Genomic DNA, 114,526 nt, shown 5'->3' with positions numbered 1-114,526 from the left:
AGCCCGACATCGGGCGCGCGTGGGCCTACGCCACCCTCGCCCGGGGCGGCCCCGGCGTCCCGGTGCTCGACCGGCTGCTGCGGGCGGCGGGGAAGGAGCGCCTCCCGGGCCCGACCGGCTGGCTGCGCTTCACCGCCTACGCGTGCGGCGCCCTCGACGACCGCGACCTGCGCCGCCCCGGCGACGCGACGGACTTCGGGACGGCCATCCCCGCGGCGCTCTGGCGGGAACTCCTCGACCTCGCCGTCCACCACCGCAGGCCGCTCGTCGTCTCGCACCTGTGGTCGTCCTACTGGGAGGTCGCCTGCGGGCCGCGCGGCCCCGAACTCGCCGCCGCGCTCGCCGCGTCGGCCGTCCACCTGGAGGCCACCGCCGGACCGCTCCAGTCCGAGTACGCGGCCGATCTGGACCTGCTGCGCCTCCGCGCGGCCCAGGGCCAGGACGTCCCGATGGCCGGCCTCGACCGGCTGCTCGACCGGGAGGCCCCGGCCCCGCCCGGCCGGACGCACCTGCGCGGCCGGGGCGCCGGCCCGGTCGACGCCTACGCCGCGCGACTGTCGGAACGGCTGTCCGCCACCGGCTCCGAGCCGCTCTGGCAGTGGGCCGTGGAGGCCCTGCTCGGCCCCCGGCCCGACTCCCGCCGCTGGCCGGTCACCTACCTGCTGGCGGAGCGCAGCGCGCGCGGGCAGGAAGCGCTGATCCGCGCTCTGGACCGGCGGCTGCTCGCCGGCGAGGGCGCCTGGCTCGAACTCGGCCCGCCGCCCGCGGTGACCGAGGCCCTCAACCGGCTGCCGGGGATGCACTCGCTCAACGCCCGCAACAAGGTCCGCCACCTCCTCCAGGGGCCGCCAACGCCCGTCCAGCTGGGCCTGGCGCTGTCGGACGTGCACGCGGGCGGCTACCCGATCGACCCCGCGGTCGAGGTGCTGCCCGGCCTGCTCCGCTGGCGGACCGAGGACGTGGACCTGCTCCTCCACGAACTCTGGTACCGGGCCCACCCGTTGGCCGAGCGCCTGTACCACGCCATCCTGCAGAGCCGCTCGGCCGGCCACCTGCGGCTGTCCCTGCTCGACCTGGCCCACAAGGAGGCGCAACGTCACGAGTACGCCCGGGAGTTGCTCCGCTACGACGACTACGACCCGGCCGACGCCGCCGGATCGGCGGCCCAGCCACCGGACCGCCGCGGTCTCTTCGGCAGGAGGCGCCGCAAGTGAGGCCGGGAAGCACGGGCCGCGGCGCCGCCGGGGAGCGGGCCGGATGACCCTCGCGATCGACGTCGGCACGCGCTTCGTCCGGCTCGCCCACGTCCGCCCCGACCGGCTGCCCGCGCTCGCCGAACTGCCGGAGGCCGTCCCCGCCGAGGGCGTGCCCGTCCCCGCCGGCCAGGATCCGGCGCGCACCCTGGCCGCCGCCTGCGCCGCCTTCCGGGAGCGCTACGGCAGGCCCGCCCAGGTGGTCCTGGTCGCCCCCGAGGCCATGCCGACGGTCTACCCGGACCGGATCGCCGAGGCCTTCGGCCGCACCACCCCGGTCGTCGAACTGCGGCCCGCCACGGCCGTCCTGGCGCTGTTGCGGCACAACGGCCGGGCGCTGGAGGGCACCTGGGCGGTCTGCGCGCTCGGCACGACGGCCATAGAGGTGAGCGTGTGCGTCGCCGCACGGCGCAGCGTCGGCGTCCGGCGGTTCGTGCGGCACACCCCGGAGGGCGGCCTGGGCGCGGCCTTCGACTCCACCCTCCTCGGGGGCGCCGCGACCGACGACGCGGCCCTCGCGGCGCTGCGCGCGGCCCGCGACGCGCCGGGTTCCGCAGCCCGCTGGGAGCGCGTCATCGCGCGGGCCGAGCGGCACCCGGCGCGCTACGACGACATGGCCGTCCTGTGGGTCGACGGGCGGGAGGTGCCCGCCGGGACGGCCCGGCACGCCCTGGCGGTGCTGCGCGAGCAGGTCGGCCACGCGGCGGCCGAGGCCGGTCTGGAGGACCTGCCGGTCGTCGCCGTGGGCGGTCCGGCCCGGCTCGCCGCCGTCCGGCGGGCCGCTGCGGGGGCCGGGCGGGCGGTCGAGCTGCCGGCCGCGGCGGACCCGGCACTGGCCGCCGTCCTGGGCGCGGCCCTGGTCGCGGCGGGGCTCGTCGACCCGGCCGACCGGTACCCGTACGAGGTGCTGATCGGCGCCCGGCGCGTCCACCGCGGACGGCTCACCGAGACCGAGCTGACGCTGTGCGGGCCGGGCCGCCTGGTGCCGGGCGGCGCCACCGTCTTCGCCGAGCGGGCCGGGCGCCGGGTCGCCGTCGGGGGTGCGGGCGAGCGGCCGCGGGAGGCGGAGGTGCGGGTCCGGGACGCGGACGGCGGGCCCGCCGTCCGGGTCGGGACGGTGACCCTGCCGGCGAGCCGGGCGGGCGAACGCTTCCACATCGGGATCGCGATGGCGGCGGCCGGCCCGACCCGGCTCGTGCTGCGGCCCGCGGGCGGCTCCGGCGAGCCGCACGAGTACCCGCTCGGCGAACTGCCGGGCGTCCTTGAAGGAGACCACCATTGAATCCGACGCGCACAGCCCGGCTGCCGGCCGCACTCCTGCTGCCGACCCTCCTGCTGGCCGTCCTCCTGCCGGCCCTGCTGTGGACCGGCACCGCGCGCGCGGCCGACCCGAACCGGCCCACGCGCGCCGAGGTCTACCAGGCCCTCGGCCTCGAACACCAGCCCGCCGACTACGTGATCCTCGTCGACACGTCCCCGTCGATGACGCAGCAGGGCCGCTACGAGACGGTCCGCCAGACGTTGCAGACCTTCCTCTCGGGGCTCACCGGCGCGGACCACGTCGCCCTGTACACGTTCGACACCACCGTCATCGCCCGCTACATCGGCGCCGCCGGTGATCCGGTGGGCATCCTGTCCCGCCTGCCCGCCGCCCCCGGCCCCAACGGCGACACCGACATCGGCGCGGCCCTCAACGCCGCGCTCGGCGAGCTGGAGCGCGGCGACGCCCTGCCGATCGCCTCCGTGGTGCTGATGACGGACGGCGAGAACGCCCCCGCGGCCGGCAGCGCCTACCCGGTCGCCACCACCGCCGCCTGGACGGCCGCCCTGCACGCGCGCGCCGCCAAGCTCGCCGGGCACACCGACCTCGTCGGCTACGCGCTGCCCCTGGCGACCGGCGCGACCGGCGCGCAGCTGCTGAGCCAGGTGGTGACCGACACCCGGGAGCTCGTGCCCGGCAGCATCCAGGACCTCGGCTCCTACCTCCAGCGCGCGGGTGACGACACCCGGCTGCGGCAGGCCCGCGCGGTGCTGGCGCCGGACCTCGGACAGGGCGTCACCGTGTCCTGGTCGGGGCCGCAGACGCTCGACCTGGGCACGGGCGAGGCGACGGGCACGCTCTCGTTCACGTCGCGCGCCGCCCGCCTGCCGCTGTCCGTCGACTCCATCGCCGTGTCCGTCGCCGGGCGGCCGTTCACCGTGTCGGGGCTGCCGTCCTCGCTGATCCTGTCCCCGAAGTCGACGCAGGACATCCCGGTGCGGATCACCGGCCGGCTCGACGGCGGACCGCTGACGCCGCGGCACGTGGAGCACGCCGGCGTGGCCCTGAAGGTCACGGGGACGGTCGGCTCGCCCTGGCAGCCCGCCCTCGCCCCGGACCTCCCGCTCGACATCCCGCCGACGCTCCGGCCGGCCGAGCTCCCGGTGGGCGTCTCCGGGCAGGTCGGCTCGGCGGCGACCCTGCCGCTTCTGATCGGCGTGCCGCTGCTGGTCCTGCTGGTGCTCGTCCTCGCGTGGGTGCGCGTGTACCGGCCGGCGCTGGACGGCGTGCTGCTCATCGAGCCGGCCTTCGGCGAGCAGATCCCCGAGCACGTCCCGCTCACCGGCCGCCGGGTGCGGCTGCGCCCCGCGCTGGGCGGAGCCGGACGGGTGCGCGGCCGGCGCCGGGTGTCGGAGCGCGGCGCCCGGATCGACCTGCGCATCCGCTACAGCCCGGACGGCTCGCAGGCCCGCGCGAGCTCCGTCACCTGCGCGCCCGGCAGCCGGGTGGTGGCCGCGGGCACGGCGTTCGTCTACCGGCCGGCGTCCACCGAACCGCCGGGGCGGCCGTCGTGACCCCGGTGAACGTCGCCGCGACGCGGGTCGGCACCCGGGCGCTCGGCCCGGGGCTGCGCTCGGTCGTGTGGGTGCAGGGCTGCCCGTTCACCTGCCGCGGCTGCATGTCCCCGGACTGGATCCCCGACCACCCCGCTCGGCTCGTCGCCCCCGGCGACCTCGCCGCAGAACTGCTCGCGGACCAGCGCGTCACCGGCCTGACGCTCTCCGGCGGCGAGCCGATGGCCCAGGCCGACGCCCTCGCGGACACCGTCGAACTGGCGCGCTCCCGACGGGACGTGTCCGTCCTCTGCTTCACCGGCCACCGCCTGGAACGCCTGCGCGACCACCCACCGCACCCCGGCGTCCCCCGCCTGCTCGCCCTCGTCGACGTCCTCGTGGACGGCCTCTACGTCGCCGCGCACAACACCGGACGCGGACTGCGCGGCAGCGCCAACCAGCGGGTCCACCGGCTCACCGGCCGCGCCCGGGACGAGACCCACGACTACGAGAACGGCGCGCGCAGCGCCGAGATCGCCCTCGACGGGCCCGAGGCCCTCCTCGTGGGCGTGCCGCCCGCAGGCCTCCTCGAGGCCTTCGACACGGCCGTCACCACCGTACGGAACAGGATCGCGCACGCAGACCCCGGGAGGGAACCATGAGCGGCCGCAAGCAGATCCAGGTGGACGAGTCCCAGTGGTACCGCCTGCTGAAGAGCGCCGACGAGCTGAAGACGGTCCGCCGGGACCTCCCCAAGCTCATCCAGGGCGTGCGCGAGCAGGCCCGCGCCGACCTGGCCGGCGAGTTCGAGGCCGTGCGGCGCCGCCAGCAGCAGAGCGAGGAGGCCGTCCGCCGGCTCAGCGACCAGAACCGCGTGCTGGAGGAGGAGACCAACCGGCGCCTCCACCAGCAGGCCGCCGACCTGCACCAGCGGCTGACGCGGACGGCCGGGGAACTGCGCACCGAGACGCGCGCACAACTCGACGAGCAGCGGCGGACGTTCGAGAGCGACCTCGCCGAGGAACGCCGCCAGCGCCGCGCCGAGATCGCCGGACTCGCCGCCGACGTCAAGGAGTTGCAGCACGACCGCACCCGGGCCGAACAGCTCTCCGCCACCTGGCTCGCCGACGCCGGGGCCATGGCCGACCTCGTCGCCGACGCCCTCCCCCACGAGCGCTACGCCCCGGGTGAGTTGGACGCCGTCCGGCTGCGCCTCGGCCAGGCGCGCGGCAACCACGACCTCGGCCGCTACGACGCCGCGCTCGCGGTGACCCAGGAGGGCTACTACACGCTCAGCGAGCTGCGCGTGCGCATCGAGCAGGCCGAACTGCTGCGCAGGTCCTGGCAGTCCGCGGCCGTCCAGGCGGTCCTGCTGGTCGAGCAGCAGGTGCGGCGCAGCGCGCAGCTGCCCGTCGTCGGACCGGATCAGCAGGAGATCCCGGGCTACTCGCTGGACGTCGACTTCTGGTCGGCCGGCGCGCTGAGCGAACTGGGCGCCCAGCTCGCGGAGCTGCTGGCGCGCTCGCGCGACGAGGCCACCACGGCCGAGGAGCTGGAGCGCATCTGCCGGGAGGAGGCGCCGGCCCTGGAGGCGCAGCTCGCCGACACCGTCCGGCAGGCGCGCCTGTGCCAGCTCGCCTCGCAGATCCGCGTCAACCTCGCCGACGAGGTGGTCCAGGCACTGGCCGAGACCGCCTTCTACGCCTACGTCGAGGACGACTTCGTCGCCTCCGACCAGCGCGGCGCCCACATCACCCGGCTCCGGCACGAGACCGGCAGCGAGATCGTCATCGACATCGACACCGCCGACCCGGCCTCGGGGCGCAACGTGATCCGGGTGATCTCCTCCGACCGCGACACCGAGGCCGAGGCCGACCAGCGTGCCCGAGCCGAGGCGGTGCGGCGGATGCTGGAGGCGGGCGGCCACCAGGCGCACGCCCCCGTCCCGATGCCGCGCCTCGAACCCGGCGCCCCCGACCTCAGGACCGACGACCCCCGCTACGACCTGCGTCCGAAACCCCGGGGCGAGGGCGCGTGACCACACCCGCGCGCGGCGAGCGCTTCCGCGACCTGCGTCTGAGCACCGACGAGCCCTTCACCGTCCTGTACGGGCCCGGCGTGGACGACGTCTTCGTCGACCCGGACTACCGCGTGCGCACCCTGGAGGAGACCCTCTGGGAGCTGCTCCACGCCGAGGGCTACCAGCGCATCGTCTACTCCTCGCTCAGCCGCCCGCTGTACTTCCGCGACCCGCAGTCGCGGCGGCTGAGCCGGCCGGGCGGGGAGCCCGCGCCCACGCGGCCCACGCGGCCCCCCGGCGCGATGCGACGGCTGCGCGGGCCCCTCGGGGCCGTCCGGCTCGCAGCCGACACCCCGCCGGCCCCGGGCCCGGCGCCCGCCCTCGCGACCGGCATCGGCCCCGCCACCGGCATCGCCGATCCCTTCGCCGTCATGACGCACCTCGGCCAGCTGCGCCAGCGCGAGGTGCGCACCGCCGTCGTCTACATCCAGGCCGAGGAGACCCTGGTCCACAACGAGGCCTCCCGGCAGCTGGCCGGCGCCCTCGCCGACCGGGCCCAGGACCGGCTCGGCCGCAACCGGTGGATCTTCGTCTTCCGCCGCTCCACGCTGGAGGAGGTCGAGCGGGTCGTCGCCGACCGGCGCGTCTACCCCGCCCTCGCCGCCTTCCTGCGCACCGAGATCGACCGGCCGGCCCGGGGCGGCGCCTTCCGGGTCGGCTACCCGGACGAGGCGGAACTCGGCCGCATGGTGCAGCAGTTGCGCCTGCGCGAGCACCTGCGGATCGAGGACTGGCGGGAACTCGGGCCGCTCGTGCGCTCCTTCGCGAGCACGCCGCGCCGCGCGTCCGCCTGGCGCGAGGACCTGCGCCTGCTCATCGCCGACGGCGCCCCGCTCGACCGGCGCACCGCCCTCGAACGGCGCCTGGTCACCACCGTCACCCCGCACGACGAGAGCCCCTGGGCGCGCCTGGACGCCATGCCGGGCCTGGCGCCCGTCAAACGCCACCTCCACCGCCTGCGCAACCGGATCGAGGCCGAACGCGCCCTGCCCGCCCGGCGCGACGCCGCGACTCAGCACCTCCTGTTCACCGGCAACCCCGGCACCGGCAAGACCACCGTCGCCCGCCTCATCGGCGAGATCTACCGCGACCTCGGCCTGCTGCGCCGCGGCCACCTGATCGAGGCCGACGCCGCCGACCTCGTGGCCGGCTACGTCGGCCAGACCGCCGAGCGCACCAACGCCCTGATCGACCGCGCCCTCGACGGCGTCCTCTTCCTCGACGAGGCCTACGCCCTCAGCGACCAGCGCGAGGGATTCGGCGGGCAGGCGATCACCGCGCTGCTGGCCCGCATGGAGAACGACCGCCACCGGCTGGTGGTGGTGCTCGCCGGGTACCCCGACAAGATGCGCGAGTTCCTCGCCGCCGACCCCGGCCTCGACCGCCGGATCCGGGCGCACATCGACTTCCCGGACTACGATCCCGCGACCCTCCTCACCATCCTGCTCGGCATGTTGACGGAACGTCGGCTCACGCCGACGCCGGAGGCCCGCGACCTGCTGGAACGGGTCGTCACCGGCATGCACCGCGTCGCCCGCGAGGGCTTCGGCAACGCCGGGGCGATGCGCCTGCTCGCCGACGACCTGTTCGACACGTGGGCGGGCCGCGTCCAGCGCCAGGTGCACCTGCCGCTGCTGCCCGCCGACCTGCCCGAGAAGTACCGCTCGTACCCGCCGAAGCCGGTCCCCGCCGCCACCGACCTGCTCGCCGAACTCGACCACCTCGTCGGCCTGCACGAAGTCCGCGAGTTCCTCACCGGCCTCACCGAACGCCTCGCCCTGCGGCAGGCCCGCGGCCTGCCCGGCACCGTCGCCCCGCACATGCTCTTCCTCGGCCCGCCCGGCACCGGCAAGACCACCGTCGCCCGCCTGGTCGGCCGCATCTGCCACGCCCTCGGCCTCCTGCACACCGACGAGGTCGTCGAGGTGACCCGCGCCGACCTGGTCGGCCAGTACGTCGGCCAGACCGCGCCGCGCACCCGCGAGGTGGTCCGCTCCGCGCTCGACAAGGTCCTGTTCATCGACGAGGCCTACAGCCTCGCCTCCGGCGACGGCCGCGACGACTTCGGCCAGGAGGCCGTCGACACCCTCCTGCGCGAGATGACGGAGAACCCCGGCCGCCTCGTGGTCATCGCGGCCGGCTACCCGCGCGAGATGCGGCGCTTCCTCGACGCCAACAGCGGCCTGCGCTCCCGCTTCGGCGAGACCCTGCACTTCGCCCACTACCCGACCGCCGACCTCGTGCAGATCCTGCGCAACCAGGCGGCGGCCCAGCGCTACCGGCTCTCCGACGACGCCGCGCGCCGCGCCGCCGCCTGGTTCGACGCCCAACGCGCCGCTCGGCCGAACGACTTCGGCAACGCGCGGGCGGTCAGCGGCCTGCTCCAGACCATGGAGACGAGACTGGCGCGCCGCCTCGGACCGGACGGATGGGGCGGGCCGGCCGAGGAGGCGATCACCTTCGCGGGGGACGACGTGCCGCCGCCCTCCTGAGGAACCGCCCCGGCCTCACTGGTCGGCCCAGGACAGCGCGGCGTGCGTGCCCTCGTCCGCCTGCTCGCGGCGCTCCAACAGGCCGGCGAGGATCTCGTCGACCCGGGTCAGCCTGGTCTCCAGCGAGGCCGCCAGCGCCTGCGCCTCGGCCAGCGCCGAGCGGGCCTCGCCGTCCGCCTCCGCACCCTCCGGCGCGAGCGCGCGGGCCAGTTCGGCGTCCGCGTGGGCGTGCAGGCGCAGCGAGGCGAGCTGCTCGACGCGCCGGGTGCGCACGCCGTCCAGGCGGTCCCGCACCTCGGCCAGGCGCGCGCTGCTCTCCTCGAACCTGCGTTGCTCGACGGCGAGTTGATCATCCACGTCCTGTGCGCGGGCGAGCCGGTCGCGGGTCTGCGGCGAGAGCGCGGCGAGCTGCTCCTCGGAGAGCCGCACGAGCCGGTCGGCGCTCGTGCGCAGGGCGTCCTCGACACCGGTGTCCTTGCCGCGCAGGGCCAGCAGGCGGGCGGTGATGGCCTCCTGCTGGCGGGCGAGCCCGTCGAGCGCCGAGACGATCCGCTCCAGGCGCCGCAAGTCGTCGACCTGGCGGCGCAGTTCGGTGTGCTCAGCGAGGCGGCGGCGCAACTCGCGCTCGCGCTGCTCCAGTTCGTCGAGCGCCTCCCGCTCGGCCTGCACCGCGCGCTTGGCCGCCCGCAGCCGGTCCGCGAGGTCGCCGACGTCACGGCGGACGGCCGCCCCGGCGAGCACCGCGTCGAACAGCACGTCGACCGCGTCGCGCAGGCCCTCCCCGGCGGTCAGGGCGTCGTCGAGCTCGTACAGCGCCTCCAGCGCGGACGCACCGCCGGGTCCGCCGTCGATCCCGCGCAGTTCGGCGCACACCCACTGCAGCGCGGCCCCCAGCACCCGCAGCGACGCGACCACCTCGCCGTCGCCCACCGCCTCCAGCGCCGCCGCGATCTCCCGCCTGGCCCGCTCCACGCCGTCACCCCCAGCCGTGCCCACGTCCGGGCCCGATGGTAACCGTGAAACGCCCACCCGACACCCGCAACGACCGAGGTCCCGGGGCCCGTTCGCGCAGCGAGTCGGGCACCGCCGTGCCCGACTCCGCCAAACCCCCACCCCTCACCCCCGACCACCGCTATCCTGCGACGGTCGCACCACCGCACGACATCACCAAGTGGGGGTCACCATGCCGGAGTTGCTGCGCTTCCAGGGACCGGACGACTCCTCCCTCGTGGTCGAGGTCGACGACGACTCCCCCGGCATCCAGCTCGTCTCCCGCGGTGACGAGGGCATCGCCGAGGCCGCCCACCGCCTCGACGCCGCGCTCACCGCGTGCCGCCCCACGCTCGAGTCCGTCCTCGCGGTCCTGCGGCACCTCAAGCCCGAGGAGATCGAGGTGTCCTTCGGCATCAAGCTCAACGCCGAGGCCGGCGTCGTCATCGCCAAGACCGCCACCGAGGGCCACTTCGACGTCACCCTCAGCTGGAAGTCCGGTCCGGCCGCCGCGAGCTGACCGGTGGCGCCCAACCCGGCCCGCGCGCCCTGGGTCGTCAGCGTCCAGCCGCACGGCCGCCCCCTGCCCGAGGGTGGCGGCACGCTCATCTCCGAGCGGCTCGTCCTCACCTGCGCCCACGTCGTCGACCCGGCCACCCCCGCCGAGCCGCCGGACGGCCCGGTGCTCGTCCGCTTCCCGTTCCTGCCCGCGCACGAGCCCGTCCCCGCCCGCGTCCTGCCCGGCGGCTGGCACCCGCCCAAGGAGTGGGCCGGCGACGTGGCGGTCCTGGAACTCGACGTCCCGGCCCCGCCCGGGGCCGAGCCCGCGCCGCTGCGCCGCACCGACGCCGACGTGTTCGGCCACACCTTCCGGGCCCACGGCTTCCCCGCCGAGCACAAGACCGGCGGCGTGCCGATCCGCGGCGAGATCGTCGGGTACGCCGAGGGCGACTGGCTCCAGCTGGAGTCGACCGCCCAGACCGGCTGGGCCACCGAGCCCGGCTTCTCCGGCGCGCCGGTGTGGAACAACACCCTGCACGCCGTGATCGGCGTCCTCGGCCGGCGCCAGAAGCCGGGCCGCGCCGACCGCCGGGTGGGCTTCGCGCTGTCGCTGGACCCGATCGCCCGGCTCTGGCCGCCGCTCGCCCCGCTCGTCCACGACATCACCGAGCAGGAGCGCCGCGAGCGCCTGGCCCGGCTGCTTGCCGTCCCGCTCGCACCGTCCGGCGAGCTGCCCAGGCTCGACCAGGTCGACCCGCACGACCTGGGCGTCAGCGAGTCCACCTACACCGCGGGCGGCTACGAGCCCTACGTCGAACGCCCGTCCGCCGACCGCGCGTTGGACTCCGCCCTCGCCGCCGGCGGCTTCGTCCTGGTGGCCGGCCGGTCAAAGGCGGGCAAGTCCCGCACCCTGCACGAGCGGCTGAGCCGCGCCCACGGCGCCGCCCGGCTGGTCGTCCCCCGACGGGGCCGGCGCGACCTGGAGGAGCTCGCCCGCTCCGGCCTGCCGCACTCCCCCGGTCAGGTCGTCGTCTGGCTCGACGACCTGCACCACTACCTGCTCTCCGGTGCGCTCGACGGCCACGTGCTGGACCTCCTGCTCCGGCACGACCCGCCCTGCCTGGTCGTCGGCACCCTGCCCCACCGCCACCGCGAGGAGCTCGCCGGCCTGGAGAACGAGGTCGGCCGCGCCACCCGCGACGTGCTGCGCCGGGCCACCGTCGTGCACCTGCCGCACGCCCTCACCGCCGAGGAGCTGGCGGCCGCCGCCGACCTCTACCCGCAGGAGGACTTCTCGCTGCGCGGCCTCGGCGAGATGCTCGTCGCCGCGCCCGCCCTGGAGACCCGCCTGGAGGCGGGCCCGGAGACCTGCCCCGAGGGCCGCCTGCTGGTCCGCGCCGCCGCCGACTGGGCCCGCATCGGCGCCCCCGTCCTGCTCGACGAACCGATCCTGCGCGAGCTGTTCGACCGCTACCGGCTGCGTTTCGTCGAGCTCGACCTCGACCCCGGCGACGAGCCGTACCGCACCGCGCTCGCCTGGGCCCGCGACCGCGCGCAGGCGGGCATCGCGCTGCTCGTCCGCGCGCGCGACGACGCCGGGCGGCCCGGCTACGAGGTGTTCCCGTACGTCGCCGAGTACCTCGACACCGCCGCCGACGCCGAGCCCGTCGACGACGCCGCCTGGGAGCTCGCCGCGCTCCTGCTGCACGGCGCCGACCTGGCCACCCTCGGCATGGTGGCCGTCGTCCACGACCGCGCCGACATCGCCGAGCAGCAGCTGCGCCGGGTCGTCGCCGAGGACGCGGACGAGGACCTCACGGCCGGCGCCGCCCTGGTGCTCAGCACGATCCTCATCTACCGCCGCGAGTTCGCCGAGGCCGAGACGCTCCTCCAGCGGGCCGCCGACTCCGGCGTCGAGGACATCGCGGAACTGGCCCAGGCCGAACTCGGGAGCCTGCTCTCCGGCCGCGGCGAGCACGAGGCCGCCCGCGCCCTCCTGGAGCGGGCGGTCGGTGCGCCGGACCCGGAGATCTCGCTGCTGGCCCAGATCGCGCTCGCCGGCGTGCTCTGGCAGCTGGGCGAGGCCGAACAGGCCGAGCGGCTGCTGACCGCGGTGCTCGCGCACGGCGTCGAGGAGATGCCGCCGTCCGCCACCGCCCGGCTCGGGCAGGCCCTCAGCGGCCAGGGCAGCACGGCCGTGCTCGCCGGGACGCCGGGCATCGGCCGGCCGGAACAGGGCAAGCGCGTCCCGGCGCTGCGCTCCGCGTCGGCTGCCGCCGAGCCTCCGGCCGACCAGCCATGGAGCCTGTCACGGGCCGTCGGCACGTCCGCCGCCTCCTCGATCTCCGGCATGGCCCGCGCCGGCCTCGGCGGACTCCTGGTCGGGCGGGGTGAACTCGGCCGGGCGGAGGAGCTGCTGCGCTCGGTCCTGGCGGACGGGGACCCCGAGGCGCGCCCGATGGCCCAGAGCGCGCTCGGCGAACTGCTGATCGTGCGCTCCCGCTACGGCGAGGCGGCGGAACTGCTGGAGCTGGCCGTCGCCAACGGCGGGCCCTGGGTGGAGGTCGGGGCCCGGCTGTGCCTGGGCGTCGCCCGGCTCTTCCTCGGTGACACCGAGGAGGGCCTCGCCCACCTGCGGCAGGTCGTCGACCTCGGCCACCACGACCGCAGCCCCGAGGCCATGTCCGTCCTCGGCCACTGGCACCTGGGCGGGCGGCGGTACGCCGAGGCCGAGCAGTGGTTCCGCCGGGCCGTGGCCACCGGCCACCGCGACTGGTCCATGACCAGCCGCAACGGCCTGGCCTGCGTCCTCTACGACCGCGACGAGGACGACGCCGGCACGTGCGCGCTGCTGGCCGAGGTCGCCGCCTCGGGCCACCGCTCCGAGGCGCCGCGCGCGGCCGACCTCCTCGGCGACGTCCACGTGATGCGGGGCCGGCCCGAGGAGGCCGCCGACGCCTACCGCCAGGCCGTCGCCTCCGGGCACCACGTGTGGTCCTGGCACGCCCGGGTCGACCTGGCCCTCCTGCTCGTCGGCGAGGTCCCGGACCCGCGGTCGGCCGCCGCGTTCGACGACGCCGACGAGGCGGCCGTCCTCCTGGCGGAGACGGCCGACTCCCCCCACCCCGACCTCGGCCCCCGCGCGGCCGACCTCCTCGGCGATCTGTTGGTCGCCGTCGACCGCCCCGACGAGGCCGTCGACGCCTACCGCCGGGCCATCGCCTCCGGGCACCCGGAGTGGTCGCTGGTCGCCCGGATCGACCTCGCCACCCTCCTGGTGGACCTCGACCGCCCCGACGAGGCCGAGGCGCTCCTGCGCGAACTCATGGCCTCCGGCCACGCGGTGGCGGCGGGCACCGGCGTCGCCCTGCTGGGCGTGCTCCTCCTCATCACCCCGGGCCGCGAGGCGGAGGGCCTCACCCACCTGCGCACCGCCGTCGACACCGCCGACGGCCCGGCCCTGCAGCTCGCCCGCTTCCACCTGGCCACCCAGCTACTGGACACCGAAGAGGCGGCCCGGGCCGAGGAGTTGCTGCGCGCGGTGCTCGCCGACGAGCCCTCCGACGTCACCGACGTCGCCCGGGCCATGCTCGCCGCCCTGTTGCTGGACCGCGACGACACCCGGGCCGTCGCCGACCTCCTGGCCACCGAGGACGACGACCCCGTCCCCGCGTACGTCGCGGCCGGCGAGGACCTCCTGGAGGTCGGCGAACTCGACGCCGCCGTCCGCCTCATGGAAGCCGCACGGAACCTGCCGCCGAGCCCCGACACCCCGCGCGCCACGACCCTCCTCGGCATCGCCCTGCGCGCCCGCAACGACTTCCCCCGTGCCCGCGACGCCCTGACCGAGGCCTTGGAGACCACGGAACCCGAACTCCACCACCTCGTCCGCCGCTACCTCGGCAGCACCCTCTTCCGCCTACGGGAGTTCGCCCGCGCCGAGGAGGTGCTGCGCCCGGTCGCCGAGGACGCGCAGAGCCCGCACCGCCCGGAGGCGGTCCTCCTGCTGGCGCTGGTCGTCGACAGCATGCCCGACCGCGAACAGGATGCCGCCATCTGGTTCGAGACCGCCATCCACGCCGAGGACCCCGACATCGCCGCCCGAGCCCGCGTCCACTACACGTCCCTCCTCCAACGCCTGGGCGACGAAACCCGAGCCCGCGACGTGCTGGCCATGCCCACCGAGCCGGTCGAACGAACCCCCCGCGAACTCCCCGCCCCACCCTCACCCACACCGGAGGGCCTCCCCACCGCCGTCCTCCTGCTCCTGGCCGAACTCGCCGACGCCGAAGACGAACCCGCGGAAGCCACCTACTGGCGCACCCGCGCCGAGGCCACCGACCACTGAGGCGGGCTCCCGGCAGAATCGACCACGTGCCCGAACGGGTGGCCGGCACGAGGAGGGCGACCGCCCGACCGGCGGTGGTGCCGTGCGGCCGACCGGCGAACCGGCCGGCCGCGCGGAGGGGAGCGCGAGCGCTGTCAGCCCCGGCTCATGGTGAGCCCGCTGCGGTCGCTCACGCCGGTATCGGCTGCCATGGCAGGTTGCTGCCGCCGGAGGCCCCGTACCGGACGGCCTTCGCGCCGTCGGTGGTGTCCCAGCCGTAGTCGTCCGCCATCAACCCGCCGTCGTGGCTGACGATGGTGAAGTACCCGTCACCGGTGGGCTGCGGGTACCGCTGCTGGTTGGTTCCGCCGGTGGCGGTCCACCGCTGCAGTCCCTCGTCACTCGACGGGAAGATCAGCAGGAGGGTGCCGAGCGGCTGGTACGCCTCGGAATCGGGGCCCTGGAAGTGGGTGGCGGAGATCGCGTGGGCGCCCGGGTGGTCGCGGGCCCGCACGGCCCGCCGCGGGGCGGACAGGTGGTCGGCGGCACCCGCCCGGTCCCGGGGGCCGGGGCCGCCCGACCAGGGGGTGTCCGCGTTGAGCTCGATGCGCTCGGTGTGCACACCTCCGTACGTCACGGCACCGAGCGTGCCGTTGCCGAGCGGCAGTGCTTCCAGGAAACCGTCGGCGGGGCGGCGGCACCAGAGCGGGTCCGTGGCGGGCTCGTGGGTGTTCGTCGGCACGGTGTCCTTCAGTGTTCGACCATTGGGAGCGCTCCCACTGTGCGGGATCGTCGCGAACCGGTCAAGAGGTGTGACGAGTTGGCCCGCTCTGCCCTCGAATCCCCGCAACTACCCTTTCCATCGGCGGCAGTTGGCGCTACGGTCGGCCCACCAGTGGGAGCGGTTCCATCAGTCGGCGCGCCTGGAGCGGCGCGTCCTCACTGCAAGGACTCGCTCATGCGACACCCCCCACCCCCGCGCCACCGGCTCGCGCACCCTCGTGCTCGTCGCCGGGATCGCCCACGCGAACGACCTGAGCGGCCGGCTCGCCCACGCACCCTCTGACCCGGTCGCGAACCTGGCCGCCTCCTGGCCCGTGTACGACATCAACTCCTGTACGGCTGAGGTGTTCTGAATCTCCGTCCTGACACCGATCGCCGCCCGCACCCCGGTCGTGGCGGGCGAGATCGGCGAGAACACCTGTGGGCACGGGTTCGTCGACCGCGTCATGAAGTGGTCCGACGACCACGGGCTCTCCTACCTCGGCTGGACCCGGAACACCCGGGACCGCTCCTGCGGTCCCGCCCTGATCAGCCGTTACGACGGCACCCCCACGGCCTTCGGCCTCGGTCTGCGCGACCACCTTCGCGCTCTCGACGGACACTGAAAGGGACCGCCACCATGAGCCGCACCACCCGCCCCACCGTCAACCGGTTGCGCAGCAGCCGGACCGCCCTGCTCGCCGCCCTCGGCCTGCTGACCGCGACCGGCGCCACCGCCACCGTGCTGTCCGCCTCGGCGGGCGCCGCACCGGCCGGCTGCCGGGTCGACTACCAGGTGTCCAACCAGTGGGACACCGGCTTCGGCGCCAACGTGGTCGTCACCAACACCGGTGACCCACTGAGCTCCTGGACCCTGGAGTGGACCTTCGCCGGCAACCAGCAGGTCACCCAGGGCTGGAACGCGACCATCAGCCAGACCGGGGCCACGGCCACGGCCCGCAACGTCTCGTACAACGGCAGCCTGGCGACCGGCGGTTCCACCTCCTTCGGCTTCAACGGCTCCTACAGCGGCGCCAACCCGGTCCCGACCGCCTTCAAGCTCAACGGGTTGCCCTGCAACGGCGCCGCCCCGACGCCCACCCCCACCCCCACCGGAACGCCCACCCCGACGAACACACCCACCCCCACCCCGACCGGAACGCCCACCACCCCGCCCGGCACTCGCGTCGACAACCCGTACGTCGGCGCGAAGGTCTACGTGAACCCCGAGTGGTCCGCGCACGCCGCCGCCGAGCCGGGCGGCGCCAAGGTCGCCAACCAGCCCACCGGCATCTGGCTGGACCGGATCGCCACGATCGCCGGCGCCAACGGCAGGATGGGGCTGCGCGCCCACCTCGACGAGGCCCTGCGCCAGAAGGGCAGCGGTGAGCTCGTCGTCCAACTGGTGGTCTACGACCTGCCCGGCCGGGACTGCGCCGCGCTCTCCTCCAACGGCGAGCTCGGCCCGACCGAGATCGACCGGTACCGGACGGAGTTCATCGACCCGATCGCGGCCATCCTCGCCGACCCCAAGTACGCCGGCCTGCGGATCGTCACCACCGTCGAGCTCGACTCGCTGCCGAACCTGGTCACCAACACCACGCCGCGGGTCACCGCCACCGCCAACTGCGACGTGATGAAGGCCAACGGCAACTACATCAAGGGCATCGGCTACGCGCTCAAGAAGCTCGGCGCCATCCCCAACGTGTACAACTACGCCGACGCCGGCCACCACGGCTGGCTCGGCTGGGACGACAACCTCGGCGCGTCCGCCGAGCTGTTCAAGCAGGCGGCGACCGCCGAGGGCTCCACCCTCGCCAACGTCCAGGGCTTCATCGTCAACACCGCGAACTACAGCGCGCTCAAGGAGGACGACTTCACCATCGACGACAGTGTCAACGGCACTTCCGTCCGCCAGTCCAAGTGGCTCGACTGGAACCGGTACGCCGACGAGCTCTCCTACGCGCAGGGGATGCGCGCCAAGCTGGTCTCGCTGGGCTTCGACCCCAAGCTCGGCATGCTGATCGACACCTCGCGCAACGGCTGGGGCGGCCCTGCCCGGCCGACCGGCCCGGGGCCGCGGACGAGCGTCGACGCCTATGTCGACGGCGGGCGCTACGACCGGCGACTGAACACCGGGAACTGGTGCAACCAGGCGGGCGCGGGCCTCGGCGAGCGGCCGCAGGCGGCCCCGGCGCCGGGGATCCACGCGTACGTCTGGATGAAGCCCCCGGGCGAGTCGGACGGGGCCAGCAAGCAGATCCCGAACAACGACGGCAAGGGCTTCGACGGGATGTGCGACCCGACGTACACCGGCAACCCGAGGAACAACAACCACATGTCCGGTGCGCTGCCGGACGCGCCGCTGTCCGGCGAGTGGTTCTCCGCCCAGTTCCAGGAACTGCTGAAGAACGCCTACCCGGCGCTGTGACGCGGCGTTGAGCACCCCGGCCGTCCGGAGTCCCGCACGGCTCCGGACGGCCGGCGGATCAGGAGGAGCGCCGCACCACCAGCTCCGTCGGCAGCACCAGGCGGGACGGCTCCGCGTCCTGGCCCGCGATCTGGCGCAGCAGGAGCCCGGCCATCGTGCGGCCCATCTCCTCGATCGGCTGGCGGACGCTGGTCAGCGGCGGGTCCAGGTGGCGGGCCACCGGCGAGTCGTCGACGCCCACCAGCGCGACGTCGCCGGGCACGTCCAGACCCCTGGCCCGCAGGACGGCGAGGGCGCCGACCGCCATCAGGTCGGAGGCGGCGAACACCGCGTCGATCTCCGGGCGGCGCTCCAGCAGTTCCCGCATCGCCCGGCGGCCGCCCTCCTCCGTGAAGTCCCCGGCGGCGACGAGGCCCTCGTCCGCCGGCAGACCGGCCGCCGCCAGACCCTGGCGGTAACCCGCCAGCCGGCCCTGTGCGGCGTCCATGTCCGACGGACCGGTGATGGTCGCGATCCGGCGCCGCCCGCGCCCGGCCAGGTGCTCCACCGCCGAACGGCCCGCCCCCACGTTGTCGGAGTCGACGTACGCCACCGGCTCCTGCGGCGAACGGCGCCCGTTCAGCACGGTCGGCAGGCCCAGCGCGCGCACCTGGTCCGGCAGCGGGTCGTCCCGGTGGACCGAGACCAGCAGCACGCCGTCCACCCGCTGCGCGGCGAGGTAGCGCTCGAAGCGCTGCCGCTCCTGCTCGGTGCGGATCAGTGTGAGCAGCAACTGCTTGTCCACTGCGCCGAGTTCGGCGCTCACACCGCGGATGATGTCCAGGAAGTAGGGTTCCGCGAACACCCGGGCCTCCGTCTCCGGGACGACCAGCGCGACCGCGTCCGTCCGGCTGCCGGCCAGCGCCCTGGCCGCCGGATCGGGCACGTAGCCCAGTTCCGCGATCGCCCGGCCCACCGCCTCCTTCGTCCGTTCGCTCACCCGCGACGACCCGTTGATCACCCGGGACACCGTGCCGCGCCCGACCCCGGCCCTGGCCGCGACCTCCTCCAGGGTCGGCCTTCCGGTCTGCCGTCCGCCCACTGCCCACGCGCCTTCCGTCGCCACCACCGGTCTCGTTCCCGCCTGGCAGGGGATCGTAGGTCACCGGACGGCGGCGCCGCCACGGATCATCGGGGCCAGGACGGCGCCGCCCGGCCGAGGGGCGGGCCCCGGGGCAGTTCGGCTTCCTCCCTTGACACCGGATCAGCTGAGGAAGGAACCTTCCGACCACGACGTGGGAGCGCTCCCACTCCGGTCCTCGGTCGTCCGTCTCCCACCCCCCGCCAGACCGCTCGCCGAGCGGCGGACAGAGAGCAGGCACACCTTGCACCACCCTCCGAGCACCACGTCCGGCGGTCTGCTGGTCATCGGCAGTGCCGCCCCCTTCGACACCCCCGGGGCCGGCCTGTCCACCGTCGACCATGACGCCACCGGGAGCGGCGGTGCCGGCCCCTGTCACCTCGCCGTCCACCCCAGCGGTTCGCTCCTCTTCGCGGCCCACTACGGCGACGGCGTCCTCTCGGTGATCCCCATCGACGCCGACGACGCGCTCGCCGCCAGCGAACCGGTGCAGACCATCCGCCACCCCGATGGGGAGGCCTCCGGCCAGTTGCGCAGCCCGCACGCCCACATGGCCGCCCCCTCGCCCGACGGACGGTTCCTCCTGTGTACCGACCTCGGCACCGACCGGATCCACGTCCACGCCTTCGAGCCGGTCACCGGTCGGCTCGGCGTGCACCGAACCGTCCGGCTGCCGGCCGACCGCGGTCCCCGGCACCTGGTGTTCCACCCCTCGGCGAAGCACGTCTACGTCCTCAACGAGTTCTCCGCCACCCTCACCGTCTGCACCTGGGACGCGCTCGCGGGCCGCCTCGAACCCGTCGCCGAGCTTCCGACGCGCCGGGATCCGGATGCGCCGAACGCCAACTACGCCGCCGCCGTCCGGGTGTCCGCGGACGGCCGCTTCCTCTACACGACCAACCGCGGCGACGACGCCATCGCCGTGCACGCCCTCCACGACGACGGGGCGGCCGTCGACCTCGTCGACGTCACCGCCTGCGGCGGCTCCTGGCCCCGCGACATCGCCCTCAGCACCGACGAACGGCTCCTGTTCTGCGCCAACCAGGGCTCCGACACCCTGACGGCCTTCCGCCGCGACCCGGCCTCCGGGCGCCTGACCCCCGCCGGCGAGCCCCTCGTGATCACCGAGCCCACCTCCGTCCTGCCGGTCGTCCCCTGAGCGCCGGAGGCCTCCGTCATCACGGGACGCGGGACCACGTCGCCGTGGACCAGGCAGGCACGGCCGACCGGGCTCGTCCGCAGCGGCCCCCCGAGCGGAGCCCGTCGACGGCTTCGGGTGCGGTCATGGTGTGCCCCGGCCGCGGACGCCGCGGCAGTCCGCAGCCGGGGCGGCTCTCTCCTGATACGGGCTCAGTGCCAGTCGAAGGTGAGCGCCGGCTCGGCGTTGCGCACCAGGGCGTGGGCCTGCTCGGGCCACCAGGTGCCGGCCGGCGGGTCGACGGTGCCGTACTCCGGGTCGACCGTCGCGCCGGGGATGCTGCGGTTGCACTGCCCGTCGGACTGGCCGACCGTCTTGATCCACAGGTAGGCGTCCACGAGCGGGGTGCCGGTGTCGGCCGTGGGACGGTCGCCGACGCCGCGTCCGGGCGGGTTGCACCAGATCTGCGGGTCACCGGTGTACTTGCCCGCCGGCGGCTTCCAGGCGCCCTTCCCGTTGCGGCCGGTGTCGACGACGAAGTGGGTGAGTTCGTCCGCGGGCGGGCTGCCGACGTTCTGCCGGAACCACTGGTCGGTCCAGTGCCAGGTGGTGGGGTCGTCCACGTCGACGGAGTTGCCCGGGCGGCCGTCGTTGGGGGCGGCGGGCGAGTAGTACTGGCCGGCGCAGGAGTCGGCGTGCCCGCGTGCGGCCTCCGGGCCCTTGGTCGCGAACCAGAGGCAGTTCGCCACCCACGTGCCGTAGTGGTTGGACACGTCGGTGGCGAAGAAGTTGGAGACGTTCAGCGAGAAGCCCTGGGCACGGTCGGCCCCGGCGTCGATCAGGCGTTGGGTCATCGTGCCCACGCTCTGCCAGTGGCTGTTGCCGGCGTCCAGGTAGACGGTCGTGTTCGGCTGCTTCTCCAGGGCGTCGATCGCGTAGCGGAGGTCGGCGACGCGTCCCGCCGTGAGGGCGCCCGTGGGGTCGGTGGTCGGGGAGCAGTCGCGGGGCAGGTTGGCCAGGGCGTCGGGTTCGAGGACGATCACCGCCTTGGCGCGGCCGACGCCGCGGGCCAGCGCGGCGATCCAGGCCTGGTAGTCCGCGTCGGACCGGGCGCCTCCGGAGGAGTACTGCGAGCAGTCCCGGCCCGGGATGTCGTAGGCGACCAGGACCGGGACGGTGCCGGTGCGGGCCGCGTGGCGGACCAGGGTGCGCGCCCGCTCCTCGACCTGGCCCGGCGTGCCGTCGGAGAACCACTGGGCCTGCGGCCAGCTCGCCAGTTTCGCCATGGCGAGGGCGCCGACCGGGTCGTGGTCCGACAGGTCGCGCAAGACCTGCTGGGCGGCGTCGCCGTCCGGGTCGACGGAGAAGCGGGCGTCGGCCGACAGCCGGTGGCCGGTGGGCTTGGCGGACTCGGCCTGGGCCTGGGCCGGGACGGCGAGTCCGGTCAGCAGGGCGGCGATGCCGAGGGGGATCAGCGAGCGGGGGATACGGGGTCTCACCAGGTGTCCTCTGGTCGGGTTCTCGGGGTGGGAGCGAGGGGCGGTGCGAGCAGGGGGCGGTGCGAGCAGGGGGCGGTGCGAGTGCGAGCGGGGCCGGCCTCGGACGAGTCCGGGGCCGGCGGCGCTCCGGCGTCAGTTGCCGTAGACCATCCGGTAGGCGACCTCGGGCAGGAACTGTCCGGCGGTGGATCCGGCGCCGACGCCGCAGTTGCCGTCGGACTCGCCGGGGGCCTTGATCCACAGCAGCATCTCGGCGCCGCCGCCGACCTGCGTGGGCGTGCCGATCCTGCGCCCCGCCGGGTTGCACCACCCGCCGTTGGAGCCGTTGCCGTTGCGGCTGGTGTCGATGACGAAGGGCTTGGTGAAGCCCTTCGTGGACCCCAGGGCCGCGTTGACGGCGTTTCCGTAGGCGACGTTCTCCCCGGTGGAGAGGTAGTTCGAGACGTTCAGCGAGAACCCGTGCGCTCCGCTCACCCCGGCCGCGGCCAGGTGCTGGGCCATGGTGGCGGCGCTCAGCCAGGCGGGGTTTCCGGCGTCGAGGTAGACCCAGGTGTTCGGGGCCTTGGCGTTGAACTGCGCGATGGCGTTGCTCAGCAGGCCGTTGCGCTCGCTGACCTGGGCCTGGGTCATGCAGCTCTCGTCGCCGAGCGAGTCGGGTTCGAGGACGACCACCGCCGGCCGGTTGCCGATGCCGCCGGCGAAGGCGGCGATCCAGGTCCGGTAGGCGGCGGCGCTGCCCGCCCCGCCGCCGGACTGGCCGGCGCAGATGTCGCGGTCGGGGATGTTGTACGCCACCAGGATCGGCAGCTTGCCGTTGGCGGCGGCCGCGCCGACGAAGGCGCCGGTCGCCGTCCCGATGGTGCCGCTCCAGTTGCCGAACCAGCGTGCCATCGGCACGGCGGCGATCGACGAGCGGATGGCCGGGGCGCGGCCGTCGCCCGGATTGGCGTCGACCCACCGCTTCGCGGAGGAGTCGGGGTCCACGTAGAAGCCGTGGGTCATGCCGGTGGGGTCGGCGGCGTGGGCGCTGCCGGGGTGGAGCGTCAGAAGGGCGGTGCTCAGCACCGGGACCAGGAGCAGAGAGCGCGTTCGGAGCGAGCGGCGCATGGTTCCTCCACGGGGTGGGGTGGGGGTGGGGAGGATGGAAGCGCTTCCGGTGTCCAGATGATTGGGGTTATCCGAACCCGGTGTCAAGAGCGTGCCGCGAGTGGCTCGCATCGGCGTCCGTACCGGGATTTGGTAGATCCCGCGCCCTTCGGATGGGCTGGGATCGGCACGACGGCAAGGTGGAAGCGCTTCCAGTCCGCAAGGGCGAGCAGGTACTGTCGATCACCACCGCAGCACGGGTCGTCCGTGGAACCATGGTCCGGAGACCGCCCACCGGCAACCGCCCACCGGCAACAGGAGGGATCGACGATCGCGATGGAGACGTCTCCACGACACCAGCCGACGCTGGACGAGGTCGCCGCCCGGGCCGGCGTCTCGCGCACGGCGGCGTCCCGGGTGATCAACAACGTGCCGCACGTGAGCGCGGCCAAGCGCGCCGCGGTGGAGCGGGCGGTGCGCGAGCTCGGCTACGTGCCGAACCCGACCGCGCGGGCGCTGGCGACCCGGCGCGCGGGTGCGGTCGTACTCGCGGTGTCCAGCGACGAACCCGGGCTGTTCGCCGACCCGTTCTTCGCCGAGGTGACGGTGGGCGTCAGCTCCTACCTCGATCAGACGGACCTCGAACTGGTCCTGCTGCTGGCCGACACCCCCCGCGGCAAGGAGCGCCTACGGCGCATCCTGAGCTCCCAACGGGCGGACGGCGTGATGCTGATGGCGTTGCGCGGCGACGACCCCCTCGGCCGGCTGGCCGAGGAGACGCACCTGCCCGTGGTCTTCGGCGGCCTGCCGCTGACGGGCACGCCCAGGTGGTACGTCGACCCGGACAACCGGGGCGGTGCCCGCCTGGCCACCGAGCACCTGGTGCGCGGCGGACGCCGGAACATCGCGATGATCACCGGACAGGTCGACCTCCAGGCCGCCGTCGCCCGCGAACAGGGCTTCCGCGAGGCCCTGGTCCTGGCCGGCCGGTCCGCCGCCGGCGTGGCACCCGGCGACTTCACCCAGGCCGGCGGCGAAGCCGCGATGGAGCGGCTGCTCGCGGAACGCCCGGACATCGACGCGGTGTTCACCGCCAATGACGGCATGGCACTGGGAGCGCTGCGCGTCCTGCGCCGGCACGGCCGACGCGTCCCCGAGGACGTCGCGGTCGTCGGCTTCGACGACCTCGCGAGCGCCCTGTACGCCGACCCGCCGCTGACGACCGTGCACCAGCCGGTGCGCGCGCTCGGGCTGGAGATGGCCCGGATGCTCGTGGCCGTCATCGACGGCCAGGACCCTAGCCCCCTCGTCCTCCCCACCCGGCTGACCGTCCGCGAGTCCGCACCCGCGATCACCTGCTGACATCACCCGGACCCGGCCCCGCCGCCGGGCGGTGATCCGTCCTGCCCGCGGGGCGGCGTTCCACCCTGCCCGCCGGGCGGTGATCCGTCCTTCCGGGGACCGGTGGACCGCTCAAACACCCCTGCTGCAACATCTCTTGACAGTTTCTCTCGGAGGGAGCAAGGTTCCCGATTGGGAGCGCTCCCACGCCTCGATCGCCACTCCCGGAGCTGCCGGACCGCGTCCGCCCCGGCCCCTCCCGCACCACCTTCAGCCGCTCCCCACCGACCGCTCGGGGCACCGCTCACGGCGCCCCGAGCGCGGCCCCACCCCCGCGCGTCCCGCCACTGGTCCTGGAGAACCCCATGTTCCTGCGCAGCCGTTCCCACAGAGCCCCCGCCCTCCTGTCGGTCGCCGTCGTCACCGCGGCCCTGGTCACCGGCTGCTCCTCCGGAGGGTCCGGCTCGGACGACCCGAACGCCGAGATCACGCTCACCGTGGGCGACTTCGGCACCTTCGGCTACAAGGAGGCCGGGCTCTTCGACGAGTACACGAAGGCTCACCCGAACATCACGATCAAGGAGAACTCCACCACGGTGGAGGGCGACTACTGGACCGCGCTGCAGACCCGGCTGTCGGGCGGCGGGCTCGACGACGTCCAGGCCCTCGAGGTGAGCCGGATAGCGCTGGCCACCTCCGACCAACTCAGCTCCGCCTTCACCGATCTGTCGCACGCCCAGGGCGTCGACAAGGACGCCTACCTGCCGTGGAAGTGGAAGCAGGCGACCACCGCCCAGGGCAAGACCGTCGGCCTGGGCACGGACGTCGGCCCCATGGCCATCTGCTACCGCCAGGACCTCTTCCAGGCAGCGGGCCTGCCCGGGGACCCCGCCGCGGTCAGCGCCCTGTGGGCGGGCGACTGGGCGAAGTACGTCGAGGTCGGCCGCCAGTACCAGGCCAAGGCCCCCAAGGGCACCTTCTTCATGGACACCGCCACCGGCCTGTACAACGGCGTGGTCTCCTCCAACACCGAGCAGTACTACAAGAACGGCAAGGCCGACTACCAGAACTCCGCCGGGGTGAAGAACGGCTGGAAGCTGGCCGCGGACGCGGTGCAGGCCGGCATCACCCAAGGGCTCAAGGAATTCGACACGCCCTGGCAGACCGCCTTCTCCAACTCCACGTTCGCCACCACGGTCTGCCCGTCCTGGCAGCAGGCCAACATCGAGAAGTACTCCGGCCCGGGTAACACCGGGAAGTGGAACATCGCGCAGGCTCCCGCCGCCGGGAACTGGGGCGGATCGTTCCTGACGGTGCCGGCCTCCGGCAAGCACGTGGCCCAGGCCCAGGCGCTGGCCGTGTGGCTCACCGCGCCCGAGCAGCAGGCCAAGGTCTTCCAGAAGGTCGGGAACATCCCCGCCAACCAGAAGGCGTACGCGCTCCCGGGCGTCACGGACTTCACCAACCCGTACATCGGCCCGAAAGCCCCGACCGGGCAGATCTTCTCCACCGCCGCCAAGGCCATCCAGCCGGCCGAGACCGGGCCGCACCACGGCGACTTCCACGGGGCGTTCGGCAACGGCGTGCAGCTGATGGAGCAGAACCACCAGAGCCCCGACGAGGCCTGGGCCGCCACCGTCAAGCAGATCGCGAGCACCGTCCAGTAACCGCGGGCCTGACCGTGCGGACCGCCCGGCACCCCTCCCCCGGCCGGTCCGCACGGCTGCCGCCCACGAACAGCCGACACCGACCCGACCCTGTCCAGAACGACGCGACGACCCCACCCGGCCGTCGACCCGGCACGGAGGAACCAGTGGCCACCCCGACCAGCACCCACCGAAGAGACCCGGCCGACCCACCCGCCCCGAGCGCGCCGGTACGCCGCGGAACGCCGACGGGCCTGCGCGGCCGGCTGCACCGCTGGGACCACGCCGCCTCGCCCTACGTGTTCGTCGCACCCTTCTTCGTGGTGTTCGCGGTCTTCGGACTCTTCCCCCTCCTCTACACCGGCTGGCTGTCCCTGCACCAGGTCAGCCTCTACAACGTCGACCAGACCGACTGGGTCGGTCTCCAGAACTACCGTGACCTGCTGACCGGGCCGGCGAGCGACCTCTTCTGGCACGCCCTGCGCAACACGGTCACCCTCGGTGTGCTGTCCACCGTCCCGCAACTCCTGATCGCGCTCGGCCTCGCCCACCTGCTCAACTACCGCCTCCCGGCCCGTGGTTTCTTCCGGACGGCGCTGCTCGCGCCGTACGCGACGTCGGTCGCCGCCGCCACGCTCGTCTTCGCGCTGATCTTCAGCCCCGAGGGCGGCATGGCCAACTGGCTGCTCGGCCTGGTGGGCGCCGGACCGATCCGCTGGGAAGCCGGCACCTGGAGCTCCCAGCTCGCCGTCTCCGTGATCGTCATCTGGCGCTGGACCGGCTACAACGCGCTGATCTACCTCGCCGCGATGCAGGCCGTCCCCCGCGAGCTGTACGAGGCCGCCGCGATCGACGGAGCCAACCGCTGGCGGCAGTTCCGCCACGTCACGATCCCCGAGCTGCGCCCGACCATCCTGTTCACCGTCGTCGTCTCGTTCATCGGATCGACCCAGCTCTTCGGGGAGCCGTACCTGTTCGGCGGGCAGAGCGGCCACCAGGGCGGCGCCGGCCACCAGTACGAGACCCTCGGCATCCTCATGTACGACCAGGGCTTCCACTACAGCCTGCTCGGACGCGCCTCCGCCATCGCCTGGCTGATGTTCGGCCTGCTCCTGCTGGTCGGCCTGGCCAACACGCTCGTCGCCCGCCGCCTGCGCGCCGCCACGTGACCCGGAAGGACGACGACATGACCACCATCCCCGCACCCGCAGCCGCCGCCGAACCGCGCGGCACCGGGCGCCGGAACCGGCTGCGCTCCCCGGGCGCGGGAGACCAGCACCGGGCCGGGCCGTTCGCCCTGGCGACGCTGGTCCTGGCCGCCCTCGCCTCGCTGTTCCCGCTGTACTGGACGCTCGTCGCAGCGTCGACCGACAGCCACCGGGTGGTCTCCACGCCCCCGCCGCTCCTGCCCGGCTCGAACCTGTTCCACAACATCGGCTACGTGTGGGACAACGCCGGGGCGCGCGGCATGGGCGTCGCGCTGCTCAACTCGACCCTGGTCGCCGGCACCGTCGCGCTCAGCACGGTGGCGTTCTCCGTCCTCGCCGGCTTCGCGTTCGCCAAGCTGCGCTTCCGCGGCCGCGGCGCGCTGCTGGCCCTCGTCGTCGCCACCATGGCCGTGCCCGCCCAGGTGAGCGTCGTGCCGCTGTTCATCCTGATGCGGCACCTGGGGCTCGGCAACAACCTCGGCGCCCTCATCCTGCCGTCCCTGGTCACCGCCTTCGGCGTCTTCTTCATGCGCCAGTACCTCACCCAGGCCCTGCCCAGCGAACTGCTGGAGGCGGCCCGGGTGGACGGCGCGCACTCGCTGCGCGTCGTCTGGCACGTCGTCCTGCCGATCGCCCGGCCCGCCATGGCCGTGCTGGGGATGCTCGTCTTCGTGCAGTCCTGGAACGACTTCCTGTGGCCCATCATCGCGATGAACGGCGCCACCAATCCCACCGTCCAGGTCGCCCTCGCCGGGCTCGGCACCGGCTGGTCCACCGACTGGTCCGTCATCACCGCCGGCGCGCTCATCGGCACCGCACCGCTGCTCCTGGTCTTCACCGTCTTCGGCCGACAGATCGTCGGCGGTATCACCCAGGGCGCACTCAAGGGGTGACCGGCCGCCGGGCCCTCCCGCGGGATCCCCCGGGGACGGGCCCCCGGCCGGCACCCGATGGTCACCACATCTCAATTGGAGCACTCCTGTCATGACCGCGCTCCCACCGGACATCGGTTCCGCCCGACGCGCGTTCCCCCCGGGCTTCGCCTGGGGTACGGCCACCGCCGCCTACCAGATCGAGGGTGCCGTCGCGGAGGACGGCCGCACCCCGTCGATCTGGGACACCTTCAGCCACACTCCCGGCAAGGTCGACGGCGGGGACACCGGCGACATCGCGGTGGACCACTACCACCGGTTCCGCGAGGACGTCCGGATGATGGCCGACCTCGGCCTGACCTCCTACCGGTTCTCCATCGCCTGGCCCCGCGTCCAGCCCACCGGCCGCGGCCCGGCCTCCGAACGCGGCCTGGACTTCTACCGGGCACTGACCGACGAACTCCTCGCCCACGGCATCACCCCGGTCGCCACCCTCTACCACTGGGACCTGCCCCAGGAGTTGGAGAACCCGTCGAACGGGGGCCCCGCCGGGGACGGCGGCTGGCCGGCGAGGGAGACCGCGTACCGCTTCGCCGACTACGCGGCACTCGCCGCCGAGGCGCTCGGCGACCGGGTGCCCACCTGGATCACCCTCAACGAGCCCTGGTGCAGCGCCTTCCTCGGTTACGGCGCCGGCGTCCACGCCCCCGGCCGCACCGACCCCGGCGACGCGCTGCGCGCCGCCCACCACCTCAACCTCGGCCACGGCCTGGCCGTCGGCGCCCTGCGCGCCGCGCTGCCCGCCTCCGCCCAGGTGTCCGTCTCACTCAACCTGCACGTCGTGCGGCCGCTCGGCGACCGCCCGCAGGACCTGGAGGCCGCCCGCCGGATCGACGCCGTCGGCAACCGGATCTGGACCGGCCCGATGTTCCGGGCCCGGTACGACGAGGACCTCCTCGAGGACACCGCCCACCTGGTCGACTGGGACGCCCTGGTCCACGACGGCGACCTCACCGAGACCTCCCGCCCGATCGACCTGCTCGGCCTCAACTACTACAACCCGACCGTCGTCTCCGCCTCCGCGGACCCCGAGCACCGTCCGCGTGAGGACGGGCACGGCTCCGGCGCCCACTCGCCCTGGCCGGGCGCCGACGCCGTCGCCTTCCACCGCGCCAACGACGACGTCACCGCCATGGGTTGGCCGATCGACCCCACCGGGCTGTCCGACGCGCTGCTCACCATGCACCGCGAGTTCGGCCTGCCCCTGATCATCAGCGAGAACGGCGCGGCGTTCCAGGACACCGTCGCCCCCGACGGCACCGTCCACGACCCCGAACGGACCGCCTACCTCCGGCGTCACCTCGACGCCGTCGCCGACGCCATCGACGCCGGCGCCGACGTCCGCGGCTACTTCCTCTGGTCCCTGCTCGACAACTTCGAGTGGGCGTACGGCTACGACAAGCGCTTCGGCATCATCCACGTCGACTACGACACCCTGGTGCGCACGCCCAAGAGCAGCGCCCACTGGTACGCCGAGGTGATCCGCCGCGGCGGACCGGACTGAAGGCCCCGGGCCGACGGGGGCGGCCACGGGGAAGCGGCGGCCGTCCTCGCACGGGAGCACTCCCGTGCCCGCGACCGTCCAGCGCCAAGACCGCCCGGGAGCCTCCGAGATCAACGCGCCCCGGCGCCGCACCGGAACTCCGTTGCGGCGGCGGGGCGTTCGACGCCTACCGGGTCCGCCCTCAGGCCACGGGCACGCCGCTGCCCGCGATCACCTCGGGCCGCAGCAGGGCGCTGAGCTTCTCGGCCGGGAGCAGCCCCTTCTCCAGGACCAGCTCGGCCACGCCCCGGCCGCTGGCGAGGGCCTCCTTGGCGATGTCGGTCGCCGCGGTGTACCCGATGTGCGGGTTGAGGGCGGTCACGAGGCCGATGGAGTTCTCGACGGTCGCGCGCAGCACCTCCGTGTTGGCGGTGATTCCGACGACGCAGCGCTCGGCGAGCGTGAGGCAGGCCGCCCGCAGGTGGGTGATCGACTCGGACAGCGAGTGCAGGATGATCGGCTCGAAGGCGTTGAGCTGGAGCTGCCCCGCCTCGGCGGCCATCGTGACGGTGACGTCGTTGCCGATCACCTCGAAGGCGACCTGGTTGACGACCTCGGGGATCACCGGGTTCACCTTGCCCGGCATGATGCTCGAACCGGCCTGCACCGGCGGCAGGTTGATCTCGCCCAGGCCCGCTCGCGGGCCGGAGGACAGCAGTCGCAGGTCGTTGCAGCTCTTCGACAGCTTGACGGCGATGCGCTTGAGCACGCCGGACATCTGGACGAACGCCCCGCAGTCCTGGGTGGCCTCGACCAGGTTCGCCGCGGTGACGAGGGGCAGCCCGGTCAGGTCGGCGAGGTGGCGGCGCGCGGACTCGGCGTATCCGGCGGGCGCGTTGAGGCCCGTGCCGATCGCGGTCGCGCCGAGGTTGATCTCGTGGATCAGTTCGACGGCCTCCGCGAGCCGGCTGCGGTCCTCGTCGAGCATGACCGCGAACGTCGAGAACTCCTGGCCGAGCGTCATCGGCACGGCGTCCTGGAGCTGCGTGCGGCCCATCTTCAGGACGTCGCGGAACTCGACGGCCTTGCGGGCGAAGGCGTCCTGGAGGACGGCCATCGCGTCGAGCAGGCCCCGCACGGCGAACACGGTCGCGATCCGGACGGCGGTCGGGTAGACGTCGTTGGTGGACTGGCCGAGGTTGACGTCCTCGTTGGGGTGCAGGTGGTGGTACTCGCCCTTCGCGTGCCCCAGCAGCTCCAGCGCCCGGTTGGCGACGACCTCGTTGGCGTTCATGTTGGTCGAGGTGCCGGCGCCGCCCTGGATGACGTCGACGACGAACTGGTCGTGCAGTTCGCCGCCGCGGATCTCGCGGCAGGCCGTGACGATCGCCCCGGCCTTCGCGGGTTCCAGCAGGCCGAGCTCCTCGTTGGCGAGGGCGGCGGCCTCCTTGACGGCGGCCAGGGCGTCGATCAGGTGCGGGTAGGCGGAGATGGGCGTGCCCGTGATGGGGAAGTTCTCGGTCGCGCGGAGCGTGTGGACGCCCCAGTAGGCGTCGGCGGGGACGTCCCGGTCTCCGAGCAGGTCGTGTTCGCTGCGGGTGGCGGCGGTCATGGGTGTGCGGTCCTCTTCTTCCGTGGAGCGGTGGGTCGGGTCAGGCGGGGGCGAGCAGGGCCGACGGGTCCAGGGCCGCCACCGGCCGGACGCCCCCGACGGGCCGGCCACCACCGGTGGCCGGCTCCCCCGCGAACCCGGTGAGCAGCCGCGGGTCGACCCCCGCCAGGGCCAGCGCCGCGGCCGCCACCGGGACGCGCGCCCGGTTCGCACCGTCGGAGATCTTCACGGCGACGGCTCGGCCGTCCGGCAGCGCGGCGACCTGGACGCCCTCGAAGCCGTCCTTCGCCAGCAGACCGGGCACCGCGCGCATCAGCGCGGCCACGTCCCGTCCCGTACCGGAGGCCATCTCCGGGTGCCCGCGCAGCGCGTGCGCGACGCGGGACTCGGGCGTCCCGCGGGTGCCGGCGGCGATGCGGGCGGCGGCCCGGGCGAGGCCGTGCAGGGAGACGGCGAACAGCGGGGTGCCGCAGCCGTCGACGGTGACGTGCGCGACGCGTTGACCGGTGAGGTCTTCGACGGTCCCGGCGATCACCCGTTGGAGCGGGTGGGCGGGATCGTCGTAGTCCGCCGTCGGCCAGCCGTTGAGCTTGCACAGGTAGAGCATCGCGGCGTGCTTGCCCGAGCAGTTCTGGGCGAGCCGGGAGGGCGGGCGGCCCTCCCGGACCCAGGTGTCCCGGACGGCCGGGTCGTACGGCAGGTCCGGCACGTTGCGCAGGTCGTCCTCGGACAGGCCTGCGAGGTCCAGGATCCGCCGGGCTCCGGCGAGGTGGCGCTCCTCGCCGGAGTGGCTGCCCATGGCGAGGGAGAGAAGTTCGCCGTCGAGCGGCAATCCCGCCCGGACCATGGCGACGGCCTGGACCGGTTTGAGGGCCGAGCGCGGGTAGCAGGCGGCCTCGACGTCGCCGAGCCGGAACCGGAGCTCGCCGTCGCCGCCGAGGACGACGACGGATCCGTAGTGGGTGCCCTCGACCACTCCGGCCCGGGTGAGGTGGGCGACGGGCGCGTGGCGGGGCTCGCGGATCGCGGGCGCGTCCGCGAGGGGACTGCTGGACATGACTGCCTCGTTGGGGTGGTGGATGTGGTGCTGACCGGTGTGCCGGAGGGTGGCGGCCCGCGGCGAGGAGGTGACGGGCCCGTCAGGTCCCGTGAGCGGTGTCCGCGTTCAGCCGTCGGTCCCGGCGGCGGCGCGCGCGATCCGTCCGCGGATCGCGTACCAGCCCGCGACCAGCGCTCCGCCGACCAGCGGGAGGCACAGCACGGTGGTGCGTCCGGCGCCGCCGTCGGCGTACATGAGGACCAGGACGGAGACGAGGAAGGCGAGCGTCACGAGTTCGGTCCACGGCGAGCCGGGCAGGCGGTAGCCGGGCCGGGTGAGTTCGCCCCGGCGGGTCTTGCGCCAGAAGAGGTAGTGGCAGACCATGATCATGCCCCAGGTGGCGAGGATGCCGATCGCCGCGAAGTTCAGCACGATCTCGAACGCGTCGGCGGGGACCACGAAGTTGAGGCCGACGCCGAGGACGCACATGCCGCCGGTCAGCAGGATGCCGCCGTACGGCACCTGGCTGCGGCTCATGCGGGCGGTGAACCGGGGCGCCGAACCGCTCACGGCCATCGACCGCAGGATGCGGCCCGTGGAGTAGAGGCCGGAGTTGAGCGAGGACATGGCCGCGGTGAGGACGACGAGGTTCATCACGCCGCCGGCCGCCGGGACGCCGATGTGGGAGAGCACGGTCACGAACGGGCTCTGGCCGGAGCTGTACCTGTTCCAGGGCAGCAGCATCGACAGGAGGAGGACCGAGCCGACGTAGAACAGTCCCACGCGCCACATGATCGAGTTGATCGCCTTCGGCATGATCTTCTCGGGGTTCTCGGTCTCCCCCGCCGTGACGCCGACGAGTTCCACGGAGGCGTAGGCGAAGACGACGCCCTGGATGATCAGCAGCATCGGCATCAGGCCGTTGGGGAAGATCCCGCCGTTGGCGGTGATCAGGGACGGACCGGGAACGGCGCCGTCGACCGGGTGCCGGGTGACCAGCAGGAAGATCGCGATGCCCATGAACACGAGCAGCGCGCCGACCTTGACGATGGCGAACCAGAACTCCAGTTCGCCGAACATCCGCACCGAGATGAGGTTCACGGTCAGCACCAGGGCCAGGGCTATGAGCGCGATCACCCACTGCGGGACGCTGGAGAACAGGTGCCAGTAATGGGCGTACGTGGCGACGGCGGTGATGTCGGCGATGCCGGTGGTCGCCCAGTTGAGGAAGTACATCCAGCCCGCGGTGTACGCGCCCTTCTCGCCCAGGAACTCCCGGGCGTACGACACGAATGCGCCGGAGGACGGGCGGTACAGGACGAGTTCGCCGAGCGCGCGCACGACGAGGAAGGCGAAGACTCCGCAGACGGCGTACGCGACGAACAGGGAGGGCCCCGCGTCGGCGAGCCGCCCGCCCGCGCCGAGGAAGAGGCCGGTGCCGATGGCCCCGCCGATGGCGATCATGTTGACGTGCCGGGGTTTCAGGGACTTGCTGTAGCCGGTGTCGCCGGCGTCGACGTGACGGGTCGTGGGGCGCTTCTCGTCTTTGAGGAACTGCTCGCTCACGCCTCGGATCTGCCTTCCGTGGGGGTGTCCGTGCGCTTGGGGCGCACGATGTCGGTGAGGGTCGCCTCGACGCGGTGCAGGTGGTGCGACATCGCCGCCACCGCGTCGGGCTCGGAACCGTCGACCAGCGCCTCGACGATCGCCCGGTGCTCGCAGTTCGACTGCTCGCGCCGGCCGCCGAGTTCGTTGAGGAAGGTGGACTGACGCGCCAGTGCGTCACGGATCTCCTCGATGACCCGGCGGAAGACCGGGTTGCGGGAGGCCTCGGCCACCGCCAGGTGGAAGACGGTGTCCAGCGCGACCCACGCGGTGGTGTCGGTCTCCCGTTCCATCCGGTCGAGCAGGTGGGCCAGGTGGTCCAGGTCCTCCGGAGTGCGGCGCAGCGCCGCGTACCCGGCGACCGGGATCTCGACGTGCCGTCGGACCTCCAGGAGGTCGCTGGCCGCGTAGTCGCCGAACGTGGGGTCCTCGACCGTGTTCGCCACGACGAAGGTGCCCTTGCCGGTCTTCGAAACGGTCAGGCCCATGGCCTGGAGGGCGCGGAGCGCCTCCCTCAGCACGGGCCGGCTGACCTCGAGGGTGCGGCACAGCTCCGCTTCGGAGGGGAGCTTGTCCCCCACGACGTACTGACCGCGCTCGATGGCGCTGCGCAGGTGGCCGAACACGGCTTCCATCGCGCTCACGCGGCGGGGGGCCGACCCTGCTGTCTGGCTGTCTGACAGGTTCACGGGCCGATCCTGGGGGTTGCACCCGAGCGGTGTCAAGGGGTCGGCGCCGACATGACGGCGGGCGGTGTCGTCCGCACGGCACGCTCCCCCGGATCTCCCGCCCTGCGCGGCCCCGCGTTCGCGATGGAGCGCGCCGCGGCCACCAGGGCGTACACCACCGCCGAGTCGAAGGCCATCTCCGGATGCCACTGCACGCCGACGGCGAAGCGGTGCCTGGTGCTCTCCACCGCCTCCACCGTTGCGTCCATGGCGTGGGCAGCCACGACCAGACCCGCCCCGAGCCGGTCCACCGCCTGGTGGTGGTGCGTGGCGACGTTCCTCGTCCCCGGCAGGAGCGCCCCGATCCGGGTGCCCGGGACGGTCGTGACGGCGTGGGAGGCGAAGTGGCCCGGACGCACGTCGTGACCGTCGTGCCCCACCCTGTCGGGCAGGTGCTGGATCAACGTCCCGCCCGCGTGCACGTTCATCAACTGCATGCCCCTGCACACCCCGAGCACCGGGATGTCCCGCCCGAGACCGGCGGCCAGGACGGCCAGTTCCCACCGGTCGCGTTCCCGGACGGGGGCACCCGAGCACGGATGCGGTGCTGCTCCGTAGAGCGCCGGATCGAGGTCCTCACCACCGGTGAGGACGAGCGCGTCCAGGCGTGCGACGACGTCGGCCGCGGCTCCGGGATCATCCGGTGGCAGCAGGACCGCGTGGCCGCCCGCGGCCTGAACGGCGCTGGCGTACGCGGCGGGCAGGAGCACGGCCGGCAACTCCCACTCCCCCCACTGGGCGTCGGTGAGGTAGGTGGTGAGTCCGACGAGTGGCTTGGGCATACCACTTCCTTTCAGGGGTCCGGAGGTCGGTCGTCGACGGCCGTCTCCCCCGCGGGCCGCCCGGCCGACACGCGAACGGACGGGCCGCGGAGGAGGGGGTGCACGGCACTGCGAGCGCGCGGACGCGCTCGACGACGAGGGGGGAAGGGTTCACCGCGGACCCGGGGAAGGGAGACTTGCGCATCCGGGCCGCGAGCAAGAATCCTGCTGCCATTCACCCTTAAGCACAAGAAAAGACGTCTTCGCGACAGATAAGTGAGCCTTAACTCCGTGCAGAGCCTCGATCCCCGCCTGCTCGCCACCCTCGAAGCCGTCGTCCGCCACGGCTCCTTCAACGCCGCCGCGCGCGAGCTCGGCTACAGCGCACCCGCCGTCTCGCAGCAGGTCGCCGAACTCGAACGCCGCACCGGCCTCAGGGTGTTGGAACGCCGGCCCGTGCGCCCCACCCCGGCCGGCGAAGTCCTCCTCGACGCCGAGCAACGCGTACGGGGCGCACTGGCGGCCGCGTCCGTGGAACTCGACGCCATGCGCGCGGGAACGGCCGGCCGGATCCGGCTCGGCGCCTTCGCCTCCGCCGCCACCGGCATCGTCCCGCAGGCCCTGGCGGAGCTCCACACCGCGTACCCCGACGTGCAGGTCAGCCTCTCCCAGCTGGAACCGCACGCCGGCTACAGCCGACTCAAGCGCGGGGACATGGACCTGGCCCTGAGCTACGACTACGACTTCATCCCCCTGCCGGCACCGCGCACGCTCCGGCGGACACTGATCGCCCGGGACCCGGTCGTGGCGGTGGTCCCGGCCGACCACCACCTCGCCGACCGGGACGTCATCGACCTCGCCACCCTCGCGTCCGAGACGTGGATAGCGGCACCGGAGGCGGCGCTGCGCCTGGAACTGCTCGCCCAGATGGCCAAGACGCCGGGCTTCCAGGCCCGCCTGGAGTACGAGGGCGACGACTTCAACACCGTGCTCGGCTTCGTCGCCGCGGGCCTGTGCGTCGCCGTCATGCCGCAGCTGGCCCTCCCCCGCGGCAGCACCCGGGTCGTGGCACGTCCCCTGGCCGACCCGGAGCTGACGCGCTTCATCTACGCCGTCCGCATCGACACCCGGCACGCCCCGCGCGCCCTGCTGGCCCTGGAGGAGATGCTCGCCGCGCAGGCACGGGCCGCCCTGTCCTGAGACGCGGCCCCGGGCCCCCGCCGGGCGCGGAGGGCGACGTCTCGGCCACACCGGCGGGCAGCCCGCCCCGCGGGTGTCCGTCACCGCTCCGGCGAGCCCCCCTGGTCGGCGGTGAGCCGCTCCCGCCACTCGGCGACGGCGGCGGGGGACATCGCCGCCAGCGAGGCGATCGCCTCGTCGTCCCGTCCGTCGGCCCAGCCGAGGACCCTGGTCAGGATGGTGTTCCGGACGAGCCGGATCTCCTTGAGCAGGTCCTCCAGGCGCTTGAGCTCCTCCCCCGCCGCGCAGAGGGTCTCGTCCACGGCCACGCGTTCCCCGGCCCGCTCCTGCCGCAGATAGGCCGGCAGCCCGGTGAGGACCACTCCCTGATCGGCCGCGGCAGCGCGGAACATCTCGGCGAGGTGCGCCAGCACGCAGTCGGGGGCGTCGGCCAGACTCGCGCCCACGACCTTCGCCGCCTCCCAGCTGCTGCGGCCGGCGTCGCTGCTCCGGAGCCAGACGGAGGCCTCGACCGGGGTGCGGTCGCCGCACGCGGCCGCTCGATAGGCGTACAGGGCCGCTCGGTGACCGTAGAAGGTGTACCCCTCCTCGATCGCGACCTCCGCCGGAGCGCACATCCGCCCGGGCACGCCGCCGTAGCCCGAGTCGGGTTCGTAGGCGGCGTACGCGTCCAGCTCGGCGTCGGTGGCCGTCGCCCAGGCCGGATCGCACAGCTCCGGATTGCGGGCGAGGAAGTCCGCCACCTCGACCCGCCATCCGGGGACCCCGCTCATGCGGGGTCGGGCCCAGGCCACCGCGCCCGTCTCGTCCACCGTGTAGCGGCAGCCGTGTTCGAGATCGGTCCAGGCCGTGGCGGCCTCGGCCGACCATTCCAGCTCCGCGGTCGGGCCCACGCGGTGCAGCGAGCCGATCACCCGCTGGACCACGGGCAGGATCCGACGAGCCAGTGCGTAGAGCTCCTCCGCACCGAAGAACCGCCAGGTGCAGACGCCCTGTTCGTCGACGACCCGGTGGGTGAGCGGGAGCACGAAGACGGCCGGGGACGGCAGAGCGCCGTCACCCGCGTCGGCTCGGCGATGCCCCGGGAAGCGGGGGCCGACTTCCTCCTCCAGCGTGCGCCAGTCGGTGTCGCCGAACCACACGGCGCCGGTGGCGGCGTCGACGGCCAGCCATTGCTGGTATCCGTTACCCGGCCCGAACCGCTCCTGGTAGTGCTCGGCCTGCCGGTCGTGCCACACGTACTCCGCTGGGGGCGGGCTGAGTTGGACGGCGACGAAGCCTTCCTGCGGGGTGTACCCGACGACGACGTGGGCGGTCGGTTTGCTGTGCGCGGCCCTGGACATGCGACTCCCTCCCGTGCCGGACCGTGACTGATCCGCCACTTTGCGACACCGAGACTGCCTTGCCAAAGCCCAATCGATCAAATCCGATCAGATCCGCTCTTGTCGCCCCCCGGGAACCTGCAGGCGACCCGCACGACGCGACGGCGGCACCCGAGAAACAGCGGAAACGTCTGCCAACAGGAGCATCCGACACGCGACTTGACATCGAGTCACCACAGGCCGCAGGATCGGTCCGACTGGTTGTCAGACAGCATGACAGGCAGCGAAGCCTCGATGCCCCAGCGCGAACGATCGGTGGGCGCACGCTCGCCGGGGGCCCGGCCCCTGCCTCGTCGGCGTCCTGGGCCCACCCCGAGAATCGTGGACGCGGCTCGGATGTCAGAGGGGGCCAGTAGCCTGATGGCCCGTCCGTGGCAGCCGCATCGCGGTGCCCGTCAGGAGGTCTCATGCCTGCTCGTCTCCGTGTGCCGGCACCGGTGCTGACCGGCGTCGCCGCTCTCCTGCTCGCCGGCTGTTCCAGCGCGGGCGCCCCGTCCACCGCCGGCGCCACCGCGCCTGCGAGTCCTCAGCCGACCAGTGCCGCCACACCGAGCACCGTCACGCCGAGCGCTGCCACACCGAGCGCTGCCACACCGAGCACCGCCACGCCGTCCGCCGCCCCCACGATGCCGACCGCCACCAAGGTCATCATGTGGTACGGAACCGGCGGTGCCGACAAGCTCGACAACCTCATCAACTCCGTCGCGCGGGTCCAGGCTCAGCACGCCGCCGGGAGCACTGTCATCGACCTGGGTCAGTCCTCCAAGGATCTCTTCGCCGCGCGCCAGTACAGCCCCATACCCGACCAGGACACCCAGACCGCTTGGTCGGCCGCCATCCAGCAGCTCGGCTCCGGCATGGACGACGTCCTGAGGGTCTCGATCCTCAATCCCGGCCCCACGCTGGCTCCGGAGCAGGCCAGGGCGACGGAGGCCCGGGGCTGGGAGGAGTTCGGTGCGGGGGTCGCCGGTCTGAAGGACGTCGACTCGCGCCTCCAGGCCTTCGGCTGCCTGCCGCACGGCGACCCCTGGAAGGTGTAGCTCGGCGGGACGGCCGTCAGCCCGGATCGGCGTCGAGGACGGCTGGCGCAGCACACCACCTCGGCGGCCGGCCGGTGCAGGGCGGTGTCCAGCGGGCCCGTCAGCGTCCGGAGGCGAGCGCCGCCTACCCGGCTGCCCGGGGGCGGCTGCGGCCGAACGTCGGGTCGGTGCCGGTCAGGGCGCAGCTGGCCGTCCAGAGGCGTGCCGCGGTCCGGGTGTCGGTCAGCTGCTTCCAGAGGGGTTCGAGTTCGGGCACACCGCGCAGTCCGAACGCCCGCGGGCTCAGCATCTGGCCGCCGCGCACGCCCGGGTCGAGTACGGCCCGGACGGCGGGCCACGCGGCGGCGTCCTTGCCCTGGACGACGAGGCCGAGCGGCAGGCGGCTCAGCCGCTCGCCGGTGGTCCGGACGTGGATGGGCGGGCGCGACGGGGTGAGGGAGTCGAGCGCGCCGCCGGGGTGGACGAGCACGCTCAGCATCGTGCTGCCCGCGGCGCGCAGACGGCGGTCGAGTTCGAGGGCGAAGAGCATCTGGGCCAGCTTGGAGCGCGCGTAGGTGCGCTTGGGACGGTAGTCGCGCGTGCTCTGGAGGTCGTCGAGGTCCAGGCGTTCGGACTTGGCCGCGAAGCTGCCGGTGGTGACGACCCGGCTCCCCGGGGTCGCCGTGAGCAGCGGGGCCAGGTGGTGGGTCAGCGCGAAGTGCCCCAGGTGGTTGGTCGCGAACATCAGCTCGTGGCCGTCCGCGGTATCGCGGCGCGGCGGGTGGTCGAGCGCCACCCCGGCGTTGTGGACGACCGCGTCGAGGCGGTCCAGCCCGAGCGCGTCCACCGACGCCCTGAGCGACGCGAGGTCGGCGAGGTCCAGGGGCACGTGCTCCACCCGGGCGCCGGGCACGCGCGAGCCGATGGAGCCGATCGCTGCCTCGGCCTTCGCCCGGTCGCGGCTGCCGAGGACGACCGTGGCCCCGGTGCCGGCCAACTGCTCGGCGACGAAGTACCCGATGCCCGCGTTGCCGCCGGTGACCAGGAAGCACTTCCCCTCGGCACGCGGCAGGCGGTGGACGTCCCACAGCGGGACCTGGGATACGGAGGACATGGCGGGCTCCCGGAGCGCGAAGGTGATCGGAGGCGGGCGCGCCCGGCCCTTCACCGCCGGCCTCGCCCACTCCCCCACCGTCCCGGAGGCCACTCACACCACACCGACAGACCACTGTCCTCGCTGACAGCCGACTGACGTCGCGCGCGCCCAGCGCCTGCGACGGGCGGGTCAGTGCCCGACCGACGGCGGGCGACGACCGGCCGGCTGATCGGCGCGAGGCCGGAGCGGATCACATGTGACGGCCGTGCGCCGGGAATCCCACCTCTCGGCTACGCCTCAGATCCGCGACTTCCGGACGGAGTGCCACGTCGCGCCGGCCAGTGCCCCGACCGAGCGGAGGAGCGAGAGCTGCTCGTGGTCGCGGTACAGCGCCCAGTTGTGCTCGACCAGCGCCAGCTTGTTCGACGACAGCGAGCCCGCCCGGCCGGCCCGGTAGACCGCCAGCGGTTCCCGCAGGCCCCGGGCGGGGTGACCGTCCCGCATGATCGACAGCCAGAGCGCGTAGTCCTGCCGCTTCGGCATGTCCGGCATCAGCCGCGTGCCCAGCGCCGTCCGGTCGTACATGGCGGTCAGGGCCCCGATGTGGTCCTGGACCAGCATGTCCCGGTACGTCACGCGTTCCCGTGCCGCGATCACCCGGCCGTTCGGCGTGAAGTCGCAGGCCTCGCCCGTGTAGTCGCCGGCGACCTTGTAGTAGGAGGTGAACGTCAGCGGAGCGTCGCCTTCGGCGGCGAACGCGAGCTGCCGTTCCAGCTTCTCCGGGAGCCACATGTCGTCGCTGTCCAGCAACGCCACGTACTCCCCCCGCGCCCGCGCCATGGCGAGGTTGCGGGCCCTGGCCGCGCCGCCCTGCTCGGGCGCCGCCCGCACCTGCACGCGCTCGTCCCGGCGGGCCAGGTCCTGCAGCAGGTCCATGGAGCCGTCGGTGGAGGCGTCGTCGGTGATCAGCAGCTCGACGTCGGCGTGCGTCTGTGCGAGGACGGAGCGTACCGACGCCCCGAGGGTGGCAGCCGAGTTGTGTACCGGCATCACCACGGAAACCAGGGGCACGGGGTTCTCCTTGACCGGATCGGAGTCGTCGCGGACGTTGTTGTCGCCGGTCAAGGCTACGCGGAGCTGCCGCCCGCCGTGCACGCCGCCGGTGTGGGCCGGTGCCGCACCAGCCCCTCCGCCGACCGAACGGAAGGCCGAACGAAAGGCCGAACGAAAGGCGACCGCCGCCGGGCCGCCAGTCAGGACCTGGCGGTCGCCGAGCGCTCCCCCGTCAGACCCGCGCGGGCCAGTGCCCGGGCGACGGCCGGGCGGTCCACCGGATCGTCGAGGTGGTTGGTCCCGTGCAGCCGTTCCAGCAGCCCGTGCGGCTCCAGTCGGTACGACTCCGCGTCGGCCAGCAGGCTGTCCGCACTCGGCCCGTCGACCGTGTCGTCCAGGGCGTTCTGCAGCTCGCCCAGCACCTCACCTCGGTCGATGAAGGAGCTCATGCCGCAGTACAGGCCGTCGTCACCGAGGTCGTCGGGGTACGGTGCCCGGGCCCAGGCGCCGTTCTCGTACCAGTAGACGCAGCCGATCTCGCACCCTTCGAGCCGGTTCCGCAGCTCGTCGTAGGGCAGCCAGTCCGGGCCGCCGGCCAGCACGTCGATCGCGGGCTCGTAGCACTTGACGTCGCTCGCCTCGTCCTCGCCGTAGAGCACGAACCGGCCCTCGGCCTCCTTCGACATGACCCACCACGTGCAGCCGCAGTCGTCCCAGTGGAGGCCCGCGTCATCGATCCACCGACCGGTCCGGTGGCGCGGCGGGCGCTCCTCGGACTCCGTGGTCGCCTCGAGGGCGGCCAGCAGCGCCCAGCGCGCCCACAGTTCCTCGGCGGGCGGAAGGTCTTCCGGCAGTCCTGGCTGGTGGACGGTCATGTGTGCTCCGGTGTGTGGTCTCCGATGGTGATCGCCACAACGGTATGCCCTGCTGCTGACACGACCGCCCGAGGGGCGACCGGATCCGAGGCCGGCGGTGCCGGCCACGGCCGGCTCCCGGACGTGCGGCACAGGTCGTCCCGGGGAGGGCCGCGCGTCACCAGGGGCGCTCACTGCCGCCACTCGACCAGCAGCCAGCCGCGGTGCGGCACTGGCGCGTCGAAACCTACGGTGGTGCCGGTCACGACGGGTCGGACGGGCTCCGGGGTATCCAGTGGGCGGAGCAGGGTCGCCTCCAGGTCGACCGGGGTGGTGGGCAGGTGGATGCGGACGTGGGCCGGGTCGGCGCAGCCGTTCGCGACCGCCAGGCGGTGGCCGACAGGGGTTCGGGAGAAGTGCGGGATCAGGTGGGGGCCGCCGGTCACCAGGGGCAGGGCCGGGGTCTCCGCCTCCAGGTGGCGGATCATCTCGTGCAGCAGCAGCTGGCCGTCGTCGTCGTACGGCAACAGGTCCACGGCCGTCGCGGCCAGCACCCCTACCCGGCCGCCGAGTTCGTTCGTGAAGACGCACCGGCCCGGGCCCCACCGCCGCAGGTCGGGGGTGAGGATCTCGGTCCAGGTCTCCGTGTCGGCCGCCGGGCGGAGGCGGGCGAGGGCGGGCTGGCCGTTGACGCTCAGGTGGACGTCGTCGCGGCGTTCCAGGGCGTACGGGCCGGGTGCCGACGCCGACTCCCGGTCGACCACCTCCTCGACCGTCACGCCGAGCAGCTTCCCGAAGCCCCGCTCGTCGAGGATGCGCGCCGCCGCACCGTCCAGCAGCAGACCCCCGCCGAGCATCTGCCGGAGCTCCGCTTCGTCGTAGGCCCATGCCAGTTGCCCGAAGAGGACCCGTACCGGCGCGTCCCCGGCCGTCACCGGGACGCCGTACCGCAGCAGGTGGTCCGCCGCCGGGCCCGGGTCGACGGCCAGGTCGGCGAGCTTCCCGCCTCGGACGGTCCGCACGTGGGCGGCCGCGTCCTGCCGTACCGGGAGCGCCACGCCGACGGCGTCCCCCGTCGAGGTCAGGAGATCGAGTGCCGGCCGTGACCTGCGCAGCAGCTCGGCCACGCGGGGGAAGCGGCCGGCCCGGCCCGACTGCATCGGGTGGAGGTTGAGGAACAGCGCGTCGGAGCCCGCCAGGTGGGCGGCGACGAGTTCGGACCACGTCTGGGTGTCGGACTTCGACCACGCGGTGTGCGGCCAGTTCTCGACCTCCGGCTCGCTGCGCACGTACGCGGGCCGCAGCGCCCGCTGCACCTCCAGCATCCAGACGGAGAAGCTCAGTTCGCGGCCCGGCGCGTCGCGGTAGCGGGCGAAGTGCGGCCGGTGCGAGACGCGTCCGTCGATGGCGAGCGCGTCGAACAGGGCCGGCCAGTCGCGGCCCTCGACGGAGTGGACGCCGGGTTCGGAGCTCATCAGCCCGAGCTGCGTCCGCCCGCCCGACCGCTCGCCGACCGCTCGCGCAACGGCCCGGGCGACCTCCAACTGGGCTTCACGCCAGACCTGTCGGAGCCTGCCGCGCCACGGATGGGGATCGCCCGGGGCCGTCACGGCGGCGACGACCTGCTCCCGGGTCACCGGCTGCCCCACCACCTCCGCCAGCCGGTCGAGCATCAGCGGTTCGAAGCCGCCGCCCCAGCCCAGCGGCGCGTGGTTGTGGTAGCGGAAGTCGTCCTCCAGCCAGAGCACTCGTACGCCGAGCTCGGCGAAGCGCCCGTAGTGGCCGGTGATCCAGGAGCGGAACCGCGGGCACGCGAAGGAGGCCTGGGCGGTGGCGACCGTCCCGGTCGGGCCGACCATCGGGGTGAAGCCCAGCCGGTCGAAGCGGCCCCGGTCGGCGTGCCCGGCGGTCACCCAGGGGTTGAGGCTGACGCCGAGCCCGGCCGCCCGCAGTGCCTCCGAGGCGACGCGGGCGGTCTCGAACATCCGGTCCTCGGCGGCGCCGGACGGGTGCCCGGCGTGGAACTCCTCGGCCCCGAGCAGCAGGACGACCTCGGCGACCCCCGATTCCCGGCAGAAGTCCACCAGTTCGGCAACGTCGGACGCAACGGACGCAGCGGACGCAGCCTGGAGCTGAAACCGCAGATGGTACGGGGCGGGCACGAGGGGCCACCTCACTTGGTGCTGCCGGCGGTGAGGCCGGCGCGCCAGAATCGCTGCAGGGACAGGAACAGGACGACCAGCGGGATCGCGGACACCATGGCCGCCGTGACGACGACGTTGAGCGGCGGCGCGCCGGGCCCGATCGCCCGCTGGGACTGCCAGCCGACGACGCCGACGGTGACCGGCTGGAGGTGGTCGTCGGCCAGCATCAGCACGGGGAGCAGGTAGTTGGTCCAGATGGCGACGAACTGGAAGAGGAACACGGTCACGAGCGCGGGCGACATCACGCGCAGCGCGATGGTGGCGAAGATCCGCAGTTCGCCGGCGCCGTCGATCCGCCCGGCCTCGATGAGCTCGTCGGGCACGGACGCGGCGGCGTAGATGCGCGCGAGGTAGACCCCGAACGGGCTGACCATGCTGGGCAGCAGCACCGCCCAGTAGCCGTTGACCAGGTGCAGTCGGGAGAACATCAGGTACAGCGGGACGGCCAGCAGCGGCTGCGGGACGAGGACGGCGGCGAGCACGCCGTTGAACGTCGACTCCCGCCCCCGGAAGCGGTATTTGGCCAGCGCGTACCCGGCCATGGCGGCGACGAGCGTGCTGACGCCCGCACCGCCGACGGCGTAGAGGGCGCTGTTGCCGAGCCACTCCCAGTAGATGCCGTCCTGCCGGGTGAACACCTGGTCCAGGTTGTCGAGGAGCGCGAACTCGCCGAACCAGAAACCGTTTCCGGAGAACAGGCCGCTGCTGGTCTTCGTCGAGGCGACCAGCAGCCACCACACCGGCGCGAGGAAGTACCCGGAGGTGAGCAGCAGCACACCCGACACGAGCCAGCGGGAGGCCGGTTGGCGCCTTGGGGCGGCGTTCACCGCGCGACCCCCCGTCGCTGGACGAGCTTGAGGAACCCGAAGGAGAGCGCGAACGCGAGCACCGCGAGGACGACCGACTGGGTGGCCGCGAGGTTGAAGTCGCCGGCGTCCACGGCGTTGTAGGCGGCGTAGATGGGCGTGTAGGTGCTGCTCAGGTTCGGCGCCACGTTGTGCAGGATCGCGGGCTCGTTGTAGAGCTGGGCGGTGCCGATGATGGAGAAGACGGTGGTCAGCACGAGCGCCGGCCGGATCATCGGCACCTTGATGCGCCACGCGACGCCGAAGGCCGAGCAGCCGTCCATCAGGGCGGCCTCGCCGACCTCCGGCGGGATGGACTGGAGGGCGGAGTGGAGGATCAGCATGTTGTAGCCGGTCCAGCCCCACGTGAGCATGTTGCCGATGGTGGCGCCGAGCATCCCGTCGGACGTCAGGTCGAGGTGCAGGCCGAGGTGCTCGGCCGCGGCGGTGATGGGGCTGAGCCCTGGGGCGACCAGGTAGGACCACATGATCGCGCCGACCACCCCCGGCAGCGCGTACGGCAGGAAGAAGGCCAGCCGGAAGAACCGCTTGAAGAGGGTCGACCTGGCGTCCAGGAGCAGCGCCAGCACCAGGGCCAGGAGCAGCATCACCGGCACCTGCACGACGCCGATCAGCAGCACCCGCAGCAGTGCGCCGCGGAACTCCGGATCGCCCAGCGCCGTCGCGTAGTTGCCGAGACCGGCGAACGCCTGGGTGGGGGCGGTGAGGCCGAGCCCGGAGCGCTGCATCCGGTAGAGGCTCTCGTGGACGGTGTAGGCGATGGGCGCGAGGTAGAGCGCGGCGAACAGCAGGAGGAAGGGGGCCAGGAACAGCGCCGCCGTCCGGCCGTGGCGGCGGGGGCCTTCGGCGCCCCGCCCGGACTTCCGCGCCGCTGTCCGCCCTGCTCGGACGGTCGTCATGGGCGTGCTGCCTCCTCGTGGAATGACCGTGCCGGTCTGGGTGGCGCGGGTTCGGGTCGGTACGTGCTCAGCCTCCGGCGACCGACAGGCCCTGTTGCTTCATGCCGGCCACCGTCTTGCGCTGCACGTCCGCGAGGACGCCGGGCAGGTTCGCGCCGCGGGTACCCGCCTTGCCGAGCCCGTCGCCGAGGTCGGTGGAGGTCTGGGTCATCGTGGGCCCCCACTGCCAGTCGGTGGCGACGTGCGCGCTCGCGGCCCGGAACACGTCGAAGATCACCTGCCCGCCGAAGAACGGATCGGGCTTGGAGAGCGCGGGGTTGGCGAGGCCGGAGGTCGCGGCCGGGTAGATGCCGGTCACCGTGATGAGGTCGCCGAGGCTGTCGGTGTCGGTGCTCATCCAGGTGGCGAACTCCGCGGCCTCCTTCGGGTGCGCGCAGCCCTTGAGGACGGCGGTGGCCGAGCCGCCGTCGTTGCCGTAGGAGGGGTTGGCGGCGTCCCACACGGGCATCGGGGCCACCGCCCACTGGCCGGCGCCGCTCTTGACGCTGGCCGCCAGCGTGGGCGCGTTCCACACCGCGTTGACGTCCGAGAGGATCTTGCCGTCCGTCAGGTCCGCGTACAGCGAGGGCTCGTAACTCGGGTCCGCCTTCAGGAGTTTCCTGTCGAGCAGGTCCTGCCAGTAGCCGGCCACCTTCTTGTTGGCGGCGCTGTCGAGGCTCACCTGCCACCGGTCGTTCCCGGTGCCGAACCACGTGGCGCCCGCCTGCCAGGCGAGACCGGCGTAGGTGTAGGCGTCGTTGCCGAAGTTGCCGAGGTGGACGGTGGGATCGGCGGCGTGCACCTTGGCGGCGTCGGCCGCGTACTCGTCCCAGGTGACCGGGGGCGCCGTGATGCCGTACTCGGCGAACAGGTCCTTGCGGTAGAACAGCGCCATCGGCGCGGTGTCGACGGGGATCCCGTAGGTCTGGCCGCCGATCGTCACCTGCTTCCACGTCCACTCGGCGAACCGGGACTTGGCGTCACCCGTGTACGTCGAGATGTCGGTGAGGGCGCCCGCGGCGGCGAAGCTCGGCAGGGTCTCGTACCCGACCTGGGCCAGGCACGGCGCGTTGCCCGCCTTGGCCGCCGTGAGCATCTTCGTGTACCCGCCCTTGGAGCCGGACGCGGTCTTGCCGAACGTCACCCGCACGTCCGGGTGGGACGCGTTGAACTTCGCGACCACCTGGTCGTAGCCCGGGGCCCAGCCCCAGAACTCCAGCTCGACCGCGCCGCCCGCGGACGCCGGTCCCGGCGAAGCGCCGGACGATCCGGCGGAACAACCGGCCACCAGGGTCGACGCGGTGACGGCGGCCAGCGCGGCAACGAGCACGGTGGTGGCGGGACTTGGCTTCACGTGCGCCTCCTCGGTGAGGAACTGAGGGAACCTGGGCACTGCGAATTCGTTCGGTTATTGTTTGAACCAACTCCGGCCGAAGTCAAGGGACGAGGAGCAACCGATGGGATCCGCACACGACGGCACCGGCGTCCGGAACCTGGCGATGGCCGGGCCGGCCGTCGCCCGCGACCGGTCCTCCTCCCGCCGCGCCAACCTCGGCCTCGTGCTGCGCCTCCTGCGCGACGAAGGCCCCCGCACCCGCACCCGGATCTCCGACGAGACCGGCCTGCCGAAGGCGACCGTCTCCAACCTGACGGCCGAACTCCTCGACGGCGGCCTCATCCGCGAGGGCGGCACCGAGCGCGACCGGACCACCGTCGGCCGCCCCGGCCAGAGCGTCGAGATCGACGGCACCGGCGTCCACGGCATCGGCGCCGAGATCGACGTGGACTACGTCAGCCTCCTCGCCGTCAACCTCAAGGGCGAGGTCACCGCCGAGAAGCGGGTGCCCTTCGACGTCCGCGCCGCGGGCCCCGACGCCGTCCTCGACACCACCGCCCGCCTGATCGCGCGCGGCGCGGACCGCCTGCGCCGCGCCGGCGGCCGCGTCGTCGGCGTCACCCTCGCCACCCCGGGCACCGTCGACCTCGCCACCGGAAGCGTCACCTACGCCTCCAACATCGGTTGGAGCGACGTACCCGCCCTCGCCGGCCTGCGCGCGCGCCTCGGCCCGACCGCCCCCGAACTGCACCTGGAGAACGACGCCAAGCTCGGCGCCCTCGCCGAGTACGTCCCCGCCTCCGCCGACGGCGTGCGCGACCTCGTGCACATCACCGGCCAGACCGGCGTCGGCGTCGGCATCATCGCCGGCGGCCAGCTCCTGCGCGGCGCCGGCGGCTACGCGGGCGAGGTCGGCCACCTCCGGCTGGTCCCCTCCGAGCAGCCCTGCGCCTGCGGCCGGCGCGGCTGCTGGGAGACGGCCGTCGGCCGCGACGCCCTCCTGCGTCACGCCGCCGACCCCGGCGACATGGTGTGGGACCCGATGATCGACGTCGAGCGCCGCCTGACCGAACTGCGCAGCCGCGCCCAGGCCGGGGACCCCCGCACGCTCGACTCCCTCCACCGCATCGCCGACGCGCTGGCTCCCGGGATCGCGCTGCTCGTCGACATCCTGAATCCCCGACGCGTCGTCCTCGGCGGCCACTTCGCCTTCTTCGGCGAGCACCTCCTTCCCACCGTCACCGAGCAGGTCCACGAGCTCGTGATGGCACCGAACGCCGGCGGCTGCGAGATCGTCCTCTCCCGCACCGGTCTCACCGCCACGACCCGCGGCGCCGCGCTGCTCGCCCTCGACGCGGTCTACCGCGATCCGACGCGGGTGATGAGCCGGAGTTGACGGCCCGTCAAACGGCGTGCCGGAGACGCTGGGTGAGGAAGAGTGCCGCGCGGTCCAGCGCCTCGTCGGCCTCGTCCAGGACTCCGGCGAAGGCCTGGAACACGTGCGGCGCGTCGGCGGTGACGTCCAGGACGACGTCCACGCCGGCCGCCGCGGCGCGCGCGGCCAGGCGCGTGGAGTCGTCCAGCAGGACCTCGTTGGCGCCCACCTGGATCAGCATCGGCGGGAAGCCGGTCAGGTCGGCGCAGACGGCCGGGCTGAGCAGCGGCTGGTGCGGGTCGGCCCCGGCGAGGTACATGGCGCCGGTGCGGTCGAGGTCCGCGCGGGTGAAGATCGGGTCGGCGTCCGACTTGGTGACCATGCTGTCGCCGGTGCGGGTCGCGTCGGCGCCCGGCGACAGCGCCAGGACGGCGGCGGGCAGCGGCAGGCCCGCGTCGCGGGCGGCGAGGCAGAGGGTGACGGCGAGTCCGCCGCCTGCGGAGTCCCCGGCGAGCACGATGGACGCCGGATCCTCGCCACGGTCGAGGAGGGCGCGGTAGGCGCTCAGCGTGTCCTCGATCGCGGCCGGGAACGGGTGCTCCGGGGCGAGCCGGTAGTCCAGCGAGTACGCCCCGACGGCGGTCCTGGCCACGAGGTTGCCCGTCAACGACAGCGCCGTCCGGGGCGAGCCGTACACCCAGCCGCCGCCGTGGAAGTACAGGATCGTCCCGGCGCGCGGCGGGCCCTCCGGCTCGACCCTGAGGGCGGGCCGACCGCCGAGCGTCGTCTCCGTGGTGCGGATGGTGTCGGGCACGATCATCCCGGCCATCAGGGCCTCGAATCCGGCCCGGATCTGCCCGACCGTCCGGGGCCCCTCGGGACGCGGCTGCCGCAGCAACGCGTCGATCCGCGCACGCTGTTCCCTGCTCATGGTGTGCTCCCTCCAGAGGTACCTGCCGCTACACTATATGCCCAGGCATCTATATCGAGGGGTGAGACGGTGGATCTCCCGGATTTCTTCGCCGACCTGGTCCGGTGCGAGACGCGGCTCTACAACGCGCTCAACGACCGGCTCCGCGCCCGGCACGGCATCGTGACCTCCCAGTTCGAGTTCCTGCGGTACCTGCGCGACCGTCCGGGGGCCCGCGTGGCGGACCTCGCCACGGAGTTCGCCGTCGGCATCGGGGCGACCAGCAAGGGCGTCGACCGCCTGGAGACGCGGGGCTGGGTGCTCCGGCAGCCGAACCCCTCGGACCGCCGCTCCTCCCTGCTGGCCCTGACGGAGGACGGCGCCGGGCTCGTCGACGCGGCGGAGCGGACCTTCACGGCGGGGCTCGCCGAGCTGATCGGCGACACGCTCGACGACGCGTCGGTGACGGCCGCCGCCCGAGCCCTCGCGACGCTGCGCTCGGCGCTCGAACGCCGGCAGGTCGGCATGCCCACGGGCTGACCCCCCCCCTAAAGCAACCAAAGGTTGCACATTCCGGCTGGGCGGGCTACCGTTATACGCAACCAAAGGTTGCAGAAGGAGGAGAGCGGGATGGAGTACGGCAGCATCGAGCGGGAGATCCGCGTCGAGGCCACCCCCGAGGTGGTCTACGAGGTCATCAGCACGCCCGAGCACCTGAAGGAGTGGTGGCCGGACGACGCCGACCTCAAGCCCGTCCCGGGGGCCACCGGGTTCATCTCCTTCGGCACGGGGACACCGGACGTGAAGGTCGAGGCACTCACGGTGGTCGAGGCCGACCCGCCCCGGCGGTTCAGCTTCCGCTGGGTCTACGACGAGGGCCGGGCCGCCGCGCCCGGCAACTCGCTCCTGGTCACCTTCGACCTGGTCCCGTCCGACGGCGGCACGCTGCTGCGCTTCACCGAGACGGGCTTCCGGGAGAGGGGCTGGGAGGCGGCCGTCCTGGAGGAGGCGTACCGCGACCACGCGAGCGGCTGGGACCACTTCCTGCCCCGCCTCGTCGCGCACGTCGCCCGGGTGGTGTCGCGACCGTGACCGCCACCATCGACGACGAACTCTGGTCGGCGGTGGGCGACCCCATCCGCCGCCGGATGCTCGACCTGCTCCTGACCGGCGACGGCGGGACGGCGACCTCCCTCAGCGAGCAGCTGCCGGTCACCCGGCAGGCCGTCGCCAAGCACCTCGGCGTCCTCGGCCGGGTCGGGCTCGTCCACGACACGCCCTCCGGACGCGAGCGCCGCTACGAGGTCGACGAGGCCCAGCTCGCCCGCGCCGTCGCCCAGTTGTCGTCGGTCGGCGCCGCCTGGGACGCCCGCCTGCAGCGCATCAAGCGGATCGCCGAGGCCATCCAGCGCGGCAAGGAGAACTGAACCCGTTCCCGAACGGGAACCCCGAACGAGAGAGAGGTACGGCCATGACGGACATCCTGCACCGGATCGGTGTCACGACGTCCCCGGAGGCCGTCTACACGGCCCTGACCACGGTCGACGGACTGGCGAGCTGGTGGACCGAGGACACCGACGGCGACGCCGGCCTCGGCGGCGTGGTCCGGTTCCGCTTCGGCCCCGGCGGCTTCGACATGAAGGTCCTGGAGACCGAGCCCGGCCACCGGGTCCTCTGGGAGGTCATCGACGGCCCCGAGGAGTGGATCGGCACCCGGGTCCGCTTCGACCTCAAGCAGGAGGACGACTACACCATCGTGCTGTTCCGGCACGAGGACTGGAGGGAGCCGGTGGAGTTCATGTACCACTGCAGCACCAAGTGGGCCACCTTCCTGATGAGCCTCAAGGCCGTGCTCGAAACCGGCTCGGGCGCGCCCGCGCCGCGCGACGTGAGGATCAGCAACTGGCACTGAACGTCGAAGGGGTGAGGGCCGAGGGTGCACAATCCTCGGCCCTCACCCGTGGGTCACTCGTACTGGCCCCGGAGCCGTCCGACGGGCGGCTCCGCACGGATGCCCGGAACAGAACCGCGGCTCCACCCATGCGTCGGCCGCCATGGGCCCGCCCCTCCGAATGCCTCGTCCAACGTCCAGGTCACCTCCGTGAGACCCCGAACGATGTCGGGATCGTCACCGAGTGGGCCCCCGTTCGGGCGGGTCGGGAAGGCCGGCGTTGCTCAGCGCACTCGCCCGTCATGCCGCCGCGCGCTCACCGGCCGGCCGGCGGCGCAGTTCGGGGCGCCGGAGGGCCGGCGGCTGGTAGGCCATGTCGAGCGTGCCGGTGTCGGTGCCGGGCGGCACGATCGCGTCGATCCGGTCCAGCACGTCGTCGGTGAGGGTGACGTCGACGCCCGCGAGCAGGTCGTCCAGGTGTTCCATGGTCCGCGGTCCGAGGAGGGCGGACGTCACGCCCGGGTGGGCGAGCACGAAGCCCATCGCGAGATGCGTGAGCGGTAGGCCGGCCTCCTCTGCCAGCGGGATGAGCTGCTCGACCACGTCGAGCCGACGGTCGTCCGTGAGGTGCCGGAAGCCGTACTGCGAGCGGTGCGTCGCGGGGTCCTGTCCCTTGCGGTAGCGCCCGGTCAGCAGGCCGCCGCCGAGGGGCGACCAGACCAGGGTGCCCATGCCGAACTCCTGCGCCACCGGGAGCACCTCGCGCTCGATGCCCCGGTTCAGGATCGAGTAGACCGGCTGCTCCGTGCGCGGCCGGGCGAGGCCGCGACGTTCGGCGACCCAGTGTGCCCGGACGATGTCGGAGGCCGGCAGGGCCGACGTGCCGAAGGTGCGGATCTTGCCGGCCCGCTGCAGGTCGGTGAGGGCCGCGAGGGTCTCCTCGATGTCCGTGTCCGGGTCCGGGCGGTGGATCTGGTAGACGTCCACGTAGTCGGTGTCGAGGCGGCGCAGTGAGTCCTCCAGCGCGCGCACCAGCCAGCGCCGGGACGCGCCCTGGTGGTTCGGCTCGTCGCTCATCGGGTTCCGGGCCTTGGTCGCGAGCACGACGTCGGCCCGCCGTCCCTTCAGCGCTCGGCCGACGATCTCCTCCGACTCGCCGTGCGCGTACATGTCGGCGGTGTCGACGAGGTTGATGCCGGCGTCCAGCGCCCGGTGGATGATGCGGACGCAGTCGTCGTGGTCGGGGTTGCCGAGGGCGCCGAACATCATCGCGCCGAGGGCGTAGGGGCTGACCTTGATCCCGGTCCGGCCGAGGCCGCGGTAGCGCATGCTGTCTCCTTCAGGTCTTCCTGCTGTGTCGCTGACACCAGCCTGCCTGGCGGTCGCCGGACTATGAATGCTTGTGCATCCCGATTCCTTGCGCGAGAGTACGGACGTGGATCCCGACCGACTCTCCGAGGCACTCGACCTGGTCGAGGTGCGCAGCGTGCTGACCGGCGGCGTCGCGGCCCGCGGCGGTTGGTGGGCCCGCGGCCCGCTGGCCGATCCGGTCAAGTTCTTCGCGGTGGTGAGCGGAGGCGCCCGGCTCACCACCGACGGCCTCGTCGAACCGATCGACCTCGTGGCGGGGGACGTGGCCATCCTCACCGGGCGCTCGTGGGTGGCCTTCGAGGCCGGCGCGGCGCCGCGTCACGAGGTCGAGCCGGAGTCGGACTTCTCCGCCGCCCGCTTCGCGGGCTCGGACCCTGCCGTCGACGACGTCGTGATCGGCGGGTGCGTCACAGTGAACGACGCCGGGCGGACGCTCCTGCTGGAGTCGCTCCCGCCGGTGGCCCACGTCCGGTCCTCCGCCGCCGGAGACGGGGACCGGCTGCTCGCCGCCCTGCTGCGACTCTTCGACGAGGCGACCGGCGACCGGCTCGGCTCGGCCTTCGCGATCCGGCAGTACGGCCAACTGCTCGTGCTGGAGGTGCTGCGCCGCTACGTCGACCAGACCCTCCTGCCCTCCGGCTGGTTGCGCCTGCTCGTCGACGAACGCCTGCGCCCCGCCGTCGACCTGCTCCACGGCCGCCCCGAACACGCCTGGGGGCTGGAGGAGTTGGCGCGCGCCGCGGCGATGTCCCGGACCACGTTCGCGGAGCGGTTCCGCGAGGCCGCCGGCGTACCGCCGCTCACCTACCTGGGCCGGTGGCGCATGCTGCTGGCCCAGCGCGCGCTGCGGAACGGCGACGCCCGCGTCGCGGCGCTCGCCGCCGAGCTGGGCTACGGCTCGGAGAGCGCGTTCAGCACGGCGTTCAAGCGGGTGGTCGGGGAGTCGCCGCAGCGCTACCGGGCGCGCGTGCGCGGCCGGCTCGTCCGGCCAAGGGCCGGGACATCTCCTCCGTAGGGGCGGCTCCGACAAGATTCGCGGGCGGACCCTGGCGCATGTCGCCACCCGTCCGCATCCGCCCACCGGACCAGGATGAAGGCAGCACGCCCGTCACCACGCACGAAGGACACCGATGACCCTCCGCGAGATCACGCCCGGCAACCGCGGCTTCCTCTACCTCAACTCCCACCCCGGGGGCTGCGCCGCCGCCGTCGACGAGTTGTGGGAACGCACCCCCGCACCCACCGGGCCCGCCACCTCGGACGGGCCCGTCGCCCTGGTCATCGGCTCCAGCGCCGGTTACGGCCTCGCCGCGACCGTCGCCGCGCTGCGCACGTACGGCATGCGCGGGCTCGGCATCGCCTTCGAGGCGCCGGAGACCGATCGCCGCACCGCCTCCGCCGGCTGGTACCGGACGGCCCGCACCGCGGAACTCGCCGGGCCGGACGGCGGGTTCGCCTTCCTCAACGCGGACGCGTTCTCCGCCGCCGCCAAGGAGGAGGCGCTCGACCACCTCGCCGCCCGGTACGGCAAGGTCGACTACCTCGTCTACAGCGTCGCCGCGCCCCGCCGCACCGACCCCGGCACCGGCGAGGTCCACCACTCGGTCATCAAGCCGCTGGGCGGCCCGTACCGGGCCAAGACCCTGCAGTTCGACGGCGACACCCCGCTCGTCGGCTCGCTCGAACTCGCGCCCGCCACCGACGCGGAACGCGACGCGACCGTGCAGGTCATGGGCGGCGCCGACTGGCAGCTGTGGATCGACGCCCTGACGGACCGCGGCCTCGTCCGGGACGGCTTCCACACCGTGGCCCTGACGTACGTCGGCTCCGACCTCACCGCGCCCATCTACCGCGCCGGCACCATCGGCGCGGCCAAGCAGCACCTGGAGGACACCGCGCGCCGCCTCCAGAAGGGCCTCGCCCCGCTCGGTGGCCGGGCCCACACCGTGGTCGCCGGCGCGGCCGTCACCCAGGCCTCCACGGCCATCCCGTCCATCGCGCTCTACACCAGCCTGCTGCACGCCGTCCTCCACGACGGCTTCCAGAGCACCGCCCAGCAGGCCACCGCCCTGTGGCAGCAGCTCACCGGCGCGGCGCCGCTGCAACTCGACGAGGAGCAGCGGATCCGCCTCGACGGCTGGGAGATGGACGACAAGGTGCAGGCCGCCGTCCACGAGCGCTGGGCCGCGGCGACGACCGACACCCTCGCCGAACTCGCCGACACCGCCTGGTTCCGGTCCCAGGTCGGCCGCCTCTACGGCTGGGACGTCCCCGGCGCCGACTACGCCGCCCCGGTGGAGACGACGGTGGCCTGGCCGACCACGGGCTGAGCCGTTCGCCCTCGGCGGTGGCGGCGAGCTCGGCGGCGATGGACGTGCCGGGTTCGGACATGGTCCGGCGGAGGGCGGCTTCGTGGTCCACGTCGTAGTGGTGGGCCAGGACGGCACGGACCAGAGGCAGGCCGACGCCCGATCCGGGCGGCCCGCCCCGCCCGGACCGCCCCCGGCGGCCTGGCCGCGACCGCCGCCCGACAGGGCGCGCGCACCGCATGCGCCGAGCGGATGCGACTACCGGATGACGAGCAGTCGGGTGCCCGGCACCAGCTTCCGGTTGACGGACGTCGACTGGACGAACACGGTGTACGACGGGTTCTCCCCCGGCTTCACCGTGACCTCCGACTGCGGCAGGCCCAGCAGCTGACGGGCCGCCGGGCCCGAGAAGACCCGGCCCGTCATCTTGCCGGTGACCGGGTCCTTCTCCGCCACGGCGAGCTGCTTGGAGCCCTGGATCTTCTCGCGCTTGGACAGCTCGTAGAAGGCGCAGCCGGTCTTGTACTCGTGCCCGGAGCGGGTGACGAACTCGCGGATCTGTATCTGCTCGTCGACCGGGATCAGCGTGTACTTCCCGGTGTCCAGGGCGTCGAGGTTGGCCCTCACGTCGGCCGTGCTCAGGTCCTGGCCCATGGTGAAGAGGTTCTTCGTGCCGCGCACGCCCTGCTCGCGCCCGCGCAGGAAGCTGGTGGCGGCCGACTTGACGGTGTCGATGGCCTCCTCGACGCCCTTGCTGGAGTCGGCGTCCCAGATCGCGATGTTGCCCGCCGGGAACCCGTACTCCTGGGCGGTGCGCTTGGCCAGGGAGTTCGGCACCAGGATCGCCGAGGTCCAGTGGGCGGGCAGGTCGTCCATGGCCTGCCGGATCCGGTCCGTCCACGAGCGCAGGACGGCGGCGCCCCGGGTGCCGTTCATGCGGATGTGCATCTGCCCGTTCTCCGAGCAGCCGGAGGCGTTCTCCTCACCGTCGGTGACGACGACCTGGAGGAACGAGTGCTCCCCGTACCCCTCCCAGATGTTCTTCAGGTCGTCGATGGACTTCACGGCCGCCTCGATCAGCGCCGTCGCGCCGTTGTCGACCTGGTAGAGCCCCTTCAGCGACGGCAGGTGCTTGACGTCCATGTCCCACACCAGGTTCTGCACCTGGTGGTCGAACGCGTACAGGCTGATCCGCGTCTCGTGCCCGAGCCGGTCCGACTCCTCCTGGAGCCCCTTCACGAACTCGTCCACGACCCGCACGAGCTGCCCCTCGTGCTGCCGCATCGAACCGGACTTGTCGACCACCAGCGACACGTGGTTGACCTTGTGCTTGATCCTGTTCACAGCCATGCTCCTACCCCTCTCCCAACGCCCGTCCGACGCCTCTCCGGCGCCCCCTCCGACGTTGGTTCCACACTATGGAGAGGCACTGACAATCCGTCCCGACCCGCTCTCAGCGCTCGGCGGCCGTCGAGCTCCGGCCGGTCAGGGCGCGACGGACAGGACGATCTTTCCGGTGGTGCGGCCGGCCTCGCCCAGCGTGTGGGCGGCGGCGACGTCCTCCAGCGGGAAGACCGTGTCGGCGATCACGCGCAGGCGGCCGTCCTCGGCCAGGGCGGCGATCTCGCGCAGGCCTTGCCGGTCGGGCTCGACGAGCATGAACTCCGCCCGTACTCCGGCCGCCTCGGCCGCCTCGTGGGGGAAGGTGTCGTCCAGCGGCAGGATCGAGACCAGCCTTCCGCCCGGACGCAGGGTGCGCAGGGAGCGGGCCCAGTTGGCGCCGCCGATCGTCTCCAGGACGACGTCGACGTCGCGGACGGTCTCGGCGAAGTCCTGGGTGCGGTAGTCGACGAGTTCGTCCGCGCCGAGGGAGCGCACCAGGTCGTGCTTGGCGGCGCTGGCGGTGCCGATCACGTGGGCGCCGCGGGCCTTCGCGATCTGGACGGCGAGGTGGCCGACGCCGCCCGCGGCGGCGTGGACGAGGACGCGCCGGCCGGGGCGGACGCCGGCGGTGTCGACGAGAGCCTGCCAGGCGGTGAGCGCGGCCAGCGGCAGGGCGCCTGCCTCCAGGTGGGTCAGGCCCCGGGGGCGGGGGGCGAAGTGGCGTGCCGGGGCGGTGACGTACTCGGCGTAGGCGCCGGCCGGGTGCGGGAAGCGCGGCATGCCGAAGACCTCGTCGCCCGGCTGGAAGAGGGTCACGCCGTCGCCGGTCTCCTCGACCACTCCGGAGACGTCGAATCCCAGGGTGAAGGGCAGCGGCGTGCCGTCGGCGAACACGCCGCGCTGCCGGGTCTTCCAGTCGGCCGGGTTCACCCCGGCCGCGTGGACCCGGACCAGGATCTCACCCCGGCCCGGTTCCGGGCGCCGGGTCCGGACGACCCTGAGGACGTCCGGGCCTCCGGCGGTGTCCTGGGTGACGGCACGCATGGTGGGAACGGGGGTTTCCGAGGGCATGGCGGCGCTTCTCTTTCCGGGGTGCGGTGGTCGCGGTCCGCGCCGGTTCTTCCGGCGCGTCCCTCAGCCTGCCGGGCGGTGAAGGGTGCCAGTGGTGGCGAGACGGCCAAGCTCTGAAAGGATCCGGCCATGCACCGCGTTGGCGTTCTGGCACTGGACGGCGTCGTCCCCTTCGAACTCGGCATCCCCGCCCGCATCTTCGGCGCCGCCCGCGACGGGGCCGGCAACCGGCTCTACAGCGTGGCCACGTGCAGTCTGGACGGCGGTCCGGTGCGGGCCGAGGCCGACTACGGCCTGACCGTCGCCCATGACGCCTCGCTGCTCGCCCGCGTCGACACCGTCGTCATCGCGCCCTCCCACGCCCTCGGCCCCATCCGTACGGAGGGCCGCCTCCCGGCCGCACTGCGCGAGGCGCTGGCCGCCATCCGCCCCGGCACCCGGATCGTCGGCATCTGCACCGCCACCTACGTCCTGGCCGCCGCGGGACTCCTCGACCACCGGCCCGCCACCACGCACTGGCGCGACGCGGAACACCTGCAGCGGATGTTCACCACCGTCCGCATCGACCCCGACGTCCTGTTCGTCGACGACGGCGACATCTGCACCTCGGCCGGCGTCGCCGCCGGGATCGACCTGTGCCTGCACCTCGTGCGCCGCGACCACGGCAGCCGGACCGCCAACGACGTCGCCCGCTCCTGCGTGGTGCCGCCCTGGCGCGACGGCGGACAGGCCCAGTACATCCAGCGCCCCGTCCCGGATCCCACCGCCGAGGGCACCACCCCCACCCGGGCCTGGGCCATGGAACGCCTCGCCGAGCCCCTCACCCTGGCCGAACTCGCCGCGCACGCGAACATGAGCGTGCGCACCTTCAGCCGCCGCTTCCGCGACGAGACCGGCACCACGCCCGGCCGATGGCTGATCCGCCAGCGCGTCGACCTGGCGCGCCACTACCTGGAGACCACCGACTGGCCCGTCGACCTGATCGCCCACCACGCCGGGTTCGGCACCGGCGCCACCCTGCGCCAGCACCTCCACGCCACGCTCGGCGTCGGCCCCCAGGCCTATCGCCGCACCTTCCGCCCCGCCTGAACGGCGGGGCTCCGTGACCGTGGGCGCGCCCTGATCGCGAGCCTCCTCGCCCGGGTACCCGGTGCTCCGCGGGGAACGGCCTACACCGGGTTGACGCGGGCCTGACGGGCGAGGAGGTCCGCGAAGGCGACGGTGAGGGGGTCGGGGCGGGTGCGGGTGTAGGCGGTGAGGGTGCGCCGGACCGGGGGGTCGGGGCGCAGCAGGGTGCCGTCGAAGTGGGCCGGGACGATGGTGGCGGGGACGAGGGCCGGGCCGAGGCCGGCGGCGGCCAGGAGGGGCGCGGCGGACGTCTGTTCGGCGCGGACGGCGGCCTCGGGGCGGAAGCCCGCCCGGGCGCAGACGTGGTCGAGCAGGTCGGCGAGGCCGTTGTCGGGGGCGTAGTGGACCCAGGCGCGGTCGGCGAGTTCGGTGAGGGCGACGGTGCCGGAGGGGCGGCCGGCCAGCGGGTCGTCGGCGGGCAGGACGACGGTGAACTCCTCGACGCCGAGTTCGCGGATCGGCCCGGTCCAGCCGGGCGGGACGGGGCCGATGGCGAGGTCGGCGCGGCCGGCCGTCATGGCGTCCTGGAGCCGGTCGGCGTGGGAGTACTCGCGCAGCCGGATCCGCACCCCGGGGTGGCGGCGCCGCCATTCCCGCAGGACGGGCGGCAGGATGCCGAGGCTGACGGAGTAGATGACGGCGACCTCCAGTTCGCCCTCCTCCAGGCCCGCGGTGCGCCGTGCCGTCGCGGTGAGGCGTTCGGCCTCGGCCAGGGCGGCGCGGGCGTGCGGCAGGACGGCCCGGCCGGTCGGGGTGAGGCGGACCGAGCGCGGCAGGCGTTCGAGCAGGGGGCCGCCGAGGGTGGTCTCCAGGGCCCGGATCTGGTGGGACAGCGCGGGCTGGGTGACGTGCAGCCGCTCGGCCGCGCGCGTGAAGGAGCCGGTGTCGACCACGGTGACGAGGTATTCGAGCTGCCTGAGCGTCGGCATTGTCATGAAGGGATTTTATGGCTCCGGTAGAAAACAATCCTTGGACTCATCGCAGGGGGCCGGGGGAGAGTTGTGGCGTGGCCGACGGAGAGATTCGATCGGCGGTCAACTCGACTACCCCATAAAGGAGTTCATCCATGTTCAAGGACACTCAGCGGATCGTCGTCGTGGGTGCCGGTTCGCGCACCGGGCAGGCCCTCGCGAAGGCGGCTTCGGCCGCCGGCGCCACGGTCGTGCTGGCCGGGCCGGACCCGCGCAAGCTGGAGTGGACGGCCGGCGAGCTGTCGGGGCCGTCCGAGGTGATCGCGCTCGACCTCACCGACGAGCGGTCCATCGTGGAGTTCGCCGGGGCCGTCGGCCGGTTCGACCACCTGGTCTCGACCGCCGCGGTGCCGGCCAACGGCCCGCTGGAGGACCTCCGGCTGGAGGACGTGCAGCGCGCGTTCGCCGCCAAGGTGATCGGCCCGCTGCTGCTCGCCAAGCACCTGGCGGGGCAGGTGTCCGAGAACGGCTCGTTCACCTTCTTCTCCGGAGTCGCCGCCTGGCGTCCCGCGCCCTCGCGCACCGTGATGGCCACGACCAACGGCGCACTGGCCTTCCTGGTGCAGGCACTCGCGGTGGAGATCGCCCCGGTCCGGGTCAACGCGGTCTCCCCCGGCATCGTCGACACGGGCTCCTGGGACGGCCTGGGCTCCGACAAGGAGGCGTTCCTGCGGGGCGTCGCCGAGCGCAACCCGGCCCGCCGCGTCGGCAGCCCGGAGGACCTGGTCAAGGCCGTGTTCTACGCCATGGACAACCCGTACGTCACCGGCACCGTGCTGCACGTCGACGGCGGCGGACGCCTCGCCTGACCACCGCCGGTCCCGACACCCCTCCACCGATCCGAGGAACGAACCGCCATGCGCCGACAGACCTTCATCCGCACCGCCGCCATCGCCGCGGCGGTGTCCGTCCTCGCCGGCGGCTCCACCGCCGCCGCCTCCGACCGCACCCGTCCGGCGGACACCCACGCCTGGCCGCAGCGCCTGGTCGACCGCTCGCCCGACCTCGTCCAGCCGAAGTCGCTCACCGTGGACCGCTCGATCGGCACCCGGCGCGCGGCCCAGGAGGTCCACCTGGCCCAGCAGCTGTACACGTTCTGGAACACCGGGCAGCGGAAGTACCTGGACGCCGCGGTCGCCCCGGAGTTCAGGGACAACACCCTGCCCGAGGGCCGCCCGCAGGGCCCGGCCGGCCCGCTCTTCGCCTCGAAGGACTTCCGCACCGCCGTGCCGGACCTGACCTGCGAGCTGTCCGACGTCCTGATCGCCGGGGACCGCATCACCGCCCGGCTGGTGTTCCGCGGCCACTTCACCGGCACCTTCAACGGCGTCCGGGGCACAGGCCGGCGCGTCGACTTCAACGCCATCGACATCCAGCACGTCGGCACCGACAGGATCGTCGAGGACTGGCACATCGAGGACAACCAGACGCTGCTGACCCAGCTGGGTGTCAGCGGCTGAGCCGGACGCGCGGGTCGGCCGGCGTCCCCGCCTGCTCCGGCCCTCGTCGAGCGCGGCCGCGTGAACGGGCCCCGCCCCTTGCCGTCAGTCGTCGGCAGCCGCGCCGAGCGCGGCCCAGGCGGTGGTGACGCAGCCTTCCTCCCGGTCCCACCGGCCCTCCGCGTCGCCGTGCTCCAGCAGGGCGCGGACCGCCGGCAGGTCCGGGGTGGGCGGGACGTCCAGGGCGACCGTTCGGAAGCGCTCGACGCCCTGCGGGCGGGCTGAACAGCGCGACATCCGTTCCGGCGCACACGAGCACCGATCCGTCCGGACGGATCGCAAGGGTGACGGCCGTCCGATCCGTCGACGGTCAGGCTGCTCCGAACCAGAGTCGGAGCGCCTGCCGGAGCCCTTCGGGATCGGCGTCCTGCGTGGCGGTGCGCAGCCAGGCGGTGTGGCCGTCGGGCCGGAGGAGGACGGCGTGGACGTCGGCCCGGCCGGAGCAGGTCGCGCTGACGAGGTCCACGCGGTCCGCCCATCCTGCCGCGGAGGCGCGGAGGGTGTCTCCTCCCGTCAGATCGAGCAGGACGCCGCGCCCTGGGGCGAGCAGTTCGCTGAGGCGGGTCCGACCGTCGCCCGTGGTCAGGGCGAGGTCTGGGGCGAGACGGCCGAGCCATGGATGGCCGGTGCCGGGGACGGTCTCGTAGCGGGTGTCCAGTCCGGTGACGGTCTCGGCGAGGGCGCGGTTGCCCGCGGGGTGGCGGGCGACGCGGGTGAGCAGGTCGGTGAGCGGGCCGAACCGGTCGTCAGATTCACCGGGTTCGCCGAGTTCACCGAGTTCACCGAGTTCGCCGAGCAGCACCTGGGCCCGGGTGTTGGCGAGCACGTGCGCGCCGGCGGCGTGGCGTTCGGCGTGGTAGGTGTCGAGCAGGTGGGCGGGCGCGGTGCCGCGGACGGTGGCGGCGAGCTTCCAGCCGAGGTTGAACGCGTCGTCCAGGGCGAGGTTGACGCCGATCGCCCCGGCGGGCGGGTGGATGTGCGCGGCGTCCCCGGCGAGGGCGATCCTGCCCCGGACGTACTCGGCCGCCTGCCGGGCGGCGTCGCCGAAGCGGGTGAGCCAGCGCGGGGCGCGCAGTTCGACGTGACGGCCGAGCGCCTCGTCGACGGCGGCCTGCAGGAGGTCCAGGGTGACGGGCGTGTCCTGGTCGGCCGGCGGGTGCCGGTCGGTGGTGATGATCCGGACGTAGCCGGGGCGGGGTATCGCGAACACGCTGCCGCCGGGTCCGGTGCTCACACCGAACGGCAGCTCCTGGGGATCGGCGGGTTCGACGTCGCCGAGGAGGGAGAAGCGGGTCGCCGCCGTGCCGGGGAAGTCGATGCCGGCCCGCTTGCGGACGGTGCTGCGGCCGCCGTCGCACCCGACCAGGTACGCGGCCCGGATCCGGTACTCGCAGCCGTCGGCGGACACGGTGGCGGTGACGGACTCGAAGTCCTGTTCCAGCGTGAGCAGTTCGTGGCCGCGCCGGATGTCGGCACCCAGGTCGAGGGCGTGCTGCTCCAGGATCTCCTCGACCCGGGTCTGCGGGATGCCCAGCGAGTACGGGTGGCCGGTGTACGCGCCCGCGAGGGTGAGCGTCACGGGCAGGCCGGAGAACGCGGCGTGCGGCACCCGCCACCCCTCGGCGATCAGCCGCTCGGCGAGGCCGCGCCGGGCCAGCAGGTCCAGGGCGCGGGCGTTGAGGTTGAAGCCGCGGCAGTGGTCCGGCCGCCACGGGTGGCGTTCGAGCACGACGGTGTCGACGCCGGCGAGCCGCAGTTCGCTCGCGAGTAACAGGCCGGCGGGGCCGGCTCCCACGATCAGCACCTCGGTCATGGGGTGGTGCTCCCCTTCTCGCCGGTCGGGTCGGACCAGGTCCAGCCCTGTTCGGTCCGCTCGGCCCTGGGCCAGGCGAGGCTGCCGTCGCGGATCTCGGCGATCGTCCGCCGCGTCCAGAGCAGTTCGGCCTCCCAGGCGTGCAGCGCGCACTCGACCTCGATCATGAACAGCCGGGGCACGCCGCCGGTGCCGACCGTGCCGGCCAGCACCGCGCCCGTCTCCTCGATCCGCCGGGCCAGGTGCTCCGCCCGTTCGGACAGCGCCTGCGCCGCCCCGTCCGGGCCGAGTGCGCCGAGGTAGGACACCGCGGCCATGAACTTCGGGTACTCCGCGACGGGTGTGCGCAGCAGTTCGTCGATCCAGCGGACGAACTCCTCCTGCCCCAGGGCGGTGACCGCGTACACGGTGCGCTCCGGCCGGCGGCCCTCGCGCGCGGTCTCCTGCGGCTCGATCCAGCCGTGCCGCACGAGCGACTCGACCGTGTCGTACAGCGAGCCGGAGTTGACCTTGAAGCTGCTGTCCTTGTGCCGCTCCCGCAGGGTGGATGCCATCTCGTACGGGTGCATCGGCCGCTCCTGCAGCAGGCCCAGCACGGCCAGGGCCAGCGTGTTGGAGATCCTTCGCTTCGCCATCGACATGTTCCGCCAATCTCTGGTCGGTTCCTAGTAGCCGGATCCGACTATACGGATCCGGCTACTCGAAGTGAAGGCGAACATCTCCGACGGAGCATATTTGAACGCGTTCAATTGAGGCGCTACGCTCGAAGCCCGTGATCGGGGATCAGGGATCAGGGACCAGGGGGAAGTCATGAAGATCGTCATACCCGGCGGCTCCGGCGCGCTCGGCACCCTGCTCGACCGACGTCTGACGGCCGCCGGGCACCACGTCGTCATCCTCAGCCGCCGGCCCCACGGACCCCGTCAGGTCTGGTGGGACGGGCGGCACCTCGGGGCCTGGGCCACCGAGGTCGACGGCAGCGACGTGGTGCTCAACCTCGCCGGGCGCAGCGTCAACTGCCGCTACACCGAGGAGAACCGGCAGGCCATGATGGACTCCCGGGTGCTCTCCACCCGGGCCGTCGGCCGGGCGATCGCCGCCGCCGGCCGCCCGCCCGCCGTCTGGCTCCAGATGAGCACCGCCACCGTCTACGCCCACCGCCACGACGCGCCCAACGACGAGCTCCACGGCGTGATAGGCGGCGCCGAGCCCGACGCCCCGGCGTCCTGGCGCTACAGCATCGACATCGCCCGGGCCTGGGAGGACGCCCAGGCCGGGGCCGACACCCCGGGCACCCGCCGCCTCGCGCTGCGCACCGCCGTCGTGCTCGGGCCGGAGCGCGGCGGCGCGTTCGACTCGCTCTCCTGGCTGGCCCGGCTGGGCGCCGGCGGGCCGATCGCGGGCGGCGCGCAGTACGTGTCCTGGATCCACGCGCGGGACTTCGTCCGCGCCGTCGAGTTCCTCGTCGCCCGGGACGACCTCGCCGGCCCGGTCAACCTCGCCGCCCCGCACCCGCTGCCCCAGCGCGAGTTCATGCGCGAGCTGCGGGCGGCCTGGGGCATGCCGCTCGCCCTGCCCGCCACGCGCTGGATGGCCGAGCTCGGCGCCTTCGCACTGCGCTCGGAGAGCGAGCTGCTGCTGAAGAGCCGCCGCGTCGTGCCGGCCAGACTGCTGGAGGCGGGCTTCGCCTTCGAGCGCCCGGACTGGCCGCAGGCCGCCCGCGACCTGGTGCGGCGGCTGCGCGGGCGCTGAGGGCCCCGGCCCCCGGGCGACCCCGAGTGGCTGGCGCACCCGTGACGGGACATGCTCGTTGGGGCGCCCGAGCGGCGCAGGACCCCGAGTGGAGGCGACAGTGACGGGTGTGACCAGCGCCGATCTCCTGGTGGACACGTTCGGCCGGATCCGGGAGGAGGTCGCCGGCGTCGTCGACGGGCTCTCCCCCGAGCAGCTCGCGTTCCGGGTGCGGGACTCGGCCAACTCGATCGCCTGGCTGGTCTGGCACCTCACCAGGATCCAGGACGACCACCTCGCCGACGCCGCCGACCGCGAGCAGACGTGGACGGCGGAGGGCTGGGCAGAGCGATTCGCCCTCCCGTTCGCCGCGGCGGCCACCGGCTACGGTCACCGGCCCGCGCAGGTCGCCAGGGTGATTGCCACCGCCGATCTGCTGCTGGGCTACCACGAGGCCGTCCACGCCCGGACGGTCGACTACGTGCGCAGACTGAACGGCCCCGCCCTCGCGCGGATCGTCGACGAGTCGTGGGACCCGCCGGTCACCCTCGGGGTGCGGCTGATCAGCGTGATCTCGGACGACCTCCAGCACGTCGGCCAGGCGGCCTACGTGCGCGGACTGCTGGGCGGGGGCTAGCAGCGCGGAACCGGACGGCCCGGGGCACGGTCGGGCCGAATCGGGTGGGATGGGACGATACGTGCCATGTCAAGCACGTCTCCCTCGGTCCGGGACACCGCCGCCCCGCCCGACCCGCTCCGCCGCCTCCTGCTCGACCTGGGCGACGCCCTCCTGGGCGGCGGTCTGCCCGTCCACGACGTCGAGGAGGAACTCCACGGCCTGGGGCGGGCGCTGGGGGCACCCGGGGTGCGGGTCGCCGCCCTCACCAACGGGCTGTTCGTCTCGCTCGGCGCGGACGACGCCACCGCGTTCCGGCCCGTCGGCGCCGCGCTGCGCTTCGAGCAGACGGCCGACGTCCTCCACCTGGTGCACCGGCTGCGCGCCGGCGGGCTCGACGGGCCCCGGGCGCTCGCCGAGCTGGACGCGATCCGGCGGGCGCCGGCCCGCTGGCCGGCGTGGGTGGCGGACCTCGGGGCGCTGCCGGTCGGGGTCGGGGTGTGCATGTTCCTGCAGCCGGTCGCCGCGAACGTGCTGGCGGCGGGCGCCGGTTCGCTGGTCGTCGCGGGGCTGACCGTGCTCGCGCGGCGGCTGCCGTCGCTGCGGCCGCTGCTGCCCGTCACCGCCGGGTTCCTCGTCGCGTTGCTCGTCCTGGCGCTCGCGCGGGCCTCGCTGCTGGACGGCCCGCTGCGGACGATCGTCGCCACGCTGGCGATCCTGCTGCCGGGCGGGCTGCTGGTCACCGGCCTGTCGGAGATCGCCGCGGGCTCGGCCAGCGCCGGGACGGCCCGCCTGGTGTCCGGGGCGGTGCAGCTCGCGCTGTTCCTCGCCGGGGTGGCCGCGGCCGCCACCGCGATCGGCATGCCCGCCTCCGCGCTGGCCAACGTCCAGGTGGCCAAGCCGAGTTGGTGGGTGATCGGGCTGGGCCTGGCGATCGCCGTCGCGGGTGTCGTGATCAACGTGAACACCCCGCCGAGCGCCGTCCCGTGGATCGTCGCGGTGATCGCGGTGAGCGTCACCGTCCAGGTCGTCGTCGGCTCCGAGCACGGCGCGGCGATCGGCGGCCTGGCCGGGGCGGTCTCCGCCGCGGTCGCCGCCACCCTGGTGCACTGGCTGCCCGGCGGGCCGCTGTGGCAGGTGCTCTACCTGCCCGCGTTCTGGATCGTCGTGCCGGGCTCCTTCGGCCTGCTGAACACCGCCCAGATCGAGGTGGGCAACGGGGCCCAGTCGGTGCTGGCGGCGGTCTCGGCGGTCTTCGGGGTGTCGATCGGCACCCTGATCGGCTCGGTGATCAGCCGCGTTCCCCGTCCGGCGCTCCTCACCCCGGCCGCCCGGGTCTGAGCCGGTTCACAGCCGGCTCCGAGCCGGGTTCTGAGCCGGTTCTCCGGGCGGGTCGATCGACCCGCCCGGAGAACCGACCAGGCCGGTCACGGGTGGCGCAGCGCCTCGGTGAGGTGGTTCGCCGCCTCGATGACGGCCTGGGACAGGCGTGCCCCCGGGTGCCGGGTGAGCCGTTCGATCGGGCCGGAGACGGTGACCGCGGCCACCACCCGGTTGGACGGCCCGCGCACCGGCGCCGACACGGAGGCGACCCCGAGCTCGCGCTCGCCGATGGACTGCGCCCAGCCCCGACGCCGTACGCCGCTGAGGGCCGTGGCCGTGAAGCGCGCCCCCTGGAGCCCCCGGTGCAGGCGCTCCGGCTCCTCCCAGGCGAGCAGGATCTGGGCGGCGGCCCCGACCTTCATCGGGAGCGTCACCCCCACCGGCACGGTGTCGCGCAGACCGGAGAGCCGCTCCGCGACGGCCACGCAGATCCGGACCTCGCCCTGACGGCGGTACAGCTGGGCGCTCTCGCCGGTGACGTCCCGCAGGTGCACGAGCACCGACCCGGCGGCCGCCAGCAGCCGGTCCTCCCCCGCCGCCGCCGACAGCTCGGCCAGCCGGGGGCCCAGGACGAACCGGCCCTGCAGGTCCCTGGTGACCAGCCGGTGGTGTTCCAGCGCGACGGCGAGCCGGTGCGCGGTGGGGCGCGCCAGGCCGGTGGCGGCGGCGAGCCCGGCCAGGGTGGTGGGCCCGGACTCCAGGGTGGCGAGGATCGCGGTGGCCTTGTCGAGCACGCCGACGCCGCTCGTGAGCTCCATGGATGGGTACTCCAGTCTCGAATCCGCGGCCGGTGGGTGGTCCGGCCCGCGGGGGCTCCCCGCGGGGAGCGGGGGGGTGGTCAGCGAGAACGGGCCGGAGAAGTCGGCCGGATGCCTGCGCCGGGCACGAGACGGGTACGCGGAAGGGCCGGGGCGGGAAGCGCCCGGGCGAAGGACAGCACAGAGAGCACCGTGTCTCCTCATCTTTCCCGCGCCACGTTGGCGACAGGCCGGAGTTGGCACTGATCCCGGACGGCACGGCGCGTACTTCGGACGCCGGGTCGAACGGGGAGTTGCCGGGGCTTCGTAGGGCCGGTCCCTCCACCCCTCTGGATGATTCGCGAGGAACGATACAAGATTCCCGGGGCCGCCCGCCAAACCTCCCCCCGCCCTCCCCTTCCCTCCCCCGCCCCGCGTCCCGGCGGTTCGTGGCAGCACGGCTCCCGCCGGGCCCGGCCGACGGGGCTCCCCCGTCGACGTCGACGCGGCGCGGGCGGCCGGGATGACGGGGGCGGCCACCGCGAGCCCGCCGACCTCCGCGGGCTCGCCGGCGCCCGTCCTGAGCGTCGACCACAGATCTGTCGGACCGTCAAAGTCCTTTCTTGTTAAGGACGATCACCGCGACTCCTGTTCTGAATCGAGTCGCCGGCGTCGCGGATCCGGACATCTGTCACGGTTTCGAAGCGGCAGTGCCACGACTTCGCATATCCCTCACGCCGCCGCGACCGGAGCTCTACCGTTTGACCGACGGTCCTTCCCGACCGTCCCCGAGCGGGAGGGCGAGCACATGAACGGTCGCCAGGGTCCGGTCGTGCGGTCGGGGGTGGTCGACGTGGCGCTGTGCGCCGCCGCGGCCCGCTCGTCCGGCACGGGCCAGGCCCACGACGGCGTGCAGGACCTCGCGACCGGTACGGGCTTCGGCACCGGGAATCAGCGGATCACCGGGGCCTCGACCACGTTCTCGGTCGGCCAGACCGCCTACGTGGCCTTCATCACCGACGCGGGCGCGGCCGGGTGGACGACGGGCACGCTGCGGGCCGACGCCTGCGGCGGGGACACCGGCGGGAGCGAGACGAAGACCTTCGTCCTGCGCGAGGCCTCCACGTGGTGCAGCTGGTTCGTCGGGCCCGGCTCCTTCACCGACGGCAACCGGAGCCCGTGCGAACTGGTGCCCGGGCAAGGACCCCAAAACGTCAACTGAACCCCACGAGAGAAGGGTCGGAGCCGTGCAGCCCGTCAAGATCAGCGTCCAGTCCGGAGCACTCGCCGCCATCGGCGTGATCGCGTTCATCGACAGTTTCCTCCCCTGGTACACCGTCACCGAGAAGTCGGGCGCCACGGGCCTGCTCACCCGGTACGCGGCGAGCGGCAACGCCTGGGACGTGGGCGCCGGCGCCTGGATCCCGGTGATCGTCCTCGTGGCCGTGGGCATCATGGCCGCCCTCCCCGCCATCGGCCGCGGCCTCCCGGCCCGCCAGGGCCACGTCACCAACCTCGTCCTCGCGGCGGTCGCCACCGTCATCGTCCTGCTCCGCTGGCTCACCTACCCGTCGATCCCGGTCGGCGAGTCCGCCTTCATCGACGCCGGCGCCGACGTCGGCACCTACCTCGGCGTCCTCCTCTGCCTCGCCGCCACCGGCGCGGCCTACCTCGGCTTCACCGCCAACGGGGGCACCCTGGACAGCTTCACCAAGATCTTCCGCACCCCGTCCGCATAGGGGCCGTCGCGGATCCGGCCGAAGGCGCGGGGCCCGACGGGCCTCGCCGCGTCCCACGTCCCTCAGGCGCCGCACTCGCCGTCGTCGACGAACGACGCCCGCCGTGCCGAGGTCGGCCGAGCGCGGCGCGGGCCGTCCCGACCAGCAGGTCCAGCAGGAACTGCTGGACCAGGTGGTCTCTATGCCATGCCGACGGCCCGATGGGCGGGCGTCGGGCGGTCTCCGGTCGGGGGGCGGCTCAGGCGACGGTCCAGGTCGGCGAGGCGCCAGGCCGGTCTCGATCGCAGGCGGGCCGCGACGGCCGATACGGCTCCGGGGGCGTATCCGCAGGCCTGGACGATGCGTTCGGCGGCCTCGTGCTCGGCGGCCACCCGGCTCGCGCCCACCACTCTCGTCAGGAGCAGCAGTGCCTCCTCCTCGGTGAAGGCGCCCAGTCGGTGCGGCGCGACGCCCTCCAGGCCGGTCAGTTCGTGTCGGCTGGTGATCAGCACCAGGCAGGTCGGGGAGGCCGGGAGGAGGTCCCGGACCTGGGTGGCGGTGGCCGCGTCGTCGAGCACGACGACGGCCCGCTTGCCGTGCATCCGCTCCCGGAACAGCGCCGCGCGCTCGGCCGGGACGGTCGGGACGCGGTGCGCGGGGACCTCCAACTGCCGTAGGAACATGCCGAGTACGGTACTGGGGTCGGCCGGCGGGTGCTCGGGGTCGCAGCCGCGCAGGTCGACGTACAGCTGGACGTCGGCGCAGCGGCCGGCCCGGACGAGGTGGTGTGCGGCGTGCAGGGCGAGCTGGGTCTTGCCGATCCCGGCCGGGCCATCGATCGTCGAGACGACCGCGGCGCCGCTGGCGAAGTGCCGTACGAGCCAGGCGAGTTCCCGCTCGCGGCCGGTGAACGTCGCGAGGTCGGCGGGCAGTTGCCGCAGGACGCCGACCGGGCCGCAGGCCCGCGCGTCGGCGTGCACCCGGGTGCAGGCCGCGCGCCAGCGGGCCGCGTCCGCCTCGCCGGCGCCGAGTGCCCGGACGACGGCCAGGACGAGGTCCGGGTCGAGGCGGCGGCGGTCCGGCTTGAACACGTCGGCGACGGTGGTGTGGGAGACGGGCTGCGGCGGGCGCAGCAGCGGGCCGACCCGCTTGGCGAGCGCCCGGAGCGACGGGCCGCCGGCCCAGAGCCGCAGCCGCTCCAACGCCCGGATGAACTCGGCCAGATCGGCCGCGTCGGCCGGATCCGGCGCGCCCGTACGCTCGTCCTGCTTCACGGGGTGGAGTGTAGGCGGCCGGTCCGACATCCGGCCTACCGCGGGCTCAGGCCGTTCAGGCCGCCCTGCACCTTCCGGGCCACGTCGGGGGGAGCGTTCCGCACCTCAGGCCCTCGCCCACCGTCTCTGGCCAGGCGGTGCGGACCGGCTCCTCGAGGTCCTCGGTGAACACGTGCCTCGGCAGGCCGAACCGGAGTCGGCGGCCGGGGTCGCCCGGGAGGCCGCTCTCCCCGGTGACGAAGGTGTCCAGCGCGATGATCCGGTCCAGGGTGCGGGCCAGGAACCCCGGGGTGTCCCGGGTGGTGGACAGCGGCGTGACGCCCGCCGAGGGATAGCGCCCGGCGCTGGGGCGCAGGCCGTAGACGCCGTGAGCGCGGCCGGGATGGTGACCGAACCGCCGGTGTCCGTGCCCAGTCCGGCCGCGGCGATCCCCGCGGCCACCGCGGCGGCCGTCCCGCCGCTGCTGCCGCCCGCGAACAGGGCCGGGTCGGCGGCGTTGCCGACGGCGCCGAAGGTGTGGTTGCACGAGGTGGCGCCCAAGGAGAGTCGTGCATGTTCGTCTTGCCCAGGACGATCGCGCCCGCGGCCCGCAGCGCCGCGACCACGGGCGCGTCGGCGCCCGGGACGAAGCCGGTGAGCGCGGGTGTGCCCGCGGAGTTGGGCAGGCCGGCAACGTGGATGGTGTCCTTGACGACTAGGCACCACGCCTCCCGGCCGCCGCGCGCGTCACGGCGGGCCGCCTCCGCGAGCGCCTTCCCGGCGTCCAGCGTGATGAACGCGTTGAGGTGCCCGACGGCGGCGGCCCGGCCGAGCGCGGCGGACACGGCCTCGTGCGCGGGGCCCGGCCCGCCGGTCCCGGATCGGGCATGGGGTCGTCTCCTTCGCACTCGCACGGGTCGAGGGCCGTACCACCCGCTCAGGCCGTCGTCATGCCGGGACCAGCCGCCAGCTCAGCGCCCACGGGACGAACAGCGCGCCCGCCGCGAGCAGGGCCGGCGGCGCGGTGCGGGTGCGCCATGCCGTCGCGGCCAGTGTCGCCGTCAGGGCCACGACCGTGACGGCCGTCGCCTGGAGCAGCCGCCAGAGGAGTTCGACGCCCGTGCTCTCCGCGTTGGTGGCGAAGACGAACGCTACGTACGCCGGGGCACCGACCACCGTGGCCGTGCCGAGGCCACACAGCCAGCGGGCCACCCGGCCACGCTGTTCCAGCGCTCCTCCGAGGAAGCCCACCAGGATGAGGAGCCCCGCCGCCCACTGGACGGGCGCCGACTCGTACCACGGGCCCGTGTTCGTCGCCCGGCTCGCCACCGTCTGTGCCGGGGGCTCGGCGGTGGTGGACCGGGGCGGGCGGCCCTCGACGACCTGGCTCGTCCAGGCCGTCATCGCGTCGAGGTAGCCGGGGCCGTCCACGCCGTCCGTCGTGCGGCGGCCGGTGTGGCCGGCCCCGGGGACGAAACCGATGGTGGCGTGCTCGTTGCCGGCGCCGGCGAGCTCGCGCCGGAAGATCTCGGCGCTCTCCTTCGGCGGGACGATGCCGTCGTGCTCGCCCCACAGGGCCAGTACCGGTTGGCGCAGGTGGTCCAGGGCGGGCAGCGGGTCGTGCTCGCCCTCGGGGAACACGCCGGCCGCGCCGAGCAGCCGGGTGAACGGGCCGTCGACGGCGCGGCGCAGCGAGGCGGGGGCGCCGCGGTGGGCGAGGTGGGTGTCGAGGCCCCAGAGCTGGGTGCGCAGGGGTGTGAGGCCCGGGCCGCCGATGGTGATGACGAAGGCGGCGTCGGTGGAGCGGTTGGCGACCAACGGCGCCACCCAGCCGCCCTCGCTGAAGCCCCAGAGGCCGACGGCGCCCGGCCGGACGCCCGGGTGGGAGCGCAGCACTTCCAGACCGGCGGCGGCGTCGTCGGCGAGGAGGCCGAAGTCCCGGTGCAGGGTGGAGTAGCCGGTGGTGCGCTTGTCGTAGACGAGGGTGGCGATGCCGGCCCGCGCGAAGGCCTGCGCCTCCGGGAGGTAGTCCTCGCGCGGGCCGGGTCCGCCGCCACCGATCAGGACGATGCCGGGCAGGGCGTCGTGGTGTCCGGCCGGTTCCAGGACGGTTCCGTGCAGGGTGAGCCCGTCGCCGCCCTGGAACGTGACCTCGGTGCGAGCCGGATCCGGTGAGGAGGCGGACGCGCGGGCCGGCGACAGGGCGACGGGCAGCGTGAGCGGGAGCGCGGTCAGGAGCGCGGTCAGGAGACGGGCGGCGCTCCGGCGCATCGACGGGAGCCGGGCTGCCATGACGCGTAACCTACCCACGCCGCCCGCCGCGTCGCAAAGACGGCTCTCGGAGGACAGCCGTCACACGAAGAACGCGTTCATGCCCGGGACGTCCGACACGTAGGTCTCGATCGCGCCGATCCGCTCCCCGCGCAGGAAGCACACCGTGGCCAGGTGCTCGTCGAGCACCCGCCCGTCGCGCTCGGCCGTGTTGTGCAGGGACAGGGCGAGGTTGTCGCGGCTGAGCAGGGTGCGCCGGACGTCGAAGTGGACGCCGTAGGAGGCGATGAGGCGGATCCGCTCGATCACGGCGTCGACGCCGCGGACCTGGCCGGAGACGGTGTTGTCACCGGGCAGCGTCCACACGACGTCGTCGGTGAGCAGCGAGCGGATCAGCGCCCAGTCGGCCGTGGTGAGGCCGAGGCGGAAGCGGTCGGCCAGGGCGAGGCGCTCGTCGGTGCCGGGGGCGGCGGGAACGGACATGGTGGTGGACCTCCATCGCGGGGTGGGCTTGCCGGTACCGAGCCTCGCCGAGGGCCGAGAGCGAACGGAAATGCCGTCCGCGACGGCGGACCATGCGCCGCGCGCATAATGTCCGGATGATCACGGAAGAGCTGCGCTGGTTCCTGGCCGTCGCCGAGACCGAACACGTCACCGATGCGGCCGCGCTCGTCGGCACCACCCAGCCGACGTTGTCCCGCGCGATCGTCCGGCTCGAACGGCACCTCGGCACGCAGCTGTTCGACCGGGACCGCAACCGGCTGCGGCTCAACCAGGCCGGCCGGGTGTACCGGCGGCACGCCCAACGCGCCCTCGACGAACTGGAGTCGGCGCAGGACCGGATCGCGGCGCTGCTCCCGGCGCCGGCCGAGCCGCTGCGCCTGGCCTGCGCGCACTCGCTGGGGTCGTGGCTGCTGCCGGAGCTCCTCACCGCCTACCGGGATCACGCGCCCGGCCACGCCGTCGACGTGCGCGAGGGCTCGGCGGCGGCCGTGCTCGACCTGCTGGCCGTCGGCGCGGTCGACCTCGCGCTCACGGGCCCGCAGCCGTCCCCGCCCGGGTACGGCTGGCTGCCGCTCGCCGAGGAGCGGCTGGTGCTCGCCGTCCCGGCCGGGCACCGGTTGGCCGGACGGGCCGGGGTCGGCGTGTCCGAGCTGACCGACGGCGGGTTCGTGATCATGCGTCAGGACGTCGGGCTGCGGGAGGTCACCTGCGGCGTCTTCCACCGGTCCGGGGTGACGGCCTCGGTCGCCGCGGAGGCGGACACCGTCGCCGGGATCCTGGACCTGGTCGCGGCCAGGCGGGGGGCGGCCCTCGTCCCGGCCGGGGCCGTGGCCGGCCACCCGGGGATCGAGACCGTCCCGCTCACCGCCGCCGACGCCCATCGCACCGTCGGCCTCGCGTGGCGGCGCGGCCGCCCGCTGCCGGCGCCCGCGCGAGCGTTCCGCGTCCTCGCCGGCCGCGGACGCCGAGCTCCCCGTCCGGCCGGACCGGCGGGTCAGCGCGGGGCCGGGTCGGCGGTCCAGCTGGCCAGGAGACGCAGGGCGTCGGCGGTGGGCGAGCCCGGTTCGACGTTGTAGACGCACAGGGTCTGGTCGGGGTCGCCCGGGGGCTGGAGGGACTCGTACGCGAAGTGGAGTTCGCCGACCTCGGGGTGCACGTAGGACTTGCTGCCGTGGGTGCGGCGCAACACCTTGTGGTCGTTCCACCAGGTGGTGAACTCTGGGCAGCGCAGGGTGAGTTCGCCGACCAGGTCGGCGAGGCGGCGGTCGGCGGGGTGGCGGCCGGCCTCCAGGCGCAGGATCGCGACGGTCTCGGCGGCGATCCGGGGCCAGTCGCCGACCTTGTCGCGCGCGGCCGGGTCGAGCAGGTAGTAGCGGGCGAGGTTGCGCTGGGTGGCCGGGAGCGCGTCGAAGTCGGTGAGCACCTCGCGGGCCAGCCGGTTGGCGGCGAGCACGTCGGTGCGTCGGCCGATCACGAAGGCGGGCACGTGTTCCAGGGTCTGCAGCATCAAGTGCAGCCCCGGGCGGACGCGTTGGGGTGCGGCCCCGCTCTGGCGGGGGGCACCCCCGGGGCGGGCGAGCAGGTCGTCGAGGTGTTCGCGCTCGACGGGGTCGAGCCGGAGCGCGCGCGAGAGCGCGTCGACCACCTCGACGGACGGGCGGCCGGAGCGACCCTGTTCGAGGCGGGTGTAGTACTCGGTGCTCATCCCGGCCAGCCGGGCGACCTCGTCCCGGCGCAGGCCGGGCACCCGGCGCGCCCGGCTCCCGGCGGGCAGTCCGGCCCGCTCCGGGGTGATCCGGGCCCGGCGGGAGCGGAGGAAGTCGGCGAGCTCGCTGCTGCGGTCCATGACCCCATTGTCGGGCAGCGGCGGCGGCCGCGGGCGGGCGGAAGGTGGCCCTGCCAGTACCTGGTCCGGGCGGGCCTGGTACGGCGCTTCCGGAGGCGTCCGGCGGTGGTCTGATGGTGGTGCGGCCGGCGGAGACCGGCCGAGCAGGACTCCGATCCCCTTACCTCAAAGGTGCATTCGCATGCCTTCTCACACCCCTGTCCAGTCCCTCGCCGGCCGGGTCGCGGTCGTCACCGGCGCCTCCAGCGGGATCGGCGAGGCCACCGCCGAGAAGCTGGCCGCGCTCGGCGCGGAGGTCGCCGTGCTGGCCCGGCGCGCGGACCGGCTGGACGACCTGGTCGCCCGGATCCGCAAGGAGGGCGGCTCCGCGCTGGCGATCGCCGTCGACGTCACCGACGCCGCCGCGGTGCGGGCCGCCGCCGCGCGGGTCGAGGCCGAACTGGGCACCGCCGACCTGCTGTTCAACAACGCCGGGGTGATGCTCCCGGCGCCGGTCGAGGGCCTGGCCACCGACCAGTGGCAGCGGCAGATCGACCTGAACATCGGCGGCCTGATGAACGTGATCGGCGCGTTCACGACCCAGCTGGTCACGGCCGCCGCCGAGCGCGGCGTCGCCGACCTGATCAACACGTCCTCGATCGCCGCCCAGAACATCTTCCCCACCTTCGCCGTCTACTCCGCCTCCAAGGCGTACGTCTCCCACCTCTCCCGCCACCTGCGGGCCGAACTGGGCGCGAAGCACGTGCGGGTGTCGGCGATCGAGCCGGGCATCGTCGGCACGGAGCTGCAGGACCACGTCACCGACGCGGGCGTGCAGCAGTGGCTGGCGGACTCGCAGGAGACGATGGAGTGGCTCACGCCCCAGGACGTCGCCGAGACGATCGGCTTCCTGGCCGCCCTGCCGCCGCGGGCCAACCTGCAGCAGGTCACCATCATGCCGACCGGGCAGCCCGGCTGAGCCCGTCGGCGGGCTCCGGGCGCGGCTGCCCTCCGCGCCCCGGCCCGGGGTTCAGTCGCCCCCGAGCCGCTCCCGGACCGCCGCCGCCTGCCCGTCGTCGCCGAGGCCCTCGAAGAGCGCCAGCGCCTCGGTCCACGCCTCCCGCGCGGCCGTCGCGTCGCCGGCCGCGAGCTGCGCGTCGCCCGACGCGCGGACCGCTTCGGCGAGGAGCTGCTTGTCGCCGAGGAAGCGCAGAAGCTCGATCTGCTCCCGGTAGCCGCCGACCGCCCGCTCGGCCTCGCCCCGGGCCGCGTGCACCGTGGCCAGGTGGCCGAGCAGGATGGCCAGGCCGCGCCGGTTGCCGACCTTGCTGCTGTCGGCCCGGACGGCGGCGGCCACCGCCCGGTTGTCCTCCAGCGCGAGGAGGAAGTAGCGCTCGGCCTCGTCGAGGTCGCCCAGCGTCTGGTGCACGGCGCCGAGGCTCAGCCGGGCGGTCGCGCGGCCCCCGATCGCCCCGGACTTCTCGAACACCTCCAGCGATTCCTCGTACACCGCCAGGGCCTTCGGGTAGTCCTCGCGGAACTGGTGCACGCCCGCGATGTTGAGCAGGAGCGGTCCCATCCGCACCCAGTCCCCGAGTTCCCGCAGGATCGCGCTCGCCGCGCCGTAGCACCGCTCCGCGTCCTCCAGCCGCCCCAGCATCCGGTACGCCAGCCCCAGCCCGCCGGTGACCCGGGCCTCCACCGCCCGGTCCCCGAGCGCCCGCGCGGCCTCCACCGCGAGCTCGTGCCCGGTGGCGGAGTCCCGCAGGTGGTTGCGCAGCGCGGCGACGAACTTCCGTGCGACGGCCAGCTGCCAGACGATGTCGTGGAGGCCGAGGTCCCGGGCCGCGAGCTGGACGGCGGTCAGGTTGTCCCACTCGCGGTCGAACCAGGTCAGCGCCTCGTCGTAGGAGTCGAACGTCGCCGGGCCGTGCTCGCTGGGCGTGGTGGGGAACGGGAGGTCGGGCGTGTCGACGGCCTTCGCGGCGTTGTAGGCGGAGTGCAGGAACCACCGGGCGAGGCGTTCCACCGCCGCGTCGCCCTCGGTGCCCGGCTCCCGGGCCGCCGCCTCGGCGGCGTAGCTGCGCAGGAGATCGTGCAGTTCGTAGCGGCCGTAGGTCTTCTGCTGGAGCAGGTGCTCGTCCTGGAGCAGTTCCAGCAGCGCCTCCGCGTCCTGCTCCGGGAGGTCCGCCAGGGCCGCGACCGCCGGGACGGTGTAGTCGACGCCGGGGTGGCGGCCGAGCAGGCGCAGCACGCGCTGCGCGGGGCCGGGCAGTCCGCGGTAGGAGAGGTCGAAGACGGGCCGCAGCGTCCTGCGGCCCGACCCGATCGCGTCCGGCGCTCCTCCGCGCAGCGCGTGGGCGAGGTCGGCCATGCTCCAGGCGGGCCGCGAGCGCAGGCGTCCGGCGGCGAGGGCGACGGCGAGCGGCAGGTGGCCGCACAGCTCCACGACCTCCCCGGCGGCCGTGGGTTCGGCGGCGACGCGTTCGGCGCCGGTGATCCGCGCCAGCAGTTCCGTCCCCTCGTCGCGGCTGAAGACGTCGAGCGGGAACAGGGCGGCGCCGTCGAGCGCGGTCAGGCTGCGCCGGCTGGTGACCAGGACCAGGCACCGGGGGCTCGCCGGGATCAGGGCCCGGATCTGCCTCTCGTCGGCCGCGTTGTCGAGCAGCACCAGGGCGTCCCGGTCGGACATCCGGTCGCGGTACATCGCGGCGCGCTCGTCGAGGCCGTCCGGCACCTGCTTCGCCGGGACGCCCAGCCGGCGCAGGAAGCCGCCCAGGAGCTCGGCCGGGTCCCCGGGCGGGTGGTCGGGGTCGAAGCCGCGCAGGTTCGCGTACAGCTGGATCCCGGTGTACCGCCCGGCGGCGACGAGCCGGCGGGCGACGTGCACGGCGAGCGTCGTCTTGCCGACGCCGCCCATCCCCTCGATGGCCGAGATGACGACCGTCGGGGTGCCCCCGGCGGTGTCCGGCACGGCCGCGACGAGCGCGTCCACCTCACGGGCGCGGCCGGTGAACGTCGCGAGGTCCGCGGGCAGGTGGCGCAGGACCGCGTCCGCGCCGCCCGTCCTGGCCTCCCCGTGGACGCGCACGCACGCCCGGCGCCACCGGTCGGCCTCGTCGTCGGACAGGCCGAGCGCGCGGACGATCGCGACCACCAGGTCGAAGTCGAGGCGGCGGCGGTTCGGCTTGAAGGCGTCGACCACCGTGGAGGCGGCCACCGGCTGCGGCACGGGCAGCAGCCGGCCCACCGACCTCGCCAGCTCCCGGTACGACGGCGCGCCCGCCCACGACCGCAGTCGCCCGAGCGCGTCGATGAACTCCGCGAGGTCGTAGGCCTCGTCCGGATCCGGCACCGCCTGCCCGCCGAGCACGCTCCACCCCCCTCGGGACACGGCCGAGACTCCTCGGCGCCGGGCCAGTGTACGGAGCGTGTTGACGTGCACACAGGGGTTTGGTGATCCGGGTTCGCTCGACAGCCCGCCCGCGTGCGCGGCCGGCAGCGGGCCGTGTCGCCCGCGAGTGGGCGGTGTCCGACGTCTTCTCCACGCCGCCCGACGTCGACGTCCTCGCCGACTTCCTGCGCGAACTCGCGGCGCTCGCGCGGCGGGCCGTCGCCCGCGAGCAGCGCCTCTACTGCTGGATCTGCCCGTAATCGAGGGCTCTGTGGCAGGTTGGAGGCATGAGCGACACGACCACGCCCCCGCCCCACACACTGATCGTGCTGCGTCACGCCAAGTCCGCGTGGCCGGCCGGCGTGCCGGACGAGGAGCGCCCGCTGGGCCCGCGTGGGCGCCGCGACGCGCCCGAGGCCGGCCGATGGCTGCGCGACCGGGGGCTGCTGCCGGACATGGTGGTCTGCTCACCGGCGCGGCGGGCGCGCGAGACCTGGGACCTGGCCTCCGCCGAACTGCCGCAGGCCCCCTCCGCGGCCTTCGACCCCCGGGTCTACACCGCCGACGCCGACGACCTCGTCCAGGTCCTGCGCGGCCGGCCCCGCCACGCGGCGACCGTCCTCCTGATCGGCCACAACCCGGCCCTGGAGGACCTGGTCCTCGACCTCGCCGCCGACACGGGCGGCGAGGCCCTCGACCGCGTCCGGGAGAAGTACCCGACGAGCGGCCTCGCCGTCCTGGAAGTCACCGGCGAATGGGCCGCGTTGGGCTCGTCCCCGGCCCGCCTCCGCGACTTCGCCGTCCCCCGCGGGCCTCGCTCCTGACCCGTCCGCCCACGGTAGCCGGGCACGCGGGGTGTTCGAGTGCCGACGGGGGGCGGTTGAACGCGGGTGGGGTGTTCGCGGGGGCGGGGGTGGTGGGCGGGTGCGGGGGCGGTGTACTCGTTGCCGGGTCGGATCCGTGCGGACCTGGGAGTTCTCCGTGGTGGGACAGCAGAGCGGGGCGCGGGTCGCCCTCGTGACCGGTGGGGCGTCGGGGATCGGGCGGGCGGTGGTGGAGGACCTCGCGCGGCACGGGCACCGGGTGGTGGTGCTGGACCACGAGGAGCCGCGGGAGCCCCTGCCCGACGGGACGGCCCTGGTGCTCGGGGACGTGCGCAGCGCGGCGGACAACGAGCGGGCGGTGCGCACCGCGGTGGAGGCGCACGGCGGGCTGGACGTGCTGGTCGGCAACGCCGGGATCCACGACGGCGGGGTCGGGCTGCGCGACCGGCCGGCGGCCGAACTGGCCGAGCTGGCGCGGCGGGTGCTGGACGTCGACGTCGTGGGCTACCTGCTGGCGGCCAGGGCCGCGGCGGAACCGCTGCTGGAGCGGCGCGGCGCGATGGTGTTCACGCTGTCCGACGCCTCGTACGTGGTGCGCGGCAACGGTTCGGGGGTCGCCTACGCGATGGCCAAGCACGCCGCGGTCGGGCTGGTCCGGCACCTGGCGGCGGACCTCGCGCCCCGGGTGCGGGTGAACGCGGTGGCCCCGGGCGGCGTGCTGACGGGGCTGCGCGCGGCGGTGGGGGCGGAGGGGTCGGCGGAGGTGTTCGGCGATCCGGACGGGATCAGCGCGGTGATCCGGGACTTCAATCCGCTGCGCGTGGTGCTGACGCCCGCGCAACTGGCGCCGCTGTACCGCTTCCTGGCCTCGGACGACGCGCACGGGATGACGGGCGAGGTGCTCCGGCCGGACGGCGGCCTGGACGTGCGCTGAGGGGCACGGACGACGGGCGCGCTGGCACGACGGAGCCGGGCAGGACGGAGCCGGGCAGGACGGAGCCGGGCGCGGAGGAAGCCGCTCCTGGCCCCGTCCGCGTGCCGTCACACCGGCGGGGGCGTCCAGGTGCCGGGGTCGGGGCGGCCGATCAGGGTCGCGGAGACGAGTTCGTCGCGCGCGTTGGCGGTGCCCCAGACGTCGGTGGTCTGGGCGTTGGCCGGATAGACCTTCGGGGTCCAGCCGTGCTCCTCGTCGATCACCTGGGCGGCGGTGGTGTACTCCAGCACGAAACCGGAGGACGGCTCCTGGAAATAGGAGAAGGTGTTCTGCCCGACGCCGTGCCGTCCGGGGCCCCAGACCGGGGCAATGCCCGCGCGCATCAGCGAGCCCGTGGCCCGCATGAACTCGTCAAGTCCGTGGACCTCGAAAGCCACGTGGTTGAGCGAGGTGTGCGGGGCGCGGGTGAAGGCGATGGTGTGGTGCACCGGGCCGGTGCGCAGAAAGCACATCACGTCCTCGACCCAGTCGGTCACCCGGAATCCCATGACCGTCTCGTAGAACTCGCGCGCCACCTGGATATCCGGTGTGTTCAGCACGACGTGGCCAATCCCCTTCGGGCGGGTCTCGCTCGCGGTCACGGGTGTGAACACCCGCCCCGCCACGTCGGCGGAGACCTCGACCGTCCGGCCGTCGCAGTCCAGGAACCGCACCGCGTGGCCCCCGCCGAGGTCCTGGCGCGGGCCGGGCTCGCCGAGCAGCCGGCCGCGCGGGTGGGCGGCGACCCGCGCGGCGACGAGATCCACCTCGGCCGCCGACTCCGCGGCGAGCGCGATCAGGTCGACCCTCGGCTCGTCGGTGGCGCGCAGCCGGAGCACGTGGCTCTCCGGGCAGCCCGCGCCGAAATAGATCCGGTCGCCGTCGCGTTCGACGACGTCCAGCCGCCAGCGATTCTCGTAGAATTCCGCGGCGCTCCGGAGATCCGGTACGCCGAGACCGACATGCCGCACGTGCAGAACCATGCTGCCCCCTGAGGACAATGCGAGGATTCACGCCGTTGAATAGCGCGGGAAATCATCGGGTGAACTCGAACGGAACGGCCGGAGTTCGACCCGCTTCGCACCCTAGGCGGATTTCCGGGGGAAGTCGACGGTGACCGGACACCCCGCATTCGCACGCGCGTCCGCAGCCCGGCCCGACCCCGACCGCACGCGGCCCGCGCACCACGACCCTCCGCCGTGCGCGCATTCTCATGAAGATTCGTACGCACATCCGCCGGCCGCGCCGCGCCGGCGCCGGGCCTCGGCCGGCCGCCCCCGGCCGGATCCCGACGGCTTGGCGGCGGATCGACGCCAGTGGCAGGATTCCGCCACCAGTCCCGTCACACGAGCATCTTGACGCCCCGCAGGGCGCTCGGGGCCCACCCCGGGGCGCGGCGGACCGGGCCGCACCCCCGCCGCCCCGGCGGTGCCGACCGGCCGTGAGCACACCGCGCACCGAATCCGCGGGAACCACGCCGATGTCGCTTTGGAATTGACCGAAGCTTTCCGTGGATTCGTCCGCCGCCAGCACCCCGGCGCCCGGGAACAGGATTGCCTACCCGGCCGCGACCCGCCTCACACCCGGCGCCGGGAATTGTCCCGGGGCCGCCGGGACCCTTGACTGTTCGCAGCTAAATCACGCATTGTCAGGAACATTGACGGGGGGCGACAACGGGATGCGGACGCTCGGCGGGCGCCGGTCCACGGACCGCCCCAGAAATTCGAAAATCCGCTGAACCTCAACGACTCCGGGAACGTTACCGCCTGAGCCGACCCAGGCGCGCCTTCCCGGACAACGGTTCCGTCACACACGGGGAGTAGCGTCGAATGAGCACGACTCAGCCTTTCTGTCACGTCGGCGATCCCACCTCACTGCTGCTGTCGCTCCGGCACGACAAGCTGCAGCGGTCCGCCGTCACCGTGGTGCCGATCCGCGCGCTCCTCGACGCCGACTCGCCGAGGCTGGAGGGCGAGGACGGCGAGCACGTCCGCCTGCTCGCCGCCTCCGACGCCACCCACCCGCCGATCCTCGTGCACCAGCCGTCGATGCGGGTGGTCGACGGCATGCACCGGCTGCGGGCGGCGGAGCTGCGCGGCCAGCAGGAGATCGAGGTCCGCTTCTTCCAGGGCAGCGAGGCGGACGTCTTCCTGCTCTCCGTGGCCGCCAACATCAAGCACGGGCTGCCGCTCTCGCTCGCCGACCGCAGCTCGGCGGCCCGGCGGATCTTCGCCACCCACCCCGCCTGGTCGGACCGGATGGTCGCCTCCGTCGCCGGGCTGTCCGCCAAGAAGGTCGCCGAGCTGCGCCAGGAGCAGGTGTCCCACCTGCCCAAGCTCACCAGCCGGATCGGCCGCGACGGCCGCTCCCGGCCGCTGGACTGCTCCCAGGGGCGGGAACGCGCCGTCGAACTGATCGCCAGCAACCCGCAGGCCTCCCTGCGCCAGATAGCCAGGGAGGCGGGCATCTCCCCGGCCACCGCGGCGGACGTGCGCGACCGGCTGCGCCGCGGCGAGGACCCGGTACCGGCCCGGCGGCGCGGCGGCGCCGAGCGGAACGCACCGCCACGAGAACCCGCGGCGCAGCGTCAGGAACCGAAGTCCCCGGCCGAGTTGGCCGGGCTGTTCGACCGGCTGCGCAAGGATCCGTCGCTGCGCTTCAACGAGACGGGCCGCACACTGCTGCGGATGTTCGACGCCTGCCACGCGGTGGTCCGCGAGCAGCAGGAGATCGCCCAGCGCCTGCCCGCGCACTGCCTGGTGTCGGTCGTCGAGCTGAGCCACGGCTGCGCCGGGATCCTCCAGTCGCTGGCCGACAGCCTGCAGCGGGGCGACGAACCGCGGGCCGCCGGAGCGGTTCAAGCGCGGACGAGCGTCAGTTGAACACCGCCGCGGCGCAGACGCCGTCCCCCGCGACCGAGGTCGACGTGATCGTGGTCGGTGCCCGCTGCACGGGCGCCCCGCTGGCCATGCTGCTCGCCAGGCAGGGCCACCGGGTCCTGGTGCTGGAGCGCGACCGCTTCCCCAGCGACACCATGTCCACCCACTGGGTGCAGCGGCCCGGCGTCGAACGGCTGGCCCGCTGGGGCCTGTTGGACGCGCTCGTCGCCACCGGCTGCCCACCCCTGGAGCGGATCGGCCTGGACTTCGGCGGCCTCACCCTCAGCGGCGCCCCGACCTGCGACGACGCGGTCACCGGCCCGGCCGTCACCTACGCGCCGCGCCGCACCGTCCTGGACGAGCTGCTGGCCGACGCCGCCCGGGCGGCCGGGGCCGACCTGCGCGAGGGCGTCACCGTGCGGGACGTGCTGCGCGGGGCGGACGGCGGCCCGGTCACCGGCGTGCTCGCCGAGACCGCGGACGGCGAACGGTTCACCGTCGCCGCGAAGGTCGTGGTCGGCGCCGACGGACGCAACTCGACCGTCGCCCGTGCCGTCGACGCCCCGATGCTCGTCGACCGCGGGCCGCTCGCCGCCACCGCCTACGCCTACTGGACCGGACTGCCGGTGGACGGCGTCGAGGCGCACTTCCGGCCGGGCAGCGGCCTGTCCATGTGGCCCACCCACGAGGGCCGCACCGTCGTCGCGCTCAGCCTGCGCCGCGAGGCCTTCCGCGACTGGGGGAGCGAGCGGCGGCGCGGCTACGTCGACGCGCTCGCCGGCTTCCCCGGCGCCGCCGCGCGCATCGCCGCGGCCGAACTCGCCGGGCCGGTGCGCGGCGCCGCCGGCCTGCGCAACTACTACCGCCAGTCCCACGGCCCCGGCTGGGCGCTGGCCGGCGACGCGGGCCACCACAAGGACCCGATCGCCGCGCGCGGCATCTCCGACGCCTTCACCGACGCCGAGAACCTCGCCGCCGCCCTGCACGACGCCCTCACCGGGAAGCTCCCGCCGGACCGCGCCCTCGCCCGTTACCAGGCCCGGCGGGACGCGGGCTCCGCCGCGACGTTCGAGTTCGCCTGCCGCCAGGCCGCCCTGACCGGGGCGGACGAGCACCTCACCACGGCCGTGCGGCAGGCGAGGGCGGATCCGGTCGCGGCCGGCCGGCTGCTCGGCGTCTTCGCCGGAGCCCGCCGCCTGGAGGAACTCCTCCCCCGCACCGCCCCGGGCGCCCGGTGACGGCGCCCGGACTGCTCGACTGGCTGGACGCCCCGGCCCCGGAGCGCGGCATCCGCTTCCTCCGGCCGGACGGCACCTGGGTGCGCCACCCGTACCCCGAACTGGCCGCCGCCGCCCACGCCGTGGCCCACCGGCTGCGGGCGGCCGGCGTTCGGCCCGGCCGGGCGGTGGCCCTGGTGCTCGGCTCCGGGCCGGAGTTCGTCGCGGCCTTCTTCGGCACGCTGCTGTGCGGGGCGGTGCCCGCGCCACTGGCACCACCGGCGACCTTCCAGGACGACGCGGCGTACCGGGCCAAGCTGGCCGCCCAGCTCGCCGCCCTGCGGCCGACGGTGATCCTGACCGCCGCCGGGCCGACGGCCCGCGGCCTGCCCGGTGCCGGCCCGCCCGCCCCCGGCCTCGCCCTCCGCCTGCCCCCGCCCGTCGCCCCCGCCCCCGTGCTCGACCTCGGCGAGGCGTGGCCCGACGGCTGCGCCGCCGACGCCGCCCCGGTGGGGGCACCCGCGACCGCGCTCGTCCAGTTCACGTCCGGCTCCAGCGGCCCCGCCCGCGCGGTCGTCGTCTCCGCGCGGGCCCTGGCGGCCAACCTGGCCGCCGTCCGCCGGTGGCTGCGCATGGGACCGGACGACCCCACCGCGACCTGGCTGCCGTTCCACCACGACATGGGCCTCGTCGGCTGCCTGCTCACCCCGGTCACCACCGGCGCCGACCTGTGGGTGCTGCGCCCGGAGGACTTCGTCCGTTCGCCGCTGGCCTGGCTGCGCTGCTTCGGCGAGCACGGCGCGCGGCTCACGGCGACGCCCGCGTTCGGACTGGCCCACGTGGTGCGCAGGGTCCGGCCGCACGCGCTGACGGGGCTGGACTTCGGGCGGTGGCGGGCGGTCATCACCGGGGCCGAGCGGATCGATCCGGCCATCCTGTCCGGCTTCGTGGACCTGCTCGCGCCGCACGGATTCCGCGCCGCGTCGATGCTGCCGGCCTACGGCCTCGCGGAGGCCACCCTGGCCGTCACCGGCGTGCCGCTGAGCGCGGAGCCGCGCACCCTGCGGGTGGACCGGAGCACGCTTCGGACCGGGCACCCGATGGAGCCGGCCGGCCCCGACACCCCGCCGGAGCGACGCCTCGAACTCGTCGGCTGCGGAGGCCCGCTGCTGCCCGACGGCCGGATACGCGTCGTCGACGAGCAGGGCGAGGAGCTGCCGCCGGGCCACGTGGGCGAGATCGTCTGCGCCGGTTCGTCCATCGCCGACGGCTACCTCGGGGCCGCCGCCTTCGACCCCACCGAACTGCGCACCGGGGACAGCGGTTTCCGGCACGAGGGCGAGCTCTACGTCCTCGGCCGCCTCGGGGACAGCCTGAAGCAGCGGGCCCGCACCGTCTTCGCCGAGGACCTGGAGGCGGTGCTGACGGGCATCGCGGAGCTGCGGCACCGGCGCCCGGCCGTGCTGCTGGGCGCCCTCGCCGGCGTCGACACCGCCGTGGCGGTGGTCGAGGGCCGGGAGGGGGCCTGGGTGGCGGCGGCCGTCGAGCGGCTGCGGCGCGGGCTGGACGGGGCCGAGGTCGTGGTGGTGACCGGACCCTCCGGGCTGATCCGCCGCACGTCCAGCGGGAAGCCCCGGCGGCGGCCGATGTGGGAGGCCTTCGCGGCGGGCACGCTGGGCGGACGGGTGGTGGGCGGCACCGCGTGCACCTGACGCACGCGGTGCCGCCCACCACCCGTTCCCCTCAGCCGAGTTCCGCCCGCAGCACGGCCGCCACCGCGCCCGGGTCCTCCAGCAGCAGGTTGTGCCCCCCGGGCAGCAGGCCGAGCCGGAACCCGCCGGTGGTGAAGCGCGACCAGGCCGCCACGTCCTCCTCCGCCACCGAGTGGTCCGCCTCGCCGAGCAGCGCGAGCACCGGCGCCCCGATCGGGTCGACCGCGAACTCGTGCCGCTCGATGGCCTCGTAGTCGGCCCGCAGCGCGGGCAGGACCAGCTCCCGCAGCTCGGGCTGGCCGAGGACCGCCTCCGGCAGGTAGCCGTCCCGCGCCACCTGGGCCAGGAATTCGTCGTCGGGCAGCCGCCAGGTGTGCACCGGGGGGATCCGGTCCGGCGCCTGCTGGGCCGAGAGGACCAGCCCCGCCAGCCGGCCCGGGGGCAGTCGGCGGGCCGTCTCGTAGGCGAACACCGCGCCGCCGCAGTGGCCGTAGAACAGCACCCGGCGCCCGTCCGCGTGCGCGGCGACCTGCTCGGCGAGGCCGTCGCACAGCGGGCCGAGCTCGGTGTACGGCTCCTCGTCCATCCGCGACTCGCGCCCGGGCAGCCGCACCGCCACCGCCTGGCAGTCCTCGCCCAGCCCGCGGCACAGCGGCTTGACCGCGGCGGTGCCCGCTCCGGCGTGCGGGAACGCGTACAGCACCGTCCCGGCGGAGGCCTGCCCGGATATCTCCACCAGCCATCGATATTTTGCCATGGGCGGCATGATAGGCATTTCCGGCGCCCGCTGTCCGCGTTCCGGTCAAACGCCGCTTTACCCTTCCACCGCGGCCCGCCAGACTTTCTCCAGAACCATTCGACGTGGAGAATTGGAGCGCTGAATGCATGGTCCGCAGCTCAGGGTGGCACTCGTTCAGCAGGGCGTCTGGGACATGCCGCTGGAATCCATGCCGCTGGCCTCCGGATACCTGAAGGCCATGATTCTGGAGGATCCCGGACTCCGGTCCGGGACGGCGGTCGAGATCTGCAACTTCCGGGGCCGCGTGACGCACGGGGAGATGGCCCACCGGCTGTTCCGGGAGGAACTGCCCGACCTCGTCGGCTTCTCCGTCCTGGGCTGGAACGTGCGGGCCTTCGGGGCCCTCGCCGCGACCTACCGCCAACTGCAGCCCGACGGCTGGACGGTGTTCGGCGGCACGCACGTCAGCGGTCAGGCGGAGCGGGTGTTCCGGCTCCACCCGGAGGTCGACGTGATCGTCAACGGCGAGGGCGAACTGACCTTCCCCGAGCTGGTCCGGGCCCGCCGGGACGGCCGTTCGCGGCACGAGCTCGACGACATCGCCGGAATATCCTTCCGGCGCGCCGACGGCACGATCGTCACCACCGGGGACCGGCCCAGGATCGAGAACCTCGACATCATCCCCTCACCCTTCCTGACCGGTGCGATCGACCTGCTCGACGAGGCCGGGAACTTCCGTTACGACGTCGCCCTGATCGAGACCAACCGGGGCTGCCCGTACAAATGCGCGTTCTGCTACTGGGGCGGCGCCGTCGGCCAGCGCGTGCGCGCGTTCTCGCGCGAACGGCTGCGCGCCGAACTCGAACTCTTCGGGAAACTCGGCGTGCACACCGTGGTGGCCTGCGACGCGAACTTCGGGATGCTTCCGATCGATCTCGAACTGGTCGAGGACCTCATTTCCATCAATCGCCGCCTGGGATTTCCCCGGGCCTTCGAGACCTCCTGGGCGAAGAACAAGTCCAAGGTGTTCTACGAGATCGTGCGGCGGATGAAGGAGGCCGGCCTGCGCAGCTCGTTCACCCTGGCCCTGCAGTCGCTCAGCCCGGACGCCCTGGACTCGATGCGCCGGCGCAACATGAAGGTCAACGACTGGCGGGAGCTCGTCGAGTGGCTCGGCCGCGAGGGCCTGGACTGCTACGCCGAGCTGATCTGGGGCGCGCCGGGCGAGACCGTCGAGTCCTTCCTGCGCGGCTACGACGAACTCGCCGAGCACGTCTCGCGGATCGCCGTCTACCCGATCATGCTGCTGCCCAACACGGAGTACTCCGAGCACAAGGAGGTCCACGGGATCGTCGCACTGCGCGGCGACCACGACGACTTCGAGTACGTGCTGGCGCACCGCACCATGACCTTCGAGGACAACGCCCGGATGCAGCGGTTCCTGTTCTGGGCCCGGGTGGTGGCCGAGAACGCCGTGCTGCGGCACTGCTGGCTGCCGCTGCGCCGGCTCGCCGGGTGGACCCAGTCCGAGGTGCTCGACAGCCTGGCCGACTGGATCGACACGACTCGCGCCCCCGAGGCCGCGCCGCTGCGCGAGGCGGCCGCGCGGGCGCACGGCGGCGGCGCCCCGGCCTACGCGGCGGCGATCGGCTACCTGTTCACCGAGCGCGCGGGCCGCACGGCCCTCGAACGCTGGTGGAGCGAGGCGGTGAGCCCGCGGCTGGGCGCGGAGCACCGGGCGTTCCTGGACGAGGTGTTCCGCTACGACCTGCTGACCCAGCCGGTCGTGGCGGACCAGGAGGCGCTGGTCGAGGAGGTCGCGGGCCGCGGCTACTTCCGGCGGGCCGGTGTGACGTTCAGCCACAACGTCCCGGCGGCGCTGGCCCTGATGCGGGCCGGTCAGGAGCCGGACCTCGGCCCGGACCCGACCTGCCTGGACCTCTACTACCGCAGCGGCGCGCTGAACGCGGTGCGTTCGACGAACCACGAGGAGATCGTCCACTTCATGGGCGAGCCCCGGCCGGCCGGTGCGGCGTTCTGAGTTCCGGGAACAGCGACGGGCGGTGGCGGATCCTCCCGCCACCGCCCGTTTCGACGTTCCCGCCTACAGCAGCCGCAGCAGCGCCGCCCGGTCCACCTTGCCGGTGTCGCGCACCGGGAACGCGTCGACCGCCAGCACCCGCGCGGGCACCAGGTGCGCGGGCAGCCGGGTGAGGAGGTACGCCCGGGCGTCCTCGGGGGACGGACCGTCGGCCGCCGGGACGTAGAAGGCGGCCAGGTCGCGGCCGCCGGGCCGGTCCACCGCGGTGACGAGCGCGGCGCGCACCCCCGGGCACCGGTGCAGGGCGTGCTGGACCTCGCCGAGCTCGATCCGGTGGCCGCGCACCTTCACCTGGTCGTCCAGCCGGCCGAGGAACTCCAGGTTCCCGTCGGGCAGCCAGCGGGCGCGGTCGCCGGTGCGGTACATCCGGCCGCCGGGCTCCGGAGAGCCCGGTTCGGGGCGGAAGGAGGCGGCGGTCAGCGCGGCCCGGCCGGCGTAGCCCGCGGCGACGCAGGCCCCGGCGATGTAGAGGTCGCCCGGCTCCCCCACGGGCTGGGGCCGCAGGGCGGCGTCGAGGACGTGGTAGCGGGCGTTGGCCATCGGACGGCCGTACGGGATGCTCGGCCAGGCCGGGTCCACCTCGCCCACCGGGAAGGCGTTGGACCAGACGGTGCACTCGGTGGCGCCCCCGAGGGCCACCACCTCGGCGCGGGGGAAGGCCGCGCGGATCTCGTCGGGGAGCGTGAGCGGCACCCAGTCCCCGCTCAGCAGCACCAGCCGCAGCGAGCCGCGCCCCTCGACGGGCCGTCCGTCGAGGAAGGGGGTGAGCATCGCGAGCGCGGCCGGCGCCGAGTCCCACAGGGTGATCGGCTCGGCCTCCAGGAGGTCGATCAGCACCTCCGGTTCGGCGGTCTCCGGCTGGGTCGCCAGGTGCACCGAACCGCCCGCCGCGAGCACCCCGAAGAGGTCGTAGACGGACAGGTCGAAGCAGAAGGAGGCGACGGCGAGGATGCGGTCCCCGGGCCCGACCGCCCAGGTGCGGTTCAGCCACTCGATCAGGTTGACGACCGGCCGGTGCTGGACCATGACGCCCTTGGGCTTGCCGGTCGAGCCGGAGGTGAACACGGCGTACCCGAGGTCGTCCGCGGTGACGGTGCCGGGCGGCAGCGCTCCGGCGGGCGTGGCCTCGATGTCGGCGCCGGTCCGCACCCGGCCTGGCCGCACGGCCGGTACCGCGCCCTCCCCCACGGTGATGAACGCGTCGTAGCGGTGGGAGAGTTCGCCGACGAAGTCCTCCGCGCGGCGGCGCCGTACCTCGACCCCGGCGACCAGTGGCAGCAGCTGCGGGAGCCGCTCCAGCAGGGCGGGCGGGATCCGCAGGCCGGCGTGGGCCTCCAGGCCCGGGTCGATCAGGTCGGCCAGCAGCAGGGTCCCGCCGGGGCGCAGCATCGGCAGCAGGCCGCGCAGCGTCTCCAGGAAGTAGTCCATGTCCGGGAGGAACTGGACGGTGCTCGCCATGATCGCGAGGTCGAACCGGCCGGACACGGCCTGCGCCACCTCGTGGGCGTAGCAGACCGCGCCCTCCGCCGCGTAACCGCCCGCGGCCGCCGCGGCCAGGTTGCGGTCGACGGCCACCGAGGACGGGTCGACGGCGACGTAGCGGGCGGCGGTGGGAGCCAGCGCCTCGGTGATCAGGCCGGAGCCGCAGCCCACCTCCAGGATCCGCGCGCCCTCGCCGGCCGCCTCGCGGCCCAGCCGGCCGACGTGGTCGCGGTAGCCGGTCACGTCGCCGGGCCGGTAGGGGCGTTCGGAGCGGCGCAGGTTGAAGCCGGCCGCCTCCAGCGGGTCGGGCTCGCCGGAGAGGAAGTCGAAGAACTCCTCGACCATCTCGCGGTCCAGCACCTCGGCCCAGGTGTCCTTCGCGGTGATCTCGGGACAGATCACCTCGCGCACCGAGGGGGCGTCCCAGCGCAGTTCCTGGACGGCCTTGAGGCGGGCGCGGCCGGCGACGACGCACCTCACGCCCAGGTCGGTGAGGAGTTCCAGGGCGCGGGCGCGGGGCCAGGCCGGATCGATGGGCACGTACGCGGCGCCGGACTTGAGCACCGCCACGAGGGAGGCGGCGGCCAGCGGGGTGCGGTCGGCGTAGAGCGCCACGTACGCGCCGCGGCCGATGCCGCGCCCGGCCAGCAGGCGGGCCAGCCGGTCCGTCCAGGTGTCGAGTTCGGCGTGGGTGAGGACGGTGCCGTCGCTCGCCACCAGGGCGGGGCGGTCGGGGTGGGCCCGGGCGGCGGCCCGCAGCAGGTCGGGGACGGTCGCGGTGACGGGGAAGGGCCGGGCGGTGGCGAACCACTGCGGCGGGGGCAGGAGGCGGTCCGGTCCGGTCATGACGCGCCGTCCTCCTTCTCCTCGGCCGGGACGAGCCCGCGGGCCGTGAGCGCCCGGGCGAGGTCCGCGACGGTCGGGTGGTCGAAGAACATCCGCAGCGGCAGCCGGGTGCCGACCTGCCGGCCGATGCCGGCCATGATCCGGGCGACCAGCAGCGAGTGGCCGCCGACCGCGAAGAAGTCGTCCTCGTCACCGAAGTCGTCGCGGCCGAGGGCCGCCGCCCAGCCGGCCCGGACGAGGGCGGTGGCAGGGGTGACGGGATCCGCGGGGGTAGAAGGGGTCGTTGACACTACTGGCCTCCTGCGAGTGGGTGCGCGCGGTCCGCGGCGGGGACCGTCGCGAGCGTGGACACGATGGCCGTCAGGCCGGTCAGGACGCGGTCGAGCAGCCGTCGGACGTCCGCCGGCGGGTGCGCCGCCGCGTTGTGGCGCACCCGCACCAGCAGCCGGTCGTCGATCAGCAGGGCGCTGACCTCCAGCGGGTAGGGGCGAGGGTTGCCGGGGCCGCGGTCGCCGGTGCCGGCGAGCGGCAGCGGGGTGAGCGCCCGGCCCTCGGCGGGTGCGCCGCCGCCGACCAGCCGGCCCGCGCGGCCGAGGTAGTTGACGTTGACGGTCGCGGGCGGCCGCGCGGCCAGCCGGTCGCGCACCGCGGGATCGCTCGCGGCGTAGCGGAGCAGGCCGTGGCCGAGGCCCTCGGCGGGCAGCGCGTCCAGCAGCGCGCGGACCGTGCGGTAGGTGGCGGCCGGGCCGGCCTCCCCGGCCGACCGGTCCGGGGCCACCGTCACCGGGTGGACGGCGGTGAACCAGCCGACGGTGCGGCTGAGGTCGACGTCCGGGAACAGCTCGGCACGGCCGTGCGTCTCGACGTCCAGCACCACCTCGCGCTCCCCCGTCCACTCGGCCACCGCCTGGGCGACGGCGGCGAGCAGCACGTCCTGCGCGCGGTCGCGCCCCCGGCCACCGGTGGCGGCCAGCAGCGCGGCGGTGGCGTCGGCGGGCAACGCGGCCTCGGCGAGGGCGGCCTGGCCCTCCGTGCCCGCGTCGGGGCGGGCGTCCGGCCGGGCTGCCGGGCGGGTCCAGCGGTCCAGTTCGGCCCGGACGGCGGGCGTGTCCGCGTGGGCGTGCAGCCGGGCCGTCCACTCGGCGAAGGGGGTCGTGAGCGGGGGCAGCCGCACCTCCCCGCCCGCGAGCAGCTGCTCGCAGGCCCGGCCGAGGTCGTCCAGCAGGATCTGCCAGGAGACGAAGTCGACGACGAGGTGGTGGGCGGTCAGGAGGAGACGCAGGCCGGGCTCGTCGCCCTCGGGAAGCAGGACGGCGGCGAACAGCGGGCCGTCGGTCAGGTCCAGTTCGGCCTGGGCGCTCGCGGCGGCGCTCTCCGCATCCGGGCCCGTGCCGGTGGCGTCGAGGACGCGGACCGGCTCGGCGTCGGGCCGGGCGGTCTGGTGCCAGCCGTCCTCGTCGCGGTGGTAGCGGAAGCGCAGCGCCGGGTGGTGCGCGGCGACGGCGAGCAGCGCACGGCGCAGCAGGTCCGCGTCCAGGCCGGGGGCGGCGCGCAGCAGCAGCGTCTGGTTCCAGTGCTGCGGCCGGACGAGCGGCAGGTCGAGGAACCACTGCTGGACGGGCGCGAGCGGGACCCTTGCGGGGCCGTCCGAGGAGGTGGGGGTGCCGGGCCCGGGTGCGGCCGTCCGCTCGGCCACGGCGGCGAGTTCGCGCACGGTGGGGTGGGTGAAGATCTGCCGGGGCGTGAGCCGCAGGCCGGCCTCGGCGGCGCGGGAGACGATGCTCATGCTGGTGATCGAGTCGCCGTCGAGGTCGAAGTAGTCGTCCTCCGGGCCGACTTCGGCCACGCCCAGCACCTCGGCCCAGATCGCGGCGAGGACGGCTTCCGCCGGGTCCGTCGCGTCCGCCGGCCGGTCCGGCTCCTCGGCCCGGGGCCGCACGGCGGCGGACAGGCCGGTGCGGGCGGTCTTGCCGTTCCGGGCGGCGGGCAGGCGGTCGGTCAGCAGCACCGCGGAGGGCAGCAGGTACTCGGGCAGCAGCTCGCGCAGGGCCTCCCGCAGGCGGGGCGTCGACTGCCCGACGGCCACGCGCGCGACGAGGTCGGCGTCCTCCGGCACGACGGCGGCGCCCAGCACCCCGGGCAGTCCCAGGAGCGCGGCCTCCACCCGGCCGGGCGCGACCAGGTAGCCGTTGCGTCGGGTGAGGTCGGCGGCGCGGCCCAGCACGACGATCCCGCCGTCGGGCAGCCGGCGGGCGAGGTCGCCGGTGCGGACGGGCTCGTCGCCCGGGAAGCGCGTCACCCACAGCTGCCCGGAGACCCCGGCCGGGGCCGGACGGCCGACGTCGTCGAGCACTCGGACGGCCATCCCGTCCAGGGCCCGCCCGACCGGCAGCGGCCGGAAGGGGTCGGTGGCGGGCAGGTCGTCGGCGCCGACCTCGCGGACGCAGACGACGGGCGCGGTCTGCGCACCGCCGTAGCCGTGCAGCAGCCGGGAGTCGGGGGCCGTCGCGAGCCACCGTTGCGCGACCGCCGGGGTGAGCGGCTCGCCGGTGACGAGGAGCGTGCGCACGGCCGGCTCGCGGCCGGTCGCGGCGAGGGCCGGGAGGAGCGCGGACAGCTCGGACGCGGTGACGGTGACGAAGTCGAACACCTGGGATCCGCAGAGGAGTCGGGACAGCCCGACGGTGGTGTCGAGCACCACGGTGGCACCCGCTCCGAGTGCCGCGAGCGACCTGGCGAGCACCTGGTCGGCGCTCAGCGCGCCGTGCACCAGGACGCGGGCCGCCGGGCCGGACTGCCCGGCCAGCCAGTGTGCCCAGGCCGCGAGCGCGCCGTGCGGCTGCAGGACGGCGCTGGGCTCGCCGGTCACGCCGGACGTTCGGAGCACCAGCGCGGGATCGGCCGGCCCGACGGGGACCGGCTCGGCCCGGCCGGCCTCGCCCGCCTCCTCCGGGCAGAGCACCGGCAGTGGCAGCTCGCCGAGTTCGGCGCGGGCCGCCGCCGTGGTGATCAGCAGGTCCGCGTCCGCGCAGGCCCTGCGGACCTCGGCAGCGGTATCGAGCGGCTCGGCGACCGCGCCGCTGCGCAACACGGCGAGCCCGGCGGTCAGCAGATCCGCGGACCGCTCGGGGAACCAGAGCAGGACGCGCACACCCGGGGCGAGGCCCCGCGCGGCGATCCGGGCGGCCAGCGCCCCGGCCCGGTCCGACACCTGGCCGTACGTCAGCGTGTCGGTGCCCGCCACCAGCGCGGCGCGCCCCGGGTGCGCGCGCGCCAGGCCGCCGATCGCCTGCGGCAGCGCGGGTGCCGGACCCGCCGGAGCGGCGACGTCCGACAACGGGCCACCACCCTCCGCGTCCACCTCCGCCAGCGGCCGCTCCGGCCGCTCGAGCAGCCGTCCGACCCATTCCTCGAACTGCGCCGCGAACCGCTCGACCGTCGCCGCCTCGTACAGGTCGGTGTTGTACTCCCAGGCGATCGCCACCGTGTCCGCGGACTCGTGGACCGCGCCGGAGAAGTCGTAGACCACGCCGCGCCGCCGCAACGGGAGCGACTCCAGGGCGAGGGAACCCAGCCGCAGCTCCTGGCCGGCCCCGGACAGGAAGCGGCTCACGGCGAGCATCCCGCCGTCCTGGGCCTTGTTCTGGCCGAAGCCGATCTCCACCAGCGGCGTCCGGCTGCGGTCCCGGCGACGTCCGGGCTGTTCGGCCGCCAGCCGCTCCACGACCGTCGCGAACGGCAGTTGCTGGTGCTCCAGACCGGCCAGCAGCCCACGGCCGGTGGCGGCGAGCAGGTCGGTGAACGGACGCCGCGGGTCCACCTCGGTGCGGCACACCACGGGGTTGACGAAGTAGCCGAGCACGTCGGCGAATTCGGAGCGTTGTCGGTTGGTGGTGATGGTCGCCACCGCGATGTCGCGCTCGCCGGTCCAGGCGTGCAGGTAGCCCTGGAAGGCGGCGAGGAGGACGGTGTAGACGGTGCTCCCGTGGCGGCGGGCGAAGTCCTGGAGGGCCTTGACGCGCGGCTGGTCGAGTTCGTGGACGTGGAGGGCGCCGCGCTGGCTCTGGACGACCGGGCGGGGCCGGTCGGCGGGGAGTTCGAGCGCGGGCGGCGGGTCGGCGAGGAGTTCGCGCCAGTACGCCCAGTCGCGTTCGGCCGCGGGGCCGGCGAGGGTCTCGGCCTGCCAGCGCACGTAGTCGGTGTAGCCGTGCCGGGGCGCCGGCCGGTACAGCTCGCCGTCGGCGGCGTGGGCGGCGGCGAGGTCGCGCAGGAGGGCGACGGTGGACCAGAAGTCGGTGGCGATGTGGTGCACCGTCACGAGCAGCACCGGGCCGTCGGCGGCGCCGAGGTGGAGCCGGACGCGCAGCGGCGTCTCGCGGTCGAGCTCGAAGGGGCGGAACGCCGTCGCGCTCAGCCGCTCCGTGCGGTCGGGCCAGTCGGCGGGGACGGTGACCACCGCGAAGTCGACGTCGGCGTGCTCGGCGACGCGCTGGACCGGGCGGCCGTCGCGCAGCGCGAAGGTGGTGCGCAGGGCCGGGTGGCGGTCGACGAGGGTCTGGAAGGCGCGCCGAAGCGCGTCGGGGTCGCATTCGGAGGTGATCCGGGCCGCGAAGCTCTGGTTGTAGGCGGCGGCCTCCGGGACGAGCTGGTCGGCGTGCCAGATCGCGGACTGGTTGTGGGAGAGCGGGAACTCGCCGACGACGGGGCCGCGGGCGACGAACACCTCGGTGGGGCCCTCCGTGTCGTCGGCGAGGCGGCGGGCGAGGGTGTCGAGGCTGGCGCCGCCGAGGAGTTCGGGCAGGCCGACGGTGCGGCGCAGGTCGTCCTGGACGGCCATCTTGAGGCGCAGCGCCGCCAGCGAGTCGAGGCCCTGGGCGTGCAGCGGCGCCGCCGGGTCGAGCCGCTCGGGCCGGACGGCCAGCAGGTCGGCGGTGCGCCGGCGCAGGTGTTCGGTGAGCAGGTGGGCGCGGCGCCGCGGGTCGGGCTCGTCCCAGATCCCCACGGCCGGGCGGGCCGCGCCGGTGTCCACGAGGGCGGCGAGTTCGGCGGCCAGACGGCCCCGGCGGAGCTTGCCGAGTTCGGTGCGCGGCAGAGCGGCGACGGTCTCGAAGCGTGCGGGGACCTTGTGCCCGGCGAGGCGGGCGCGGCAGTGCGCGCGCAACTCCTCGGCGGGGACCGGGCCGTCGTCGCCCGGCACGACGGCGGCGACGAGCAGGTCGCCGCCACCGGCCAGGGGGACGCCCACCACGGCCGCCGCACGGACCGCCGGGTGCGCCTCCAGGACCTCCTCGACCTCGACGGGGTTGACCTTGTGCCCGCCCGTGTCGACCAGGATCCGTTTGCGGCCGGTGAGGTGGAGGCGGCCGTCCTCGTCGAGCCGGCCGAGGTCGCCGGTGAGGTAGCGCTCGGGGCCGGGGCGCAGCAGGGTCCCGCCGGGGGCGAGTTCGCCGAGCATGACGGACCGGCTGGTGACGGCGATCTCGCCGGTGCTGCCGGTCGGCAGGACGCGGCCCTGCTCGTCCAGGACCTCGACCCGCACCCCGCGCAGGGGGCGGCCCACCGACTCGGGGACGAAGCCGTCGGGGTCGCAGTCCCAGCTGACGCTGCCGGCCTCGGAGCTGCCGTAGGTCTGGCGGACGGGCACGCCGAACCTGGCGAGGAAGCGCTCCCGGACGGCGGGCGCCAGGAAGTTGCTGCCGGACAGGCAGAGCCGGACGGAGGAGAGGTCGGCGGGCCGGTCCTCGGGCCAGTCGGCGAGGGCGCCGAGCAGGTAGGGCACGGACGGGAGGACGGTGACGCGGTGGCGGGCGACGAGCGCGAGCAGGCCGGCGGGGTCGGGGCCGCCCGTTTCCACCGCACCGACGGCCCCGGAGGGTTCGGGCAGGACGAGGGTGGCGCCCGCGAGCACCGCGACGATCATGCAGCAGAACTGGCCGAGCGCGTGGTAGAGCGGCACGGGGCAGAGCAGGACGTCGTCGGGGGTGACGGCGGCGCTGGCGATGATGTGGTCGGCCTCGGCCAGCTGGTTGTCCTGGCTGCGGCAGATCCGCTTGGGCTCGCCGGTGGAGCCCGAGGAGTAGGTGAGCACCCACGCCCGGTCGGGGTCGGCCGGGCGGGCGGGCAGCGCGTCGGCGCGCATCAGTTCGTCGAAGGCGCGGCCGCCCTCCGCCGGGCCGTCGCCGACGACCACCAGGACGGCGCCCGGGGCGAGTTCGGCCCAGCGGGGGGCGAGCGCCGCCGTGGTGATCACGACGTCGGGCCGGCCCTCGGCCAGCACCTGGTGGTACTCCGCCTGCGTCAGCCCCGGGTCCAGCGCGAGCACGCGGGCGCCGAGGCCCGCCGTCGCGAAGTAACCGACGACGAACTCCGGGCAGTTGGGCAGCGCGAGCAGCAACAGGCCGTCCGGCCCGAGGCCGAGCGCGTGCAGGGCGCCGCGCGCCCGGGCGATCCGGTCGGCGAGTTCGCCGTGGGAGATCCGGCGCTCGCCGCAGACCAGCGCCGCCCGGCCGGGCCAGCGCTCCGCGACGGCGCGCAGCCGTTCGTCGATCACGCCGCTCCCCCGCTCACCTCGGCCCGGGCCAGCTCGGCGACCACGTAGTCCTGGACGTCGCTGAGGCGGCGGATGAGCCGGGCCCGCTCGCGGTCGATCGGCGGCAGGCCGTACTCGTCCTCCAGCGCGAAGGCCAGTTCGAGCAGCGCGAGGGAGTGGTAGCCGAGCTCCTCGACCAGCTCGGGGTCGGGCCGGTCGGCGAGGCCCTGGTCCGGCGCCATGCCGATCACGATATCGCGGATGTCCTGCCGGGTCTCTTCCGCGGTGCGCTCGCTCATGTGAAGGTCTCTCCCTCTCGGAGTAAACGGGATTCAGTCGCCGACGCGGACGTCGAGCAGGTAGGGCCGGGGCGAGGCCAGGGCGGTCCGCAGGGCGCGGGCCAGGCGGGCCGGGTGCTCGACCCGGCCCGCCGCGCAGCCCTGGGCTCGGGCCAGGGCGGCGAAGTCGAGGCCGCCGATGGCCGTGCCGACGGCCTTGCCGAGCCCGAAGCGGTCGGCGAAGCGGTCCACCGTGGCGTAGCGGCCGTTGTTGACGACCAGGACGGTCAGCGGCAGGCCGAGTTCGGCGGCGGACCACAGGGCCTGGATCGAGTACATCGCGGAGCCGTCGCCGACCACGGCGATCACCCGCTCGCCGGGCCGGCCGAGCGCCATGCCGACGGCGGCCGGCAGCGAGTGGCCGAGCGAGCCGCTGGCGCAGGTGTAGAAGCTCTCGGGCCGCTCGTTGGGCAGGTACTCGCACATCACCGGGCGGCTGCTCGGGGCCTCCTCGACGATGACGCTGCGGGTCGGGCGCAGGTCGGCGAGGGTGCGCATCAGCAGCGGCTGGGTGATGACGTCGGTGTCCGGCACGGGGGCCGGGGCGGGCCGCGGGGGCGGGAGTTCGCGCGGAACGGCCGGGTCGAAGGCGAGCAGGTCGCGCACGCCGAGGCGGATGCCGGTGAGCAGCGCGTCGCCGACCGGAGTCCAGGCGGCGGTGGCCGGGTCGTCGGTGAGCTGGTGGAGCGCGGTGCCGGGCGGCAGCACCGGGCCGCCGCCCGCGACGTGGTACGTGAAGACCGGTGCGCCCAGCGACAGCACGACGTCGTGGCCGGTGAGCCGGGCCACGATCTCCTCGCGGACCGGCGGCAGGAAGCCCGCGAAGAGCGGGTGGGTCTCGGGGAAGGCGCAGCGCGAGGACATCGGCGCGGCCCAGACGGCGGCGCGGTGGCGCTCGGCGAGCTCCACGACCTCGGCGAACGCGCCGTCCTGGTCGACGGCGGCGCCCACCACGAAGGCGGGGCGGGCGGCGCCGGCCAGGGCGCGGCCGACGCGTTCGAGCGCCTCGGGGTCGGCGCGCAGGGTGGTGGAGACCGTCCGGGGTTCGACGGGTCCGCAGGGCCGGTCCCAGTCGTCGGCGGGCACCGAGACCAGGGTCGGTCCGTGGGGTGGCGACATGGCCAGGTAGCAGGCGCGGGCGATGGCGGCCGGGACGTCCTCGGCGCGGGCCGGTTCGCGGCTCCACTTGACGTACGGCTTGGGCAGTTCGGCGGCCTGGTCGTTGAGCAGGTAGGGCTCGCCGCCGAGCAGCGAGCGGGCCTGCTGGCCGGCCACGATCACGAGCGGGGTGCGGTTGCGCCAGGCGGTGAAGAGGCTGCCCATGGCGTGGCCGACGCCGGCGGCCGAGTGCAGGTTGACCACGGCGGGGCGCCGGCCGGCCTGGGCGAAGCCGTCGGCCATGGCCAGCACGACGGACTCCTGGAGCCCGAGCACGTAGCGGAAGTCGGCGGGGAACTCGCGGAACATCGGCAGCTCGGTGGAGCCGGGGTTGCCGAAGACCGTGGTCATGCCGAGGCTCCGCAGCAGCGCGAAGGTGGCCTCGCGGACGGTGGGCGGGCGGCCGGTCGGCTCGTCCTGACGGGCTGGCACGCTGGTGATCCCTTCGGTGTCGGGGGCGTCAGTGGGGGCGGTGTCGGCAGCGGTGTCGGCGGAGGCTTGTGGGTCCCGGGCTCAGATCCGGTCGTCCCCGGCCTCGGACAGCTCCTTGGCCTCCGACAGCGCCGCCCAGATCCGCTCCGGCGTGAGCGGCGTGGCCGTCAGCCGGTGGGCGACGTGCGGGAGGGCGGCGGCGACGGCCCCGGCCACGGTGGCGGGCGCGGGGATGACCCCGCCCTCCCCGAGGCCCTTGAAGCCGCCGGGGATGACCGTGCTCGGCGTGCACCGGTGCTCCACCGTGACCGGCGGGACGTCGGCGCAGACCGGGAGCACGTAGTCGGTGAAGCCGGTGGCCAGCGGCCGTCCGGTGGCCGGGTCGTGCACGGCCTCCTCGACCAGGGCGATGCCCAGGCCCTGGACGACGCCGCCGACGATCTGCCCGTCGGCGATCGCCGGGTTCACCAGCACGCCGCTGTCGTTGACGGTCCAGTAGTCCTCGACGGTGACCTCGGCGGTCTCCAGGTCGACGGCGACGGCGGCGCCGTGCGCGCTGTAGGAGTAGGTGATGGCGGGCGGGTCGAAGTCGACGCTCTCCTCCAGCCGGATCCGGTCCGGGTCGGGCCGGCCCCAGCCGCGCCAGCCGCGCGCGGCCACCTCGGACCACGCCGTGCAGGCGTTCCCGGCCGGCCAGCGGAACCGGGCGCCGTCCAGCACCACTTCGTCGGGCGGGGCGCCGAGGTGGGCGGCGGCCAGCGCGTGCATCCGCTCGCGCATCCGCCCGGCGGCCTCGACCAGGGCGCCGCCGGCCAGCGTGACCGAGCGGCTGGCCTGCGAGGTGAGGTCCGAGTAGGGCGCGGTGGCCGTGTCGCCGAGCTCCACGGCGACCCAGTCCAGCGGCACGCCGAGCCGGTCCGCGACGATCTGGGCGAGGGTCGTCTCGATGCCCTGGCCCACCGGGATCACCCCGGCGAACACGGTGACGGTGCCGTCCTGGTTGACCCGCACCCGGGCGCTCTCCCAGCCGGCCCAGTCGATCCGGAACAGCTCCAGCAGCGCCGAGGGGGCGAAGCCGGTGATCTCCACGCTGGCGGTCACCGCGACCCCGCGGCGCACGGTCGCGGTGGACTCCCGGGCGCGCTCCCGGGCCAGTTCGGCGGCGCGGCGCAGCGCGGCGGGATAGTCGCCGTTGTCGTAGGTGAGCCCGGTGCGCGTGGTGTACGGGAGTTCGTCCGGCCCGAGCAGGTTCCGCAGCCGCAGCCCGACGGGGTCGTGGCCGAGTTCGCGGGCGGCCTCGTCGATCAGCCGTTCCCGGATCCAGGCCGCCTCCTGCATGCCGTAGCCGCGGTAGGCGCCGGTGGGCACGGTGTTGGTGTGGACGGTGGTGATGGTGGCCCCGGCCCTCGGGAACCGGTACGGGCCCTCCAGCGCGAGCCCGGCGACCTGGAAGGGGCCGCTGCCGGCCTGGATCGCGAAGGCCCCGAGGTCGCCGGTGATCTCGGCGGCGAGGGCGAGGAAGCGCCCGTCCGCGTCGAGGGCGAGGCGGGCGCGGGCCCGCTGGCCGCGGCCCTGGTAGGAGGAGCTCAGGTTCTCCGCGCGGTCCTCGATCCACTTGACCCGGCGACCGAGCCGCACGGCGGCCAGGCAGACCAGCGCCTCGTCGACGTACAGGGTGACCTTGCCGCCGAACGACCCGCCGACGTCCGGCGTCACCACCCGCACCTGGTCCACCCGCAGCCGCAGCGCGGTGGCGAGCTCCTGGCGCACGGCGTGCGGGGACTGGGTGCTGCTGTGGACCGTCAGCCGCCCGGTGGCGGGGATCCACTCGGCGAGCAGGCCGCGCGGCTCCATCGGGCTGTGGTTGATCCGCTGCACCGCGAACTCGCGCTCCACCACGTGTGGCGCGGCGGCGAGGACGGCGTCGAGCTCGGCCGGGTCGTCGCCGAAGTGGATCCGCCCGCCGATGTTGTCGGGGGCCTGCGGGTGGAGCCGCGGGGCGTCCGGCGCGAGCGCCGCCGTCAGCGTGATCGCGGCGGGCAGCGGGTCGACGTCGACGGCGACCAGCTCCGCGACGTCCTCGGCGAGTGCCCGGCTGCGCGCCACCACCAGGCCGATCGGCTGGCCGACGTAGCGCACGGTGCGGTCGCCGAGCGCCACCGTGTCGGTGAGCTGGCCGGGGATCCGCCAGGCGGTGGGGATCGGGTCGGTGAACCGCTCGATCTCGTCCGGGCCGAGCACCAGCAGCGCCTCGCCGCCGGCCAGCGCCGCCGCCGGGTCGAAGCGGGTGATCCGGCCGTGCGCGACCCGGCTGCGCAGCACGACGGCGTGCAGGGCGCCGACGTCGTCGATGTCGTCGACGAAGCGGCCCTGGCCGCGCACCAGCCGGGGCGCGTGGACGCGCGGGACGGCGCGCCCGATCAGGCGGCCGGCGTCGGGTGCGGCCGGGTGGCCGGCGTCGGGTGCGGTCATGCCGTCGTCTCCTCGCCCTGCCAGTGCCGCTCGATGGCGGCGCGGATGCCCGCGTAGCCGGTGCAGCGGCACAGGTGCCCGCGGAGCACCTCGGTCACCGCCTGGTCGGCGCTGAGGCCGGCCCGGTCCGCGTACGTCAGACCCATCAGCACGCCGGGCGTGCAGAAGCCGCACTGCAGGCCGTGCTCCTCGGTCATCGCCTCCTGGAGCGGGGCGGGCCGGCCGTCCTCGGCGAGCCCCTCGACCGTCTCCACCCGGCAGCCCTCGGCCTGGCGGGCGAGCATCAGGCACGAGCGCACCGGCTCGCCGTCCACCAGGACGGTGCAGGCGCCGCAGACGCCCTGCTCGCAGGCCACGTGGGTGCCGGTGAGGCCGAGCCCGTGGCGCAGGAAGTCGCTGAGGAGGGTGCGGTCCTCGGCCTCGGCGGTGTGCTCGGTGCCGTTGACGCGCAGGCTGATCGGTGTGCCGCCCCTCGGTGTGGTGCGCACGGGCTAACTCCCCTCGGTGAGCAGGTGGACGGCGGCCCGGCGCAGGACCGCGCGCAGCAGGTCGCCGCGGAACTCCGCGCTGCCGTGCAGGTCGGAGGGCGGCCGGGTGCCGGCGACGGCCGCGTCGGCGACCTCGCCCAGCGCGCCGTCCGCCGCGGCGGCGCCGTACCCGGCCAGGGCCCGTTCGGCCCCGGTGAGCCGCAGCGGGCGGTCGGCCACCCCGCAGGCGGCGATGCGCGCCTCGGCCACCGCGCCCTCCTCCAGCCGTACGCCCACGCACACGCCGACCAGCGGGAAGCCCGCGCCGCCGCGCCGGGTGACGGACTCGAAGCGGTAGCGGAAGCCGGGTCTGCGGGGGAAGGAGACGGCGGTCAGCAGTTCGTCGGGCCGCCGGGCGGTGCGGTGCGGCCCGACGAAGAAGTCCTCGGCGGGCACGGTCCGTTCGCCGCCCGCCCGGCGCAGCCGCAGTGTCGCGCCGAGCGCGAGCGCGGTGGCCGCGAGCTGCGCGGCCGGGTCGGCGTGGCAGAGCGAGCCGCCGAGGGTCGCGCGGTGGCGGATCTGCCGGTGCGCCACCCGGGCGGCCGTCCGCGGCACGACGGGCAGCGCTGCTCGCAGCCCGTCGTGCCGCTCCAGGTCGTGCAGCCGGGTCATCGCCCCGACCACGACGGCCGTGTCGGTCACCTCGATCCCGGCCAGCTCGGTCAGCCGGTTGAGGTCGAGCACCACGGCGGGCCGCGCGTGGCGCAGGTTGAGCAGCGGCACGAGGCTCTGCCCGCCGGCCAGCGGGGCGATGCTGCGCCCGGGCGGCCCGAGCAGGGCGAGGGCCTCGTCGAGGGTGCCGGCGGCCCGGTACTCGAAGGGTGCGGGTTTCACCGGGCGGCTCCTTCGGCGGTGGTGTCCCCCTCGCCCGGGCCCGCGCCCTCGGTGCGCTCGCGCACGAGGTCGGCGGCGCGCTCCGGGGTCAGGTGGCACAGGGCGTCCAGCACGGTGGCGTCCAGCAGGACGGCCCTGCCGGAGCGTTCCGAGACGAGTTTGAGCCGGGTCCCGTTCCCGGTCGGGTGGGCCGACACCGTGACCGCCGCCGACTCGCAGCAGATCCGGCACAGTTCGGTCTCCCGGCGTTCCTCGGCCGTCCAGGCCAGCCCGTTCATGCGCCGCCTCGCTTCCCACGTGCTCGAAGATGGGCTAGAAGATGATCGAGAGTTGCTGGTGCGTGGCGACCTCGGCGTCCAGCAGGACCCGGCGCCGCAGCAGCCGGTAGCCGGCGCCGGGCAGGCAGCGCACGATGTCGTGCCGGGCGGCGGTGGCGAGGGCGGCCTCGCCCCGGCCCCGGGTCCAGGTGGCGAGCACGTTGCACTCCACCCGCCAGGTGTCGGCCTCGGGGGCCGCGAACACGCGCACCCCGCTGACGAAGTGGCGCGTCACCCCGCCCGGGCGGTCGGACCACGCGTGCCGCAGGCCGGTGCGGCCGAGCTTCATCGCGAGGATGTGCTTGGTCGCCTCGAACAGCAGCGCCCGGTCGCTGTGCCGGGGCAGCGCCGGGTCCTCCCGCAGCAGCGGTACGGGCACCTGGTAGAGGAAGCGCTCGTCGAGGAGGTCCAGCCAGTCCTGGTGGCGGCCCTCGTCCAGCGCGGCCGACTCCTCGGTGAGGAACGCTCCCACGGAGGTGTCGAGTTCGACCTGCCGGGCCCCGCGCGGCGGGAACGGCTGGAGCTCGTGGGCGGGCCGGTGCTCCGCGCGGGCGGTCTCACTCATCGTCGCCCTCCATCAGCTCGGCCCAACGGCGGTAGAAGGCCCGCTGGTTCTGCTCGGACAGGGTCAGGTACTCGGCGCGGCCGGGACCGGGGAAGTCCGGCACCGGCTCGCCGAGGCCGAGACCGAGCGAGAGGTCCAGCGGGGCGCCGTCGGCCACCGTGCCGCCGATCGCCGCGTCGATCCGGGCGAAGTTCTCGAAGTCGTCCATCTCGAAGAGGATCCCGCCGGCCGACTGGGAGCGGGCCTGGAAGGAGTACGAGCGGCGCTTCCACTCCTCGTCCACGTGCCGCTTGGGCACCAGCGTCCAGTAGAGGCACTCGGTGTGCCGGGCGTCGATCGGGTTGTGCACGCGCCACACGAAGTACTTGGTCAGCGGGTCGTCCTCGCGCCCGATCGCCCGGTCGTGCGAGACGCTGAGGAACGCCGCGTTCGGGAACAGCACGCCGTGCACGACCTCGCAGTGCGAGTTGAAGCGCACCTGCTCGGGCGTCTGCCCGGCGGTGAAGGCCTCCCACACCTCGCGCGGGTACCCGATGTAGGCCGGGTCCTCGACCTTGGCCGGCAGGGTGCGCCGGCCCTTCTCGACGACGTAGCCGGCCCGCACCGCGTGCCCCTGCGGCGTGGGCACGTTGATCCCGATCAGCTCCAACTCGCCCTTGCCGAGCGTGCCGTCGGCCAGGCTGGAGCCGTAGATGCCCTGCTCGAACGCCGCCTGGTGGGTGGTGCCCATGTGGTAGCCGTCGCCGGCGAAGTTGTCGGTGACGACCTTCCAGTTGCCGGTCGAGACCGAGCGCTGCGGCGGCCCGTACACCTCCCACTCGCCGCCCGCGAGGTCGAGCAGCGCGTCCAGGTACCAGCGGGCGTCGCCGAGGTACTCCTCCAGCGGCGGGGCGCTCTCGCTCCAGGTCGCGAAGACGAAGCCGCGGTAGCAGGTCACCCGGGCCCGGGGCAGGTCGTAGCGGTCCTTGCGGAAGTCCTCCGGGTAGTTGCTGCGCAGCGCCGGCACGCCCACCAGGCGGCCGTCGTTGGCGAACGTCCAGCCGTGGTAACTGCACCGGAAGTGCGCGGCGTTGCCGAAGGTCGCCCGGCACAGCTGGGTGCCGCGGTGACTGCACGAGTTGAGCAGCACGGTGAAGCGGCCCCCCTCGTCGCGGGCCACGATCACGCTGTCGTCGCCGAGCCTGCGGACCAGGTAGTCACCGGCGTCGGGCAGTTCCGACGCGAACGCCAGTAACTGCCAGGACTCGCGGAACACCAGGCGCAGTTCCCGGTCGAGGACCGCGTCGTCGGAGAACGCCCGACGGTCCAGCGGATATCCGGGCAGGACTTCCTGCCAGGGCAGAGATTCAGCCATCCGTACTCCACGGGCCGGTCGGCGGACGGGGAAAACAACGGGAAAGACGGGGGACGCGAAAACGCAGGTTAGGCCCTCCCGCTCGGCACTGGCCAGTGTCCAACCGGAGCCGCCCGAACACGGCGCTGACCTCGGCCGATGTCCCGATCGCCGTTCACCGGTGACGCCTTGTCAGGCGTTCCGGGCCTTTGGTCCACTGAAGCCGTCCACGACCCGGATCCCATGCGGAGGAATTTCCTTGGCCACCCACGCGCTCGCCGCCGAAGATTTCTCGCACAACGACTTCGAGTACATTCCCGACCCTTTCTCCTTCTACGACCGAATGCGCGCCGAGCACCCGGCGTACCGCTCCGAGAAGATCTTCGGCGGGGCCTGGCTCTTCTTCGGCTACGCCGACTGCCTGGCCCTCATGAAGGACGAGCGGCTCTCCAACGCCCGGGCCGCCGTGCCGCTCTGGTTCCTGCCCGAGGAGCAGCGCACCGACTACGCCGACATGCTCGGCGTCTACGAGCGCTGGCTGGCCTTCCACGACGGCGCCGAGCACACCCGCAACCGCCGCCAGGCCAACCGCAGTTACGTCCCCTTCACGGACGCGGCGCTGGAGCCCCGGATACAGCGCCTGGTCGACGGACTGCTCGACGCCGTCGACCCGGCCGGCTTCGACCTGATGACCGACTTCGCCTTCCCGCTGCCGGCCATGGTCATCGCCGACGTCCTCGGGGTGCCCACCGAGGCGCACCCCGAACTGACCCGCTGGACCGACGACATCGCCTACCTCTTCGGCTCCACCAAGGTCACCGTCGAGCACCTCGACCGCACCCGCACCAGCACCCGCGAGCTCGCCGAGTTCCTCGCCTCCCCCGAGTGCGCCAAGCTCTCCGAGGAACAGAACGGCCTGCTGCACACGCTGCGCACCACCGAGGTCCACGGCCACCGGTTCAGCGACGAGGACGTCGTCGCCCAGGCCGCGCTGCTGCTGTTCGCCGGGGTCGCCTCCATCCGCTACCTCATCGGCAACAGCGTGCAGGCCCTGGACGAGCGCCCGCCGCACGAGCGCGAACTGCTGCTGGACCCGGCCACCGTCGGCCCCGCCGTCGAGGAGCTGCTGCGCTTCTGCACCCCGGTCCAGTTCGTCGGCCGGGTCGCCCGCGAGGACTTCGCCTACACCACCGCCGCCGGCCAGGAGATCGTGCTGCCGGCCCGCCGCCCGATGATGCTCTACGTCGGCTCCGCCAACCGCGACGCCGACGCCTTCAGCCGGGCCGACGAGCTCGTCCTCGACCGCCCGCTGCCCAACCGCCACCTCACCTTCGGCGCCGGCCGCCACCTGTGCTTCGGCGACCCGCTGGTGCGCCAGACGCTGCGCATCGCGCTCGCCACCCTGTACCGGCGCTGGCCCGCGCTGCGCGTCTCGCAGGACGGCTTCAACTGGAACAACAACCTCGGGTTCCACGGCTTCACGTCGCTGCGGGTCAGCGCCTGAGCCGTGGGGACCGTCCCCGGATCCGCCGCCACCGCCGACCCCCAGGAGCGCTGATGCCCCTCCCCCGCCTGAGCAACTTCGTCGACGGTCGGCCCGCCGGGCCCGCCGACGGCACCTACACCGAGCTGCTCGACCCCTGCACCGGCACCCCGTACCTGCTGGCGCCCGACAGCGGCGCGCAGGACGTCGACCGGGCGATGCGGGCCGCCGCCACCGCCTTCGAGCAGTGGCGCTGGACCAGCCCCGCCGAGCGCCAGGACGCCCTCCTTCGCATCGCCGACGCCCTCGCGGGCCGGCTCGACGAGTTCGCCGCCGCCGAGGCCCGCAGCACCGGCAGCGCGGCGGCGGCCGGCGAGACCCCGCTGATGGTCGACCAGCTGCGCTTCTTCGCCGGCGCCGCCCGGGTGCTGGAGGGCCTGGCCGCGGGTGAGTACTCCCCCGGCCACACCTCCTACACCCGCCGCGAGCCGGTCGGCGTCTGCGCGCAGCTGGCGCCGTGGAACTTCCCGCTGCTGATGGCGGTGCTCAAGAGCGCGCCCGCCCTGGCGGCGGGCAACACCGTGGTGCTCAAGCCCGCCGAGACCACCCCCGAGACGGCGCTGCTGCTCGCCGAGCTGGCCGCCGAGGTCCTGCCGCCCGGGGTGCTCAACGTGGTCTGCGGCGGCCCGGACACCGGGCGGCTCATGGTGCGCCACCCCGTCCCGGCGCTGGTGTCGCTGACCGGTTCGGTGGCGGCGGGCACGGAGGTCGCCCGGGACGCGGCTGCCGGGCTCAAGCGGGTCCACCTGGAGCTGGGCGGCAAGACCCCGGTGGTGGTCTGCGCCGACGCCGACCTGACGGCCGCCGCCGCGAAGATCGTCGAGGGGGCGTACGGCAACGCCGGCCAGGACTGCACCGCCGCCACCCGGGTGCTCGTCGACCGGACGGTCCAGGAGGAGTTCCTCGTGGCGCTCACCAAGGCCGCGCAGGCGGCCCGCCCCGGCCCGCCGGAGGACGCCGGAGCGTCGTACGGGCCGCTCAACAACGCCGACCAGCTGGCCCGGGTCGACGGCTTCGTCTCCCGGCTGCCGGCCCACGCGCGCATCGTCACCGGCGGCCACCGGGTCGGCGAGGCCGGGTACTTCTACGCGCCGACGGTCATCACCGACGTCCGCCAGGACGACGAGATCGTGCAGCGGGAGGTCTTCGGGCCGGTCATCACCGTGCAGCCCTTCACCGGCGAGGACGAGGCCGTCGCGCTCGCCAACGGCGTCGAACAGGGCCTGGCCTCGGCCGTGTGGACCACCGACCACGCCCGCGCGATGCGGTTCACCCGGCGGCTGGACTTCGGCTGCGTCTGGGTCAACACCCACCTGGGCTTCCCCAGCGAGATGCCGCACGGCGGCTTCAAGCACTCCGGGTACGGCAAGGACCTGTCGGTGTACGGGTTCGAGGCCTACACCCGGGTGAAGCACGTCATGCACCACCTGGGCGAGTAGCCCGACCGGCCGTGACACCGAAGGGCCCGAGCGTTTCGACGCTCGGGCCCTTCGGTGTCACGGGTGTGTTCAACTGCCGCTGCCGCGCACTCGGACGGCATCCCCGGTGGCCTCGGCGTCCCGGGCCTCCCCGGCTTCCCGGGCGTCCCCGGCGCACTCGGTGAGTTCCCCGACCAGCTCCGCCAGCGGCCGGGCGGGCTCGGCGACGGCCGCCGCCGCGAGCCGCCGGAAGTCGCCGGTCAGGCCCTCGACCCAGGCCGGCTCGAAGCGGCGGCGGTCGTACCAGACCTGCCCCTCGATCCGGTCCTCGGTGGGCATCAGCACGAACTCCAGGTCGAACCGGCTCGCCATGCCCCCCGGCGGGTGGACCTGGGTCACCTCCAGGCCGCTCAGCTCCAACGCGTACTCGGGCCCGACCGCCACCTGGAACAGGACGTTCTCCAGCCCCTCGCCCCGCTCCCCCCGGCCCTGCGGCACGAGGTGGTACGGGACCTCCTGGTGGGCCAGCGAGTCCAGCACGGTGTCCCGGGTCGAGCGCAGCACCTCCAGGAAGCCCGTCCGCGGCTCCAGGCCCAGGCGCAGCACCAGCAGATTGCACAGGAAGCCGACGGTGCCGGCCAGTTCGGGCCGCGTGCGGTTGGCGAACATCGAGGCGAGCGCGACGTCCCGCTCCCCGTCCCGGCCGTACAGCACCCCGGCGAACAGGGCCAGGGCGGCGACGAAGACGGTCGCGCGCTGCTTGCGGCACAGCGCCGTCAGCCCCGTCACCAGCTCCGGTTCCAGGGTGAAGGAGGCCAGTCCGGGCAGCTGGCCGACGCCGTCGCGGATCGCCGACGTGCCGGGCAGCCGGGGCGCCCGGGCCCCGGCCAGGGTGTCGCGCCAGTACTTCTGGCTCTCGGCCAGCACGCCGTCCTCGTAGCGCTGCCGCTGCCACTCGCTGAAGTCGGCGAACTGCCACGCCACCTTGCCGGGTTCCGCCGCCTCCTCGCCGTCGGGCCGGTACAGCCGCCCGAGCTCCTGCGAGAGGACGCCGCCCGACCAGCCGTCGGTGGACAGGTGGTGGATGTTCAGCACCAGCACGGATTCCTCGGGCCCGACCGTCAGCAGTGCGGCGTGCAGCGGGGTGACGGCCAGGTCGTGCCGGTGCCGGGCGTGCCGCAGCATCGCCTCGGCCAGCGCCTCGGGCCCCGGGCCGACCTCCTCCTCGACCAGGTCGGCGGGCCGTGGGGCGTGGACGTGCTGGACGAGCCTGCGGCGGACCGACTCGTAGGTGGTGCGCAGCGCCTCGTGCCGCTCGACGAGCCGGTCCAGCGCGGTCCGCAGCGCCGGCCGGTCGAGCGGGCCGCTCAGCCGGTAGCAGGCGTTGACGTTCAGCGGGGTGTCGGCGCCGCGGTAGTGCTCCATCATCCAGAGCAGCCGCTGCCCGGGTGTGGCGTCGACGGTCCTGAGGACGGTCATGGTTGAGCCCTTCTGGTGGTGGCGGGGGCGGCCCGGACGCGGGGCCTAGGACTGGGCCGGCGCGGCCTGCGCGACCGGGGCCGGCCGGGTGGTGCCGGCGGAGTGGCGCACCGCGCGGTTGACGGTGGTCAGCACCGCGAGCAGGATCAGCCAGCCGCCGAAGACGACCGTGGTGGTGCGCGGGCCGAGACCGTCGATCATGACGCCGCCGATCAGTGCGCCGAGGGACATCGCGCTCATGCCGAGGGTCTGCACGGCGCTGGAGACGCGCCCGCGCAGGTGGTCCGGCGTCGCCGCGAGCCGGTAGCTGGACAGCGCGACCATGTAGACCGGCGCCAGCACCGACTCGGCGGCGGCCACCGCGCCGAGCAGCCAGACGTTCGGGGCGACGGCGTAGAGCGGGAACATCAGCGCCTCGACCCACAGCGTCACGGTGGCGATCCGGCCCAGCGGGTAGCGGTCGTTGACCCGGCTGGAGACCAGCGCGCCCAGCATCGCGCCGACGGCGGCGCCGGTGAAGACGAAGCCGATCTCGGTGGGGGACGCGTCGATCCGCTCGGCCAGCGTGATGATCACCAGGTACCCGGCGCCGTAGCGGATCGCGTCCGCGGCCGAGATCAGCGCGAGGAAGCGGATCAGCGGCTGGCCCATCAGCCAGCCCAGGCCGGCCTTGACCTCCTTCAGCAGGCCGGCCGGCGTCTCCTCGCCGCGTTCCTCCTGGAACTTCGCCCGGGTGAAGCGCAGCGAGACCGCGGAGAGCACGAAGGAGACCGCGTCCACCACGAACGGCACCGCCCGCCCGAGCGAGTAGAGCGCGCCGGCGACCATCCCGCCGCCGATCCGCACCGTGTTCGTCGCGGTCTCGAACCGGCCGAGCGCCGCGCCCAGTTGCCCGGCGCCGACGACGTTCGGCAGGGCCGCCGAGTTGGCCGACTCGAAGAGCGTCTCCAGCACCCCGTTGAGCACGGCCACCGCGCACAGCTGGGCGACCGTCAGGCCGTCCAGCCACATCGCGAGCGGCACGCTGACCGTCACCACGGCGCGGCCCAGGTCGCAGAGGATCATCGTGGTCTTGCGGTCCCAGCGGTCCGCCAGGGCGCCGGCGAACGGGCCGAAGAGCAGCCAGGACAGCGAGCTGAGGCCCATCACGAGCCCGGCCTGGGTCGGCGAGCCGGAGACGGCGAGCACCAGCAGCGGCAGGGCGAAGACCTGGACCTGGCTCCCCAGGAACGAGACCACCTGACCGCTGATCAGCAGTCCGAAGTCGCGGTTGCGCCAGAGCCCGGGGGGCGGCGGGGCGGCGGCGACGGAGTCGGTGTCTGTGGCGTCGGATTCCGGTGACTGGGCCATGTGGGACCTCTTGTTCGGGGACCGCCGCAGCGCGACGGCCGTGGTGGACCGGACACGGTCAGCGACCGTACTCAGCGCGGTTCGTCGACGACAAGTGATCAGGTGTGGACACGGCCGGTCCGCTCGGCGAGCGCCGCCCGTTCGCGCCGGACGCGGGCGACGGTGTCCGCGCTCAGCCGGCTGAGCAGGTCCATCGACTCCAGGCCGCGCATCACGCGCGGGGTGAGCAGGCCGATCCGGGCGAGCATGGGCACCACCCGGGCGAACAGCATCCGGCGGTAGCCGGCCAGGCCGGGGTCGGCCAGCGCGAACGCCGTGCCCTCGGCCGCCGGGACCTCGAAGCGTTCCCAGAGGTCGCCCAACAGGAAGCGGCGGCGCATGAGTTCGACGGACGCCAGCAGGAAGTCCTCACGCCGCGCCAGCTCGGCCGCGGACAGCCCGGGGACGACGTCGCGCAGCAGGAGCACCCCGAAGGAGACGTGCCGGGCCTCGTCGCGGGCCACCCGGGCGGTGATCTGCTTGATCAGCGGATCGTGGAAGGTGGCCTCGGCCAGCCGGAAGCCGGCCAGCGCCAGCGGCTCGACCAGACACTGGACGGCCAGCGCGAGGAGGTCCCACTCGGTGGCCCCGAGCGCGTCCGCGAACAGCCGCCGCAGCCCCTCCGACACGGGGTACGGCTCGGGGACGTGCTCCCCGACGTAGCGCCCGAAGGCCTCCGCGTGGCGGGCCTCGTCCCCGGCCTGGCTGATCGCGCACAGCTTCGCCTCGACGTCCGGCAGCACCTCGGCCAGCCGGGCGCCCGCGAGCATCGCCGCCTGCTCGCCGTGCAGGAACTGGCAGACCGTCCAGGCCTGGGTCTGCCAGCGGAAGTCGTCCCAGGCCCGGGGCCCGCGCCGGCCGATCGGCGAGGCGCGCAGCGAGTCCAGCGCGTACGCCGAGCCGGCGGGCAGCGGCTCGCCGAAGGGGACGTCCAGCGACCAGTCGATGTCGGTGGCGGCGTTCCACTGGGCGAGCTTGGCGCCCTCGTACAGCCGGGCGAGCCCCGAGCCGGCCGTGGAGCGCTGCCAGCTGAGGACGGCGGTCACGGGGGTGTCGACCCGCAGGTCGGCCAGCCCGGCGAGCGCGGTCGGCAGCCGGGGCGCCACCGGGCGGGGCGGCCGGTGGTCCCGGGGCGGGGGCGTCACGCCCGCCCGGCCTGCTCCGCCATCAGGCGGCGCAGACTGAGCGGCCGCAGGTCCGTCCAGACCCGGTCGATGTGCGCGGTGCACTCGTCGAGGGTGCCGGTGGTGCCCTCGGCGGTCCAGCCGGCCGGGATCTCCTGGTCCTCGGGCCAGACGGAGTACTGCTCCTCGTGGTTGAGGACGACGTGGAAGCGGGCGGCGTCGTTGTCGAACACGGTGATTCCCTTCGGTCGGGTGAACATGAGGGGGAGGGCTCAGCGCCCGTCCAGGGCTCGGGCGACGAAGCGGGCGATCGCGGCCAGCGGCTCGGGGCGGGTCAGGTCGACGTGCTCGGCCGCGACCTCGTGCCGGTCGATCCCGCCGGTCGCGTACGGCGCCCAGGCCCCGGCACCGGGTGCGTCCGCGGCCCGGCCGAGCGTCGCGGTGACGTGCAGCAGCCGGCCGTCGAACCGTCCGGTCGGGGCGTCCGCCACCGCCCGGACGACGGCGGTCGCCGTCGCGGCGAGCCGGCCGAGCGCGGCGGCGCCGGGGGCGAACCCGGCGCCCTCGCGGCCGAGCAGGTCGGCGACGAGGTCCGCGTCGACGTCCTCCGGCTCCGCGCCCCAGTGTCCGCTCTCGACCGGGTAGGCGTCCAACACGGCCAGCAGGCGCACCTGTTCACCGGCGGCACGCAGTGCGCAGGCCATGGCGTGCGCGATGTTCCCGCCGGTCGACCAGCCGAGCAGATGGTAGGGACCGGTCGGCTGCACCTCGCGGATCCGGTCGACGTAGTCCTCGACCATCGCCGCCAGGTCCGCGGGCTGCTCGGCGCGGGGGTCGAGCCCGCGGGCCTGGAGGCCGTAGACCGGGCGGTCCGGCAGCCCGTCCGCGAGGCCGGCGTAGCAGCGGCTGAGGCCGGTCACCGGGTGGACGCAGAACAGCGGCGGCCTGCTGCCCGCGCCGCCGAGCCGCACCAGGACCCCGGCGTCCGCGGCCGGGCCACCGTCCAGCAGGGCGGCCAGGCCGGCCGGGCTCGGGGCCTGGAACAGGTCGGTGAGCTCGGCGGGTTCGCCGAGCTCGGCGCGGATCCGGGTGACGAGGCGGGTGGCCAGCAGGGAGTGGCCGCCGAGGTGGAAGAAGTCGTCCTCCACCCCGATCTCGGGCAGGCCGAGCGTCTCGGCGAACAGGCGGCAGAGCGCCTCCTCGCGGGGTCCCCGCGGCGCGCGGGTGACGTGCACCGCGGTCTCGGGGGCCGGCAGGGCGCGGCGGTCCACCTTGCCGTTGCCGGTCAGCGGCAGCGCGTCCAGCACCACGACGGCCGACGGGACGGCGTACTCCGGCAGGACGGCGCGCAATCGGCGGCGCAGCTCGGCGCCCGTGACGGCCGCGCCCTCGCGCACCGCCACGTACCCGACGAGCCGGCGGTCCCCCGGGTGGTCCTCCCGCACCACGGCCACGGCGGCCGAGACGCCCGCGCAGCGCTCCAGCGCCGCCGCGACCTCGCCCGGCTCGATCCGGACACCGCGGACCTTCACCTGGTCGTCCGCCCGCCCCACGAAGGTCAGTTGGCCGTCCGGCAGCCACCGTACGAGGTCTCCCGTGCGGTACATCCGGCCGCCCGGGGCGCCGAACGGATCCGGCAGGAAGCGCGACGCCGTCAGCCCGGGCCGCCCGAGGTAGCCACGCGCCACCTGCGCCCCGGCCACGTACAGTTCGCCCGCCACGCCGACCGGCACCGGACGCAGCCCGGCGTCCAGCACGTACACCCGGGTGCCGTCGAGCGGGCGGCCGATCGGCACCCCGCCGTCCGGCCGCAGCGGCGCGCTGGCGGTCGCGCAGACGGTGGTCTCGGTCGGCCCGTAGGCGTTGATCAGGTCCCGGCCGGGCGCCCACCGCGCCACCAGCTCGGCCGGGAGGGCCTCGCCCGCGACGACCAGGACCGCCAGTTCGCCCAGTTCCCGCGCGGACGGCGCGGGCAGCGTCGCGAGGACGGCGGGCGTGATGACGGCGTGGGTGACGCCGTGCTCCGCCAGCACCCGTGCGAGCGGCTCACCGGACCGCGCACCCTCGGGCGGCAGCACCAGCGCCGCTCCGGCGAGCAGCGCGTTGGCCCACTCGTAGACGGCCGCGTCGAAGCCCGGCGAGGCCAGTTGGAGCAACGAGCGGCCCGGACCGAGGCGCAGCTTCGCCGCGCAGGCGGCGACCAGATTGGCGAGGCCGGCGTGCGGGACCTGGACGGCCTTGGGGGTGCCGGTGGAGCCGGAGGTGTAGATCAGGTAGGCCGCGTTCTGCGGGTGGACCCGGCAGGGCAGGTCCGTCTCGAGACGCGCCGCCACCGCGGCCGCCGTC

General features: G+C 74.3%; 95 protein-coding genes, 2 pseudogenes and 1 riboswitch (1 of these 98 cut by a window edge). Of the genes and pseudogenes, 45 read left to right on the top strand and 52 right to left on the bottom strand.

Features of this window, described 5'->3' with window-relative positions:
- The 6 genes in view from PUR71_RS16685 to PUR71_RS16660 are tightly spaced (at most 43 nt apart) and all read left to right on the top strand, a layout consistent with a single transcriptional unit that may run on beyond the window.
- Window positions 1–1,214 carry the final stretch of a hypothetical protein gene (locus PUR71_RS16685; protein ID WP_329927783.1) on the top strand. 1,492 nt of this gene lie to the left of the window's left edge, so the window shows 1,214 of its 2,706 coding nt (coding positions 1,493–2,706); the start codon falls outside the window, past its left edge; it ends in the stop codon at window positions 1,212–1,214.
- A gap of 43 nt (window positions 1,215–1,257) precedes the next feature.
- The gene (locus PUR71_RS16680; RefSeq protein WP_329927782.1) at window positions 1,258–2,535 is read left to right on the top strand and encodes a hypothetical protein; all 1,278 of its coding nucleotides are present in this window, start codon (window positions 1,258–1,260) and stop codon (window positions 2,533–2,535) included.
- Window positions 2,532–4,088 (top strand): vWA domain-containing protein, encoded by a 1,557-nt coding sequence (locus PUR71_RS16675; protein ID WP_329927781.1) that lies wholly within the window; start codon window positions 2,532–2,534, stop codon window positions 4,086–4,088. Before PUR71_RS16680 ends, PUR71_RS16675 begins: the two co-directional genes overlap by 4 nt.
- The gene (locus PUR71_RS16670; protein WP_329927780.1) at window positions 4,085–4,729 is read left to right on the top strand and encodes a 4Fe-4S single cluster domain-containing protein; all 645 of its coding nucleotides are present in this window, start codon (window positions 4,085–4,087) and stop codon (window positions 4,727–4,729) included. The genes PUR71_RS16675 and PUR71_RS16670 overlap by 4 nt, the downstream gene beginning before the upstream one ends.
- Window positions 4,726–6,105 carry a hypothetical protein gene (locus tag PUR71_RS16665; protein WP_329927779.1) on the top strand — a complete coding sequence of 460 codons (1,380 nt, stop codon included), beginning with the start codon at window positions 4,726–4,728 and terminating at the stop codon, window positions 6,103–6,105. The genes PUR71_RS16670 and PUR71_RS16665 overlap by 4 nt, the downstream gene beginning before the upstream one ends.
- Window positions 6,102–8,639 carry an AAA family ATPase gene (locus PUR71_RS16660; protein ID WP_329927778.1) on the top strand — a complete coding sequence of 846 codons (2,538 nt, stop codon included), beginning with the start codon at window positions 6,102–6,104 and terminating at the stop codon, window positions 8,637–8,639. The genes PUR71_RS16665 and PUR71_RS16660 overlap by 4 nt, the downstream gene beginning before the upstream one ends.
- 15 nt (window positions 8,640–8,654) lie before the next feature.
- Here the strand turns inward: PUR71_RS16660 and PUR71_RS16655 are convergent, their stop codons facing one another.
- Window positions 8,655–9,611, bottom strand: coding sequence for a hypothetical protein (locus PUR71_RS16655; protein ID WP_329927777.1), 957 nt, complete (start codon window positions 9,609–9,611; stop codon window positions 8,655–8,657).
- A gap of 211 nt (window positions 9,612–9,822) precedes the next feature.
- On the opposite strand from PUR71_RS16655, the gene PUR71_RS16650 reads away from it, so the two are divergent.
- The gene (locus tag PUR71_RS16650; RefSeq protein WP_329927776.1) at window positions 9,823–10,149 is read left to right on the top strand and encodes a CU044_2847 family protein; all 327 of its coding nucleotides are present in this window, start codon (window positions 9,823–9,825) and stop codon (window positions 10,147–10,149) included.
- Between the two features lie 3 nt (window positions 10,150–10,152).
- The gene (locus PUR71_RS16645) at window positions 10,153–14,478 is read left to right on the top strand and encodes a tetratricopeptide repeat protein (RefSeq protein ID WP_329927775.1); all 4,326 of its coding nucleotides are present in this window, start codon (window positions 10,153–10,155) and stop codon (window positions 14,476–14,478) included.
- 169 nt (window positions 14,479–14,647) lie between these two features.
- Here the strand turns inward: PUR71_RS16645 and PUR71_RS16640 are convergent, their stop codons facing one another.
- Window positions 14,648–15,199 carry a glycoside hydrolase N-terminal domain-containing protein gene (locus PUR71_RS16640; RefSeq protein ID WP_329927774.1) on the bottom strand — a complete coding sequence of 184 codons (552 nt, stop codon included), beginning with the start codon at window positions 15,197–15,199 and terminating at the stop codon, window positions 14,648–14,650.
- Between the two features lie 130 nt (window positions 15,200–15,329).
- Between PUR71_RS16640 and PUR71_RS16635 the strand changes: the two genes are divergently transcribed.
- Genes PUR71_RS16635 through PUR71_RS16625 form a run of 3 tightly spaced genes read left to right on the top strand, consistent with a single transcriptional unit; the run spans window position 15,330 to window position 17,650 of the window.
- The gene (locus tag PUR71_RS16635) at window positions 15,330–15,593 is read left to right on the top strand and encodes a hypothetical protein (RefSeq protein ID WP_329927773.1); all 264 of its coding nucleotides are present in this window, start codon (window positions 15,330–15,332) and stop codon (window positions 15,591–15,593) included.
- Between the two features lie 39 nt (window positions 15,594–15,632).
- On the top strand, window positions 15,633–15,845 hold the full coding sequence (locus PUR71_RS16630; RefSeq protein ID WP_329927772.1) for a hypothetical protein: 213 nt from the start codon (window positions 15,633–15,635) through the stop codon (window positions 15,843–15,845).
- A gap of 14 nt (window positions 15,846–15,859) precedes the next feature.
- Window positions 15,860–17,650: a glycoside hydrolase family 6 protein gene (locus tag PUR71_RS16625; RefSeq protein ID WP_329927771.1), complete on the top strand. Its 1,791-nt coding sequence runs from the start codon at window positions 15,860–15,862 to the stop codon at window positions 17,648–17,650.
- A 58-nt stretch (window positions 17,651–17,708) separates the two neighbouring features.
- Here PUR71_RS16625 and PUR71_RS16620 read toward each other — a convergent pair whose 3' ends face one another.
- Window positions 17,709–18,731 (bottom strand): LacI family DNA-binding transcriptional regulator, encoded by a 1,023-nt coding sequence (locus tag PUR71_RS16620; RefSeq protein WP_329927770.1) that lies wholly within the window; start codon window positions 18,729–18,731, stop codon window positions 17,709–17,711.
- 283 nt (window positions 18,732–19,014) lie between these two features.
- Here PUR71_RS16620 and PUR71_RS16615 point away from each other — a divergent pair, with 283 nt between their 5' ends.
- Window positions 19,015–19,929, top strand: coding sequence for a lactonase family protein (locus PUR71_RS16615; RefSeq protein WP_329927769.1), 915 nt, complete (start codon window positions 19,015–19,017; stop codon window positions 19,927–19,929).
- A gap of 191 nt (window positions 19,930–20,120) precedes the next feature.
- On the opposite strand, the gene PUR71_RS16610 is transcribed toward PUR71_RS16615, so the two are convergent.
- Together PUR71_RS16610 and PUR71_RS16605 are read right to left on the bottom strand one after the other, a co-directional pair.
- Window positions 20,121–21,407, bottom strand: a complete 1,287-nt coding sequence (locus PUR71_RS16610; RefSeq protein ID WP_329927768.1) for a glycoside hydrolase family 6 protein — start codon at window positions 21,405–21,407, stop codon at window positions 20,121–20,123.
- 132 nt (window positions 21,408–21,539) lie between these two features.
- Window positions 21,540–22,514: a glycoside hydrolase family 6 protein gene (locus PUR71_RS16605; protein WP_329927767.1), complete on the bottom strand. Its 975-nt coding sequence runs from the start codon at window positions 22,512–22,514 to the stop codon at window positions 21,540–21,542.
- A 315-nt stretch (window positions 22,515–22,829) separates the two neighbouring features.
- Here PUR71_RS16605 and PUR71_RS16600 point away from each other — a divergent pair, with 315 nt between their 5' ends.
- The 5 genes from PUR71_RS16600 to PUR71_RS16580 all read left to right on the top strand — a co-directional run bounded on the left by PUR71_RS16600 (window position 22,830) and on the right by PUR71_RS16580 (window position 29,124).
- Entirely contained in the window at window positions 22,830–23,855 is a 1,026-nt protein-coding gene (locus tag PUR71_RS16600; protein WP_329927766.1) for a LacI family DNA-binding transcriptional regulator, read from the top strand.
- Window positions 23,856–24,199: 344 nt separating this feature from the next.
- Entirely contained in the window at window positions 24,200–25,501 is a 1,302-nt protein-coding gene (locus tag PUR71_RS16595) for an ABC transporter substrate-binding protein (protein WP_329927765.1), read from the top strand.
- Window positions 25,502–25,647: 146 nt separating this feature from the next.
- Window positions 25,648–26,649, top strand: coding sequence for a carbohydrate ABC transporter permease (locus PUR71_RS16590; protein ID WP_443077463.1), 1,002 nt, complete (start codon window positions 25,648–25,650; stop codon window positions 26,647–26,649).
- Between the two features lie 17 nt (window positions 26,650–26,666).
- A complete protein-coding gene (locus PUR71_RS16585) occupies window positions 26,667–27,581 on the top strand; it encodes a carbohydrate ABC transporter permease (RefSeq protein ID WP_329927764.1) in 915 nt (304 codons plus the stop codon).
- 91 nt (window positions 27,582–27,672) lie between these two features.
- Window positions 27,673–29,124: a GH1 family beta-glucosidase gene (locus PUR71_RS16580; RefSeq protein WP_329927763.1), complete on the top strand. Its 1,452-nt coding sequence runs from the start codon at window positions 27,673–27,675 to the stop codon at window positions 29,122–29,124.
- A 181-nt stretch (window positions 29,125–29,305) separates the two neighbouring features.
- Here the strand turns inward: PUR71_RS16580 and aspA are convergent, their stop codons facing one another.
- The 5 genes from aspA to PUR71_RS16555 form a co-directional block, all read right to left on the bottom strand.
- Window positions 29,306–30,715, bottom strand: a complete 1,410-nt coding sequence (aspA, locus tag PUR71_RS16575; RefSeq protein WP_329927762.1) for an aspartate ammonia-lyase — start codon at window positions 30,713–30,715, stop codon at window positions 29,306–29,308.
- Window positions 30,716–30,755: 40 nt separating this feature from the next.
- A complete protein-coding gene (locus PUR71_RS16570; RefSeq protein WP_329927761.1) occupies window positions 30,756–31,772 on the bottom strand; it encodes an asparaginase in 1,017 nt (338 codons plus the stop codon).
- Window positions 31,773–31,880: 108 nt separating this feature from the next.
- A complete protein-coding gene (locus PUR71_RS16565) occupies window positions 31,881–33,320 on the bottom strand; it encodes an amino acid permease (protein WP_329927760.1) in 1,440 nt (479 codons plus the stop codon).
- Window positions 33,317–33,994: a FadR/GntR family transcriptional regulator gene (locus PUR71_RS16560; protein ID WP_329927864.1), complete on the bottom strand. Its 678-nt coding sequence runs from the start codon at window positions 33,992–33,994 to the stop codon at window positions 33,317–33,319. Before PUR71_RS16560 ends, PUR71_RS16565 begins: the two co-directional genes overlap by 4 nt.
- An 86-nt stretch (window positions 33,995–34,080) precedes the next feature.
- Window positions 34,081–34,869: a gamma-glutamyl-gamma-aminobutyrate hydrolase family protein gene (locus PUR71_RS16555; protein ID WP_329927759.1), complete on the bottom strand. Its 789-nt coding sequence runs from the start codon at window positions 34,867–34,869 to the stop codon at window positions 34,081–34,083.
- 270 nt (window positions 34,870–35,139) lie between these two features.
- Between PUR71_RS16555 and PUR71_RS16550 the strand changes: the two genes are divergently transcribed.
- Window positions 35,140–36,048, top strand: coding sequence for a LysR family transcriptional regulator (locus PUR71_RS16550; protein ID WP_329927758.1), 909 nt, complete (start codon window positions 35,140–35,142; stop codon window positions 36,046–36,048).
- An 80-nt stretch (window positions 36,049–36,128) separates the two neighbouring features.
- On the opposite strand, the gene PUR71_RS16545 is transcribed toward PUR71_RS16550, so the two are convergent.
- On the bottom strand, window positions 36,129–37,391 hold the full coding sequence (locus tag PUR71_RS16545; protein ID WP_329927757.1) for a hypothetical protein: 1,263 nt from the start codon (window positions 37,389–37,391) through the stop codon (window positions 36,129–36,131).
- A gap of 446 nt (window positions 37,392–37,837) precedes the next feature.
- Here PUR71_RS16545 and PUR71_RS16540 point away from each other — a divergent pair, with 446 nt between their 5' ends.
- On the top strand, window positions 37,838–38,470 hold the full coding sequence (locus tag PUR71_RS16540; RefSeq protein ID WP_329927756.1) for a hypothetical protein: 633 nt from the start codon (window positions 37,838–37,840) through the stop codon (window positions 38,468–38,470).
- Window positions 38,471–38,594: 124 nt separating this feature from the next.
- On the opposite strand, the gene PUR71_RS16535 is transcribed toward PUR71_RS16540, so the two are convergent.
- The 7 genes from PUR71_RS16535 to PUR71_RS16505 form a co-directional block, all read right to left on the bottom strand.
- Window positions 38,595–39,563: an SDR family NAD(P)-dependent oxidoreductase gene (locus PUR71_RS16535; protein ID WP_329927755.1), complete on the bottom strand. Its 969-nt coding sequence runs from the start codon at window positions 39,561–39,563 to the stop codon at window positions 38,595–38,597.
- Window positions 39,564–39,842: 279 nt separating this feature from the next.
- Window positions 39,843–40,616: a glycosyltransferase family 2 protein gene (locus tag PUR71_RS16530; RefSeq protein WP_329927754.1), complete on the bottom strand. Its 774-nt coding sequence runs from the start codon at window positions 40,614–40,616 to the stop codon at window positions 39,843–39,845.
- A gap of 182 nt (window positions 40,617–40,798) precedes the next feature.
- A complete protein-coding gene (locus PUR71_RS16525) occupies window positions 40,799–41,473 on the bottom strand; it encodes a hypothetical protein (protein WP_329927753.1) in 675 nt (224 codons plus the stop codon).
- A 170-nt stretch (window positions 41,474–41,643) separates the two neighbouring features.
- Window positions 41,644–43,536 carry a hypothetical protein gene (locus PUR71_RS16520; RefSeq protein WP_329927752.1) on the bottom strand — a complete coding sequence of 631 codons (1,893 nt, stop codon included), beginning with the start codon at window positions 43,534–43,536 and terminating at the stop codon, window positions 41,644–41,646.
- Between the two features lie 89 nt (window positions 43,537–43,625).
- Window positions 43,626–44,483, bottom strand: coding sequence for a carbohydrate ABC transporter permease (locus PUR71_RS16515; protein ID WP_329927751.1), 858 nt, complete (start codon window positions 44,481–44,483; stop codon window positions 43,626–43,628).
- Entirely contained in the window at window positions 44,480–45,421 is a 942-nt protein-coding gene (locus PUR71_RS16510; RefSeq protein ID WP_329927750.1) for a carbohydrate ABC transporter permease, read from the bottom strand. Before PUR71_RS16510 ends, PUR71_RS16515 begins: the two co-directional genes overlap by 4 nt.
- Before the next feature lie 67 nt (window positions 45,422–45,488).
- On the bottom strand, window positions 45,489–46,814 hold the full coding sequence (locus tag PUR71_RS16505; protein ID WP_329927749.1) for an ABC transporter substrate-binding protein: 1,326 nt from the start codon (window positions 46,812–46,814) through the stop codon (window positions 45,489–45,491).
- Between the two features lie 103 nt (window positions 46,815–46,917).
- On the opposite strand from PUR71_RS16505, the gene PUR71_RS16500 reads away from it, so the two are divergent.
- Complete coding sequence (locus PUR71_RS16500) at window positions 46,918–48,192, top strand: ROK family transcriptional regulator (protein WP_329927748.1); 1,275 nt, start codon at window positions 46,918–46,920, stop codon at window positions 48,190–48,192.
- Window positions 48,193–48,199: 7 nt separating this feature from the next.
- On the opposite strand, the gene PUR71_RS16495 is transcribed toward PUR71_RS16500, so the two are convergent.
- On the bottom strand, window positions 48,200–49,102 hold the full coding sequence (locus tag PUR71_RS16495) for an alpha/beta hydrolase (protein ID WP_329927747.1): 903 nt from the start codon (window positions 49,100–49,102) through the stop codon (window positions 48,200–48,202).
- A 69-nt stretch (window positions 49,103–49,171) separates the two neighbouring features.
- Here PUR71_RS16495 and PUR71_RS16490 point away from each other — a divergent pair, with 69 nt between their 5' ends.
- The 4 genes from PUR71_RS16490 to PUR71_RS16475 all read left to right on the top strand — a co-directional run bounded on the left by PUR71_RS16490 (window position 49,172) and on the right by PUR71_RS16475 (window position 50,993).
- The gene (locus tag PUR71_RS16490; RefSeq protein ID WP_329927746.1) at window positions 49,172–49,621 is read left to right on the top strand and encodes a MarR family winged helix-turn-helix transcriptional regulator; all 450 of its coding nucleotides are present in this window, start codon (window positions 49,172–49,174) and stop codon (window positions 49,619–49,621) included.
- 90 nt (window positions 49,622–49,711) lie between these two features.
- Complete coding sequence (locus PUR71_RS16485) at window positions 49,712–50,173, top strand: SRPBCC family protein (RefSeq protein WP_329927745.1); 462 nt, start codon at window positions 49,712–49,714, stop codon at window positions 50,171–50,173.
- Window positions 50,170–50,508, top strand: a complete 339-nt coding sequence (locus PUR71_RS16480) for an ArsR/SmtB family transcription factor (protein ID WP_329927744.1) — start codon at window positions 50,170–50,172, stop codon at window positions 50,506–50,508. The genes PUR71_RS16485 and PUR71_RS16480 overlap by 4 nt, the downstream gene beginning before the upstream one ends.
- 44 nt (window positions 50,509–50,552) lie before the next feature.
- Window positions 50,553–50,993, top strand: a complete 441-nt coding sequence (locus PUR71_RS16475; protein ID WP_329927743.1) for an SRPBCC family protein — start codon at window positions 50,553–50,555, stop codon at window positions 50,991–50,993.
- A 279-nt stretch (window positions 50,994–51,272) separates the two neighbouring features.
- Here PUR71_RS16475 and PUR71_RS16470 read toward each other — a convergent pair whose 3' ends face one another.
- On the bottom strand, window positions 51,273–52,301 hold the full coding sequence (locus PUR71_RS16470) for an aldo/keto reductase (RefSeq protein WP_329927742.1): 1,029 nt from the start codon (window positions 52,299–52,301) through the stop codon (window positions 51,273–51,275).
- A 106-nt stretch (window positions 52,302–52,407) separates the two neighbouring features.
- On the opposite strand from PUR71_RS16470, the gene PUR71_RS16465 reads away from it, so the two are divergent.
- The gene (locus PUR71_RS16465) at window positions 52,408–53,358 is read left to right on the top strand and encodes a helix-turn-helix transcriptional regulator (RefSeq protein WP_329927741.1); all 951 of its coding nucleotides are present in this window, start codon (window positions 52,408–52,410) and stop codon (window positions 53,356–53,358) included.
- Window positions 53,359–53,473: 115 nt separating this feature from the next.
- A complete protein-coding gene (gene fabV, locus PUR71_RS16460) occupies window positions 53,474–54,673 on the top strand; it encodes an enoyl-[acyl-carrier-protein] reductase FabV (protein WP_329927740.1) in 1,200 nt (399 codons plus the stop codon).
- A gap of 237 nt (window positions 54,674–54,910) precedes the next feature.
- On the opposite strand, the gene PUR71_RS16455 is transcribed toward fabV, so the two are convergent.
- Window positions 54,911–56,002: a vWA domain-containing protein gene (locus PUR71_RS16455; protein ID WP_329927739.1), complete on the bottom strand. Its 1,092-nt coding sequence runs from the start codon at window positions 56,000–56,002 to the stop codon at window positions 54,911–54,913.
- A gap of 135 nt (window positions 56,003–56,137) precedes the next feature.
- Complete coding sequence (locus PUR71_RS16450; RefSeq protein ID WP_329927738.1) at window positions 56,138–57,106, bottom strand: NADP-dependent oxidoreductase; 969 nt, start codon at window positions 57,104–57,106, stop codon at window positions 56,138–56,140.
- A 129-nt stretch (window positions 57,107–57,235) separates the two neighbouring features.
- On the opposite strand from PUR71_RS16450, the gene PUR71_RS16445 reads away from it, so the two are divergent.
- On the top strand, window positions 57,236–58,195 hold the full coding sequence (locus tag PUR71_RS16445) for a GlxA family transcriptional regulator (protein WP_329927737.1): 960 nt from the start codon (window positions 57,236–57,238) through the stop codon (window positions 58,193–58,195).
- Window positions 58,196–58,275: 80 nt separating this feature from the next.
- Here PUR71_RS16445 and PUR71_RS16440 read toward each other — a convergent pair whose 3' ends face one another.
- Window positions 58,276–59,169 carry a LysR family transcriptional regulator gene (locus PUR71_RS16440; RefSeq protein ID WP_329927736.1) on the bottom strand — a complete coding sequence of 298 codons (894 nt, stop codon included), beginning with the start codon at window positions 59,167–59,169 and terminating at the stop codon, window positions 58,276–58,278.
- Window positions 59,170–59,300: 131 nt separating this feature from the next.
- On the opposite strand from PUR71_RS16440, the gene PUR71_RS16435 reads away from it, so the two are divergent.
- Window positions 59,301–60,014: an SDR family oxidoreductase gene (locus PUR71_RS16435; protein WP_329927735.1), complete on the top strand. Its 714-nt coding sequence runs from the start codon at window positions 59,301–59,303 to the stop codon at window positions 60,012–60,014.
- A gap of 48 nt (window positions 60,015–60,062) precedes the next feature.
- A complete protein-coding gene (locus PUR71_RS16430) occupies window positions 60,063–60,665 on the top strand; it encodes an ester cyclase (protein WP_329927734.1) in 603 nt (200 codons plus the stop codon).
- 84 nt (window positions 60,666–60,749) lie between these two features.
- Here the strand turns inward: PUR71_RS16430 and PUR71_RS16425 are convergent, their stop codons facing one another.
- The 3 genes from PUR71_RS16425 to PUR71_RS16415 all read right to left on the bottom strand — a co-directional run bounded on the left by PUR71_RS16425 (window position 60,750) and on the right by PUR71_RS16415 (window position 63,152).
- Window positions 60,750–60,941, bottom strand: coding sequence for a hypothetical protein (locus PUR71_RS16425; RefSeq protein ID WP_329927733.1), 192 nt, complete (start codon window positions 60,939–60,941; stop codon window positions 60,750–60,752).
- Window positions 60,942–61,014: 73 nt separating this feature from the next.
- Entirely contained in the window at window positions 61,015–62,517 is a 1,503-nt protein-coding gene (locus PUR71_RS16420) for an FAD-dependent monooxygenase (protein WP_329927732.1), read from the bottom strand.
- Window positions 62,514–63,152 (bottom strand): PadR family transcriptional regulator, encoded by a 639-nt coding sequence (locus PUR71_RS16415; RefSeq protein WP_329927731.1) that lies wholly within the window; start codon window positions 63,150–63,152, stop codon window positions 62,514–62,516. The genes PUR71_RS16420 and PUR71_RS16415 overlap by 4 nt, the downstream gene beginning before the upstream one ends.
- A gap of 175 nt (window positions 63,153–63,327) precedes the next feature.
- Here PUR71_RS16415 and PUR71_RS16410 point away from each other — a divergent pair, with 175 nt between their 5' ends.
- The 3 genes from PUR71_RS16410 (at window position 63,328) to PUR71_RS16400 (ending at window position 66,205) form a co-directional block, all read left to right on the top strand.
- The gene (locus tag PUR71_RS16410; protein ID WP_329927730.1) at window positions 63,328–64,269 is read left to right on the top strand and encodes a TIGR01777 family oxidoreductase; all 942 of its coding nucleotides are present in this window, start codon (window positions 63,328–63,330) and stop codon (window positions 64,267–64,269) included.
- A gap of 109 nt (window positions 64,270–64,378) precedes the next feature.
- A complete protein-coding gene (locus tag PUR71_RS16405) occupies window positions 64,379–64,885 on the top strand; it encodes a mycothiol transferase (protein WP_329927729.1) in 507 nt (168 codons plus the stop codon).
- 66 nt (window positions 64,886–64,951) lie between these two features.
- Window positions 64,952–66,205: a threonine/serine exporter family protein gene (locus PUR71_RS16400; RefSeq protein ID WP_329927728.1), complete on the top strand. Its 1,254-nt coding sequence runs from the start codon at window positions 64,952–64,954 to the stop codon at window positions 66,203–66,205.
- Between the two features lie 86 nt (window positions 66,206–66,291).
- Here the strand turns inward: PUR71_RS16400 and PUR71_RS16395 are convergent, their stop codons facing one another.
- Window positions 66,292–67,005: an IclR family transcriptional regulator gene (locus tag PUR71_RS16395; protein WP_329927727.1), complete on the bottom strand. Its 714-nt coding sequence runs from the start codon at window positions 67,003–67,005 to the stop codon at window positions 66,292–66,294.
- 197 nt (window positions 67,006–67,202) lie between these two features.
- Window positions 67,203–67,345, bottom strand: a riboswitch (SAM riboswitch).
- A 447-nt stretch (window positions 67,346–67,792) separates the two neighbouring features.
- Between PUR71_RS16395 and PUR71_RS16390 the strand changes: the two genes are divergently transcribed.
- Both PUR71_RS16390 and PUR71_RS16385 read left to right on the top strand, forming a co-directional pair.
- Window positions 67,793–68,206, top strand: a complete 414-nt coding sequence (locus PUR71_RS16390; RefSeq protein ID WP_329927726.1) for a hypothetical protein — start codon at window positions 67,793–67,795, stop codon at window positions 68,204–68,206.
- 25 nt (window positions 68,207–68,231) lie between these two features.
- Complete coding sequence (locus PUR71_RS16385) at window positions 68,232–68,723, top strand: hypothetical protein (RefSeq protein WP_329927725.1); 492 nt, start codon at window positions 68,232–68,234, stop codon at window positions 68,721–68,723.
- Between the two features lie 179 nt (window positions 68,724–68,902).
- Here the strand turns inward: PUR71_RS16385 and PUR71_RS16380 are convergent, their stop codons facing one another.
- From PUR71_RS16380 to PUR71_RS16370, 5 genes and pseudogenes are all read right to left on the bottom strand, one after another.
- Complete coding sequence (locus tag PUR71_RS16380; protein ID WP_329927724.1) at window positions 68,903–69,976, bottom strand: NB-ARC domain-containing protein; 1,074 nt, start codon at window positions 69,974–69,976, stop codon at window positions 68,903–68,905.
- Window positions 69,977–70,031: 55 nt separating this feature from the next.
- Window positions 70,032–70,516: pseudogene (locus PUR71_RS41315) on the bottom strand (amidase family protein).
- A gap of 17 nt (window positions 70,517–70,533) precedes the next feature.
- A pseudogene (locus PUR71_RS41310) lies at window positions 70,534–70,800 on the bottom strand (amidase family protein); the annotation flags it as partial.
- 103 nt (window positions 70,801–70,903) lie between these two features.
- Window positions 70,904–72,247, bottom strand: coding sequence for an alpha/beta hydrolase family protein (locus PUR71_RS16375; protein ID WP_329927723.1), 1,344 nt, complete (start codon window positions 72,245–72,247; stop codon window positions 70,904–70,906).
- A gap of 60 nt (window positions 72,248–72,307) precedes the next feature.
- Window positions 72,308–72,709, bottom strand: coding sequence for a nuclear transport factor 2 family protein (locus PUR71_RS16370; RefSeq protein ID WP_329927722.1), 402 nt, complete (start codon window positions 72,707–72,709; stop codon window positions 72,308–72,310).
- 116 nt (window positions 72,710–72,825) lie between these two features.
- Between PUR71_RS16370 and PUR71_RS16365 the strand changes: the two genes are divergently transcribed.
- Entirely contained in the window at window positions 72,826–73,806 is a 981-nt protein-coding gene (locus tag PUR71_RS16365; RefSeq protein ID WP_329927721.1) for a LysR family transcriptional regulator, read from the top strand.
- Here the strand turns inward: PUR71_RS16365 and PUR71_RS16360 are convergent.
- The gene (locus PUR71_RS16360; RefSeq protein WP_329927720.1) at window positions 73,725–74,576 is read right to left on the bottom strand and encodes a helix-turn-helix transcriptional regulator; all 852 of its coding nucleotides are present in this window, start codon (window positions 74,574–74,576) and stop codon (window positions 73,725–73,727) included. The two genes, PUR71_RS16365 and PUR71_RS16360, sit on opposite strands and share 82 nt — an antisense overlap.
- Window positions 74,577–74,757: 181 nt before the next feature.
- Between PUR71_RS16360 and PUR71_RS16355 the strand changes: the two genes are divergently transcribed.
- A complete protein-coding gene (locus PUR71_RS16355) occupies window positions 74,758–75,534 on the top strand; it encodes an SDR family oxidoreductase (RefSeq protein ID WP_329927719.1) in 777 nt (258 codons plus the stop codon).
- 51 nt (window positions 75,535–75,585) lie between these two features.
- On the opposite strand, the gene PUR71_RS16350 is transcribed toward PUR71_RS16355, so the two are convergent.
- A complete protein-coding gene (locus PUR71_RS16350) occupies window positions 75,586–77,949 on the bottom strand; it encodes an ATP-binding protein (protein WP_329927718.1) in 2,364 nt (787 codons plus the stop codon).
- Between the two features lie 134 nt (window positions 77,950–78,083).
- Here PUR71_RS16350 and PUR71_RS16345 point away from each other — a divergent pair, with 134 nt between their 5' ends.
- From PUR71_RS16345 to PUR71_RS16335, 3 genes are all read left to right on the top strand, one after another.
- The gene (locus tag PUR71_RS16345) at window positions 78,084–78,209 is read left to right on the top strand and encodes a hypothetical protein (protein ID WP_329927717.1); all 126 of its coding nucleotides are present in this window, start codon (window positions 78,084–78,086) and stop codon (window positions 78,207–78,209) included.
- A gap of 27 nt (window positions 78,210–78,236) precedes the next feature.
- Window positions 78,237–78,773 (top strand): SixA phosphatase family protein, encoded by a 537-nt coding sequence (locus PUR71_RS16340; RefSeq protein WP_329927716.1) that lies wholly within the window; start codon window positions 78,237–78,239, stop codon window positions 78,771–78,773.
- Between the two features lie 157 nt (window positions 78,774–78,930).
- Complete coding sequence (locus tag PUR71_RS16335; RefSeq protein WP_329927715.1) at window positions 78,931–79,707, top strand: SDR family oxidoreductase; 777 nt, start codon at window positions 78,931–78,933, stop codon at window positions 79,705–79,707.
- 107 nt (window positions 79,708–79,814) lie between these two features.
- Here PUR71_RS16335 and PUR71_RS16330 read toward each other — a convergent pair whose 3' ends face one another.
- Window positions 79,815–80,729: a VOC family protein gene (locus PUR71_RS16330; RefSeq protein WP_329927714.1), complete on the bottom strand. Its 915-nt coding sequence runs from the start codon at window positions 80,727–80,729 to the stop codon at window positions 79,815–79,817.
- 846 nt (window positions 80,730–81,575) lie between these two features.
- Between PUR71_RS16330 and PUR71_RS16325 the strand changes: the two genes are divergently transcribed.
- The 3 genes from PUR71_RS16325 to PUR71_RS16315 are packed head-to-tail and all read left to right on the top strand — an operon-like array spanning window position 81,576 to window position 85,554.
- Entirely contained in the window at window positions 81,576–82,628 is a 1,053-nt protein-coding gene (locus PUR71_RS16325) for a ParB/RepB/Spo0J family partition protein (RefSeq protein ID WP_329927713.1), read from the top strand.
- Window positions 82,625–83,863 (top strand): NAD(P)/FAD-dependent oxidoreductase, encoded by a 1,239-nt coding sequence (locus PUR71_RS16320; RefSeq protein ID WP_329927712.1) that lies wholly within the window; start codon window positions 82,625–82,627, stop codon window positions 83,861–83,863. Before PUR71_RS16325 ends, PUR71_RS16320 begins: the two co-directional genes overlap by 4 nt.
- Entirely contained in the window at window positions 83,860–85,554 is a 1,695-nt protein-coding gene (locus PUR71_RS16315; protein WP_329927711.1) for an AMP-binding protein, read from the top strand. The genes PUR71_RS16320 and PUR71_RS16315 overlap by 4 nt, the downstream gene beginning before the upstream one ends.
- A gap of 31 nt (window positions 85,555–85,585) precedes the next feature.
- On the opposite strand, the gene PUR71_RS16310 is transcribed toward PUR71_RS16315, so the two are convergent.
- Window positions 85,586–86,311 carry a thioesterase II family protein gene (locus PUR71_RS16310; RefSeq protein WP_329927710.1) on the bottom strand — a complete coding sequence of 242 codons (726 nt, stop codon included), beginning with the start codon at window positions 86,309–86,311 and terminating at the stop codon, window positions 85,586–85,588.
- Window positions 86,312–86,456: 145 nt separating this feature from the next.
- On the opposite strand from PUR71_RS16310, the gene PUR71_RS16305 reads away from it, so the two are divergent.
- On the top strand, window positions 86,457–88,334 hold the full coding sequence (locus PUR71_RS16305; RefSeq protein WP_329927709.1) for a KedN5 family methylcobalamin-dependent radical SAM C-methyltransferase: 1,878 nt from the start codon (window positions 86,457–86,459) through the stop codon (window positions 88,332–88,334).
- Between the two features lie 63 nt (window positions 88,335–88,397).
- Here PUR71_RS16305 and PUR71_RS16300 read toward each other — a convergent pair whose 3' ends face one another.
- The 11 genes from PUR71_RS16300 to PUR71_RS16250 form a co-directional block, all read right to left on the bottom strand.
- Window positions 88,398–90,722: an amino acid adenylation domain-containing protein gene (locus tag PUR71_RS16300; protein WP_329927708.1), complete on the bottom strand. Its 2,325-nt coding sequence runs from the start codon at window positions 90,720–90,722 to the stop codon at window positions 88,398–88,400.
- Window positions 90,719–91,012: an acyl carrier protein gene (locus PUR71_RS16295; protein WP_329927707.1), complete on the bottom strand. Its 294-nt coding sequence runs from the start codon at window positions 91,010–91,012 to the stop codon at window positions 90,719–90,721. The genes PUR71_RS16300 and PUR71_RS16295 overlap by 4 nt, the downstream gene beginning before the upstream one ends.
- Window positions 91,012–97,272, bottom strand: a complete 6,261-nt coding sequence (locus tag PUR71_RS16290; RefSeq protein ID WP_329927706.1) for a condensation domain-containing protein — start codon at window positions 97,270–97,272, stop codon at window positions 91,012–91,014. Before PUR71_RS16290 ends, PUR71_RS16295 begins: the two co-directional genes overlap by 1 nt.
- Window positions 97,269–97,550 (bottom strand): hypothetical protein, encoded by a 282-nt coding sequence (locus PUR71_RS16285; RefSeq protein ID WP_329927705.1) that lies wholly within the window; start codon window positions 97,548–97,550, stop codon window positions 97,269–97,271. Before PUR71_RS16285 ends, PUR71_RS16290 begins: the two co-directional genes overlap by 4 nt.
- Window positions 97,551–97,583: 33 nt before the next feature.
- Window positions 97,584–99,179 (bottom strand): benzoylformate decarboxylase, encoded by a 1,596-nt coding sequence (gene mdlC, locus PUR71_RS16280; protein ID WP_329927704.1) that lies wholly within the window; start codon window positions 99,177–99,179, stop codon window positions 97,584–97,586.
- Between the two features lie 81 nt (window positions 99,180–99,260).
- Window positions 99,261–101,651, bottom strand: coding sequence for a xanthine dehydrogenase family protein molybdopterin-binding subunit (locus tag PUR71_RS16275; RefSeq protein WP_329927703.1), 2,391 nt, complete (start codon window positions 101,649–101,651; stop codon window positions 99,261–99,263).
- Entirely contained in the window at window positions 101,648–102,139 is a 492-nt protein-coding gene (locus PUR71_RS16270; RefSeq protein WP_329927702.1) for a (2Fe-2S)-binding protein, read from the bottom strand. Before PUR71_RS16270 ends, PUR71_RS16275 begins: the two co-directional genes overlap by 4 nt.
- Window positions 102,140–102,142: 3 nt before the next feature.
- Window positions 102,143–103,012 (bottom strand): FAD binding domain-containing protein, encoded by an 870-nt coding sequence (locus PUR71_RS16265; protein WP_329927701.1) that lies wholly within the window; start codon window positions 103,010–103,012, stop codon window positions 102,143–102,145.
- Complete coding sequence (locus tag PUR71_RS16260) at window positions 103,009–103,290, bottom strand: hypothetical protein (protein WP_329927700.1); 282 nt, start codon at window positions 103,288–103,290, stop codon at window positions 103,009–103,011. The genes PUR71_RS16265 and PUR71_RS16260 overlap by 4 nt, the downstream gene beginning before the upstream one ends.
- A 34-nt stretch (window positions 103,291–103,324) precedes the next feature.
- Entirely contained in the window at window positions 103,325–103,894 is a 570-nt protein-coding gene (locus PUR71_RS16255; protein WP_329927699.1) for an aromatic-ring-hydroxylating dioxygenase subunit beta, read from the bottom strand.
- The gene (locus PUR71_RS16250; protein WP_329927698.1) at window positions 103,887–105,248 is read right to left on the bottom strand and encodes an aromatic ring-hydroxylating oxygenase subunit alpha; all 1,362 of its coding nucleotides are present in this window, start codon (window positions 105,246–105,248) and stop codon (window positions 103,887–103,889) included. The genes PUR71_RS16255 and PUR71_RS16250 overlap by 8 nt, the downstream gene beginning before the upstream one ends.
- Before the next feature lie 238 nt (window positions 105,249–105,486).
- Between PUR71_RS16250 and PUR71_RS16245 the strand changes: the two genes are divergently transcribed.
- A complete protein-coding gene (locus PUR71_RS16245; RefSeq protein WP_329927697.1) occupies window positions 105,487–106,731 on the top strand; it encodes a cytochrome P450 in 1,245 nt (414 codons plus the stop codon).
- Between the two features lie 53 nt (window positions 106,732–106,784).
- Window positions 106,785–108,209 carry an aminobutyraldehyde dehydrogenase gene (locus PUR71_RS16240; RefSeq protein ID WP_329927696.1) on the top strand — a complete coding sequence of 475 codons (1,425 nt, stop codon included), beginning with the start codon at window positions 106,785–106,787 and terminating at the stop codon, window positions 108,207–108,209.
- Between the two features lie 69 nt (window positions 108,210–108,278).
- Here PUR71_RS16240 and PUR71_RS16235 read toward each other — a convergent pair whose 3' ends face one another.
- The 5 genes from PUR71_RS16235 to PUR71_RS16215 all read right to left on the bottom strand — a co-directional run.
- A complete protein-coding gene (locus tag PUR71_RS16235) occupies window positions 108,279–109,667 on the bottom strand; it encodes a condensation domain-containing protein (RefSeq protein ID WP_329927695.1) in 1,389 nt (462 codons plus the stop codon).
- Window positions 109,668–109,712: 45 nt separating this feature from the next.
- On the bottom strand, window positions 109,713–111,017 hold the full coding sequence (locus PUR71_RS16230) for an MFS transporter (RefSeq protein WP_329927694.1): 1,305 nt from the start codon (window positions 111,015–111,017) through the stop codon (window positions 109,713–109,715).
- Between the two features lie 98 nt (window positions 111,018–111,115).
- The gene (locus tag PUR71_RS16225; protein WP_329927693.1) at window positions 111,116–112,201 is read right to left on the bottom strand and encodes a diiron oxygenase; all 1,086 of its coding nucleotides are present in this window, start codon (window positions 112,199–112,201) and stop codon (window positions 111,116–111,118) included.
- Entirely contained in the window at window positions 112,198–112,413 is a 216-nt protein-coding gene (locus PUR71_RS16220; RefSeq protein ID WP_329927692.1) for an MbtH family protein, read from the bottom strand. Before PUR71_RS16220 ends, PUR71_RS16225 begins: the two co-directional genes overlap by 4 nt.
- Before the next feature lie 39 nt (window positions 112,414–112,452).
- On the bottom strand, window positions 112,453–114,526 hold a 2,074-nt coding region (locus PUR71_RS16215; protein WP_329927691.1), incomplete at its 5' end, for an amino acid adenylation domain-containing protein.

Origin of the sequence: Streptomyces sp. SP17BM10, from assembly GCF_036322405.1 — a bacterium.
Lineage (GTDB): Bacteria > Actinomycetota > Actinomycetes > Streptomycetales > Streptomycetaceae > Kitasatospora.
The sequence above is the reverse complement of the archived record's forward strand: the minus strand, read 5'-3'. Positions and strand labels throughout refer to the sequence as shown.

What these genes read in the sequence shown, in the direction of transcription:
- PUR71_RS16510 (WP_329927750.1), bottom strand. Translation starts at nt 45,421, where the DNA reads ATGACGACCGTCCGAGCAGGGCGGACAGCGGCGCGGAAGTCCGGGCGG.
- aspA (WP_329927762.1), bottom strand. Translation starts at nt 30,715, where the DNA reads ATGACCGCCGCCACCCGCAGCGAACACGACCTGCTCGGAGACCGGGAC.
- PUR71_RS16275 (WP_329927703.1), bottom strand. Translation starts at nt 101,651, where the DNA reads ATGACCGCACCCGACGCCGGCCACCCGGCCGCACCCGACGCCGGCCGC.
- PUR71_RS16600 (WP_329927766.1), top strand. Translation starts at nt 22,830, where the DNA reads ATGGAGACGTCTCCACGACACCAGCCGACGCTGGACGAGGTCGCCGCC.
- PUR71_RS16415 (WP_329927731.1), bottom strand. Translation starts at nt 63,152, where the DNA reads ATGGCGAAGCGAAGGATCTCCAACACGCTGGCCCTGGCCGTGCTGGGC.
- PUR71_RS16390 (WP_329927726.1), top strand. Translation starts at nt 67,793, where the DNA reads ATGAACGGTCGCCAGGGTCCGGTCGTGCGGTCGGGGGTGGTCGACGTG.
- PUR71_RS16340 (WP_329927716.1), top strand. Translation starts at nt 78,237, where the DNA reads ATGAGCGACACGACCACGCCCCCGCCCCACACACTGATCGTGCTGCGT.
- PUR71_RS16325 (WP_329927713.1), top strand. Translation starts at nt 81,576, where the DNA reads ATGAGCACGACTCAGCCTTTCTGTCACGTCGGCGATCCCACCTCACTG.
- PUR71_RS16470 (WP_329927742.1), bottom strand. Translation starts at nt 52,301, where the DNA reads ATGCGCTACCGCGGCCTCGGCCGGACCGGGATCAAGGTCAGCCCCTAC.
- PUR71_RS16330 (WP_329927714.1), bottom strand. Translation starts at nt 80,729, where the DNA reads ATGGTTCTGCACGTGCGGCATGTCGGTCTCGGCGTACCGGATCTCCGG.
- PUR71_RS16395 (WP_329927727.1), bottom strand. Translation starts at nt 67,005, where the DNA reads ATGGAGCTCACGAGCGGCGTCGGCGTGCTCGACAAGGCCACCGCGATC.
- PUR71_RS16435 (WP_329927735.1), top strand. Translation starts at nt 59,301, where the DNA reads ATGTTCAAGGACACTCAGCGGATCGTCGTCGTGGGTGCCGGTTCGCGC.
- PUR71_RS16445 (WP_329927737.1), top strand. Translation starts at nt 57,236, where the DNA reads ATGCACCGCGTTGGCGTTCTGGCACTGGACGGCGTCGTCCCCTTCGAA.
- PUR71_RS16420 (WP_329927732.1), bottom strand. Translation starts at nt 62,517, where the DNA reads ATGACCGAGGTGCTGATCGTGGGAGCCGGCCCCGCCGGCCTGTTACTC.
- PUR71_RS16400 (WP_329927728.1), top strand. Translation starts at nt 64,952, where the DNA reads ATGTCAAGCACGTCTCCCTCGGTCCGGGACACCGCCGCCCCGCCCGAC.
- PUR71_RS16230 (WP_329927694.1), bottom strand. Translation starts at nt 111,017, where the DNA reads ATGGCCCAGTCACCGGAATCCGACGCCACAGACACCGACTCCGTCGCC.
- PUR71_RS16650 (WP_329927776.1), top strand. Translation starts at nt 9,823, where the DNA reads ATGCCGGAGTTGCTGCGCTTCCAGGGACCGGACGACTCCTCCCTCGTG.
- PUR71_RS16425 (WP_329927733.1), bottom strand. Translation starts at nt 60,941, where the DNA reads ATGTCGCGCTGTTCAGCCCGCCCGCAGGGCGTCGAGCGCTTCCGAACG.
- PUR71_RS16535 (WP_329927755.1), bottom strand. Translation starts at nt 39,563, where the DNA reads ATGTCCTCCGTATCCCAGGTCCCGCTGTGGGACGTCCACCGCCTGCCG.
- PUR71_RS16540 (WP_329927756.1), top strand. Translation starts at nt 37,838, where the DNA reads ATGCCTGCTCGTCTCCGTGTGCCGGCACCGGTGCTGACCGGCGTCGCC.
- PUR71_RS16375 (WP_329927723.1), bottom strand. Translation starts at nt 72,247, where the DNA reads ATGGCAGCCCGGCTCCCGTCGATGCGCCGGAGCGCCGCCCGTCTCCTG.
- fabV (WP_329927740.1), top strand. Translation starts at nt 53,474, where the DNA reads ATGACCCTCCGCGAGATCACGCCCGGCAACCGCGGCTTCCTCTACCTC.
- PUR71_RS16545 (WP_329927757.1), bottom strand. Translation starts at nt 37,391, where the DNA reads ATGTCCAGGGCCGCGCACAGCAAACCGACCGCCCACGTCGTCGTCGGG.
- PUR71_RS16235 (WP_329927695.1), bottom strand. Translation starts at nt 109,667, where the DNA reads ATGACCGTCCTCAGGACCGTCGACGCCACACCCGGGCAGCGGCTGCTC.
- PUR71_RS16560 (WP_329927864.1), bottom strand. Translation starts at nt 33,994, where the DNA reads ATGGAAGCCGTGTTCGGCCACCTGCGCAGCGCCATCGAGCGCGGTCAG.
- PUR71_RS16355 (WP_329927719.1), top strand. Translation starts at nt 74,758, where the DNA reads ATGCCTTCTCACACCCCTGTCCAGTCCCTCGCCGGCCGGGTCGCGGTC.
- PUR71_RS16360 (WP_329927720.1), bottom strand. Translation starts at nt 74,576, where the DNA reads ATGGACCGCAGCAGCGAGCTCGCCGACTTCCTCCGCTCCCGCCGGGCC.
- PUR71_RS16430 (WP_329927734.1), top strand. Translation starts at nt 60,063, where the DNA reads ATGCGCCGACAGACCTTCATCCGCACCGCCGCCATCGCCGCGGCGGTG.
- PUR71_RS16310 (WP_329927710.1), bottom strand. Translation starts at nt 86,311, where the DNA reads ATGGCAAAATATCGATGGCTGGTGGAGATATCCGGGCAGGCCTCCGCC.
- PUR71_RS16625 (WP_329927771.1), top strand. Translation starts at nt 15,860, where the DNA reads ATGAGCCGCACCACCCGCCCCACCGTCAACCGGTTGCGCAGCAGCCGG.
- PUR71_RS16450 (WP_329927738.1), bottom strand. Translation starts at nt 57,106, where the DNA reads ATGCCCTCGGAAACCCCCGTTCCCACCATGCGTGCCGTCACCCAGGAC.
- PUR71_RS16595 (WP_329927765.1), top strand. Translation starts at nt 24,200, where the DNA reads ATGTTCCTGCGCAGCCGTTCCCACAGAGCCCCCGCCCTCCTGTCGGTC.
- PUR71_RS16260 (WP_329927700.1), bottom strand. Translation starts at nt 103,290, where the DNA reads ATGAACGGGCTGGCCTGGACGGCCGAGGAACGCCGGGAGACCGAACTG.
- PUR71_RS16255 (WP_329927699.1), bottom strand. Translation starts at nt 103,894, where the DNA reads ATGAGTGAGACCGCCCGCGCGGAGCACCGGCCCGCCCACGAGCTCCAG.
- PUR71_RS16680 (WP_329927782.1), top strand. Translation starts at nt 1,258, where the DNA reads ATGACCCTCGCGATCGACGTCGGCACGCGCTTCGTCCGGCTCGCCCAC.
- PUR71_RS16665 (WP_329927779.1), top strand. Translation starts at nt 4,726, where the DNA reads ATGAGCGGCCGCAAGCAGATCCAGGTGGACGAGTCCCAGTGGTACCGC.
- PUR71_RS16485 (WP_329927745.1), top strand. Translation starts at nt 49,712, where the DNA reads ATGGAGTACGGCAGCATCGAGCGGGAGATCCGCGTCGAGGCCACCCCC.
- PUR71_RS16440 (WP_329927736.1), bottom strand. Translation starts at nt 59,169, where the DNA reads ATGACAATGCCGACGCTCAGGCAGCTCGAATACCTCGTCACCGTGGTC.
- PUR71_RS16495 (WP_329927747.1), bottom strand. Translation starts at nt 49,102, where the DNA reads ATGAGCAGGGAACAGCGTGCGCGGATCGACGCGTTGCTGCGGCAGCCG.
- PUR71_RS16585 (WP_329927764.1), top strand. Translation starts at nt 26,667, where the DNA reads ATGACCACCATCCCCGCACCCGCAGCCGCCGCCGAACCGCGCGGCACC.
- PUR71_RS16605 (WP_329927767.1), bottom strand. Translation starts at nt 22,514, where the DNA reads ATGCGCCGCTCGCTCCGAACGCGCTCTCTGCTCCTGGTCCCGGTGCTG.
- PUR71_RS16365 (WP_329927721.1), top strand. Translation starts at nt 72,826, where the DNA reads ATGATCACGGAAGAGCTGCGCTGGTTCCTGGCCGTCGCCGAGACCGAA.
- PUR71_RS16580 (WP_329927763.1), top strand. Translation starts at nt 27,673, where the DNA reads ATGACCGCGCTCCCACCGGACATCGGTTCCGCCCGACGCGCGTTCCCC.
- PUR71_RS16250 (WP_329927698.1), bottom strand. Translation starts at nt 105,248, where the DNA reads ATGGCTGAATCTCTGCCCTGGCAGGAAGTCCTGCCCGGATATCCGCTG.
- PUR71_RS16300 (WP_329927708.1), bottom strand. Translation starts at nt 90,722, where the DNA reads ATGACCGGACCGGACCGCCTCCTGCCCCCGCCGCAGTGGTTCGCCACC.
- PUR71_RS16525 (WP_329927753.1), bottom strand. Translation starts at nt 41,473, where the DNA reads ATGACCGTCCACCAGCCAGGACTGCCGGAAGACCTTCCGCCCGCCGAG.
- PUR71_RS16370 (WP_329927722.1), bottom strand. Translation starts at nt 72,709, where the DNA reads ATGTCCGTTCCCGCCGCCCCCGGCACCGACGAGCGCCTCGCCCTGGCC.
- PUR71_RS16500 (WP_329927748.1), top strand. Translation starts at nt 46,918, where the DNA reads ATGGGATCCGCACACGACGGCACCGGCGTCCGGAACCTGGCGATGGCC.
- PUR71_RS16475 (WP_329927743.1), top strand. Translation starts at nt 50,553, where the DNA reads ATGACGGACATCCTGCACCGGATCGGTGTCACGACGTCCCCGGAGGCC.
- PUR71_RS16570 (WP_329927761.1), bottom strand. Translation starts at nt 31,772, where the DNA reads ATGTCCAGCAGTCCCCTCGCGGACGCGCCCGCGATCCGCGAGCCCCGC.
- PUR71_RS16240 (WP_329927696.1), top strand. Translation starts at nt 106,785, where the DNA reads ATGCCCCTCCCCCGCCTGAGCAACTTCGTCGACGGTCGGCCCGCCGGG.
- PUR71_RS16410 (WP_329927730.1), top strand. Translation starts at nt 63,328, where the DNA reads ATGAAGATCGTCATACCCGGCGGCTCCGGCGCGCTCGGCACCCTGCTC.
- PUR71_RS16455 (WP_329927739.1), bottom strand. Translation starts at nt 56,002, where the DNA reads ATGGCTGTGAACAGGATCAAGCACAAGGTCAACCACGTGTCGCTGGTG.
- PUR71_RS16285 (WP_329927705.1), bottom strand. Translation starts at nt 97,550, where the DNA reads ATGAGCGAGCGCACCGCGGAAGAGACCCGGCAGGACATCCGCGATATC.
- PUR71_RS16555 (WP_329927759.1), bottom strand. Translation starts at nt 34,869, where the DNA reads ATGCCCAAGCCACTCGTCGGACTCACCACCTACCTCACCGACGCCCAG.